98 protein-coding genes, 4 tRNA genes and 2 pseudogenes (1 of these 104 cut by a window edge) are annotated in these 114,151 nt (G+C 59.9%); 56 read left to right on the top strand and 48 right to left on the bottom strand.

Annotated features, from left to right (window positions below):
* Nucleotides 1–201 precede the first annotated feature (201 nt).
* Nucleotides 202–369, top strand: coding sequence for a metallothionein (locus CQ009_RS02830; RefSeq protein ID WP_082355407.1), 168 nt, complete (start codon nucleotides 202–204; stop codon nucleotides 367–369).
* A gap of 23 nt (nucleotides 370–392) precedes the next feature.
* On the opposite strand, the gene CQ009_RS02835 is transcribed toward CQ009_RS02830, so the two are convergent.
* Nucleotides 393–665, bottom strand: coding sequence for a hypothetical protein (locus CQ009_RS02835; RefSeq protein ID WP_064388286.1), 273 nt, complete (start codon nucleotides 663–665; stop codon nucleotides 393–395).
* Nucleotides 666–703: 38 nt separating this feature from the next.
* A complete protein-coding gene (locus tag CQ009_RS02840; RefSeq protein ID WP_034154602.1) occupies nucleotides 704–931 on the bottom strand; it encodes a DUF6555 family protein in 228 nt (75 codons plus the stop codon).
* A gap of 136 nt (nucleotides 932–1,067) precedes the next feature.
* On the opposite strand from CQ009_RS02840, the gene CQ009_RS02845 reads away from it, so the two are divergent.
* The 3 genes from CQ009_RS02845 (at nucleotide 1,068) to CQ009_RS02860 (ending at nucleotide 3,231) form a co-directional block, all read left to right on the top strand.
* A complete protein-coding gene (locus CQ009_RS02845) occupies nucleotides 1,068–1,850 on the top strand; it encodes a helix-turn-helix domain-containing protein (protein WP_064388283.1) in 783 nt (260 codons plus the stop codon).
* A 220-nt stretch (nucleotides 1,851–2,070) separates the two neighbouring features.
* Nucleotides 2,071–2,244 (top strand): DUF1427 family protein, encoded by a 174-nt coding sequence (locus CQ009_RS02855; protein WP_007969534.1) that lies wholly within the window; start codon nucleotides 2,071–2,073, stop codon nucleotides 2,242–2,244.
* Nucleotides 2,245–2,274: 30 nt separating this feature from the next.
* The gene (locus CQ009_RS02860) at nucleotides 2,275–3,231 is read left to right on the top strand and encodes a zinc-binding alcohol dehydrogenase family protein (RefSeq protein ID WP_105704810.1); all 957 of its coding nucleotides are present in this window, start codon (nucleotides 2,275–2,277) and stop codon (nucleotides 3,229–3,231) included.
* 122 nt (nucleotides 3,232–3,353) lie between these two features.
* Here CQ009_RS02860 and CQ009_RS02870 read toward each other — a convergent pair whose 3' ends face one another.
* Complete coding sequence (locus tag CQ009_RS02870) at nucleotides 3,354–4,376, bottom strand: purine nucleoside permease (RefSeq protein WP_105704811.1); 1,023 nt, start codon at nucleotides 4,374–4,376, stop codon at nucleotides 3,354–3,356.
* Nucleotides 4,377–4,391: 15 nt separating this feature from the next.
* The gene (locus CQ009_RS02875) at nucleotides 4,392–5,351 is read right to left on the bottom strand and encodes a nucleoside-specific channel-forming protein Tsx (RefSeq protein ID WP_105704812.1); all 960 of its coding nucleotides are present in this window, start codon (nucleotides 5,349–5,351) and stop codon (nucleotides 4,392–4,394) included.
* 511 nt (nucleotides 5,352–5,862) lie between these two features.
* On the opposite strand from CQ009_RS02875, the gene CQ009_RS02880 reads away from it, so the two are divergent.
* From CQ009_RS02880 to mnmH, 3 genes are all read left to right on the top strand, one after another.
* Nucleotides 5,863–16,386: an autotransporter-associated beta strand repeat-containing protein gene (locus CQ009_RS02880; protein WP_105704813.1), complete on the top strand. Its 10,524-nt coding sequence runs from the start codon at nucleotides 5,863–5,865 to the stop codon at nucleotides 16,384–16,386.
* A gap of 203 nt (nucleotides 16,387–16,589) precedes the next feature.
* Nucleotides 16,590–17,624 carry a selenide, water dikinase SelD gene (gene selD / locus CQ009_RS02885; RefSeq protein WP_105704814.1) on the top strand — a complete coding sequence of 345 codons (1,035 nt, stop codon included), beginning with the start codon at nucleotides 16,590–16,592 and terminating at the stop codon, nucleotides 17,622–17,624.
* On the top strand, nucleotides 17,624–18,730 hold the full coding sequence (gene mnmH / locus CQ009_RS02890) for a tRNA 2-selenouridine(34) synthase MnmH (protein WP_105704815.1): 1,107 nt from the start codon (nucleotides 17,624–17,626) through the stop codon (nucleotides 18,728–18,730). The genes selD and mnmH overlap by 1 nt, the downstream gene beginning before the upstream one ends.
* A gap of 132 nt (nucleotides 18,731–18,862) precedes the next feature.
* On the opposite strand, the gene CQ009_RS02895 is transcribed toward mnmH, so the two are convergent.
* The gene (locus CQ009_RS02895; RefSeq protein WP_064388270.1) at nucleotides 18,863–19,537 is read right to left on the bottom strand and encodes a hypothetical protein; all 675 of its coding nucleotides are present in this window, start codon (nucleotides 19,535–19,537) and stop codon (nucleotides 18,863–18,865) included.
* A gap of 344 nt (nucleotides 19,538–19,881) precedes the next feature.
* Between CQ009_RS02895 and CQ009_RS02900 the strand changes: the two genes are divergently transcribed.
* Together CQ009_RS02900 and hemB are read left to right on the top strand one after the other, a co-directional pair.
* Nucleotides 19,882–20,580 (top strand): glutathione S-transferase family protein, encoded by a 699-nt coding sequence (locus CQ009_RS02900; protein ID WP_105704816.1) that lies wholly within the window; start codon nucleotides 19,882–19,884, stop codon nucleotides 20,578–20,580.
* 246 nt (nucleotides 20,581–20,826) lie between these two features.
* A complete protein-coding gene (hemB, locus tag CQ009_RS02905; RefSeq protein WP_105704817.1) occupies nucleotides 20,827–21,801 on the top strand; it encodes a porphobilinogen synthase in 975 nt (324 codons plus the stop codon).
* A gap of 128 nt (nucleotides 21,802–21,929) precedes the next feature.
* On the opposite strand, the gene CQ009_RS02910 is transcribed toward hemB, so the two are convergent.
* Complete coding sequence (locus CQ009_RS02910; protein ID WP_105704818.1) at nucleotides 21,930–23,465, bottom strand: FAD-dependent monooxygenase; 1,536 nt, start codon at nucleotides 23,463–23,465, stop codon at nucleotides 21,930–21,932.
* A gap of 338 nt (nucleotides 23,466–23,803) precedes the next feature.
* Entirely contained in the window at nucleotides 23,804–26,008 is a 2,205-nt protein-coding gene (locus CQ009_RS02915; protein WP_105704819.1) for a TonB-dependent siderophore receptor, read from the bottom strand.
* Between the two features lie 273 nt (nucleotides 26,009–26,281).
* On the opposite strand from CQ009_RS02915, the gene CQ009_RS02920 reads away from it, so the two are divergent.
* Nucleotides 26,282–27,373 (top strand): DUF1615 domain-containing protein, encoded by a 1,092-nt coding sequence (locus CQ009_RS02920; RefSeq protein WP_105704820.1) that lies wholly within the window; start codon nucleotides 26,282–26,284, stop codon nucleotides 27,371–27,373.
* A gap of 7 nt (nucleotides 27,374–27,380) precedes the next feature.
* Here the strand turns inward: CQ009_RS02920 and CQ009_RS02925 are convergent, their stop codons facing one another.
* The 11 genes and pseudogenes from CQ009_RS02925 to CQ009_RS02975 all read right to left on the bottom strand — a co-directional run bounded on the left by CQ009_RS02925 (nucleotide 27,381) and on the right by CQ009_RS02975 (nucleotide 40,104).
* Complete coding sequence (locus tag CQ009_RS02925) at nucleotides 27,381–28,073, bottom strand: anti-sigma factor domain-containing protein (protein ID WP_105704821.1); 693 nt, start codon at nucleotides 28,071–28,073, stop codon at nucleotides 27,381–27,383.
* A complete protein-coding gene (locus CQ009_RS02930; RefSeq protein WP_105704822.1) occupies nucleotides 28,070–28,603 on the bottom strand; it encodes a sigma-70 family RNA polymerase sigma factor in 534 nt (177 codons plus the stop codon). Before CQ009_RS02930 ends, CQ009_RS02925 begins: the two co-directional genes overlap by 4 nt.
* Nucleotides 28,604–28,769: 166 nt before the next feature.
* Nucleotides 28,770–29,291: a DUF3455 domain-containing protein gene (locus tag CQ009_RS02935; RefSeq protein ID WP_105704823.1), complete on the bottom strand. Its 522-nt coding sequence runs from the start codon at nucleotides 29,289–29,291 to the stop codon at nucleotides 28,770–28,772.
* A 170-nt stretch (nucleotides 29,292–29,461) separates the two neighbouring features.
* The gene (locus tag CQ009_RS02940; protein WP_105704824.1) at nucleotides 29,462–31,096 is read right to left on the bottom strand and encodes an ABC transporter ATP-binding protein; all 1,635 of its coding nucleotides are present in this window, start codon (nucleotides 31,094–31,096) and stop codon (nucleotides 29,462–29,464) included.
* 14 nt (nucleotides 31,097–31,110) lie between these two features.
* A complete protein-coding gene (locus tag CQ009_RS02945) occupies nucleotides 31,111–32,133 on the bottom strand; it encodes an ABC transporter permease (protein WP_105704825.1) in 1,023 nt (340 codons plus the stop codon).
* The gene (locus CQ009_RS02950; RefSeq protein ID WP_105704826.1) at nucleotides 32,133–33,197 is read right to left on the bottom strand and encodes a microcin C ABC transporter permease YejB; all 1,065 of its coding nucleotides are present in this window, start codon (nucleotides 33,195–33,197) and stop codon (nucleotides 32,133–32,135) included. The genes CQ009_RS02945 and CQ009_RS02950 overlap by 1 nt, the downstream gene beginning before the upstream one ends.
* A gap of 1 nt (nucleotide 33,198) precedes the next feature.
* Nucleotides 33,199–35,064, bottom strand: a complete 1,866-nt coding sequence (locus CQ009_RS02955) for an extracellular solute-binding protein (RefSeq protein WP_064388243.1) — start codon at nucleotides 35,062–35,064, stop codon at nucleotides 33,199–33,201.
* A gap of 148 nt (nucleotides 35,065–35,212) precedes the next feature.
* Nucleotides 35,213–37,924, bottom strand: a complete 2,712-nt coding sequence (locus tag CQ009_RS02960) for a TonB-dependent receptor (protein ID WP_177431024.1) — start codon at nucleotides 37,922–37,924, stop codon at nucleotides 35,213–35,215.
* Between the two features lie 207 nt (nucleotides 37,925–38,131).
* Complete coding sequence (locus CQ009_RS02965; RefSeq protein WP_007918272.1) at nucleotides 38,132–38,533, bottom strand: biopolymer transporter ExbD; 402 nt, start codon at nucleotides 38,531–38,533, stop codon at nucleotides 38,132–38,134.
* Nucleotides 38,533–39,219, bottom strand: coding sequence for a MotA/TolQ/ExbB proton channel family protein (locus tag CQ009_RS02970; RefSeq protein WP_371920189.1), 687 nt, complete (start codon nucleotides 39,217–39,219; stop codon nucleotides 38,533–38,535). The genes CQ009_RS02965 and CQ009_RS02970 overlap by 1 nt, the downstream gene beginning before the upstream one ends.
* A 66-nt stretch (nucleotides 39,220–39,285) precedes the next feature.
* Nucleotides 39,286–40,104 (bottom strand): annotated as a pseudogene (locus CQ009_RS02975) (energy transducer TonB).
* Between the two features lie 1,196 nt (nucleotides 40,105–41,300).
* Here CQ009_RS02975 and CQ009_RS02980 point away from each other — a divergent pair.
* Nucleotides 41,301–41,924 carry a glutathione S-transferase gene (locus tag CQ009_RS02980; protein ID WP_105704828.1) on the top strand — a complete coding sequence of 208 codons (624 nt, stop codon included), beginning with the start codon at nucleotides 41,301–41,303 and terminating at the stop codon, nucleotides 41,922–41,924.
* A gap of 134 nt (nucleotides 41,925–42,058) precedes the next feature.
* Here CQ009_RS02980 and CQ009_RS02990 read toward each other — a convergent pair whose 3' ends face one another.
* On the bottom strand, nucleotides 42,059–42,499 hold the full coding sequence (locus tag CQ009_RS02990; RefSeq protein WP_064389193.1) for a CBS domain-containing protein: 441 nt from the start codon (nucleotides 42,497–42,499) through the stop codon (nucleotides 42,059–42,061).
* Nucleotides 42,500–42,697: 198 nt separating this feature from the next.
* Between CQ009_RS02990 and CQ009_RS02995 the strand changes: the two genes are divergently transcribed.
* On the top strand, nucleotides 42,698–45,058 hold the full coding sequence (locus CQ009_RS02995; protein WP_177430988.1) for a DNA polymerase II: 2,361 nt from the start codon (nucleotides 42,698–42,700) through the stop codon (nucleotides 45,056–45,058).
* Here CQ009_RS02995 and CQ009_RS03000 read toward each other — a convergent pair.
* The 3 genes from CQ009_RS03000 to CQ009_RS03010 all read right to left on the bottom strand — a co-directional run bounded on the left by CQ009_RS03000 (nucleotide 45,023) and on the right by CQ009_RS03010 (nucleotide 47,645).
* Nucleotides 45,023–45,493: a DUF1810 domain-containing protein gene (locus tag CQ009_RS03000; protein WP_064389195.1), complete on the bottom strand. Its 471-nt coding sequence runs from the start codon at nucleotides 45,491–45,493 to the stop codon at nucleotides 45,023–45,025. The genes CQ009_RS02995 and CQ009_RS03000 overlap by 36 nt on opposite strands.
* Before the next feature lie 26 nt (nucleotides 45,494–45,519).
* Complete coding sequence (locus CQ009_RS03005; RefSeq protein ID WP_105704831.1) at nucleotides 45,520–46,341, bottom strand: aldo/keto reductase; 822 nt, start codon at nucleotides 46,339–46,341, stop codon at nucleotides 45,520–45,522.
* Nucleotides 46,342–46,496: 155 nt separating this feature from the next.
* Nucleotides 46,497–47,645: an aldose epimerase family protein gene (locus CQ009_RS03010; protein ID WP_064389197.1), complete on the bottom strand. Its 1,149-nt coding sequence runs from the start codon at nucleotides 47,643–47,645 to the stop codon at nucleotides 46,497–46,499.
* A 344-nt stretch (nucleotides 47,646–47,989) separates the two neighbouring features.
* On the opposite strand from CQ009_RS03010, the gene CQ009_RS03020 reads away from it, so the two are divergent.
* From CQ009_RS03020 to CQ009_RS03030, 3 genes are all read left to right on the top strand, one after another.
* Entirely contained in the window at nucleotides 47,990–48,739 is a 750-nt protein-coding gene (locus CQ009_RS03020; RefSeq protein ID WP_105704832.1) for a hypothetical protein, read from the top strand.
* Nucleotides 48,740–48,899: 160 nt separating this feature from the next.
* The gene (locus CQ009_RS03025; protein ID WP_105704833.1) at nucleotides 48,900–50,114 is read left to right on the top strand and encodes an MFS transporter; all 1,215 of its coding nucleotides are present in this window, start codon (nucleotides 48,900–48,902) and stop codon (nucleotides 50,112–50,114) included.
* Between the two features lie 228 nt (nucleotides 50,115–50,342).
* On the top strand, nucleotides 50,343–51,128 hold the full coding sequence (locus CQ009_RS03030; RefSeq protein ID WP_064389200.1) for a sulfite exporter TauE/SafE family protein: 786 nt from the start codon (nucleotides 50,343–50,345) through the stop codon (nucleotides 51,126–51,128).
* Here CQ009_RS03030 and CQ009_RS03035 read toward each other — a convergent pair.
* The gene (locus CQ009_RS03035) at nucleotides 51,110–51,583 is read right to left on the bottom strand and encodes a GNAT family N-acetyltransferase (RefSeq protein ID WP_105704834.1); all 474 of its coding nucleotides are present in this window, start codon (nucleotides 51,581–51,583) and stop codon (nucleotides 51,110–51,112) included. The two genes, CQ009_RS03030 and CQ009_RS03035, sit on opposite strands and share 19 nt — an antisense overlap.
* 208 nt (nucleotides 51,584–51,791) lie before the next feature.
* Here CQ009_RS03035 and CQ009_RS03040 point away from each other — a divergent pair, with 208 nt between their 5' ends.
* A complete protein-coding gene (locus tag CQ009_RS03040) occupies nucleotides 51,792–52,358 on the top strand; it encodes a DUF4174 domain-containing protein (protein WP_064389202.1) in 567 nt (188 codons plus the stop codon).
* Between the two features lie 151 nt (nucleotides 52,359–52,509).
* Here CQ009_RS03040 and ampC read toward each other — a convergent pair whose 3' ends face one another.
* Nucleotides 52,510–53,676 (bottom strand): class C beta-lactamase, encoded by a 1,167-nt coding sequence (gene ampC / locus CQ009_RS03045; protein ID WP_105704835.1) that lies wholly within the window; start codon nucleotides 53,674–53,676, stop codon nucleotides 52,510–52,512.
* Nucleotides 53,677–53,836: 160 nt separating this feature from the next.
* On the opposite strand from ampC, the gene CQ009_RS03050 reads away from it, so the two are divergent.
* A complete protein-coding gene (locus tag CQ009_RS03050; RefSeq protein ID WP_105704836.1) occupies nucleotides 53,837–54,709 on the top strand; it encodes a LysR family transcriptional regulator in 873 nt (290 codons plus the stop codon).
* Nucleotides 54,710–54,839: 130 nt separating this feature from the next.
* Here the strand turns inward: CQ009_RS03050 and gudD are convergent, their stop codons facing one another.
* Both gudD and CQ009_RS03065 read right to left on the bottom strand, forming a co-directional pair.
* Nucleotides 54,840–56,183, bottom strand: a complete 1,344-nt coding sequence (gene gudD, locus CQ009_RS03060) for a glucarate dehydratase (RefSeq protein WP_105704837.1) — start codon at nucleotides 56,181–56,183, stop codon at nucleotides 54,840–54,842.
* A 40-nt stretch (nucleotides 56,184–56,223) separates the two neighbouring features.
* Nucleotides 56,224–57,570: an MFS transporter gene (locus CQ009_RS03065; protein ID WP_064389206.1), complete on the bottom strand. Its 1,347-nt coding sequence runs from the start codon at nucleotides 57,568–57,570 to the stop codon at nucleotides 56,224–56,226.
* Between the two features lie 348 nt (nucleotides 57,571–57,918).
* Between CQ009_RS03065 and CQ009_RS03070 the strand changes: the two genes are divergently transcribed.
* A complete protein-coding gene (locus tag CQ009_RS03070; protein WP_064389207.1) occupies nucleotides 57,919–58,632 on the top strand; it encodes a FadR/GntR family transcriptional regulator in 714 nt (237 codons plus the stop codon).
* 92 nt (nucleotides 58,633–58,724) lie between these two features.
* The gene (locus CQ009_RS03075; RefSeq protein WP_105704838.1) at nucleotides 58,725–58,958 is read left to right on the top strand and encodes a hypothetical protein; all 234 of its coding nucleotides are present in this window, start codon (nucleotides 58,725–58,727) and stop codon (nucleotides 58,956–58,958) included.
* A gap of 128 nt (nucleotides 58,959–59,086) precedes the next feature.
* On the opposite strand, the gene CQ009_RS03080 is transcribed toward CQ009_RS03075, so the two are convergent.
* Complete coding sequence (locus tag CQ009_RS03080) at nucleotides 59,087–59,983, bottom strand: DMT family transporter (protein WP_105704839.1); 897 nt, start codon at nucleotides 59,981–59,983, stop codon at nucleotides 59,087–59,089.
* Between the two features lie 102 nt (nucleotides 59,984–60,085).
* Between CQ009_RS03080 and CQ009_RS03085 the strand changes: the two genes are divergently transcribed.
* Entirely contained in the window at nucleotides 60,086–60,952 is an 867-nt protein-coding gene (locus tag CQ009_RS03085) for a LysR family transcriptional regulator (RefSeq protein WP_105704840.1), read from the top strand.
* Nucleotides 60,953–61,214: 262 nt separating this feature from the next.
* Here the strand turns inward: CQ009_RS03085 and yegQ are convergent, their stop codons facing one another.
* Entirely contained in the window at nucleotides 61,215–62,546 is a 1,332-nt protein-coding gene (gene yegQ, locus CQ009_RS03090) for a tRNA 5-hydroxyuridine modification protein YegQ (protein ID WP_105704841.1), read from the bottom strand.
* 191 nt (nucleotides 62,547–62,737) lie between these two features.
* Here yegQ and CQ009_RS03095 point away from each other — a divergent pair, with 191 nt between their 5' ends.
* Both CQ009_RS03095 and CQ009_RS03100 read left to right on the top strand, forming a co-directional pair.
* A complete protein-coding gene (locus CQ009_RS03095; protein ID WP_105704842.1) occupies nucleotides 62,738–63,424 on the top strand; it encodes a cysteine hydrolase family protein in 687 nt (228 codons plus the stop codon).
* 111 nt (nucleotides 63,425–63,535) lie between these two features.
* On the top strand, nucleotides 63,536–64,597 hold the full coding sequence (locus CQ009_RS03100) for an AI-2E family transporter (protein ID WP_064389213.1): 1,062 nt from the start codon (nucleotides 63,536–63,538) through the stop codon (nucleotides 64,595–64,597).
* Here CQ009_RS03100 and CQ009_RS03105 read toward each other — a convergent pair.
* From CQ009_RS03105 to CQ009_RS03115, 3 genes are all read right to left on the bottom strand, one after another.
* Nucleotides 64,594–64,776 (bottom strand): hypothetical protein, encoded by a 183-nt coding sequence (locus CQ009_RS03105; protein ID WP_007917359.1) that lies wholly within the window; start codon nucleotides 64,774–64,776, stop codon nucleotides 64,594–64,596. The genes CQ009_RS03100 and CQ009_RS03105 overlap by 4 nt on opposite strands.
* Nucleotides 64,777–64,878: 102 nt before the next feature.
* Nucleotides 64,879–65,073 carry a hypothetical protein gene (locus CQ009_RS03110; RefSeq protein ID WP_016984641.1) on the bottom strand — a complete coding sequence of 65 codons (195 nt, stop codon included), beginning with the start codon at nucleotides 65,071–65,073 and terminating at the stop codon, nucleotides 64,879–64,881.
* Nucleotides 65,074–65,303: 230 nt separating this feature from the next.
* A complete protein-coding gene (locus CQ009_RS03115) occupies nucleotides 65,304–65,663 on the bottom strand; it encodes a hypothetical protein (protein WP_007917357.1) in 360 nt (119 codons plus the stop codon).
* A gap of 255 nt (nucleotides 65,664–65,918) precedes the next feature.
* On the opposite strand from CQ009_RS03115, the gene CQ009_RS03120 reads away from it, so the two are divergent.
* Together CQ009_RS03120 and CQ009_RS03125 are read left to right on the top strand one after the other, a co-directional pair.
* Entirely contained in the window at nucleotides 65,919–66,737 is an 819-nt protein-coding gene (locus CQ009_RS03120; protein ID WP_105704843.1) for a shikimate 5-dehydrogenase, read from the top strand.
* 192 nt (nucleotides 66,738–66,929) lie between these two features.
* Nucleotides 66,930–67,448: a cupin domain-containing protein gene (locus CQ009_RS03125; RefSeq protein WP_105704844.1), complete on the top strand. Its 519-nt coding sequence runs from the start codon at nucleotides 66,930–66,932 to the stop codon at nucleotides 67,446–67,448.
* Nucleotides 67,449–67,563: 115 nt separating this feature from the next.
* On the opposite strand, the gene CQ009_RS03130 is transcribed toward CQ009_RS03125, so the two are convergent.
* Nucleotides 67,564–68,211, bottom strand: coding sequence for a YceH family protein (locus CQ009_RS03130; RefSeq protein WP_064389216.1), 648 nt, complete (start codon nucleotides 68,209–68,211; stop codon nucleotides 67,564–67,566).
* Between the two features lie 124 nt (nucleotides 68,212–68,335).
* On the opposite strand from CQ009_RS03130, the gene CQ009_RS03135 reads away from it, so the two are divergent.
* Nucleotides 68,336–68,845 (top strand): DUF1993 family protein, encoded by a 510-nt coding sequence (locus CQ009_RS03135; RefSeq protein ID WP_105704845.1) that lies wholly within the window; start codon nucleotides 68,336–68,338, stop codon nucleotides 68,843–68,845.
* Between the two features lie 255 nt (nucleotides 68,846–69,100).
* On the opposite strand, the gene sstT is transcribed toward CQ009_RS03135, so the two are convergent.
* Nucleotides 69,101–70,333 (bottom strand): serine/threonine transporter SstT, encoded by a 1,233-nt coding sequence (gene sstT / locus CQ009_RS03140; RefSeq protein ID WP_064389218.1) that lies wholly within the window; start codon nucleotides 70,331–70,333, stop codon nucleotides 69,101–69,103.
* Nucleotides 70,334–70,670: 337 nt separating this feature from the next.
* Between sstT and CQ009_RS03145 the strand changes: the two genes are divergently transcribed.
* A complete protein-coding gene (locus CQ009_RS03145; RefSeq protein ID WP_064389219.1) occupies nucleotides 70,671–71,834 on the top strand; it encodes an MFS transporter in 1,164 nt (387 codons plus the stop codon).
* On the opposite strand, the gene nhaR is transcribed toward CQ009_RS03145, so the two are convergent.
* Complete coding sequence (gene nhaR, locus CQ009_RS03150) at nucleotides 71,829–72,728, bottom strand: transcriptional activator NhaR (RefSeq protein ID WP_064389220.1); 900 nt, start codon at nucleotides 72,726–72,728, stop codon at nucleotides 71,829–71,831. The two genes, CQ009_RS03145 and nhaR, sit on opposite strands and share 6 nt — an antisense overlap.
* A 133-nt stretch (nucleotides 72,729–72,861) precedes the next feature.
* Here nhaR and CQ009_RS03155 point away from each other — a divergent pair, with 133 nt between their 5' ends.
* Together CQ009_RS03155 and CQ009_RS03160 are read left to right on the top strand one after the other, a co-directional pair.
* Nucleotides 72,862–73,104, top strand: coding sequence for a hypothetical protein (locus tag CQ009_RS03155; RefSeq protein WP_007917343.1), 243 nt, complete (start codon nucleotides 72,862–72,864; stop codon nucleotides 73,102–73,104).
* A gap of 29 nt (nucleotides 73,105–73,133) precedes the next feature.
* Entirely contained in the window at nucleotides 73,134–73,883 is a 750-nt protein-coding gene (locus CQ009_RS03160) for a TerC family protein (protein WP_007917342.1), read from the top strand.
* A 256-nt stretch (nucleotides 73,884–74,139) separates the two neighbouring features.
* Here CQ009_RS03160 and CQ009_RS30025 read toward each other — a convergent pair whose 3' ends face one another.
* Nucleotides 74,140–74,298 carry a hypothetical protein gene (locus CQ009_RS30025; RefSeq protein ID WP_162531851.1) on the bottom strand — a complete coding sequence of 53 codons (159 nt, stop codon included), beginning with the start codon at nucleotides 74,296–74,298 and terminating at the stop codon, nucleotides 74,140–74,142.
* 246 nt (nucleotides 74,299–74,544) lie between these two features.
* On the opposite strand from CQ009_RS30025, the gene CQ009_RS03170 reads away from it, so the two are divergent.
* The 3 genes from CQ009_RS03170 to CQ009_RS03180 all read left to right on the top strand — a co-directional run bounded on the left by CQ009_RS03170 (nucleotide 74,545) and on the right by CQ009_RS03180 (nucleotide 75,730).
* Nucleotides 74,545–75,216 (top strand): hypothetical protein, encoded by a 672-nt coding sequence (locus CQ009_RS03170; RefSeq protein ID WP_105704846.1) that lies wholly within the window; start codon nucleotides 74,545–74,547, stop codon nucleotides 75,214–75,216.
* Between the two features lie 88 nt (nucleotides 75,217–75,304).
* Nucleotides 75,305–75,511 carry a DUF6021 family protein gene (locus tag CQ009_RS03175; RefSeq protein ID WP_064389223.1) on the top strand — a complete coding sequence of 69 codons (207 nt, stop codon included), beginning with the start codon at nucleotides 75,305–75,307 and terminating at the stop codon, nucleotides 75,509–75,511.
* A 12-nt stretch (nucleotides 75,512–75,523) separates the two neighbouring features.
* On the top strand, nucleotides 75,524–75,730 hold the full coding sequence (locus CQ009_RS03180) for a hypothetical protein (protein ID WP_105704847.1): 207 nt from the start codon (nucleotides 75,524–75,526) through the stop codon (nucleotides 75,728–75,730).
* A 53-nt stretch (nucleotides 75,731–75,783) separates the two neighbouring features.
* Here the strand turns inward: CQ009_RS03180 and pbpG are convergent, their stop codons facing one another.
* Together pbpG and folD are read right to left on the bottom strand one after the other, a co-directional pair.
* Nucleotides 75,784–76,722 (bottom strand): D-alanyl-D-alanine endopeptidase, encoded by a 939-nt coding sequence (gene pbpG / locus CQ009_RS03185; protein WP_105704848.1) that lies wholly within the window; start codon nucleotides 76,720–76,722, stop codon nucleotides 75,784–75,786.
* A gap of 230 nt (nucleotides 76,723–76,952) precedes the next feature.
* Complete coding sequence (folD, locus tag CQ009_RS03190; protein ID WP_064389226.1) at nucleotides 76,953–77,807, bottom strand: bifunctional methylenetetrahydrofolate dehydrogenase/methenyltetrahydrofolate cyclohydrolase FolD; 855 nt, start codon at nucleotides 77,805–77,807, stop codon at nucleotides 76,953–76,955.
* Between the two features lie 275 nt (nucleotides 77,808–78,082).
* On the opposite strand from folD, the gene CQ009_RS03195 reads away from it, so the two are divergent.
* The 4 genes from CQ009_RS03195 (at nucleotide 78,083) to CQ009_RS03210 (ending at nucleotide 78,563) form a co-directional block, all read left to right on the top strand.
* Nucleotides 78,083–78,159, top strand: a tRNA-Arg gene (locus tag CQ009_RS03195).
* A 32-nt stretch (nucleotides 78,160–78,191) separates the two neighbouring features.
* Nucleotides 78,192–78,267, top strand: a tRNA-His gene (locus tag CQ009_RS03200).
* A 58-nt stretch (nucleotides 78,268–78,325) separates the two neighbouring features.
* Nucleotides 78,326–78,410, top strand: a tRNA-Leu gene (locus CQ009_RS03205).
* A gap of 77 nt (nucleotides 78,411–78,487) precedes the next feature.
* A tRNA-His gene (locus tag CQ009_RS03210) sits at nucleotides 78,488–78,563 on the top strand.
* A 45-nt stretch (nucleotides 78,564–78,608) separates the two neighbouring features.
* On the opposite strand, the gene CQ009_RS29745 is transcribed toward CQ009_RS03210, so the two are convergent.
* Nucleotides 78,609–78,821, bottom strand: a complete 213-nt coding sequence (locus CQ009_RS29745) for a hypothetical protein (protein ID WP_122854304.1) — start codon at nucleotides 78,819–78,821, stop codon at nucleotides 78,609–78,611.
* Between the two features lie 144 nt (nucleotides 78,822–78,965).
* On the opposite strand from CQ009_RS29745, the gene tig reads away from it, so the two are divergent.
* The 7 genes from tig (at nucleotide 78,966) to CQ009_RS03245 (ending at nucleotide 88,547) form a co-directional block, all read left to right on the top strand.
* Nucleotides 78,966–80,276, top strand: coding sequence for a trigger factor (gene tig, locus CQ009_RS03215; protein WP_064389227.1), 1,311 nt, complete (start codon nucleotides 78,966–78,968; stop codon nucleotides 80,274–80,276).
* A 92-nt stretch (nucleotides 80,277–80,368) separates the two neighbouring features.
* Entirely contained in the window at nucleotides 80,369–81,004 is a 636-nt protein-coding gene (clpP, locus tag CQ009_RS03220; RefSeq protein WP_007951559.1) for an ATP-dependent Clp endopeptidase proteolytic subunit ClpP, read from the top strand.
* A gap of 113 nt (nucleotides 81,005–81,117) precedes the next feature.
* On the top strand, nucleotides 81,118–82,401 hold the full coding sequence (gene clpX / locus CQ009_RS03225; RefSeq protein WP_007951558.1) for an ATP-dependent Clp protease ATP-binding subunit ClpX: 1,284 nt from the start codon (nucleotides 81,118–81,120) through the stop codon (nucleotides 82,399–82,401).
* A 163-nt stretch (nucleotides 82,402–82,564) separates the two neighbouring features.
* Entirely contained in the window at nucleotides 82,565–84,961 is a 2,397-nt protein-coding gene (gene lon, locus CQ009_RS03230; protein ID WP_105704849.1) for an endopeptidase La, read from the top strand.
* Between the two features lie 148 nt (nucleotides 84,962–85,109).
* Entirely contained in the window at nucleotides 85,110–85,382 is a 273-nt protein-coding gene (locus CQ009_RS03235; protein ID WP_008077714.1) for an HU family DNA-binding protein, read from the top strand.
* 230 nt (nucleotides 85,383–85,612) lie between these two features.
* Nucleotides 85,613–87,484: a SurA N-terminal domain-containing protein gene (locus tag CQ009_RS03240; RefSeq protein WP_064389229.1), complete on the top strand. Its 1,872-nt coding sequence runs from the start codon at nucleotides 85,613–85,615 to the stop codon at nucleotides 87,482–87,484.
* 226 nt (nucleotides 87,485–87,710) lie between these two features.
* Entirely contained in the window at nucleotides 87,711–88,547 is an 837-nt protein-coding gene (locus CQ009_RS03245; protein WP_064389230.1) for a DUF2242 domain-containing protein, read from the top strand.
* A 396-nt stretch (nucleotides 88,548–88,943) separates the two neighbouring features.
* Here CQ009_RS03245 and CQ009_RS03255 read toward each other — a convergent pair whose 3' ends face one another.
* Nucleotides 88,944–89,984, bottom strand: coding sequence for an AraC family transcriptional regulator (locus tag CQ009_RS03255; protein ID WP_105704850.1), 1,041 nt, complete (start codon nucleotides 89,982–89,984; stop codon nucleotides 88,944–88,946).
* Nucleotides 89,985–89,987: 3 nt separating this feature from the next.
* Nucleotides 89,988–91,118: a nitrilase-related carbon-nitrogen hydrolase gene (locus CQ009_RS03260; RefSeq protein ID WP_105704851.1), complete on the bottom strand. Its 1,131-nt coding sequence runs from the start codon at nucleotides 91,116–91,118 to the stop codon at nucleotides 89,988–89,990.
* A gap of 208 nt (nucleotides 91,119–91,326) precedes the next feature.
* Between CQ009_RS03260 and CQ009_RS03265 the strand changes: the two genes are divergently transcribed.
* Both CQ009_RS03265 and CQ009_RS03270 read left to right on the top strand, forming a co-directional pair.
* On the top strand, nucleotides 91,327–93,366 hold the full coding sequence (locus CQ009_RS03265) for an NADPH-dependent 2,4-dienoyl-CoA reductase (protein WP_105704852.1): 2,040 nt from the start codon (nucleotides 91,327–91,329) through the stop codon (nucleotides 93,364–93,366).
* A 125-nt stretch (nucleotides 93,367–93,491) separates the two neighbouring features.
* On the top strand, nucleotides 93,492–94,397 hold the full coding sequence (locus CQ009_RS03270) for a 1-aminocyclopropane-1-carboxylate deaminase/D-cysteine desulfhydrase (protein ID WP_105704853.1): 906 nt from the start codon (nucleotides 93,492–93,494) through the stop codon (nucleotides 94,395–94,397).
* Between the two features lie 59 nt (nucleotides 94,398–94,456).
* Here CQ009_RS03270 and CQ009_RS03275 read toward each other — a convergent pair whose 3' ends face one another.
* The gene (locus CQ009_RS03275; RefSeq protein WP_064389235.1) at nucleotides 94,457–95,005 is read right to left on the bottom strand and encodes a cytochrome b; all 549 of its coding nucleotides are present in this window, start codon (nucleotides 95,003–95,005) and stop codon (nucleotides 94,457–94,459) included.
* A gap of 309 nt (nucleotides 95,006–95,314) precedes the next feature.
* On the opposite strand from CQ009_RS03275, the gene CQ009_RS03280 reads away from it, so the two are divergent.
* Entirely contained in the window at nucleotides 95,315–95,968 is a 654-nt protein-coding gene (locus CQ009_RS03280; protein WP_105704854.1) for a hypothetical protein, read from the top strand.
* Nucleotides 95,969–96,089: 121 nt separating this feature from the next.
* Here CQ009_RS03280 and phnX read toward each other — a convergent pair whose 3' ends face one another.
* Both phnX and CQ009_RS03295 read right to left on the bottom strand, forming a co-directional pair.
* Nucleotides 96,090–96,917 carry a phosphonoacetaldehyde hydrolase gene (gene phnX / locus CQ009_RS03285; protein ID WP_064389237.1) on the bottom strand — a complete coding sequence of 276 codons (828 nt, stop codon included), beginning with the start codon at nucleotides 96,915–96,917 and terminating at the stop codon, nucleotides 96,090–96,092.
* Nucleotides 96,918–97,060: 143 nt separating this feature from the next.
* On the bottom strand, nucleotides 97,061–98,170 hold the full coding sequence (locus CQ009_RS03295) for a 2-aminoethylphosphonate--pyruvate transaminase (RefSeq protein WP_064389238.1): 1,110 nt from the start codon (nucleotides 98,168–98,170) through the stop codon (nucleotides 97,061–97,063).
* A 112-nt stretch (nucleotides 98,171–98,282) separates the two neighbouring features.
* Between CQ009_RS03295 and CQ009_RS03300 the strand changes: the two genes are divergently transcribed.
* Complete coding sequence (locus tag CQ009_RS03300) at nucleotides 98,283–99,143, top strand: LysR substrate-binding domain-containing protein (RefSeq protein ID WP_064389239.1); 861 nt, start codon at nucleotides 98,283–98,285, stop codon at nucleotides 99,141–99,143.
* A gap of 19 nt (nucleotides 99,144–99,162) precedes the next feature.
* On the opposite strand, the pseudogene CQ009_RS03305 reads toward CQ009_RS03300, so the two are convergent.
* A pseudogene (locus CQ009_RS03305) lies at nucleotides 99,163–99,858 on the bottom strand (CatB-related O-acetyltransferase); the annotation flags it as partial.
* Nucleotides 99,859–100,039: 181 nt separating this feature from the next.
* Entirely contained in the window at nucleotides 100,040–100,912 is an 873-nt protein-coding gene (locus CQ009_RS03310) for a LysR family transcriptional regulator (protein ID WP_064389242.1), read from the bottom strand.
* A gap of 269 nt (nucleotides 100,913–101,181) precedes the next feature.
* Between CQ009_RS03310 and CQ009_RS03315 the strand changes: the two genes are divergently transcribed.
* Together CQ009_RS03315 and CQ009_RS03320 are read left to right on the top strand one after the other, a co-directional pair.
* Nucleotides 101,182–102,507, top strand: coding sequence for an MFS transporter (locus CQ009_RS03315; RefSeq protein WP_064389243.1), 1,326 nt, complete (start codon nucleotides 101,182–101,184; stop codon nucleotides 102,505–102,507).
* A gap of 72 nt (nucleotides 102,508–102,579) precedes the next feature.
* Nucleotides 102,580–103,971, top strand: a complete 1,392-nt coding sequence (locus CQ009_RS03320) for an FAD-dependent oxidoreductase (protein ID WP_105704855.1) — start codon at nucleotides 102,580–102,582, stop codon at nucleotides 103,969–103,971.
* 109 nt (nucleotides 103,972–104,080) lie between these two features.
* Here the strand turns inward: CQ009_RS03320 and CQ009_RS03325 are convergent, their stop codons facing one another.
* A complete protein-coding gene (locus CQ009_RS03325) occupies nucleotides 104,081–105,463 on the bottom strand; it encodes a type VI secretion system Vgr family protein (RefSeq protein WP_105704856.1) in 1,383 nt (460 codons plus the stop codon).
* 221 nt (nucleotides 105,464–105,684) lie between these two features.
* On the opposite strand from CQ009_RS03325, the gene CQ009_RS03330 reads away from it, so the two are divergent.
* A complete protein-coding gene (locus tag CQ009_RS03330) occupies nucleotides 105,685–106,389 on the top strand; it encodes a YebC/PmpR family DNA-binding transcriptional regulator (protein WP_105704857.1) in 705 nt (234 codons plus the stop codon).
* 126 nt (nucleotides 106,390–106,515) lie between these two features.
* On the opposite strand, the gene CQ009_RS03335 is transcribed toward CQ009_RS03330, so the two are convergent.
* Together CQ009_RS03335 and zapE are read right to left on the bottom strand one after the other, a co-directional pair.
* On the bottom strand, nucleotides 106,516–107,829 hold the full coding sequence (locus CQ009_RS03335; protein WP_105704858.1) for a leucine-rich repeat-containing protein kinase family protein: 1,314 nt from the start codon (nucleotides 107,827–107,829) through the stop codon (nucleotides 106,516–106,518).
* Between the two features lie 220 nt (nucleotides 107,830–108,049).
* Entirely contained in the window at nucleotides 108,050–109,180 is a 1,131-nt protein-coding gene (gene zapE / locus CQ009_RS03340) for a cell division protein ZapE (protein ID WP_105704859.1), read from the bottom strand.
* A gap of 305 nt (nucleotides 109,181–109,485) precedes the next feature.
* On the opposite strand from zapE, the gene CQ009_RS03345 reads away from it, so the two are divergent.
* From CQ009_RS03345 to CQ009_RS03370, 7 genes are all read left to right on the top strand, one after another.
* Nucleotides 109,486–109,989: a spore coat U domain-containing protein gene (locus CQ009_RS03345; protein WP_371920151.1), complete on the top strand. Its 504-nt coding sequence runs from the start codon at nucleotides 109,486–109,488 to the stop codon at nucleotides 109,987–109,989.
* A 99-nt stretch (nucleotides 109,990–110,088) separates the two neighbouring features.
* Nucleotides 110,089–110,622, top strand: coding sequence for a spore coat U domain-containing protein (locus CQ009_RS03350; protein ID WP_105704861.1), 534 nt, complete (start codon nucleotides 110,089–110,091; stop codon nucleotides 110,620–110,622).
* Between the two features lie 20 nt (nucleotides 110,623–110,642).
* Nucleotides 110,643–111,179: a spore coat U domain-containing protein gene (locus CQ009_RS03355; RefSeq protein ID WP_064389251.1), complete on the top strand. Its 537-nt coding sequence runs from the start codon at nucleotides 110,643–110,645 to the stop codon at nucleotides 111,177–111,179.
* A gap of 4 nt (nucleotides 111,180–111,183) precedes the next feature.
* Nucleotides 111,184–111,684 carry a spore coat U domain-containing protein gene (locus tag CQ009_RS03360; RefSeq protein ID WP_016983916.1) on the top strand — a complete coding sequence of 167 codons (501 nt, stop codon included), beginning with the start codon at nucleotides 111,184–111,186 and terminating at the stop codon, nucleotides 111,682–111,684.
* Nucleotides 111,685–111,695: 11 nt separating this feature from the next.
* A complete protein-coding gene (locus CQ009_RS30170; protein WP_256585369.1) occupies nucleotides 111,696–111,830 on the top strand; it encodes a hypothetical protein in 135 nt (44 codons plus the stop codon).
* Nucleotides 111,775–112,506, top strand: a complete 732-nt coding sequence (locus CQ009_RS03365; RefSeq protein ID WP_236708301.1) for a molecular chaperone — start codon at nucleotides 111,775–111,777, stop codon at nucleotides 112,504–112,506. Before CQ009_RS30170 ends, CQ009_RS03365 begins: the two co-directional genes overlap by 56 nt.
* 79 nt (nucleotides 112,507–112,585) lie before the next feature.
* Nucleotides 112,586–114,151 carry the 5' portion of a fimbria/pilus outer membrane usher protein gene (locus tag CQ009_RS03370; protein ID WP_105704862.1) on the top strand. Its footprint extends 792 nt past the window's final position, so only the first 1,566 of its 2,358 coding nucleotides appear in the window; its start codon is at nucleotides 112,586–112,588; its stop codon lies off the right edge, out of view.

Raw genomic sequence — 114,151 nt, forward strand, 5'->3', positions numbered from 1 at the left:
GACTCGCTGTAAGAGCGAAACCGCCAGCGGCAGCACCCGCAGCAACGGATATGCCCCCATACCCAAACCCAAACCCAAACCCAAACCCAAACCCAAACCCAAACAAAATCAAAAGATCGCAGCCTGCGGCAGCTCCTACACTGGTTATCAAGGCTTGCCTATAAAAAGCCCCAGACAACCACCCAAAAAGGAGTCTGTCCCATGCCCGATAGAAAATGCGACTGCCCCGGCTGCAAATGCACCATCAAGGAAGGCGATCATGCCTACGCCGTCCACGGCAAACACTACTGCTGTGAAGCCTGCGCCCACCACCACAAAAGTGGCGAAGAATGCTCAAGCAAAGGCTGCCATTGCGCCCATCCGAAATAACCGCGCGCATAAAAAAGTGGAGCCTAATCAGGCTCCACTTCCAGTTTCAAGCTTGCATCATCCATGCGTTCGGTATGCCGCACCGTACCCTGTAACCGCCGGCCCTCAACCTGAACAACCACGGTTTTGGCCTGGTCGAGATCTTGCGGTAAAGGCGCGGGCACTTTCAGGGCAAAGCGATATGGATCATCTTCCACGGCTTCCAGGCCGACGCGACAGTCCACGCTCTTGGTGATTCGCCCGAACAGCGTATCGAGGCCGTAGTCCAGATGCGCCGGGCTGATGATGTTGCTCATGATGATTCCCCCGAATGATACCGATGGCCAGGCTGAGCTTAGCTGGTCGGTCGCCACACGACGTTTTCCACGCCGAATTTTTCTGCCATCGGTTTGCTGGTCTTCTGCACCTTTTCCCGGCCAAATCGCGGGATCCGACCGACACCGGCATCGCAGCTAGCCCAGTGCCAAGCCTCGGCATTGTCCATTTTGTCCGAGCGGATAATGAACGACTTGGGCGTGCCGTGAAGGGTGTAGTCAATGACATAGAGTTTTGCGTTGTTCATAAAGCCCGTATTCCTCCCTGTGGTAATAGAGGGATCGCGGCGCTGCGGGAAAATTCACTCGGATTGTCCGACGGTATCTATCGTTGGCGACGTGTGGGTGCACTGGTTACCATGGCGCCTCCGCCAACCTCAATGAATGCTCGTCATGGTTCTTGCCGCGCCCCCCGATCTCAGTGACACCGATGTGCCCGTGCAACGTGTGGCGCGTACCTATCCGCGCGGGTTGTTTATCGAGCCGCATGAGCATGTCTGGGGGCAGTTGCTGTATGCGGTGAGCGGGGTGATGTGGGTCGAGACGCCGCATGAGGCGTTGGTGGTGCCGCCGCAGCGTGCGGTGTGGTTGCCGCCCGGTGTGCCGCACGGGATTCGCGTGGTGTCGGATTTGCAGATGCGCAATATCTACCTGCGCCCGGCGCTGGCGGCGACGCTGGATCAGACGGTGCAGGTGATCGAGGTCGGTGGGTTGCTGCGCGAGTTGATTGTAGGGCTGGTGGAGCAGGGCGACAGTGGTGATCCGCAGTACTACGAGGCGCTGGTCGGGCTGGCGTTGCTGGAGCTGAAGCGCGCACGGCGTTCGCAGTTGAAGATTCCGCTGCCGGATGACTCTGATCGGCGTTTGATGAATTTGTGTCAGGCGGTGATGGCGGCACCGTCGCTGGCGATTCCCTTCGAACAGCACGCGGAAAATGCCGGCGCCAGCGTGCGCACGCTGGCGCGGTTGTTCAAGGACAGCCTCGGCATGGGCTTCGCCGAGTGGCGGCGGCAGGTGCAACTGGCGACGGCGGTGGCGGAATTGATTCAGGGCGTGGCGGTGAGTGTGATTGCCCGGGAGCTGGGGTATTCACCGAGCAGTTTCAGTGACATGTTTCGCCGTGAACTCGGCGTCGCCCCCTCACAATTCATGACTCACAGCGGTTGAGCAGACTGGCGTAATACCTGTAGGAGTGAGCCTGCTCGCGATAGCGGTGTGTCAGCTGGTGCATAGTTGAATGACACAACGCTATCGCGAGCAGGCTCACTCCTACAATGGATTGTGGTGGCTCCAAAGGTTTGTCCGAAATTCAGAAGTCCTTGGCCGATGCCATCCCCGCCGGATCCCTAAACTTTGCCCATTCCTTTCAACGGGCGGAGTTACCCCCATGAACTACCTGATTTCGCTGGCCATCGGTCTCGGCGTCGGCCTGTTGTACGGCGCGCTGGATTTCCGTTCTCCGGCGCCACCGGCCATCGCGCTGGTCGGCTTGCTCGGCATGCTCGCCGGTGAACAGTTGTGGCCGATGGGCCGGCAATTGGTCGCGGGTTGGCTGTCCTGAGTTTCCTTTTCTCCTTCGGTGGATGTCCCCATGAAAGCACTGCAATTCGATAAAACCGGCGACCTGTCTTCTTTGCGCTGCGTCGAGGTGCCGACCCCCGTTCCTGGCGCGAACGAAGTACTCGTGCAGATCAAAGCGGCAGGCCTGAATCCCAGCGACGTGAAGAACGTGCTCGGGCGTTTTCCCTACACCACGCTGCCACGGATTCCTGGCCGGGATTTCGCCGGTGTCGTCGTCGAAGGTCCGCAGGCGTTGATCGGTCAGGAAGTCTGGGGCACCGGCCGTGAGCTGGGCTTTTTTGCCGACGGCTCCCACGCGCAATTCGTCAAACTGCCGGCCAATGGTGTGGCGCACAAACCCTCGCATCTGAGTTTCACCCAGGCGGCCAGCCTCGGCGTGCCTTACACCACCGCGTGGGATGCGCTGGAACGCAGTCTGGTAAAGGCCGAAACCCGTTTGCTGGTGATCGGCGGCGGGGCGGTGGCCACCGCTGCTTTGGCGCTGGCGAAAGTGCGTGGCGCGCAGTTGCTGGCGGCGGCGCGGCGCCCGGAGCAGGTGGCGGAGTTGCAGGCGCAGGGTTATCAGACGATTCAGTTGGATAAGCCCGAAGACCTCGGTGCGCAGGTCAACGCGGTGTATCGCGGCGGCGCTGATGTGATTTTCGACACCACCGGTTTCTGGCTGCCGGCGTCGGTGGCGGCATTGGCCACCTTCGGACGGATCGCGATCATTGCCGCGCCGGTGGACGGCCACGTGCAATTGCCCGCGCTGGCGCTGTATCGCAAGGGCGGTTCAGTGGTCGGGATCAATTCGTTGCTATATGGCGTTGAAGCCTGTGCGGCGATGCTGGAGCAGTTCGGGCGGTTCTTCGATGAAGGCTTGTTGCCGTTGCCGCAAGGGCTGGTTGAGGTGCCGTTGGCCGAAGGCTTGGCGCGCTACGCCGACGTCAATCAAGGCTGTGGCGACAAGATCATCCTAATTCCCTGACCCACCGCAAAACCCCTGTAGGAGTGAGCCTGCTCGCGATAGCGGTGTGTCAGTTGATACATAGGTAACTGACACACCGCTATCGCGAGCAGGCTCACTCCTACAGTAGATCGGTGTAGGGCTCAGGAATGCGGGACGCCATTTTCCCATGCCGACCAGTTTTTCAGGATGTCCTGCACCAGTGGGTTGCCCGCGCGATAGAGGTTTTCCAGCGCCGGCACAAAACCGCCCTGATCGGCGTACTTGAGCAGGTTGTCCACTTCGCTGCCGCCCGGTTCAGGGCGGTCGAAGTCGGAGCCGGCGCGCACCACGGCCAGGCGTTGCACATCGACCAGACCTTCGCGACTGGCACGCAACAAGGCCTCATAGGTCGAGTTGTCTTCCTGCTGCGTCGTGCAGTATTCGCCCTTGTTGTCGGTCAGCAGTTCGGTCCAGACCTCGGCGCGCTCGCTCAGGCGCGTGCCGGAAAACCAGGTGTTGCCTGCCAGCGTGTCGCAGCGGGTGACGACGGGCGGCTGATTGGCCGGTGCCGACGGATATTTCAGGCGCCACGCCGCCGATTCCTTGCTCTCGCTCAATTCAACCTTGTGGCTGAGGGCGAAGGCTTTGTCCTGCAGCTTCGCATTCAGCTCGAACACTTCGGTCTTGTAATCCAACGGCGGTTTTTCGTTCGGCCCCTTGGTGTTGATGCCCAGATAACCGGTCGGCCAACCTGACGGCGCATCGCGCGAATCGATCTCCCATTGCGTGCCGAATTCCACCAGATAATGCGCCCACGCAGCAGTACCGATGGTCCCGTGCTTCGGGCTGATCCCGGCGATACCGGCGATCAGGAAGTAACTTTTGCGCAGGTCGAATTTCGGCGACAAGGCCAAGGCCAGGGTCGAGGCGGCCGCATTGGTCTGGCCCATGCCGGTGGTCAACAGACACACCTGCTGCGCGTTGCAGCGGATGGTCGGGTACTCGGCAGACAGGCCCGGCACGCGGATTTCCTGTTTCAGTTCCAGGCGATCAATCCAGTTTTGCGCCTCGGGGGCGAACATGGTGATCAACACCACTTTCGGTTGGATCGGCGCTTCGCCCGCCCAAACGGTGGAGGAGAGCAGGGCCACACCGGCCAGGGTCAAACGCATCATTGCTTGCATGGAAAACTCCTTGATTCAGAACTGATAACCGACGCCGGCGTAGTAACCCCAGCCGTTGGAGCGCGCACGGAAATTGCCGTCGCCAAAATTCAGCTCGCTGCCGTCCTCCCAGTTGCCACCGTTGTGGAAATAACGGCCGACCAGGGTGAAGCGCAAGTGGGTGAACGAGTAGAGCAGCACGTTGGTCGCCACCGTGGCGTTGGCGGTACGCGCGGGGTTGTCCTTGTGGATATCCGAGCCGAAATCGAAGTTGGTGAAACCGATGTAGGTCAGCGAAGCGCCGTTGCTGAATTTGTCGATGGGGATGATGTACTTGAGCTGTGCGCGGTAGCCGTCCCATGAGTATTCGTTGCTCGCGCCGTAGTTTTCCCACTGATAGCGACCGTAGAGGTTGGCCGATAGATTGACCCGCGAATGGGTGTCGATGTCGGTGCCGAAGCCGCTGTAGAGCGTATTGGCGCGATTTTCCTTGCGGCTGCCGTGATCGTAGATCCAGTCGAACGCGACGTACCATTCCTTGAACGGACCGATGGCCAGGCTACGACCGGCGAGGTAGTCGATGGAGATACGCGGTTCGTGTTCCATGAACACCGGTGAGCCGTGATCCCACACGCCTTTGTCGTGGCTGTTGCCGATGTTGAAGATCTTCGGAATGTCGATGTAGCCGTACAGTTCGAATGGGCCTTTGCGGCCGAAATATTCGTACTCCAGATAGATATCGTCGGCCGGTTGCGGGCCGAAACTGATGTCTTTGCTGCCGATCAACATCAGGTCCTGGTTGTACCAGTCTGACAGGTACGCGCCTTTTTTCGGCGGGCTGGCTTCCGGGCTGAGCGCTTCGCCCTGGGCGGATTCCTCGGCAGGCGACGGTTGCGCCAGAACGCTTTGGCTGAGAAGTCCGGTAACGCCGGTCAGTAGCAAGGAAACGGCAAGCGTGCGCACAAACGGTGCGCGAACAGGAGATGCGGCGTGCATTGAAAGTCCTTTTTTGCGGATCGAGGCCCGTGTTCCGTGGGCTTGTACGGTTTTGTGGTGAAAACGCGGGGATTGACGTTACGCAAACGTTTGCACAAGGCGTACCAGTTTTTTCAATGCCATGAAAAATCGATGAATTCGTAAATTTAACTGACGGACTGATCAGGTATACCTGTTCACCGCAAAAACCTGTAGGAGTGAGCCTGCTCGCGATGGCGGTGTGTCCGTTAATGGATACTTTTCTCACACACCGCCATCGCGAGCAGGCTCACTCCTACAGGGAGTTGCGGCAGGCTAAAGGCCCGTGGATATGGGCTGAAACGCTTATTCCAGACCCCTCTAGTATTAAAGTATTAACACCATTTAATCCGTGCCCCATTGCCGGGCGTCTACTAGCTTTGTCCCCAATAACGCGGTTTTGTGATGACCGTCGCAGTCTTGATTCGCGCGTGGAATAAGCACGGCTCTGCGCGCCTTCAAGGAAGAAATTGGCCACGACAAGGAGTAGCCCGTGGAAGCAAGGTTTGGTGTCGCCCTCGTTTCGCGTTTTTCCCCACTTTCCCTTGCTGTGCATCTGAGCGTCGCCGGGCTGCTGTTCGGCGGGGTCAGCGCACCTGCGCTGGCCACGTGCTCCACGGCCGGTTCAATCGTGACGTGTACGGGGGTGCCGCCACTGCCACTGGTTCCCAACGACTTTGCCAGTGCCTCTAACAACCTGACGGTCAACGTCAACAGCGGCGCGCAGATGAACGCGACCCTTGGCGGGCATGTCATGGACCTGACGGGGGTCAACATCACCCTGAACAACTCCGGCATCATCGACCCGGCAGTCCTCGGTCTGGTGTCGGTTTTGAGTGGCGGGGCATTCATCGGCAGCGGCGCTACCAGCACGGTCAGCGTGCTCAACAACGCTGGCGCGATCATGCGGGGCACCGGGATGTTACTGGGGCTCAACCTGACGAGCATCGACGGCCTGGCCCTTTCGGTTAACAACGCGGCAACCGGCACCACCAGCATCACCAACAACGGCACCATCACCTCGACAGGACTCTCGATCGGCGGCATCACATTGGCGGATACCCCGGTGATCGGTGTCTACGGTGGTTCGCAGGTCAACATGACCAACAGCAACACCGGCGTCATCAACGGCCGAATCGCCTTCGAAACGTCGGCGGCGGGCAACACCTTCACTAACGCCGGTGCGATTACCGGCGGTGTGTCGATGGGCGCGGCGAGCACCAACACCTTCACTGCGGTGACCGGCTCCAGCGTCAACGTCGGTGACGGTGTACAGATCAGCGTTGGCCTTGGTGGTCTGGTCAATATCAACCTGACCTTTGCGCCAACCGGCACGGTCGATGGCGGTGCGGGCGGCACCAACAGCCTGGTCCTGCAAAATCCGGCTGGCGTCGGCGGTGGTATCACCGGGACTGGCACGGCATCGAGCGCCACCTACATCAACTTCAACAACCTGACCCTCAACAGCGGCACCTGGACCTTGCAGGGGCCATTGGTCAGTGGCGCGACCACGCTCAACGGCGGTATCGCCAATTTCAACAACAACGCCACCTTCGGCAGCGGTGTGCTCACCTCCAACGGCGGGGTTCTGCAGGCCAGCAATGCCGGGTTGAACATCAGCAACCTGATCTCCCTCGGCGCCGGCGGCGTCACGGTACAAGGCGGCAACGCCACCACCCTGAGCGGGGTGATTTCCGGTAGCGGCGGTTTCACCAAGGCCGGTACCGGCCAGCTTAATCTCAGCGCCGCCAACACCTATCTGGGCAATACCACGCTCAATGGCGGCACGGTGCAGATCGGCAACAATCAGGCGTTCAGCACCGGCACCCTTAACGTCACTGGCGCAACGACCCTGAGTGCACCGGGCACCATCAACTTGGCCAATGCCATCAGCCTCGGCGGCACATTGACCGCCGGCGGCACTGGCGCGCTGACTCTCGGCGGCTTGATCAGCGGCAGCAGTGGCTTGACCAAAACCGGCAGCGGCAGCCTGACGGTCAGCGGCGTCAACACCGGGTTCACCGGCACCACCACCCTCAGCGCCGGCAGCCTGTTGGTGACCAATAACAACTCGCTGGGCAGCGGTGCGCTGAACACTGCCGCCGGTACCAGTCTGGACAGCACCACCAACGTCACCCTGGCCAATAACATCGGCATGACCGGCGCGCTCAATGTGCTCGGCAGCAATGCCCTGACCCTCGGCGGCGTGTTGAGCGGCACCGGCGGCATCACCAAATCCGGCACCGCCAGCCTGACGTTGACCGGCAACAACACCAACAGCGGCAACACGCTGCTCAATGCCGGCAGCCTGTTGGTGGGCAGCAACACCGCGCTGGGCACGGGTGCGCTGAATACCGCCGCCGGGACCACGCTGGATGCGACGGCGGCGGTGACCCTGGCCAACGCCGTCGCGGTGACCGGGGCGCTGACCCTTGGCGGCACGCAGGCACTGGGCCTGAGCGGTATCGTCAGCGGCACCGGCAACCTGATCAAGAACGGCACCGCCAACCTGAGTCTCAGCGGCAACAACACCTTCTCCGGCGGCACCGCGCTGAATGCCGGCACGCTGATTGTCGGCTCCAACACCGCGCTGGGAACTGGCGCGTTGACCACAGCGGCGGGCACTACGCTCGACGCCAGCACGGCAGTGGCGCTGACCAACGCGGTCTCGCTCGGCGGCAATCTGAACGTCGGCGGCAGCGCCAACCTGACCCTCGGCGGCATTGTCAGCGGCAGCGGCGGGCTGACCAAAAACGGCGCGGCCAATCTGATTCTCAATGGCGCCAACACCTTCCTTGGTGCTGTCGCGTTGAACGCGGGCACGATTACGGCGGGTGCCAACGCCGCGCTTGGTAGCGGCAATATCACCGTCGGCGGTGTGGCGACCCTCGACAGCAATGCGGCGGTGACCCTCAACAACGCGGTCATTCTCAACAACAGCCTGGGGATCGGTGGCAGCAACGCGCTGACCCTCGGCGGGGTGATCAGCGGCGCCAGCCAACTGGTAAAAAACGGCGCGGCCAATCTCACGCTCAATGGCACCAATACCTACAGCGGCGGCACCACGCTGAATGCCGGCAGTCTGACGGTCGGCAACGGCGCGGCACTGGGCACCGGCGCCTTGTCAGTGGAAGGCGCGGGCACCCTCAACGGCAGCTCCGCCGTGACCCTCAACAACAACGTGATTCTCAACGCCAACCTCACCGCTGGCGGCGCCAATGCGCTGACCCTCGGCGGGGTGATCAGTGGCGGCAACGGGCTGATCAAAACCGGCGCTTCGAGCCTGACCCTCAACGGCAACAACACCTACACCGGCACCACGGCGCTGAACGCCGGTTCGCTGGTGGTCGGCTCCAACACAGCACTCGGTACCGGCACACTAAACGCCTCGAACGGCACTTCGCTGGATGCCAATACCGCCGCGACGCTGGCCAACAACGTCAACCTCGCCGGCACCCTGACCTTGGGCGGCAGCAATGCGCTGACCTTGGGCGGCGTGGTCGCCGGTATCGGTGGGCTGACCAAGAACGGCGCTGCCGATCTGACCCTCAACGGCGCCAACGCTTATTTTGGCAACACCGTGTTGAACACCGGCAAACTGACCGTCGGCAGTAACACCGCGCTGGGCTCCGGCACGTTGAACGCGGCGGCCAACACCACGCTGGACGCCAACACGGCGGTCAGCCTGAACAATGCGTTGGCACTGGCCGGTGCGCTGAACATCGGCGGTACGGCAAACATGACCCTGACCGGGCTGGTCAGCGGCGCCGGCAGTCTGGTGAAAAACGGCGCGGCCAATCTGATTCTCAACGCGGCCAACAATTACCTTGGCGGCACCACGCTGAACGCCGGCACCCTGACTGTCGGCAACAGTTCGGCACTCGGTTCCGGTGCTCTGACTGTCGCCGGTGCGGCGACGCTGGACAGCAACTCGCCGCTGGTCAGCCTCAACAACGCCGTGGCTCTGAATGCGGCACTGAGCGTGGGCGGCACGCAGAACCTGACCCTCGGCGGCGTCACCAGTGGCACAGGCCAACTGATCAAGAACGGCGCGGCCAACCTGACCCTTAACGGCAACAACACGTTCAGCGGCGGCACAACGCTCAACGCCGGCACGCTGACTCTGGGCAATGCCAACGGTCTGGGCAGCGGCGCATTGGTCGTCGGTGGCGCGGCAACGCTGGATAACAGCGCTTCGTTCGGCATCGGCAACGCCATTACCCTGAATGCCGGACTGACCGTCGCCGGCAACAACGATTTGAGTTTGAACGGCATCATCGATGGCGCTGGCAGCCTGACCAAAAATGGTCTGTCGGATCTGACCCTCGCTGGCAGCAACACCTTCACTGGTGCGCTGAATATCATCTCCGGCAGCGTCACCACCCTCAACACCAATGCGCTGGGCAACACCGCCGGCGTCAACATCAGCGCCGGCGCCGGGCTGAATCTGGGCAGCAACGCCAGCCTCGGTGCGCTGACTGGCAGCGGCAGTGTGCAACTGACCGGCAGTAACACCCTGACCGTCGGCGCCGGCAACGTCACCAGCACGTTCGACGGTGACCTCAGCGGCAGCGGCGGCCTGGTCAAAGTCGGCACCGGCACCTTGAACCTCACCGGGATCAACGGCATTACCGGCAACACCGCGATCGATGGCGGTATCGTGAATCTCAGTGGTTCGCTGGGCAGTGCGCAAGTCAACGTCAATACCGGCGGCACCCTGACCGGTACCGGCTCGGCGCTCGGCGCGATCAACATCAACAACGGTGGGCATCTGGCGTTGTCGTCGGGCAACACCTTGTCGGCGAGTGCTCTGACTCTTGGTGCCGGCAGCAACGTTGATGTGGCCCTGGGCACACCGTCGACCGCGTCGCTGATGAACGTCGGCGGCAACCTCACCCTCGACGGCAATCTCAACGTCACCGATGCCGGCGGTTTTGGCGTTGGTGTATATCGCCTGTTCAACTACACCGGCGCCCTGACCAACCTCGGTCTGGACGTGGCCAGCGTGCCGGTCGGTTATGGTCTTGGCGATCTGCTGGTGCAGACCGGCGTGGCCAATCAGATCAACATTCAAGTCTCCGCGCCGAACAGCAACATCCGTTACTGGGACGGCAGCCAGACCATCGCCAACGGCGTGGTCGATGGCGGTAGCGGCACGTGGAATGCGGTCGGCACCAACTGGACCGATGCCAACGGTCTGGTCAACCAGCCGTGGGCCGGCGACTTCGCGGTGTTCCAGGGCACTGCCGGCACGGTGACGGTGAACGGCACGCAAGCGTTCACCGGCATGCAATTCCTCACCGATGGCTACAACGTGGTCAACGGCGCGGCAGGGCAACTCACGGCGGTGAACGGCACCGGCGGCACCACTTCGTTGCGCGTCGATCCGGGCGTGACCGCGACCATCAATGCCAATATCGATGGCAGCGGCATCCTCAACAAACTTGACGCCGGCACCTTGGTGCTCGGCGGTGCCAACACCTATACCGGCGGCACGCAACTGGACGGCGGCAAAATCATCGTCGGCAGCAACACCGCACTCGGCACCGGTACGTTGACGGCGAATGCCGGCACGCAGCTGGACAGCAACGCGGCGGTGACACTGGCCAACGCGGCGACGCTCAACGGCAACCTCACCGTGGTCGGCAGCAATGCACTGACCCTCAACGGCGTGATTGGCGGCACGGGTGGCCTGATCAAAACCGGCACGGCGAACCTGACCCTCGGCGGCAACAACGCCTTCCTCGGGCCGGTAGCACTGAATGCCGGCGGACTGATTCTGGCGTCGAACTCGGCGCTGGGTTCCGGCACGTTGAACGCGGCGGGCGGCACCACGCTGGATGCGAGCACTGCGGTTTCGCTGAACAACGCAGTCAATCTGGCCGGCAACCTCGGCATCAGCGGCACGGCGGATCTGACCCTGGCCGGTACGGTCAACGGCGCCGGCAGCCTGAGCAAAAACGGCGCGGCCAACCTGACCCTCAGCGGCAACAACAACTTCCTCGGTGGCACCACCCTCAACGCCGGCACGCTGACCGCCGGCAGCAACTCGGCGCTGGGTCTGGGCAATCTCACCGTAGCCGGCGCCTCGGCGCTGGACAGCAACAGCGCGCTGAGCCTGGGCAACAATGTGGTGCTCAACGCCAACCTGAGCAACACCGGCAGCAACAACCTGACCCTTGCAGGTGTGGTCAGCGGCGCGGGCGGGTTGATCAAGAACGGCGCGTCGAACCTGACGCTCAATGGCATCAATACCTACTCGGGCGGTACCACGCTGAATGCCGGCACGCTGACTCTCGGCACGGGTGGCTCTCTGGGCAGCGGCGCGCTGACCGTGGCCGGTGCCTCGACTCTCGACAACACCGCGCCACTGGTGCTGGCCAACAACCTCAACGTCAATGCCAATCTGGCTCTGGCCGGAAACAACAACCTGACCCTCGGCGGTGTGATTGCCGGCGCCGGTACGCTGAGCAAAAACGGTCTGGCCGACGTGACCCTGAGCGGCAGCAACACCTTCAGCGGCACCTTCGATGTAGCGTCCGGCAGCCTGACCACGCTGAGTGGCGCGGCGCTGGGCAACAACGCCACGGTCAATCTCGCGAGTGGCGCGGCGCTGAATCTCGGTGCTTCGGGCAGCCTCGCCAGCCTCACTGGTAGCGGCTCGGCGCTGATCGGTACGGGCAATACGTTGAGCCTCGGTGGCAACAACGTCAGCAGCACCTTCGCCGGCATCCTCAGCGGTGACGGTAGCCTGAGCAAACTCGGCAGCGGCACGCTGACCCTCAGCGGCATCAGCGATCTGACCGGTGACACCAGCGTCAATGCCGGCACCTTGCAGGTCAACGGCTCGCTGGCCAGCGGCAATGTGCTGGTCAACAGCGGCGGTACGCTCGGTGGCAGCGGCACCTTGACCGGTGCCCTGACGGTGGCCGATGGCGGTCATCTGGCGGGCGTCACCGGCAGTACGCTGAGCGTGAGTTCGCTAGTGTTCAACGGCAATTCCAACTTCGACGTCGGCCTCGGCACACCGGTGTCCGGCGGCGGCAATGCGCTGGTCAATGTCGGCGGCAACCTGACCCTCGACGGCACCCTCAACGTCAGTGACATCGGTGGTTTCGGCAGCGGCGTCTATCGCTTGATCGACTACACCGGCGGCCTGACCGACAACGGCATGCTCTTCGGCACGTTGCCGGGTAGCGTCAGCCCGGGCGATCTGCAACTGCAAACCGCGCTGGCCAATCAGATCAACCTGCTGGTCACCGCACCGGGCGTCACCGTGCAATTCTGGGACGGTAATCAACTGGTGGCCAATGGTTCGGTGGAGGGGGGCAGCGGCACCTGGGGCACCGGCACCACTAACTGGACCGACGTCAACGGCACCACCAACCAGGCCTGGACCAACAATTTCGCGGTGTTCCAGGGCGCGGCCGGCACGGTGACCGTCAACGGCGCGCAAACCATCACCGGCATGCAGTTCGTCACCGATGGCTACAGCCTGGTGAACGGCACGGCAGGTTCGCTGAATCTGGTCAACGGTTCGCTGGGCAATGCCACGGTGCGGGTTGACCCGAACGCCACTGCGACCATTGGTGTTGCGCTCAATGGCAGCGGCACGCTGGGCAAATACGACACCGGTACGCTGGTGCTCAACGCGGCCAACGGCTACACCGGCGGCACAGCGCTCAATGGCGGCAAGATTGTCGTCGGCAACAACGCCGCGCTCGGCACCGGCGTCCTGACCGCCGCCGATGGTACCGCGCTGGACAGCAACACCGCCGCGACCTTGGCCAATGATGTGGTGGTCAACGGTGGCTTGACCGTCGCCGGTTCCAATGTGCTGACCCTGGATGGCGATGTCAGCGGCAGCGGCAGCCTGATCAAGGCCGGCGCTTCGAGCCTGACCCTCAACGGCAATAACAGCTACAGCGGCGGCACGCAGCTCAACGCTGGCACGCTGATTCTCGGCAACAACAGCGCGATCAGCAGCGGTGCATTGAACGTGACCGGCAATGGCAGTCTCGACAGCACCTCGGCGCTGCAACTGGCCAACGCGATCAATCTGGGCGGGCAGTTGACCCTCGCCGGCAACCAGAACACTACGCTGATCGGCGCTGTCACTGGCGCGGGCAGTCTGGTGAAAAATGGCGCAGGCGATCTGACCCTCAGCGGCGCCAACACCTACAGCGGCGGCACCACGCTGAACGGCGGCAGCACATTCGGCGACACCAGCAGCCTGCAAGGTGCAATCGTCAACAACGCCACGCTGACCTTTGAGCAGAATGCCGATGGCAGCTACACCGGCAACCTCACCGGCGCCGGCACGCTGAACAAAACCGGCAGCGGCGATTTGCTCCTGACCGGCAACAATGGCTTCACCGGTAACACCTCGGTGCAAGCCGGCAGCCTGCTGGTCAATGGCACGCTCAACAGTGCCAACGTCAACGTTGCCAGCGGCGCAAGCGTCGGCGGCAGCGGCCAGTTCGGCGGTGCTGTGCAACTGGCCGACGGTGCGACGCTGGTCGGTGGCGCTACAGCAACGCCGTTGTCGGTCGGTTCGCTGGCACTGTCCTCGGGGACCAATCTGGACTTCAGCCTCGGCTCGGCAACCAGTTCGACCACCGTGGTCAATGTCGCCGGCAATCTGACCCTCGACGGTACGTTGAACATCAGCAACGCCGGCGGCTTCGGCACCGGGGTTTATCAACTGTTCAGCTACGGCGGCAGCCTGACCGACAACGGTCTGGTGTATGGCAGCCTGCCGGTGTCGGCGGCCAATCTGACCCTGCAAACTGCGATTGCCAATCAGATCAACCTGCTGGTGCAAGGCACCCCGGGTGAGGTGCAGTTCTGGAACGGTGGCACCACCAATCCGGACGGCAGCATCGGTGGCGGCAGCGGTGTGTGGGGGCCGGACACCAACTGGACCGACCCGAGTGGTACTCAGGCCCTGGCTGCAAATGGTCAGTTCGCGGTGTTCGGCGGTCAAGCGGGTACGGTTACCGTGCAGGGCAATCAGAACTTCACCGGTCTGCAATTCCTCGCCGGCGGCTACAGCCTGGTTCCGGGGGCTGGCGGTACGCTGACCCCGGTCAACGGCGCGGACGGCAGCCTCGCACCAGTGCGGGTCAATGCCGGTGGGAGTGCGGAAATCTCCGCGCCGCTGGTGGGCACGGGGGGCATCGAGAAGCTTGATTCCGGCACGCTGGTATTGAGCGGCGCCAACACCTACAGCGGTGGCACCACGGTCAGCGGCGGTGCGCTGGTCGGTAACACCACCAGCCTGCAGGGCAACATCCTCAACAATGCTTCGCTGTTCTTCGTGCAGAACTTCAACGGTCAGTTCAACGGATCGCTGCGCGGACTTGGCGCGATGCTCAAACGCGGTACCGGCACCTTGCTGTTGACCGGCGATAATCCGTTCAGCGGCACGGTCGCGGTCGATCAAGGCGTGCTGCAAGTCGGCAGCCGGTCGGCGCGGGCTTCGCTGGGCGGGCAAGTCACCGTGGCCAACGGCGCGGGGTTGAGTGGTAACGGCAGTGTCGGTTCGGTGGTCAACCATGGCGTTGTCGCCTCGGGCTCCGAAGCAGGCACCCTGAGCGTGGCCGGTAACCTGACCAACGCCAGCGATGGTGTGCTGGCCCTGACGGTCAGCTCGCCAACCGCGACGCCACTGGCAATCGGCGGCACCGCAACGCTGGGCGGCGCCTTGCAAGTGAACTCGCTGGCACCGTTCACCGGCAACACCACGTATTCGCTGATCACCGCGGGTGGTGGCGTGAATGGCACCTTCAGCGCCGCAGACCTGCCGCAATACGCGTTCCTCAACACTGCACTGGTATATGACACCAACGCAGTGAACCTGGTGGTCAGCCGCAATGGCAACTCGTTCGCCGATGTCGCCGCCACCGGCAACCAGTTCAGAACCGCCACCGCGCTGTCGAACAATGGCCCGGCGGGCGCGGCGTTGCAGAACGAAATCGTCAACCTCAGCGTCGCCGGTGCGCGTAATGCCTTCGACAGTCTGTCCGGTGAGATCCACGCCAGCACCGCCAGCGCCATCCTCGAGGATTCGCGCTATGTGCGCGACGCGGTCAACGATCGCATGCGCCAACCGTCATGCAGCGCGGCGGATGATCCACGCCGTGCCCTGGCGCCAGGTGGCAACCAACTGAGCAGCAACGGTTGCCACGGCGAAATGGTTGGCTGGGCCCGCGCTCTCGGCGCCTGGGGTGAGTCGGATGGCGACAGCAATAGCGCCAGCCTCGACCGCAACCTCAGCGGTTTCATGCTCGGCACCGACAAGCAACTCGATGACCAGTGGCGCGTGGGCATGGCCGCCGGTTATACCCGCAGCGACCTCGACGCACATGATCGTCGCTCGGATGCCACCGTCGAAAGCTACCACTTGGCGGCGTACCTCAACTCGCAGTTCGATGCACTGGCGGTGCGCCTCGGCGCGGCTTACAGCTGGCACGACATCGAAACCAAACGCGACGTCAGCGTCGGCAGCTACAACGACCGTCTGAAGGCCAATTACGACGCTCGTAGCGCGCAGGTGTTCGGTGAAGTCGGTTACACGATTGAAGCCGGCGGCATTGCCCTTGAGCCTTTCGCCGGGCTGGCCTACGTCAACTACGACAGCGACAAGGCCAAGGAGAAAGGCGGAGTAGGGCGCCTGGAAGCCGATGCCGATCAGGACATCACCTTCTCGACCCTCGGCGTGCGCGCCGGCAAAGTCATCACCCTGGCCAACGGCGGGCAATTCACCCCGCGCGCGGCCATCGGCTGGCGGCATGCCTTCGGCGACACCAAGCCTGACGCCGACCTGACCTTCATCGACGGCGGCGCCTCGTTCAGCACCCAAGGCGTGCCGATTGCCAAGGACAGCGCGATTGTCGAAGCCGGCGTGGACTTCCAGATCAGCCCGACCGGCAAACTCGGCGTCGGCTACTCGGGCCAACTGTCGAACGACAGCAACGACCATGCGATGACCATCAGCTTCAGCCTTGGCTTCTGATTTAGGGTCGAAGCACTTTTAGCCGCCCGTGAGGGCGGTTTTTTTTGCCTTGCCTCAAGCTGCTCGTTCCCACGCTCTGCGTGGGAACGCCTCCAGGGACGCTCCGCGTTCCGGGCTGCATTCCCACGCGGAGCGTGGGAACGATCGGATAGACCCGGCGTGCTCTGCTAGAATCGGCCCCATTAACTGCCTGAGACTCCCCCATGAGCGAGCCGATTCGTCTGACCCAATACAGCCACGGCGCCGGTTGCGGCTGCAAGATTTCCCCGCAGGTGCTGGAAGTGATTCTGGCCGGCAGCGGTGCGCAGAACCTCGATCCGAAACTGTGGGTCGGCAACGCCTCGCGTGATGACGCGGCGGTCTACGAGATCGATGCCGAACGCGGCGTGGTCTCGACCACGGACTTCTTCATGCCGATCGTCGACGACCCGTTCGACTTCGGCCGCATTGCTGCGACCAACGCGATCAGCGACATCTACGCGATGGGCGGTGATCCGCTGATGGCCATCGCGATCCTCGGCTGGCCGGTCAATGTGCTGGCGCCGGAAGTCGCGCGCGAAGTGATTCGCGGCGGCCGCGCCGTTTGCGACGCGGCGGGCATTCCGTTGGCGGGCGGGCATTCGATCGACGCGCCGGAGCCGATTTTCGGCCTCGCCGTCACCGGTCTGGTGGAAAAACGCCACATGAAGCGCAACGACACCGCCACCGCCGGTTGCCTGTTGTACCTGACCAAACCGCTGGGCATCGGCATCCTCACCACGGCCGAGAAGAAGGGCAAATTGCGCGCCGCCGATGTTGGCGTGGCCCGCGACTGGATGTGCACCCTGAACAAACCCGGCAGTCGCTTCGGCAAACTCGCCGGCGTCACGGCGATGACCGACGTCACCGGTTTCGGTCTGCTCGGGCATCTGGTGGAAATGGCGGACGGCAGTAAGCTGACGGCGCGCATCGCTTATGACCGCGTGCCGCGTCTGGACAGCGTCGAGTACTACCTCGATCAGGGCTGCGTCCCGGGCGGTACGCTGCGCAATTTCGACAGCTATGCGAGCAAGGTCGGCCGCGTGCAGGAACTGCACAAACGCGTGCTCTGCGACCCGCAAACCAGCGGTGGTCTGCTGATCGCCGTTACCCCTGAAGGCAATGACGAGTTCCTTGCCGTCGCCGCTGAGCTGGGTCTGAATCTGGCGTCAATCGGTGAGCTGGTTGAGCGACAGACGAACGCAGTCGAGGTGATCTGATGCTCCGCGACTGCACTGACTATCGAGACATTTTCCTCAACGACCGGCCGCTGATGGATGCCCGCGCGCCGGTCGAGTTTCACAAGGGCGCATTCCCCGGCGTGATCAATTTGCCGCTGATGAACGACATCGAGCGGCAGAAGATCGGCACCTGCTACAAGCAACACGGTCAGCAAGCGGCCATCGAGTTGGGCCATCAATTGGTGGCCGGCGCGGTGAAAGCCGAGCGCATCCAGGCCTGGGCCGATTTCGCCCGGGCCCACCCTGACGGTTATCTCTATTGTTTTCGTGGCGGCCTGCGCTCGCAGATCACCCAGCAATGGCTGCGTGACGAGGCGGGCATCGACTATCCGCGCGTCGGTGGTGGTTACAAGGCCATGCGCAACTTCCTCATCGATACCACTGAACAGGCCATCGCGCAGTGTGATTTCGTCCTGCTGGGCGGCATGACCGGCACCGGCAAGACCGAAGTGCTGGTGCAGTTGCGCAATGGCCTGGATCTGGAAGGCCACGCCAATCATCGCGGTTCCAGTTTCGGCAAGCGCGCCACCGGGCAGCCGTCGAACATCGATTTTGAAAACCGTCTGGCCATCGACATCCTCAAAAAGCGCGATGCCGGGATCGAGCAGTTTGTGCTCGAGGACGAAAGCCGGGTGGTCGGCAGCTGTGCCTTGCCGCTGCCGCTGTATCAGGGCATGCAGCAATACCCGATGGTGTGGCTGGAAGACCGTTTCGAGGATCGCGTCGAGCGGATCCTGCGTGATTACGTGGTCGATCTGTCGGCGGAGTTTGCCACGGTGCACGTGGAGGAGGGCTTTACGCTGTTCTCGGAGCGCCTGCTCGAGAGCCTGAATAACGTGCAGAAACGCCTCGGCGGCGAGCGGCATCAGCGCATGTTGCTGTTGATGGAAGAGGCATTGATTGAGCAGGCGCGCAGCGGCGCAGTGGATCTGCATCGTGGCTGGATCGAGGGCTTGCTGCGCGAGTATTACGACCCGATGTATGTGTTTCAGCGCGAGAAGAAGGGCGGGCGGATCGAGTTTGCCGGGGAGCGTGGGGCGGTGCTTGAGTATCTTCGCGAGCGGGTGAACCAGAAAGATTCATAGTGTTTTTGCCGGCCTCATCGCTGGCAAGCCAGCTCCCACAGGTATTGTGGGTGGACACAGATATTATGGATATCCACGATAACTGTGGGAGCTGGCTTGCCAGCGATGGGGCCTGTAAAGGCAACGAATGACTCAGGTCGGACAGGTTTCCTTGCCATGATCCAGCCCCTGCTTGTAGCTGTGGCTCTGCAGACTGGCCTTGCCGTTGTGCCAGGTCAGGGTCAGCACATACAGCGAGTCGAAATCATCGCCTGACCAGTCATCGGTAATGTTCTGCTTCCCGCCTACGGCTTTACCGGCAACCTTGTTGATCAATTCCGGCAGATAGCCGTGCGACCACGCGGTATAAATCGTCGAGTTGTGATACTTGTCGTCGAGCAGTTCGCGGGCCAGGTCGCTGGTGTCATTGGCGGAGAACTCGATGTTCACGGGCAGGCCGAGCTTGATCGCCGCCGGGCTGATGGTCATCAGCGGACGAATGTAGCTGTAGGAGTTGTCCAGTTCGCCTTCCTCGACGTTGCGCGTCGGGTTCGCGGCGAACACGTAATCGGCCTTGCCGAATTTTGCCGGCAGCAGCGTCGACAGGTCGATCGCGCGGTTCAAGCCCTGGCAGTTGAGCTGGCCGAGACCGCCCTCCGGCTTTTCCGCGTGGCGCAGGAACACCAGGGTCTGGGTGCCGTCGACCGGTTGCGCGCGACTTTCGCTGGATTCCAGCGACAGGAACAATGCACTGACCGCCAGCAGCGAGGGCAAGACCACATAGGCGCGATGTTTGAAGCGTTTGGCGAATCTCAAAAGGTTCGTCATGTAATAAAGGATTCTTCAGCAAATTCGGTTAAGGCTGACAAACCTTTGCACCGCGGGCTCCCAGCACCGGGTGATTTCCCTGTCGTGAACGGCTTCCTCTGCGAGAAAGGCATAGCTCAGAGTCCCCTGAGGCCCATTTGGTTCGATCCGGGCGAATGCGCAGCACTTTAACGGCTCGTTCCAACGGCTTGGTTGCAGGTTAACGACAGGATGTTACGGTTCGTGTAGGAGCCGCCGCAGGCTGCGATCTTTTACGCTTGTTCAAAGGCTCAAAATCAAAAGATCGCAGCCTGCGGCAGCGCCTACATTATGATCGGGGTTCAATTTGTGACTGGATGCTTCCCATGCCCGATCTGTCCGCGTTCCCGATCACCCAAAAATGGCCGGCGCAGTTCCCTGACTGGATTCAGCTCTACTCGTTGCCGACCCCCAACGGCGTCAAAGTCTCGATCATGCTCGAAGAGATTGGCCTGCCGTATGAGCCGCACAAGGTCGCTTTCGACGCCAACGATCAGCATTCACCCGAGTTCCTGTCGCTGAGCCCGAACAACAAGATCCCGGCGATCCTCGACCCTCACGGCCCGCAAGGCCAGCCACTGCCGTTGTTCGAGTCCGGCGCGATCCTGATTTATCTGGCCGACAAAAGCGGCCAATTGCTCGCTCAGGAAGGCGCGTTGCGCTACGAAACCATTCAGTGGCTGATGTTCCAGATGGGCGGTATCGGCCCGATGTTTGGTCAGTTGGGGTTCTTCAACAAATTCGCCGGCAAGGATTACGAAGACAAACGCCCGCGTGATCGTTATGTCGACGAAAGCAAACGCCTGCTCAAAGTCCTCGACGGTCGCCTGGAAGGACGCGACTGGATCATGGGCGAGCGCTACACCATCGCCGACATCGCCACGTTCCCGTGGGTGCGTAACTTGATCGGCTTCTACGAGGCGGGTGATCTGGTCGGCATCAGCAACTTCCCCAATGTCACCCGTGTGCTGGAGCGCTTCCTGGCCCGCCCAGCAGTTATCCGAGGGCTGACCATTCCCTCCTGACTAAACACAAACCCTTGTAGGAGTGAGCCTGCTCGCGATAGCGGTGTGTCAGTCAACATTGATATCGACTGACACACCGCTATCGCGAGCAGGCTCACTCCTACAAGAGATGTGCACAATCCGGTGAGATTATTGCGCACTCAGTAACGCTCTCTTGATTGATCCAGGTTTGTACCCCAACCCCCGCAAGGCATAAGCTTCGCCCCCTACGACTTTCGTCTCATCTGCCGATTTCAGGAAAGCCCCATGTCCAGCCAGTTCCCCGAAGCACGTCCCCGCCGTCTGCGCCGCAATGCGAGCCTGCGCAGCCTGTTCCAGGAAACCGAATTCAGCCTGAACGATCTGGTCCTGCCGATTTTCGTTGAAGAAGAAATCGACGACTTCGTGCCGATCAACAGCATGCCCGGGGTGATGCGCATTCCCGAGCGCAAACTGGCCAGCGAAATCGAGCGCTATGCCCGTGCTGGCATCAAGTCGGTGATGACCTTCGGCGTGTCGCATCATCTGGATGGCAACGGCAGCGACACCTGGCGCGAAGACGGTCTGGTTTCGCGCATGTCGCGCATCGCTAAGGACGCCGTGCCGGAAATGATCGTGATGTCTGACACCTGCTTCTGCGAATACACCGATCACGGCCACTGCGGCGTGATGCATAACCATGAAGTCGACAACGACCAGACCCTGATCAACCTCGGTAAACAAGCGGTGGCAGCGGCCAGCGCGGGCGCTGATGTGATCGCGCCGTCGGCAGCGATGGACGGCCAGGTGCGGGCGATTCGCCAGGCGCTCGACGCCGCCGGGTTCACGCAGATTCCGATCATGGCGTATTCGACCAAGTTCGCTTCGGCGCTCTATGGCCCGTTCCGCGAGGCCGGTGGCAGCGCGCTGAAAGGCGACCGCAAAAGCTATCAGATGAACCCGATGAACCGCCGCGAAGCCCTGCGCGAGTCACTGCTTGATGAACAGGAAGGTGCCGATGCGCTGATGGTCAAACCGGCCGGCGCCTACCTCGACATCATCCGCGACATTCGCGAGGCCTCGAACCTGCCGCTGTCGGCGTACCAGGTCAGCGGCGAGTACGCGATGATCAAGTTCGGCGCACAGGCTGGTGCGATTGATGAAGATCGTGTGGTGCGCGAAAGCCTCGGCGCGATCAAGCGCGCGGGTGCAGATTTGATCTTCACTTACTTTGCGATGGATCTGGCGCTGGCCGGGATCTAAAGACCAACGCACAACCCTGTGGGAGCTGGCTTGCCAGCGATAGCGTCAGCACAGTCAAAATCAATCTTGACTGATCCACCGCTATCGCTGGCAAGCCAGCTCCCACAGGTTCTTGTGGTTTCCTTGGGTCAGAGGCAGGCAAAGAACGGGCGGATCCCGTGATCGCGTAAGTAGCGTTCGATCACCTTCGGATCTGCACTGTTATCCGCAATCGCCACATAGGTATCCGGGCGCAGCAGGTAGAAACCGTTACGCCCCAACCCCGCCGTTTCAAACGCCGGGCGCCAATCGAACACGTGCAGCGGCAAATGATGTTCGTGGCACCAGGCGATCATTTCGTCGCTGGTGTCGCCGTACACATGCACCTGCCAGCACGGCTGGCGCAGCGGTTCGTAGTTATCCCCCTCACCATCATGCGCCCACGGCAAGCGGTCGCCGCCGTGCACGTGGCCGGCGGTGCCCTGGCTGAGCGGCATGCCGCGATAGTTGAGGGTGACTTGCGAGACCGTGCGAAAGAGAAATTCGCGGCTGGCTTCGAACGAGGCCATTTTCGGGATCAGAAATGGCGCCACGCGCATGCGCAGCAGATCAGCCATGCGTCCCTCGGCGGTGACGAAGCTGAAGACTTTATCGGTGGTCGAAACCAGTCGGCGGGCAAAGGCAATGCGCTCGGTTTCATAGCTGTCGAGCAGGTTTGATTCAGCGCCGCCGCTGAGTACCGCGGCGAGTTTCCACGCCAGATTGATCGCATCGCCGATCCCCGTGTTCATCCCTTGTCCGCCGGCCGGGCTGTGCACATGGGCGGCATCGCCGAGCAGAAAGGCGCGACCACTGCGAAAGTGCTCGGCCACGCGATGATGCACGCGGTAGGTCGAAAACCAGTGCACGTCTTCGATGTGCACTTTCAGGTGTTCGATGGCGCGGCTGCTGACGTCGGAAAATTCCAGAGTTTCGGCGCGATCCGCGCGCTCGTCACGCACTGTGCCGATCAACCGCGCGCGGCCGTCGCCGGCCAGCGGAAACACGGCGAGAAAGTCCGCTTCATCCAGATCCAGATGCAACTCGCCGTTCATCGCCGGGCCGCTGGCCTTGACGTCGGCGACGTAGAAAATCTGCTGATAGGTGCCACCGGGAAACCCGGCGTCGAGGGTTTTGCGCACCACTGAGCGGGCGCCATCGCACCCTGCGAGGTAGCAGGCCTGACAGATTTCCTGCTCGCCATCGGCCAGGCGCAAATGCGCGGTGAGACCGTCGCCGCTTTCTTCGAAACTTTCCAGCGTGGTGTTGCGTTCAACCGTCACGCCATAGTCTTCGAGGCGCTCGATCAGCAGCCGTTCGTGCTGATCCTGCGGGAAGATTTCGACGAACGCGTAAGGCGTGAGGCCTTCGCCGATGCGATTGAGCGGCAACTGCGCGACCGGTTTGCCATTGACCCAGAAATTCGCCGCTGCGACCCGATGGCCGTTGCGTACCACGGTGTCGGCCAGATCGAGTTGCCGATACAACTCAAGGGTGCGCGCCTGCACTGCCAGCGCCCGTGAGGTGGTGCCGGGCGCGGCGGTTTTATCGATGATGCGCGCGCGCACGCCGAGTTTGCTCAGCCACAGGGCCAACACCAGTCCGGTCGGGCCGGCGCCGATGATCAATACGTCGCTGCGGTGCATGGGCCTGTCCTCCGTTTGCTGTGCAGCAAGTATGGATCAGAAGGCGAGGGTGGCCAGTGGATCGGCCAGACGGAACAAGGCCCCGCAGCGGTGAGGCTGTGGGGCCTTTTTTCGGGTGTTCGGCAGGAGATTTTGGTGACAGTGAAATTTACCCCCTCACCCCAGCCCTCCCGAAACGTCGGACCGCCCCCAAGGGGGCGAGGGGGAAAGGGAGCCGATTTGTGTGCTTTTCAAAACCTGAGTTCGACTCGATATTTCAAGTCGGTGTAACTTGCAAGAACACCTCGGTCAGTCCCCTCTCCCTTTGGGAGAGGGTTAGGGTGAGGGGCTTTTCAGCCTTAGAAATCAATAGTCCCGGACAACTTCGCAACCCGCGGCTCACCCTGAGTCAGATATCCACCCTGAGCCGATTCCCAATACTTCTTGTTCGCCAGATTCTCCACGCCCAGACGCACGGTCACGTCCTTCTCCGAGAGCTTGAAGGCGTAACGCGCACCCGCATCGAAGCGGTTCCAGGTCGGCAGGCTCAGGTTGTTCGCCGCATCGGCGTACTGGCCACCGGTGCGCAGCATCCGCGCATTCAGCGCTACGCCTTGCAGGCCCGGTACATCCCAATCGGCGCCGGCGTTGAACTGGAAGGTCGGCACGCCGATGGCGTGGTTGCCGTCGTTGGCGCCGTTGAGGGTATTCTTCAGTTCGGTGTCCATCAACGTCAGGCCGCTGATCAGGCGCAGGCCCTGGATCGGTTCGCCGAAGACGTTCATTTCCACGCCTTTGTTGACCTGCTCGCCTTCACGCACGTAGGTGCAGGTGGTGGCGCTGTCGATTTCGCAGTAACCATCGCTCGGCTGTTCGATGCGATAGACACCCAGGCTCGCGCCGTAAGTGCCCATGTCGACCTTCACCCCGGCCTCGGTTTGCTTGGAGCGGGCCGGTGCGTAAACCTCGTTGCCGTTGGTCACGCGGAAACCGCCGGAACTGGTCGGCGAGGTTGGGCCTTTCGCCAGACCCTCGATGTGGTTGGCGTAGAACGACACGTGTTCCCACGGTTTGAACACGATGCCGTAGACCGGCGTGGTGATCGATTCGTCATAGCTCGAAGAACGCGGGCCGCTGCCGTAGCTGGCGTAGCTGTAACCTTGCACGACCAGTTGCTGGCGACGCAGACCGGCGGTGATCAGCAGGCGATCATCGAAGAAACCGAGGGTGTCGGAAATCGCCACGCTGCGGTTGAAGGTCTTGCCGACGATGCCCGGATCGCTGTTGTCGCCACCGGCGAAGTTGCCGACCGGCGATGGTGTCTCCACCGGGTGGTAGATGTTGTTGGCGTATTTGGTCAGGTCAAAATCGTAGGCACTGCGCTGCTCAGCCCAGATGCCGGTCAGGCCGAAGTTCAGCTTGTGGCTGACCGGGCCGGTATTGAACTTGCCATTGAGGCCCGCCATGACGCTGGTGTTGTCCTCATCGTGAGGAATGAATGAGCCAGTGGTGAACGACGCGCCGTTGTTGCCGACCAGTGTGGTCGAGTTGTAGCGACCGACCTCACGGGTGTGCTTGGCGCCGCCAGCGGCGTAGGCAGTCCAGTTGTCGTTCAAATCGTACTCGGCGCGGAGCATGCCGAAGGTGTCTTCGATGTCGGTGTAGCCCCACTTCGGCGCATAGTTGGTATCAGCCGATGGCGCATCCGGAATGTGCGTGGCGGTGCCGAGGTTGACCGAGTTGCGGCCACCGTTGACGCGTTCTTTCTGATAGGCGAAGTCGCCGGAAACACGCAGAGCGTCACCGCGATAATCGAGGCCGATGGAGAACAGTTTCGAGCGCTGGTTCTCGTGATCGATGGCGGTATCGCCTTCGCGCTGGGACAGGTTGACCCGCGCACCGAAACGGTTGTCTTCGCCGAAACGCTGGCCGATGTCGAAGTGCTGACCGACGCGGCCTTCGCTGTTGATGTCGGTGGTGAAGCGGCGCAGCGGCTCGTCGCCAGCGCGTTTTGGCTGCAGGTTGACGCCGCCACCGATGCCCGAGCCGGTCGGGGTCACGCCGTTGATGAAGGCGTTCGGGCCTTTGAACACTTCCACGCGCTCCAGGGCGTCGGTGGAAATGATCTGCCGTGGCAGCACGCCGTAGAGGCCGTTATAGGAAATGTCATCGCCGGTCAGCGGCAGACCACGGATCATGAAGATCTGCGCCTGGTTGGAGAAACCGGACGCCTGACGCACCGACGAATCGTTGAGCAGCACGTCGGCGACGTCTTCGGCCTGCTGGTCCTGGATCAGTTGTTCGGTGTAGGACGCGGCGCTGAACGGCACGTCCATCATGTCCTGATTACCCAGCACGCCGAGCTGGCCGCCACGGGCGACCTGGCCACCCGAGTAAACCGGGGGCAGGGCGTTAGGCGTCGGGGCCTGGGCATTGACGTTGACGTCGTCCAGCACCAGCGCCTTGGTATCGCCGTCGGCGGCGTGGGCGGTGACAGTCAGGGAGCACAGCAGGGCGATAAGCGTCGGGCGAAACGGGACGGCGAGTCGAGCTGAAGCGGGCATTTGGGGACCTGGAGGCGCGCGGCCGGTTGGAAAAAGTAAGGGCGGCGCGGAACTCCTTGCGCAAATGCGACTCCAGGTGCAAATGATAGATTTTCTCAGTAACGTTTTGCAATCAGTTTGTCATCACTCTCTCAAAACACACATCACCTGTAGGAGCTGCCGCAGGCTGCGATCTTTTGATCTTGTTTTCTAGAATCAAAAGATCGCCGCCTGCGGCAGCTCCTACACGGATTGTGTATGGTGGTTTGGGCTTAACGGACTGGATAAAGCTTCATGCACAACTTTCAATTACCGATCACCATCGCCGCACTGCTGGTGCTCGCCGGTTGCGCGGGCCAGCGCAGCAATGAACCGGTACCGCGTCCGCCTGCCGAAGTGAAGGCAGAAATCATCCGGTTGATGCCGACGAAAACCGCCGACCGCCAAGGCTGGGCCACCGATATCTACGCCGCATTTGCCGCGCAGAACATCAGCCCGACCACGCAAAACCTCTGCTCGGTACTGGCTGTCGCCGAACAGGAATCCACCTTCCAGGCCGACCCCACCGTGCCCGGCCTGGGCAAAATCGCCCGCGACGAAATCGACCGTCGCGCCGGCAAAGTGCACATCCCCAGCCTGTTGGTCAGTGGTGCCTTGCAAGTGCGCTCCACCACCGGCAAGACCTACAGCGAACGCTTGAATGCCGCGCGCAGCGAGAAAGAGTTGAGCGCGATCTTCGATGATTTTATCGGCAGGGTGCCGATGGGTCGCACCTTGTTCGGCGGCTTCAACCCGGTGCACACCGGCGGGCCGATGCAGGTCAGCATCGAGTTTGCCGAACAGCACGCCAAGGATTATCCGTACCCGGTGGACGGCACGATCCGCCGCGAAGTGTTCAGTCGGCGTGGTGGCATGTATTTCGGTATCGCGCACTTGCTTGGCTATCCGGTGAGTTATCGCGAGCCGCTGTATCGCTTCGCCGACTTCAACGCCGGTTGGTACGCCAGCCGCAATGCGGCGTTCCAGAATGCCGTCAGCCGCGCCTCGGGCATCCCGCTAGCGCTTGATGGCGACCTGATCCGCTACGACTCGATCATGCCCGGCGGCACCGAACTGGCAGTGCGTACCCTCGGCAAGTCGCTGGGCATGCGCAACCCGACGATTCGCGATCAACTGGAGAAGGGCAAAACCCTTGAATTCGAGGAGACCAAGCTCTATCAACGAGTGTTTGAATTGGCGGAGAAAGCCGAGGGCAAAACCCTGCCGCGTGCGGTGTTGCCGGGGATCGTTTTGCAGAGCCCGAAGATCACTCGCAAGCTCACCACCGCATGGTTCGCCAAGCGTGTGGACGAGCGCTACAAACGCTGCATGGCCAAGGCCGGTTGACGCTTGCTCACAGCACTTTGACCGCGCGGCCGATCGCCTGAATCGGCCCGGTCGGTTTGCCGATCGGCGAGCCGTTGGCACCCTCTAGCGTCAGTTCGAACAACTGGTTCGGTTGCAGCGGCGGCAGTTTATCCAACGGCACTGACAGCGCCTGCCCAGGCTTGACCAGACCCAGCGACACCGGGCCTTGCCAGCCGTCAGCCTTGGTCCAGAACTCCAGCGCCTTGTCTGCCGGCACCTCGACCACGCCCAGCGGAATCAACTGAATCTCCCGCGAATTGCTGGCCTGGATCACCCAGCCCGGCGCCTTGTCCTGCGGCGCGACCAGCACCACCAGATAACTCGGCTTCGGCGTGGTCTGGGTCAGCAGGATCGAGCCCAGTATCAAGGTCGCGGCCAACCCGGCAGCACTCAGCCCGCGCCAGAGTGGCAGCAGGTTCCACCATGAGGTCGACACCGTTTCAGGTGTGAGTCGTTCGAGGCTGCGTTCGATGCGTGGCCACAGCAGCGCCGATGGCTGTTGCGCGGGCGCCAGATCGCTCAGCTCGAGCAGACGCCGCTCCCAGGCATCCACCGCTGCGCGCAGTTCTGGATCATTGGGTAAGCGCCGTTGCACCTCGATTCGCTGCTCGGCAGGCAGGGTGCCGAGCACGTATTCGCCGGCCAGTTCATCGCGTTCCTGCGCCGATTCAGTGGTCATCCCATGCACTCCCGCAAGGCGTTGAGGCTGCGTTTGATCCACGCTTTGACGGTGCCCAGCGGCGTGTCGAGGCGTGCGGCAATCTGCGCGTGGCTGTAGCCGTCGACGTAGGCGTGGAGGATGCAGTGGCGGCGTTGCGGCTCCAGTTGTTCGAGGCAACGATGAATGCGCGCCGAATGCGCGTGGGCGTCGAACTCGTCAGCATCGCCGGCCGTTTCGTGTTCAACGCCGAGCGACGTCTCACGACTCTGATCACGCAGCAGATTCAGCGCCAGATGCCGCGTCACCGTGAACATCCAGCCGCGCGCCGAACCCCGCGTCGGATCGAAACCCGCCGCGCCGTTCCAGATCTTGATAAACGCCTCATGAACAATGTCCTCCGCCAGTGCCGTATCGCGCACCAGCCGCTTGGCCACGCCGAGCAGACGCGGGCCTTCCTGCACATACAAATCGCGCAGGGCCGAGCGCTCGCCACGGGCACAGGCGGCGAGGCGGGCTTCGTAATCGAAAGCGGATTCGGGTAAGGACATGTCCTGCAATCTAGCTCACATTCCCCAAACATCCACACTACCCAATTCCCGTTGTAGGAGTGAGCCTGCTCGCGATAGCGGTGTGTCAGTCAAGAAATATGCCGGCTGACACTCCGCTATCTCGAGCAGGCTCACTCCTACAGGGGGTTAGGATAAGTCTTAGGGATCAGTTCGCTGCCCAGAAAATGTAATCGGCCTGGTACTTCACCACTTCCTGCTTGCCCTTGTTCGCCGCGGTGCATTCACTGCCCGGCGCGACGCCACCCTTGAGCGCGACGCGCTGGATGTAGCTGACGCCCGTCATCGCGCCTTTGCCCTCGGCGGGATTGGCCTTGACCAGTTGATAGGGCAGGTTGCCCGGCGTCGACGGTGCCACCGCCAGTTGCGTACCGGTGACTTTCGAACCGTCCTTGGCCTGCCAGGTGGCCGGCGGGCCGAAGTAGGTGCCGACCTGTTTGCCGCTGCGGTCATTGAGCACCGCTTTCGGGCCGACGAAGGTCCACTCGGTCTGCCCCGGCGTATTGGCTTTGTCGCGGCATTCGTAAGTGATCTCGCCGACGCCGGTGGTCTCCATCGCGATCTTGTGGCCATCCGGGACTTTGATCGCGTCGGGATAGTTGCTTTGGGCGAAGGTTGTCGACGACAGGGCGAGCAAACCGGTGAGGCCAATCAGCTGGGTGATGTTCATCAGTATGTTTCTCCAAAAAGGGTAAACCGCTGACAGCCGAAGAGGGCTGTTACAAGGACTACCCGTGGTGGAGGCGTTTGGATGCAGTGCCTGAAAAATAAATTTCAATGACCCACCCCAATCCCTTGTAGGAGTGAGCCTGCTCGCGATGGCGGTGGGTCAGTCAAAACTTATGTCACTGGGATACCGCTATCGCGAGCAGGCTCACTCCTACAGGGGGGGGTGTTGGGCTTGAGGCCGGAGGCTTTCAGTAATTCCTGGGTATAGGGGTGTTTGGGCGCGGCGAAAATCTCCCGCGACGAACCCTGCTCCACCACCTTGCCATCCTTGATCACCATCAAGTCATGCGCCAACGCATGCACCACCGCCAGATCATGGCTGATGAACAGATACGTCAGCCCATGCTTGATCTGCAATTGCCGCAACAACTCCACCACCTGCTTCTGCACCGTGCGATCCAGCGCCGAGGTCGGTTCATCGAGCAAAATCAGCGCCGGTTCCAGCACCAGTGCGCGAGCGATGGAAATGCGCTGGCGCTGGCCACCGGAAAACTCGTGGGGATAACGATGGCGGCTCTGCGGGTCGAGGCCGACTTCCTCCAGCACCCGAATCACCGCCGCCTCCCGTTCGGCCTCGGTGCCGATGCCATGGGTCAGCAAGCCTTCGGCAATGATCTGCTGCACCGACATCCGTGGGCTGAGGCTGCCGAACGGGTCCTGGAACACCACCTGAATCTGCCGGCGCAACGGCCGCATCAAGCGCTGAGTGAGCAGGCTCAACTGCTTGTTGCCGAAACGGATATTGCCCTCGGATTCGACCAGCCGCAGGATCGCCTGGCCCAACGTCGACTTGCCTGAGCCGGACTCACCGACAATCCCCAAGGTCTTGCCGCGTTGCAGGGTGAAACTGACGCCGTCCACGGCTTTGATGTAATCCTGCTGGCGGCTGAACAGCGCTTTCGGTAAGGGAAACCACACCTTCAAATCATCGACTTCGAGCAGGTTGTGCTCGTACTCACTGGGCACTGGCGCACCGCTCGGTTCGGCCTCGATCAACAAACGACTGTAAGGATGCTGCGGCGCCCGAAACAGCGCTTCGCATTCCGCCTGTTCGACGATTTCGCCGTGGCGCATCACGCACACCCGTTGCGCGATACGCCGCACCAGGTTGAGGTCGTGGCTGATCAACAATAGCGACATGCCGAGGCGCTGCTGCAACTCGATCAGCAACTCGAGAATCTTCTGCTGCACCGTCACATCCAGCGCCGTGGTCGGCTCGTCGGCGATCAACAGTTCCGGCTCGTTGGCCAGCGCCATGGCGATCATCACCCGTTGCCGTTGACCGCCGGAGAGCTGATGCGGATAGGCTTTCAAGCGCTGCAAAGGTTGGCGAATGCCAACCAGCTCCAGCAGCTCCAACGTCCGCTCGCGGGCGGCGCGGCCCTTGAGCCCCTTGTGAATCTCCAGCACCTCGCTGACCTGCTTTTCCACCGTGTGCAAAGGGTTCAGCGAAGTCATCGGCTCCTGAAAAATCATCGCAATGCGGTTGCCACGCAAACCGCGCATCTGCTGCTCGCTGGCGTGCAATAGATCCACGCCGTTGTAGCGGATCGAGCCACTGCTGCTGACGCTTTTGCCCGGCAGCAAACGCAGGATCGAATGCGCCGTGACCGACTTGCCCGAGCCGGACTCACCAACCAGCGCCAGGCATTCGCCACGACCAATATCGAGGTTCAAACCGTGCACCACTTCCTGCCCGGCGAAGGCCACGCGCAGATCGCGAATTTCAATCAGGTTGTCGTTCATCTCAGCTCCTTGGCTCAAGATCGTGGATCGAATGCATCACGGCAGGCTTCACCGATGAAAACCAACAACGACAGAATCAGCGCCAAGGCAAAAAAAGCCGTCAGCCCCAGCCACGGCGCTTGCAGATTGCGCTTGGCCTGACCGATCAATTCGCCCAGCGACGCGGTGCCCGCCGGCATGCCGAAACCGAGAAAATCCAGCGCAGTCAGGGTGGCGATGGCGCCGGTCAGAATGAACGGCAGGTAGGTGAGGGTGGAAGTCATCGCATTGGGCAGGATGTGCCGGCACATCAGCTCGTTGTCGGTCAGGCCCAGTGCCCGCGCGGCTTTGACGTATTCCAGATTGCGCCCACGCAGGAACTCGGCACGCACCACATCGACCAGTGCCAACCAGGAAAACAGCGCCATGATCCCCAACAGCCACCAGAAACTCGGCGAGACAAACCCGGACAAAATGATCAGCAGGTACAACACCGGCAACCCCGACCAGATCTCCAGCACGCGCTGCCCGAGCAAGTCGACCCAACCGCCGTAATAACCCTGCAATGCCCCGGCAACGATGCCGATAAACGCACTGATGCCGGTAAGGATCAGCGCAAACAGAATCGAAATCCGCGTGCCGAAGATCACCCGCGCCAACACGTCGCGCGCCTGATCATCGGTGCCCAGCCAATTGCTTGAGGACGGTGGGCTCGGCGCCGGCTCACTGAGGTCGTAATTGACCGTGTCGTAGCTGAACGGAATCGGCGGAAACAGCATCCAGCCGCCCTGATCCTCGATCAGCTTGTGCACGTAGCCGCTGGCGTAATCCGGTTGAAACGGCAGCTCACCACCGAAGTCGGTTTCCAGGTAATCACTGAGGATCGGGAAGTAGAAAGCGTCGTGATAACGGACCACCAGCGGCTTGTCGTTGGCGATCAACTCGCCGCCAAGGCAAATCAGGCAGAGGCCGATAAACAGCCACAGCGACCAGCGTCCACGGCGGTTGGCCTTGAACTGCGCCACACGGCGCTGGCCAAGAGGAGACAGTGTGAACATCAGGCAGTCCTCGCCGAGAAGTCGATGCGCGGGTCGAGCAGGGTGTAGCAGAGGTCGCCGATCAGCTTGATCAACAGCCCGAACAGGGTGAACAGGAACAGCGCGCCGAACACCACCGGATAGTCGCGCGACACTGCCGCCTCGTAACTCATGCGCCCGAGGCCGTCGAGGTTGAAGATGGTTTCGATCAGTAAGGAACCGGCGAAAAACACCTCGATCAGTGCCGACGGCACACCGGCCACCACCAACAACATGGCGTTGCGAAACACATGGCCGTAGAGCACGCGGCGCTCGGTCAGGCCCTTGGCCCGCGCGGTGATCACGTACTGGCGGCTGATCTCGTTGAGGAAGCTGTTTTTCGTCAGGATCGTCAGCGTGGCGAAGCCGCCGATCACCAGCGCCGTCACTGGCAACACCAAATGCCAGAGATAGTCGCCGACCTTGCCCAAGGTGCTGAGGCTGTCGAAGTTGTCCGAGACCAGCCCCTGCACCGGAAACCAGTTGACGTAGCTGCCGCCGGCAAACACCACAATCAACAGAATCGCGAAGAGGAACGCTGGCATCGCGTAACCGATGATGATCGCCGTGCTGCTCCAGACATCAAACGCGCTGCCGTTCCTGATCGCTTTGCGAATGCCCAGCGGAATGGAAATCAGGTAAGTGATCAGCGTCGCCCACAAGCCCAGCGACAGCGACACCGGCAACTTCTGCACGATCAGGTCGGTGACCTTGGCGCCGCGAAAGAAACTGCTGCCCAGATCCAGCTGCGCATAGTTTTTCAGCATCAGCCACAGGCGTTCATGCAGCGGTTTGTCGAAGCCGTAGTGGTGTTTGATTTCCTCGATCAGCGCCGGGTCGAGACCCCGGCTGCTGCGCCCGGCACCGCCAATTGCGGCGACCTCGCCACCGCCGCCCATGCTGTGTCCGCTGAAGCCTTGCAGACGGGCGATAGCTTGCTCGACCGGACCACCCGGCGCGGCCTGCACGATGAGAAAATTCACCACCAGAATGCACAGCAGCGTGGGGATGATCAGCAGCAAGCGTCGACTCAGATAACGCAACATGTCACTGGCCCCCCGCAAGCTGGCTGTGCATCTGCTGGCTGGTCAGCGCCTTGGCCGATACCTCCCACCAAGTGCTGAGGCCTTCGTCGTACGCCGGTTGCACGGGGGGTATGCCGAAGCGGTTCTGGTACACCGTCGGCGTGCCTTTGGAGTAATAGTTGGGAATCATGTAGTAACCCCATTGCAGCACCCGGTCGAGGGCGCGGGCGTAATGCACCATGGCTTCGCGGGTGTTGGCCTGAACCAGCCCGTCGATCAATTGATCGACCGCCGGATTGGCCAGCGCCATCGAATTGGAACTGCCGACTTGCGTGGCACTTTGCGAGGCATACAGGCTGTACAGCTCGCGGCCGGGGGAGACGATCGGGTCGCCGCTGCGCGGGAAAGTGGCGACGATCATGTCGTAGTCACGGGCGTTGAGGCGGTTGATGTATTGCGCCGAGTCGATCCGCCGCAGGTTGAGGATGATGCCGATCTGCGCGAGGGTGCGTTTGAACGGCAACAGCATGCGGTCGAAACCGCCTTGGCCGTCGAGAAAAGTGAACTCCAGCGGCTCACCGGCAGCGTTGACCAGACGATTGTGGTGCGGCGTCCAGCCAGCCTCGGCGAGCAGCTTCAGCGCTTGCAGTTGCTTGTCGCGGATGTAGCCGCTGCCATCGGTTTTCGGCGCCTCATACACCTTGGTGAAAACTTCGTCGGGGATCTGCCCACGCAGCGGTTCGAGGATCTTCAATTCCTCGGCATCAGGCAGCGCGGTGGCGGCCATTTCGCTCTTTGGCCAGAAGCTGTTCTGACGCACGTAGAAGCCGCGCATCATCTGCTTGTTGGTCCACTCGAAATCCCACAAGAGGCTGATCGCCTGGCGCACGCGGCGATCCTGAAAGATCGGGTTCTGCAGGTTGAAGACGAAACCTTGGGCGGTGGTGGGTTTTTCCGGCGCCAGAATCGATTGCTGCAAACGTCCATCACGCAGTGCCGGGCTGTCGTAGCCGACCACGTAACCGGACGAAGAAAACTCGCGGTTGTAGTCGAACGCACCGGCCTGCAGCAGTTGGCGGGCGACGTCGGTGTCACCGTAGAAATTCACCGTGAGCGTGTCGAAGTTGTACATCCCGCGACTGACCGGCAGGTCCTTGCCCCACCATTCCGGATCGCGTTGAAAACTGATGCTGCGCCCGGCGTCGACCTTGCTCACCCGGTACGGGCCGCTGCCCAGCGGTGGCTCGAAACCGCCGCCATTGGCGAAGTCGCGGGTTTGCCACCAGTGCTCGGGGACGATGCGCATCGTCGCCAGATCCAGCGCCAGGGTGCGGTTGAGGTTGTTCTTGAAGGTGAAACGCACCTGCCGTGGGCCTTCGATTTGCACGTCCTGGACGTCGGCGTATTGCTGGCGATAACTCAGACTGCCCTTGGTCATCAGCAGGTTGAAGGTGTAGCGCACGTCTTCGGCGGTGATCGGCGTGCCGTCGGCGAAGCGTGCTTTCGGATTGAGGGTGAAACGCACCCACAAGCCTTGCGGGTCGCGCTCGATCTGCTGCGCGACCAGTGCGTAAACGGTGTACGGCTCGTCGAGTGAACGGAACGCCAGCGGCGAATACACCCAGTCATTGACCTGCACCACGGAAATGCCTTGATCGGCATACGGGCTGATGTAGTTGTACTGGCCGATCTCCATCGACGCGCGACTGAGTGAACCACCCTTGGGCGCCTTGGGATCAACGAAATCAAAGTGCTGAAAGTTCGCCGGATACTTCGGCGCCTCGCCGTACACCGTCAGCGCATAACTGCCGCCGGCCAACGCCGAGGTGCCGGTGCACAGCAGCGCACTGCCCAGAAGCAGGCCCGCCATGTTGCGCAAAAAACTCATGAAGTCACTCCTTAATTCCTGAATGCACACAGATCAAAACTGTAGGAGTGAGCCTGCTCGCGATGAGGCCAAGTCAGACCCTGCAAGGTTGACTGAATAAACGCTATCGCGAGCAGGCTCACTCCTACAGGAGTTGCGGTGCTCTCGGTTAGAAGTGGTACGTCATGCGCGCAAACAACGTGCGGCCCAGCGGGTCGGTGTAACGTGGGTCATAGCCGCTCTGGAAGTTGTAGGCCTGGTTGGAGAACGGTGGGTTGCGGTCGAACATGTTCTTCATCCCGGCATCGACATCCAGCACTTTGTTGAAGGTGTAACCGGCCGACAGATCCCACACCGAATACGACGCCACGCGCGCGTGGGTATCGCGGTCGTAGTCGTTGTAGCCGGTGGTGAAGCGGTTGGTCAGCGCCGCCCGCGCCGCGCCGAAGGTCCAGCTGCCGGTGAGGTTGTGTTTCCAGCGCGCGATCACGCCATCACCCTGGAAGTCGCCGACCTTGTCGGTGAACGGGCCTTTGATGGTGCTCTGGAAGTCGTATTCGTCGACGTAAGTGCCTTGCAGCCCCAGACCGAACTGACCGTACGGTGTGTTCGGGAAGCGATAGTCGAGCGATACGTCGACACCGTTGGTTTCGACGATGCCGAGGTTGGCGTTGCCGGTGACGATGTAGTTGAGCGTGCCGTCGGCGTTGCGCACGAAGCGGTCCGGGTAGGAACCGGACTGATCAAACACGGTGGATTCCGGGAACGGCTGGATCTGGTTGGAGATGTGAATCCACCAGAAATCCAGACCCACCGAAAGGTTGTTGATCGGCTGATAGACGAAGCCGAGGGTTACGTTACGCGCCTTCTCCGGGGCCAGATCTTCGTTGCCGCCAATCTGATTGAGGAACTGCTGACCGCAATCGCGGCCACCGTTGCCGCCCGGTTGCACCACGCCGCCGGTACACAGCACCGGGTCGTTGTAGTAGCCCTGGGTGAAGGTGATGCTGCGCGGCGAATACAACTCATACAGCGACGGCGCACGGAAACCTTCGCTGTACGCACCACGCACCACCAGCTCTTTCAATGGCTGATAACGGAACGAGTATTTCGGGTTGGTGGTGCTGCCGAAGTCGCTGTATTTGTCGTGGCGCACGGCGGCGGACAGTTCGAGGCTGTCGAGTACCGGTACGTTGATTTCCGCGTAGGCGGCTTTCACGCTGCGGTCGCCCTCGACGCTGCCGGCCGGGTCGATACCGAGGCTCTGGATGTCACCGGCGAACGACTCGAAATCCTGGTGGAATTTCTCTTTGCGGTATTCTCCGCCCAAGGCCAGGCCGGACGGGCCTGCACCGAACCAGTCGCCGATTTCACGGCTGATGCGCCCGTCAAAACCGGCGACCCGGCCGACGGCGGTGGTGTAGGCACCGTGGTACGCCGCGTCATCGATATACTGCTGACCGGCAGCGGACTGCGGACCGAACGGGTTGAGCAAACCGCTGGCCAGACCATTGATCATCGCCTGATCGCTGACATAACCGCTGGTAACGCTGGAGACGATTTTGTTCTGGTTGTACGAAGCGCCGACGTTGTAGTCCCAGCCGCCAACCAGACCATCGAAACTCAGCAGAAAGCGCTGGCTGGTGTTTTGGTCTTTCGATTCGCGCGGGCCGGCAGCGGTTTCGCGCCAGTTCACATCGACCGGCTGGGTCGGGTCGAGGGTGAAATCGGTCGGCGCTGGAGTGATGCCGTTGCCAGGGTAGTACGGCGACGAGCCGTCGAGAGTCAGACCGGTCAACGGCGCCGGGCCGACAGCGGTGGCGTTGTTGTTGCGCGACCAGAAGTATTCGAGATTGACGTTGTGGTCGTCGGCGAGTTTGCCGGTGGTCTTGCCGAAGAACGAAGTCTTCTCGGTTTGCGGAATCAGGTCGATGTATTCGCGGGTGCTGAAGCGGCACAAGCCGTCGCGCGCGACCAGGTTCGGCCCGTTGCAATTGCTGTTGGCCAGCGGGTTGGTGGCGTTGCCGTTCTGGCTGTAGTTGCCGGGGAATGCAGTGCCGGAGGTCTGATCGAGACCGCGACCGGGATCGTAGTCGCGGGCGAAGGAGCGGTCGTTGGCGTCGAGGTTTTGCTGCTTGTTGTAGTTGAACACGCCGAGGACGTTGAAGCGGTCTTCCTCCAGGTCGCCGTAGCCCCAACTGGCGCTCATGTCCTTGGTTGCACCGCCACCGCTGTGGGTCGGGGTTTCGCCGCCGAGGGTCAGTTGGCCGTCGGTCATGGATTTCTTGGTGATGAAGTTGATCACGCCGCCGATGGCGTCGGTGCCGTACAAGGCCGAGGCGCCGTCGCGCAGGACTTCCACCCGTTCGATGGCGGCAAACGGGATCATGTTCAGATCCACCGCACCGCCGGCCGAGTTGGTGCCCGACAAGGCGTTGTTGGCCAAGCGTCGACCGTTGAGCAAGACCAGCGTCTTGTTCGCGCCGATGCCGCGCATGTCGGCGAACGAGGCGCCGCCCGTCGCCGCGCCGACCGAGCCGGCACTGTTGTTGATCGACTGGCTGCCGGTGATGCGCTGGACCAGTTCGGCGGTGGTGGTCACGCCCTGTTTGCGCAGCTCGTCAGCCTTGAGAATGGTGATCGGCACCGCTGTTTCCGCGTCGACCCGGCGAATCGCCGAACCCGTCACTTCGACCCGTTGCAGTTGTGTGGTCGGCGCAACCACTGCCGCCGCAGCGGGCACGGCCGCGCTGTCTTCTTCGGCGGCTTGCACGGTCCCGGCGCCCATCCCCATGGCCACCAGATACAACGGAACAAAACGGTGACGAGAAATCGTTGCCACCAAGGGTTTGAGCGTGAAGCGTGGAGTGTTCATCAGCATGGTTATTTCCGACTTTTCAGACGTTATCGAATTGGCCTTGTGAGCCCCTCATTGCTCCGCTATCGGTGATACCGCGTGCGGAAAACCACTTTCTTCAAGCAAGCCGATCCCCTCCGAAGACGCGTGGCGTTTTTTCGGTCGGCTGGTTGCGACAGGATTCAGCGGGCGGTGGCGGGCGCGTCTTTCACTGCGCGCCCGGCACCGCACTCAGTGGGTGGTCATCACCGAAATCTTGGTGATGCCCGAGCGTTCGATCGACGCCATGGCTTTCGCCACCTGGCCGTAATTGACGGCGGAATCGGCCTGCAACTGCACGCGCACTTCGGCGTCCTTGGCCTTGACCTCCTTGAGGCTGGCTTCGAGGGATTCCGGGGCCAGTTCGGTTTTCGCCAGATAGAACTTGCCGTCCTGATCGACGCTGACCACCACCGGGTCTTTTTTCTCGGCGGGGGCGACGGCGTCGGTTTTCGGCAGGTTGACTTTGATCGCGTTGGTCATCAGCGGTGCGGTGACGATGAACACCACCAGCAGCACGAGCATCACGTCGACCAATGGCGTGACGTTCATTTCGCTGAGCACTTCATCGCTGTCCTGAGTAGAAAAAGACATCAGCTGGCCTCCCGCACGGCGGTGGTGGTTTTGCTGGCGATGGCCTGACGGCTGATGGAAAACGCACTGCGCGAGGCGAGGGCGTCGAAGTCGTGGGCGAAGTCATCCATGTCGGCCGAAGCAAGTTTCAAACGACGCAGGAAAAAGTTGTAAATCAGCACCGCCGGCACCGCGACAGCGATACCGACGCCAGTGGCGATCAGTGCGTGACCGATCGGCCCGGCGACCGCTTCAAGGCTGGCCGAACCGGTTTCGCCGATGCTTTTCAGCGCTTCCATGATTCCCCACACGGTGCCGAACAGACCAATGAACGGTGCGGTGCTGCCGATACTGGCGAGGATCGCCTGACCGTTTTCCAGCGAACGGCGTTCCTTCTGGATCTGCTGGCGCAGGTTGCGCTCCAGGCGATCCGAACGGTTGATGGTGTGCGCCAGTTGTTGCGTGGTGCGCGGCGAATCTTCCACCAGCAGCGCCTCGAAACCACTGCTGGCGATGCGCGCCAGCGAACCCGGATACTGGCTGGCGTGTTCAGCGGCGGTGAGCAGATCCGGCGCGCCCCAGAAGGCTTTGCTGAATTGTTTGTTCTGCGCTTTCTGGCGCAGGTACTGCGCCGACTTGACCAGCAGGATCGCCCAGCTGACCACAGAAAACAGCACCAGACCCCAGAGCACGCCGGGGACAATCATCGAAGACAAATCGTTCATGGTGATACCTCGCTTGCGTTATTCGGTTGTGCGTTGATTGAGCGTTCGTTATTGCGGCAATTTGAAATCGATGGTCTGGGTGGCGAAGCCGTCGATCGGCGTGTCACCGCGTTTGGCCGGAATGAATTTCCAGTTCTTCACGGCGGCGACGGCGGCGTCATCCAGTTGCGGTTTGCCGCTGGATTTGGTCACCGTCACCGAACCTGCGCGACCGTTGGCCAGCACCTGAATGCGCAGCACCACGCTGCCTTCCCAATTGCGTCGCAGGGCCAGCGACGGGTATTCCGGCGGCGGGTTGCCGAGGCTGGCGAGGCCGGAAACGGCGGCCGATTCCTTGACCGGGCCGGGCGCGGCTGCGGGTGCTGGTGGCGCGCTCGGTGTGGCCGGTGCAGCAGGCGCGGCGGGCTGTGCCGGAGCGGGCGCGGCTTTCGGCGGCTCGACCTTTTTCAGCGGTTTCGGCTTTTCGACCGGTTTCGGTTTTTCGATCGGCTTGGGTTTCTCCACCGGTTTCGGCGGTGGCTTGACCGCGTCTTCGTCTTCCACCGGTTGTTCAGGCTCCGGTGAGGGCGGCGGCGGGGGTGGCGGCTCTGGCGTGGGCGGTGCCGGTGGCGTCGGGCTGGTCAGCTCGACGGTCATTTCCGGAATCTGCGGCGGCGTTGGCAATGGCTCGGTTCTGGACTGCTGGAGAAACCATCAGGCACCGCCATGTATCAGCGCCGACACAGCGACCAACAAGACCATTTGCTGTTTGTTCAAACCACCGGGTTGCGAGGTATTGGCCTTAAAGGCCGGCCTGTCCGAGGGCGACGGGATCGGTGCTTCCCGCAACGGCCCTGGCAGGGTTCTGTGCTTTACCGCATCGTTCATTAAAGCTCCCTCGGGTTGATGAAGGGCAATAAGGTGCCGTCCGAACATCCGGGGGATGTTCGAGTGGGTTGGTGCAACTTTCTTCAAGGTGAGCAGAAGCCGATAGTTAGTTGAACTATCCGGTTAACAAGGCTTGTGCAAACTTACTGGCTTAGCGCCATCGACTTCGTCTGTTCATTACCCAATCCTTGGTGTTGTTCTTATGTAGGAGCTGCCGAAGGCTGCGATCTTTAGATTCTGCCTTTAAAGATCAAGATCAAAAGATCGTCCGATCGCGGCCCGAGCCTTCGGCAGCTCCTGCAATTGATTACTCGAATTCTGTTTTGCAACGGCTGTGCCAGATATTGCCGAAATGTAGAACACTTATTTCATCAGTGTTACCCATGTCGCATTTATATAAGTTTTGCCAGTGCCGTGGTTTTTCTCTGGCACACGGATTCCCGTTACTCCGGTTAACGGAGCTTTTTCAGAGGCGAGTCAGGCTGTACGCGGTATCCGGCTGATTGGCGGGATAGAGCGGCTGCGTGGCTTGCGGCCTGGGCACTTGCTGGTGCGCGGCGGACTGAATTGGTGCGGGCCAATGTTTTAGCGGGTCACGGGGGAAGTTCCTTGTTCTTGTTTAAATGGAATCAATGTCTGCAATGCTTGATAGTTGAAGTCGCTGGAGCGGTTTTGGTGCATTTGCAAAGTCATTGGAAGTTATTGTTCGACAATCCTCTTTTCGCTCGTTTAATACAGAGGCTGCGCAATAATCTTTCGAGTCATATTTAAAAAATAAATAGCACGCTGCCGTCGGCGAATACGTCATCGCCGAATACAGTGCTCGGTGGCTGCGTCAGGTAATAAAGTAAGTGCGTTGGCCGCCGGGACTGTTCAGCTGAACTCGGCGTTGTGCACGAAGAAGCAAAGAGAGGGGCGTACGGCAAAGCGTTTGAAGATTCACGCGGTGAACTCCTTGTTGCCAGCTCGGACACACGAACTTTTGGTTCGGTATCGCACCTTACAAGAACGCGGATAGCGTTCGATGATTGCTCTTGGTGCGGGATGGGCACCGCCAGCGCTGTTTTGCGAGGTTTGAATTCGCAAGTCGCGAGTGCATGGGAAAACCGTGCCAAAACCGATACACACGCAGATTTTTTCTACATCCGGCCTGCGGCCATCTACCCTTGGCAGAGGCTTATTTCGGGGGATCGGCTATGTACCAGCTCTACGGGCACAGAAACTCAGGCGCAGCCGCCATCGAAGCGGCGCTGGAGCTGTGCCAGATCGCTTACCGCTTCATTGATATCGAAGCCAGCACCGAAGCCGCCGAAGCGTTGGCCAAACTCAATCCGCTGAAACAGATACCGACGTTGCAACTGCCCGACGGCAGTGCGTTGACCGAGAGCGCGGCGATTCTGATTCACCTGGGCCTGATGTTTCCGCAGTCGGGGCTGTTACCGGTGGAGGCGGCTGATCGCGATCAGGCCATTCGCGGCATGGTCTATATCGTCAGCAATTGCTATACGGCGGTCGGCGTCATCGATTATCCCGAGCGCTGGCTGCTGATGCCCGACGAAGCGTCGCGGCAGAACCTGATGGCTGGCGCCCGTGAGCGATTGCACTGGAGTTGGGAGGTGTTCGCCGACCAGTTTTCCGCCGAGTTGTATCTGGATGATGAAACGCCGGGGGCACTGGATGTGCTGGCGGCAGTGGTGACGCGCTGGGCGGGCAGCCGCGAGCATTTGCGCCAGACGCGACCGGGGTTTTATGCGTGGTTGCAGCGCATTGACCGGCATACGGTGTTGGCGCCGGTCTTTGCCCGGCATTGGCCTTCTTGAACACACCGCAGATGATCGTTCCCACGCTCCGCGTGGTAATGCAGCTCGGGACGCTCTGCGTCCCAACGCGTGACGCAGAGCGTCACAGGAGGCATTCCCACGCGGAGCGTGGGAACGATCATAGGGAGGGGGAGTTATTCCCCGCGAATGTACTGCTCCAGCTGTTTGATCAGCTCGGCCTGTTCGGCAATCGCTTCCTTGACCAGGTCACCAATCGACAGCAAACCGATCAACTTGCCGTTCTCCACCACCGGCAAGTGACGCAGGCGTTTGTCGGACATGATGCCCAGGCAGGTGTCGACGGTTTGATGGGTGTCCACGGTGATCACGTTCGACACCATGATGTCGCGCACCGGCGTGCCTACGGATGAGCGGCCATGCAGCACCAGTTTGCGCGCGTAATCGCGTTCGCTGATGATGCCGACCACTTGCTCGTCTTCGACCACCAGCAAGGCGCCGACGTTTTTCTCGGCCATCTTCATCAGCGCTTCGAGCACCATGTGATCAGGCTTGATCTGATGCACTTCCTGATTTTTCTGATCTTTGAGCTTGAGCAGTTGGGCGACGGTCTTCATGGCGGTTACTCAGGTGTTGTCGTTGTTATCCAAGCATCGTAGACGCAAGCGCGCAGGGCAAGGTGGCAAAGCGGCAGATAACACGCAAAAAACGTCATTTGGCGGATTTTTCCACGACTGCCGACAATTTATCGCCAGGGTCATCCCACGCAATGCTGCGTAGAATGCCCCTCTGTTTCAAATTTCGAGGTTGCAGTGGTGGATTTACCGCAGGGCTTCGTCCTGACCCGGCATTGGCGCGACACCGCCGCCGGCACCGAAGTCGAGTTCTGGCTGGCGACCGACGCCGGGCCACGCCGTGTGCGCTTGCCGCATCAACCGTCGGTGGCGTTTATCCCCGCCGAACAGCGTGCCACCGCCGAGCGCCTCCTGCACGACGAAAAGAACGTCGAACTGCGCCCATTGGCCCTGCAGGATTTCCAGCATCGCCCGGTGCTGGGTCTGTATTGCCAGCAACACGGCCAGTTGATGCGCCTGGAAACCGCGCTCAACCGCAACGGTATCGACGTCTACGAGGCCGACGTGCGCCCGCCGGAACGCTATCTGATGGAGCGCTTCATCACCGCCCCGGTGTTTTTCAGCGGCACTGCCGATGCCGACGGCGTGTTGCTCAACGCTCACCTCAAACCGGCACCGAACTATCGACCGAAGCTGCGACTGGTCTCGCTGGACATCGAAACCACCGAAACCGGCGAGCTGTATTCGATTGCCCTGGAAGGCTGTGGGCAGCGTCAGGTGTACATGCTCGGTGCGCCGAACGGCAACGCCAGCCTCGTCGACTTCGACCTCGAATACTGCGACTCGCGTACCGTCATTCTGAAAAAACTCAACGACTGGTTCGCACAGCACGACCCCGACGCGATCATTGGCTGGAACGTCGTGCAGTTCGATTTGCGCATCCTTCATGAACACGCCCGGCGCCTCGGCGTACCGCTGAAAATCGGCCGTGGTGGCGAAGAGATGCAGTGGCGTGAGCACGGTAGCCGTAATCACTATTTCGCCTCGGCAGCGGGGCGGCTGATCATCGACGGCATCGAATCCCTGCGTTCGGCGACCTGGAGTTTCCCCTCGTTCAGTCTGGAAAACGTCGCGCAAACCCTGCTCGGCGAGGGCAAGTCGATCGACAACCCGTACCAGCGCATGGACGAAATCAACCGCATGTTCGCCGAGGACAAACCGGCGCTGGCCAAGTACAACCTCAAGGACTGCGAACTGGTCACGCGGATCTTCGCCAAGACCGAACTGCTGACGTTTTTGCTCGAACGCGCCAGCGTCACCGGATTGCCGGCGGACCGCAGCGGCGGCTCGGTGGCGGCATTCACCCACCTGTACATGCCGTTGATGCACCGGCAGGGCTTTGTTGCGCCGAACCTGGGCACCAATCCTCCGCAGGCCAGTCCCGGCGGGTTTGTCATGGACTCGCAACCGGGCCTCTACGAATCGGTGTTGGTGCTCGACTACAAAAGCCTGTATCCGTCGATCATCCGTACGTTTCTGATTGACCCGGTCGGCCTGATCGAAGGCTTGCAACACCCGGACGACGCCGACTCGGTGCCGGGCTTCCGTGGCGCCAGGTTCTCGCGCATCCGCCATTGCCTGCCGTCGATTGTTTCGCGGGTCGCCGAGGGTCGCGAGACCGCCAAACGCGAGCTCAATGCGCCGCTGTCGCAAGCGCTGAAAATCATCATGAACGCCTTCTACGGTGTGCTCGGTTCCAGCGGTTGCCGCTTCTTCGATACGCGGCTGGCGTCATCGATCACCCTGCGCGGTCACGAGATCATGCTGCGCACGCGCCAGTTGATCGAGGAGCAGGGCCACGCGGTGATCTATGGCGACACCGATTCAACGTTTGTCTGGCTGCGTCGCCCGCACGGGCAGGAAGAGGCCGCGAGTATTGGCCATGCGCTGGTCAAGCACGTCAACGACTGGTGGCGTGAACATGTGCGTGATGAATTTGGGCTGGAAAGCGCCCTCGAACTGCAATTTGAAATTCACTACAAACGTTTCCTGATGCCGACCATTCGCGGCGCGGAAGAGGGCAGCAAAAAGCGCTACGCCGGTCTTGTCACCCGTGCCGATGGCAGCGATGAAATGGTCTACAAAGGCCTGGAAACCGTGCGCACCGATTGGTCGCTGCTGGCCCGGCAATTTCAGCAGGAGCTGTACGAACGGATCTTCCAGCGCAAGCCGTATCAGGAGTATGTGCGCGACTACGTACGCAAAACCCTCGCCGGTGAATTCGACGATCGACTGGTCTACCGCAAACGCCTGCGTCGTACCCTCGACGACTACGAGCGCAACGTTCCGCCGCACGTACGCGCGGCGCGACTGGCCGATGATTACAACGCGCAACACGGCCGCCCACGGCAATATCAGAACGGCGGCTGGATCAGTTACGTCATTACTTTGGCTGGCCCCGAGCCGCTGGAAGTGCGCCGTGCGGCCATCGATTATGACCACTACATCACCCGGCAACTGCAACCGGTGGCCGACGCGATTCTGCCGTTTGTCGACGACGATTTCTCAACCCTGATCGGTGGGCAACTGGGCCTGTTTTGAGTCGAGCAACTGCAGCGTCCATTCATCGAGGATGCCGTGGAAGTAGCGCTCCAGTGCCTGATTGAACAGGCTGTCGTCAGCGGCAAACTCTGCGAACAGGGTCATCGAGGAATGGAATTTCAGGTCATCGGGATGGCCGAAAATCTGCGCAATCGAGCGCTGCTGCACGTTCAGCACCAACTGCGTACAGATCCGCAGCCGCGCGCCGAGCAGTTCATGCTCCAGATAAGCCCGGGCTTCCTCGGCTGAACCGATGGCGAAGCGCCGGGACATTTCACTGCCGCCCAGACCGGCAAACTGCGGAAAGACAAACCACATCCAGTGGCTGCGTTTGCGGCCTTCGTCGAGTTCGCGTTGCACGCGCTCGAACACCGGATCCTGCGCCTGGATAAAGCGTTGCAGGTTGAACGGGTCGTACTGATCAGTGCTTCTCATCGCCAAGCCCGCCAGTCGGCAGCGGCTCAGACCATGGCCAGCCGCTGCTTGCGTTGTGGCGCTTGGAATACGTGGTCCAGCGCCGCCAGATCCCCGGCCTCCAGTTGCAGCTGCGCCGCTTGTGCATTGAGTTGCACGTGCTCGGGTCGCACAGCCTTGGGAATCGCAATCACGCCATCCTGACGCAGAATCCACGCCAGCGAAACCTGTGCCGGGGTCACGCCGTGACGAGCGGCAATGTCTTTCAACACCGGCTCGGCGAGCATCGCACCGCCCTGACCGATCGGACAGTAGGCCATCAGCGGCATGTGCTGGTGCTGGGACCACGGCAACAGGTCGAATTCGATGCCGCGCTCTTCGAGGTTGTAGAGCACCTGATTGGTCGCGCAGGCCGAACTGGAGAGTTCTTCGAGATCGTCGACATCGAAGTTCGACACGCCCCAGCGGCCGATCTTGCCGTCCTCGCGCAGGCGTTCGAAGGCCTCGACGGTTTCTTCCAGCGGATACTGACCACGCCAGTGCAGCAGATAGAGATCGATGTAGTCGGTGTCGAGCCGGCGCAGGCTGCGCTCGCAGGCCTGCGGGATGCCTTTGCGGCTGGCGTTGTGCGGGTAGACCTTGCTGACCAGAAACACTTGATCGCGCAGACCGGTGATGGCTTCACCGACCACGCTTTCGGCGCCGCCCTCGGCGTACATTTCGGCGCTGTCGATCAGGGTCATGCCCAGCTCGATCCCGGTGCGCAGGGCTGCGACTTCACGCTTGTACGCCGAGCGGTCTTCGCCCATGCGCCAGGTGCCTTGGCCAATCACTGGCACCTGCACGCCGGCCAATTCAAGGGTACGCATGCAAACCTCCCATCTGAAAGTGACGATACCTTTTAGTGGGCAGCAGGATAGCTCAGGGGTTCAAAAAGCAAAAAGATCGCAGCGTGCCGCAGCTCCTACAGGAAAACGCTCAACTGTAGGAGCTGCGGCACGCTGCGATCTTTTGATCTTCGTTTCTATTTCGCGCTGAACTTCAACACCACGCTGTGGCTGTAAGTCTGCCCCGGATCAAGCCGAGTGCTTGGGAAATTCGCTTGATTCGGCGAATCCGGATAGTGCTGGGTCTCCAGGGTGAACGCGCCCCAGTGCGGATACACCTTGCCACCCTTGCCCTTGACCGTGCCGTCGAGGAAGTTGCTGGTGTAGAACTGCACGCCCGGTTCCGTGGTGAACAGCTGCAGAACGCGACCGGACTGCGGATCGCTGACTTCAGTGGCGACTTGTTTGATATCGCCCTTGGTGTCCAGCGCCCAGTTGAAATCGAAGCCGCCCTGTTTCGCTTCGGCGAATTTCAGTTGCGGGTGATCCGCCTTGATGTGCGTGCCAATCGCCGTTGGTTTGGTGAAATCCATCGGCGTGCCGGCCACGGGCGCCAGCTCACCGGTTGGAATCAGCTTGGCCGTCACCGGCGTGTAATGGCTGGCGTGCAGGGTCGCGACCTGTTTGAGAATGTCGCCATTGCCGGCGCCGGCGAGGTTGAAGTAGCTGTGGTTGGTCAGGTTGAGCACCGTTGGCTTGTCGGTGCTGGCCTTGTAGTCGATGCGCAGTTCGTTGTTGTCGGTGAGGCGATAAGTCACTTCAGTGGTGAGATTGCCGGGGAAGCCCATTTCGCCATCTGCCGACAGATACGTCAGGGTCACGCCGACCGAATCCTTGTCCTTGGTTTCCTCGGCCTTCCAGACTTTCTTGTCAAAGCCCTGAGTGCCGCCGTGCAGTGCATTGGACTTGTCGTTCTGCGGCACTTGATAGCGCTTGCCGTCGAGTTCGAACGCGCCGTCGGCCAGGCGATTGCCGAAGCGGCCGATGGTTGCGCCAAAGTAGGCGGTGCCTTTCTGATAGCCCTGCACGTCGTCGAAACCGAGCACCACGTCGTCGAACTTGCCGTGCTTGTCGGCGACTTTCAGCGATTGCAGGGTTGCGCCGTAGGTGATGACGGTGGCTTGCATGCCGTGGCTGTTGCGCAGGATGTATTGCTCGACGGGCGTACCGTCATTGGTTTTGCCGAAAGCTTTGTGTTCAGCGGTCAGGCCCGCAGCCTGGGCAGAAAGGGTAGCGATCATCAGGGACAGTCCGAGGCCGGAGAGCAGGTGACGGGATTGAAGCATGGTAGACCTTCCTTCTTGTTGTTGTTTTCAAAATGGCGCCGATGCCATGTAGGAGCTGCCGCAGGCTGCGATCCGTTGATCTTGCTTCTAAAAACCAACGTCAAAAGATCGCAGCCTTCGGCAGCTCCTACAAGATAACTAGTCATGCTATTTGTATGTGCAGTGAAGATTTATAGTTGATTAATCGTTTATTTCAACAATAAAGACAGACTAATTGGTTGTGGCGAAGGTGCCGGAGGTCGGCTGGTCATGCGCACCACTGCACTTTTTCGCAATCGGCGGCTCTATCCATGGCCAGGATGCGGTGACTCCCGCCGCACAGGAACGTGCCTGATCGAGAATTCATGCCGAGCGCTTTTCATCTGATTGCCCCTTTTTTTCGTCGTCCGTGCGTGCTGCTCGTCTGTTTGTTGTCGCTGCTGTTCAGTGGTTGCAGCCATCAGGACGGCAACGGCTTCTTCAACCAGATGCGTGACGGCAAGCCGCAGGAATTCTTGCAGACCAGCGTCGACCGCATGGCCACCCTGGCGATGCGCGACAACCTCAACAGTCTTTACCGCTTGCAAGCCAAGCTGTACCTGCGCAACCCGGACGAGCTGCGCAAGTCAGGCTTTCTCAACATCCATGCGGCGGTGAAACAGGTGCGCCAGGCCATCGAACAGCAACAGCCGCTGCCGGTGCTGGGCGGTCGCAAGGATCTGGCGGCGCTCAGTTATGCGATGAGCCCGGAGTTTCTCGGTGACCGCGTCGGCGCCTTTATTTATGCGATCGGCAGCATGCTCGTCACCGCCCACGGCAATCGCACCGAGTTCTACATGACCGACGCGATTAACCCGACCTTCGTCCACAACGCCGCGCGCAATATCGAAAAAGCCACGTGGATTCTGTCGCAACGGCAGAACACCGCTGGCCAGCCACTGCTGTTTTCCAATGAGATCTCGGAGGAGGGCACCAACCTGAGCTTCGCCACCGAGTTCAGCAAGATCGTTGCGCGACTGGACCTGATCACGCAGATGCTCGATGAGCGTTATCGGCGGATTGGCCTTAACTACGCGCAGAGTCTGCTGTTCCTGAATTTCCTACCCGTCCAATAAAACCCCTGTAGGAGCTGCCGCAGGCTGCGATCTTTTGATCTTTTTTACGATCAACGTCAAAAGATCGCAGCCTGCGGCAGCTCCTACAGGTTAGAGTTGCGGTCGATAAGTTTGTATACAAGTTTTAGTAAAACTAGATCCAAAAGGAGCTGCACCTGTCATGACCGACCCCGCAAGCGCCGATTTCACTCGCGTCGACCGCACCGCCCGTGCGGACAAATTGCCCTACGCCGCGTTACTGGCCTTCGCCATGACCGGTTTCATCGCCATCCTCACCGAAACCCTGCCTGCCGGACTGCTGCCGCAAATCGGCGCCGGGCTCAACGTCAGCGAAGTGCTCGCCGGGCAACTGGTGACGCTGTATGCGCTGGGTTCGATTGTCGCGGCAATTCCGTTGACCGTGGCCACGCGCGGCTGGCCGCGGCGGCGAGTGCTTTTGATGACAGTGGGCGGGTTTCTGGTGTTCAACACCGTCACCACGTTCTCCAGTCATTACGGCCTGACCCTGGCCTCGCGTTTTCTCGCCGGGATGGCGGCAGGGCTGTCATGGGGAATCATGGCCGGTTATGCGCGCGGCATCGTGCCCGTGCATCAGCAGGGGCGGGCGCTGGCGATTGCCATGCTCGGCACGCCGGTGGCGTTGTCGCTGGGCACGCCGGCGGGCACGTGGCTGGGCAATCTGATCGGCTGGCGCGCGTCGTTCGGGATCATGTCGGCGCTGGCCCTGGTGCTGGCGGCGTGGATCGTCATCGCGGTACCGGATCGTCCGGGGCAATCCAGCGAGGAGCGTTTGCCGCTGCTCGAATCGCTGCGCCTGCCCGGTGTGCGGCCGGTGCTGTTCGTGGTGCTGGCGTGGATGCTCGGGCACAACATTCTCTACACCTACATTGCGCCGTTTCTGATGCAGGCCGGGCTGGCCGATCGCGTCGATCTGGTGCTGCTGGTATTTGGCCTGTGTTCGCTGGGCGGGATCTGGATCATCGGTCTGCTGGTGGATCGCTGGTTGCGCTGGCTGACGCTGATCAGTCTCGCGGTGTTCGCCTTGACCGCATTGGTGCTGGCGCTGGCGGCGCCGTCGCCTCTGATCATTTATGCGTGCATGGCGGTGTGGGGCTTGTCGTTTGGCGGTTCGGCCACTTTATTGCTGACCTCGGCGGCGGACTCGGCAGGCGAGCATGTCGACGTGGTGCAGGCGATGCTGACCACTTCGTGGAACGTAGCGATTGCCGGTGGCGGCTTGTTCGGCGGCTTGCTGCTGGACCGGGCAGGGGCGATGTCGTTTCCGTGGGCGTTGTTGATTCTGTCGCTGATCGCCCTGGCCACGGTGTGGGCCAACAAGACCCACAGCTTCAAACCGGGCCGAAGGGTGCACTGAATCTGCATCCACCACCTAACCCTGTAGGAGTGAGCCTGCTCGCGATAGCGGAGGGTCAGTCACTGAATCCATCACTGATAGACCGCTATCGCGAGCAGGCTCACTCCTACAGTAAAGCGATGGTGAGGTCGATATGGCATAACGATAGACCGCATCGATATATGTGGTTATAAGAAAAATCGCTATGCTGCGGGCCAGATTTTTCCTGTCGTTTTTCTGGACGGTTTAATGGAATTGGCAAATTTCGGCCTGGTGATTGCCGGGCTGGTGGTGGGTTTTATTGTCGGCATGACCGGTGTCGGCGGCGGTTCGTTGATGACGCCGATCCTGCTGTGGTTCGGCATCAACCCGGCAACAGCGGTGGGTACTGACTTGCTGTACGCCGCCATTACCAAATCCAGCGGCGTCCTCGTTCACAGGAAGAACAAGAATATCGACTGGGCCATTACCGGTTGGCTGACCCTCGGCAGCGTGCCGGCGGTGGCCATGACCTTGTGGTTCCTCAGCACCCTGCATACCGCGCCGGACGCGATGAACGCCATCATCAAACAAGCGCTGGGCTTCGTGCTGTTCGCCACGGCGCTGGCGATTTTCTTCAAGAAGCGCTTGCTCGACTTCGCCCACAAACGCGCCGGCGGCAACTACAACCCGAGCGGCACGCGCTTGAATGTGTTGACCGTGATCACCGGTCTGATCCTCGGCACCATGGTCGCGCTGACGTCGATCGGTGCCGGCGCTTTGGGCACGGTCGCGCTGTTCATCCTCTACCCACTGCTGCCAACCCGTCGTCTGGTCGGCACCGAAATCGCCCACGCCGTGCCGCTGACCCTGGTCGCCGGTCTTGGTCACGCGAGCATGGGCAACATGGATTGGGGTGTGCTGGGGTTCCTGTTGGTCGGCTCGTTGCCAGGCATCTGGCTCGGCAGCCACCTGACCGGACGCATCTCCGATGAAGTGCTGCGCCCGTGCCTGGCGACGATGCTGGTGCTGATCGGTTACAAACTGGCGTTCTGAGTGGTGAATTTCATCACCGTCACCGGCAAGTCCTCGTACACCAGTTCTTCAACCACCTGCCAACCCAGTCGCGCATACAGCGACTGTGACGTGTCGGTGTACAGATACAACTCCCGCACACCCAGCGCCGCCGCTTCTTCAACCACTCGATTGACCAGTTGCGAAGCAATCCCGCGGCCGCGCTCCTCTGCCTTCACATAAACCCCGGCCAGCCATGGCGTCAGGTTCGGGCGCAGCTTCAGATCGCTTTCAATCAGCAATGCGCCGCCCAGCAGTCGCGAACCCTCAAGCGCTACCACCACGCTGGGCACTGCACCTTTGCCACAGGATTCACGCATATGCTCGATGCGATGTTCGACGGTTTGTCCGGGCCGAAACTCGCCCCATTCATTGAAGTTGAGCGTGGCCAGTTCTTCGATCAATTCGGGGTGATCGCACAGGTAATCGATGTGCATGGGGGTGAACTCCATTTCATGAGCAGAACCACCACCCTAATGCGGTCATAAAAGGTAATCAAATCCGCGTTGCGATCACCTCGGATATGTTGCGCAATGTCGCGCCTGTCCTAAGCTTCTGACTAGGCGGAAGATATTTGCCGGGTTGTCCCGGAACAATCGCCACGATGCGCAATCATTAGAGCGTGGATATCAAAAGGAGATGCGCATGCTCATCAGGTCACTGACCCTGACACTCTTGCTGGCGATTGCCGGCCCCTTGTTCGCCGCTGACAACGATTCGCCCATCGCCGGGGATATGGGCCGCGCCCGACCGCTGATCGTGATCGCACAAAGCACTGTTGACCCGGTGTGGGTGGCTTTGAAAAAGTCGCTGGAGGATCCCGCCAACAAAAAGGGCGTCGCCGACCGCAACATCAAGGTCTACACCATCCTCAACATGGCCGGCCAGCTCGACGGCAAGGACCTGGGCCAGCAAGACACCATGGCGCTGCTGCGCTCGCTGAAACTGGGTGCCGGGGCGTACCCGAAAGTGTTCCTGGTGGGCAAGGACGGCGAGACCAAGCTTTCGGCCTCGGGGGACGAAGCGAAAGCGGTGGATTTGAAGAAGATCTTTGACACCATCGATGCCATGCCCATGGCCGAGAAGGAAGCGGCCGCTGCGGCTGCCCAAGCGCCGGCGGCTGCCGAACCGGAGCCTGCGAAAGGTGCCAAAAACGCCAAACCTGCCAAGCCTGCGAAACCGAGCAAGCCGCCGGAAATGCCGGATGATTGATTGCATAAGCGAGCACTGAAAAATGGGCGATCTCAGCAAGATCGCCCATTTTTTTCGCCTGCAAAAAGATCGCAGCCTGCGGCAGCTCCTACATTGACCGAGTGAACACCCGATCCTGTAGGAGCTGCCGCAGGCTGCGATCTTTTGATTTTCAGTCAGCGACAGCGCTGAGAATCGTATGGGCGATTTTCACCCGCTCAGGAATCGGGAAGTTCTTGTTGGCCATGATCACGATGCCAACATCCTTGCTCGGCACAAACGCCACGTAAGTTCCGAAACCACCGGTTGAGCCGGTCTTGTTGATCAGCACGTCATGCGGCTGCGGTTGCGGCGGATTCAGCCACTGCACCTTGTGCGCTTCCATGGCCATTTCCGTCGAGTTGCCCGCCAGCAAGCGGTCGAGGCTGATCGGGTAGCGATACATTTCCCAACCCAAGCCTTGAGTCATGTCGCCCACCGTGTAGTAACCGGTGTGGGTGTTGGCGATGGTTTTTTGCAGGGACGCTTCCAGCGTTTCAGGTTTCAGGTTGGCTTGCACGTAGCGCAACATGTCCACGGCGCTTGTTTTCACGCCGTAGGCTTGCGAGTCCAGCGCGCCGGGGGTGACGCGGACCGGTTTGCCATCCTTGTTGTAGCCCTGCGCGTACAGGCTCATCTGCGCGGCAGGCACACTCAGGTAGGTGTGCTGCAAACCGAGTTTCGGCAGCAGGGTTTGTGTCATCGCCTGATCAAACGGCTGGCCGAGGCTTTTCGCGGCCAGATAACCGAACAGGCCCAGACTCGGGTTGGAGTACTGGCGATGGCTGCCGGCGGGATATACCGGTTTCCACTGTTGGAAATAGCCGAGCATCTTGTCAGACGAATCCGCGTCGTCCGGGAATTGCAGAGGCAAACCGCCGGCACTGTAGGTGCCCAGTTGCAACACACTGATGTTGTCGAAGGCACTGCTTTTCAATTCTGGCCAGAGCCGGCTGGCTTTGGTCGACAGGTCCAGTTTGCCAGTGGCCTGGGCGTAACCGGCGAGGGTGGCGGTGAAGGTTTTGCTCACCGAGCCGATTTCGAACAAGGTGTTTTCGCTGACTTTCTGCCCGGTGTCTTTCGCCGCCACACCGTAGTTAAAGTAATGCGCCTGACCGTTGATGGTCAGCGCTACGGTCAGGCCGGGAATGTCCTGTTGTTGCATCACCGGTGTTACCGCATCGTTGACCAGTGTTTGCAATTGCGCGTCGCTGGGTGCGGCGGCCAGGCACGAGGTGGCCCCGAACAACAAGCCGACAGTGGCACAGGAAATGACTTTGCTCGATTGGATGGATGACATGAATGAACCACTCTCCATGAGTGTTGATAGTGTTGTCCCGCTACACTGCGGACGATTTATTCGTTGGGCGGCTGATCAGCGCCGCCAATCTAGTCAGCGCGGCGCCAATCGGCAAACGACGAAAACTCGCACGAGCCATTAGAAAAATTTGGGACTGGACATGATTCGACCTCAATTGCCGCTCAACGCACTGCGCGCCTTCGAAGCCTCGGCGCGACACTTGAGTTTCACTCGCGCGGCGGTGGAACTGTGCGTCACGCAAGCGGCGGTCAGCCATCAGGTGAAAAGCCTGGAGGCGCAACTGAACGTGACCTTGTTCAAGCGCCTGCCCCGTGGGCTGATGTTGACCGGTGAAGGCGAAACCTTGCTGCCGGTGCTGAGCACCTCGTTCGATCACATCGCGCAGATGCTCGAGCGTCTCGCCGGTGGCCAGTATCGCGAAATGTTGACCGTCGGCGCAGTCGGCACCTTCGCCGTGGGTTGGCTGTTACCGAGGCTGGCGGATTTCCGGGCGAAACATCCGCTCATAGATTTGCGCCTGTCGACCAACAACAATCGCGTGGATGTGGCGGCGGAAGGGCTGGATTACGCGATTCGCTTCGGTGCTGGCGCATGGCATGGCATCGAGGCAACGCGGTTGCTTGAGGCGCCGCTGTCGGTGTTGTGCGTGCCGGAGATCGCTCGGCAATTGCAGTCGCCGGGGGATCTGTCGCAGCAAACCCTGCTGCGTTCTTATCGCACCGATGAGTGGACGCAATGGTTTCAGGCTGCCGGGTTGGCGACGCAGGCTGCACCGCCGCAGAGCATCGTGTTCGATTCATCGCTGGCGATGATGGAAGCCGCATTGCAGGGTGGTGGGGTGGCGCTGGCGCCGCCGCTGATGTTCGCCCGGCAACTGGCGGCGGAGGCGATTTGTCAGCCGTTTGCGATTGAAATCACCACCGGCAGTTACTGGCTGACCCGGTTGCAGTCACGCCCGGAAACAGTGGCGATGACCGCATTCAAAGACTGGCTGCTGCAAATCTCTGGTTGAAATAAATGCCCCCTGTAGGAGTGAGCCTGCTCGCGATAGCGGTGTGTCAGTCAACATTTACATCAACTGACACACCGCTATCGCGAGCAGGCTCACTCCTACAGGGGCAGTGGTGGATTGGAGATCAGGTTCAGCGCACCAGACACGGCCGCTTGTTATCGAACTTCCACCCCGGAATCAGAAACTGCATCGCCACGCTGTCGTCCCGCGCGCCGAGGCCCATGCCTTTGTACAGTTCATGAGCCTTGGCCACCTGATCCATATCCAGCTCGACACCCAGCCCCGGTTTTTTCGGCACTTGCACCAGACCGTCGACAATTTGCAGCGGCGCCTTGGTCAACCGTTGGCCGTCCTGCCAGATCCAGTGAGTGTCGATCGCGGTGATCTCGCCCGGCGCCGCAGCGGCAACGTGGGTAAACATCGCCAGGGAAATATCGAAGTGATTGTTGGAGTGCGAGCCCCAGGTCAGGCCCCACTCATGGCACATCTGCGCCACGCGCACCGAACCCTGCATGGTCCAGAAATGCGGGTCGGCCAGCGGAATGTCCACCGACTGCAGCTGAATCGCGTGGCCCATCTCACGCCAGTCAGTGGCGATCATGTTGGTGGCGGTTTTCAGCCCGGTGGCGCGGCGGAATTCGGCCATCACTTCACGTCCGGAATAGCCGTTTTCCGCACCGCAGGGGTCCTCGGCGTAGGCCAGAACGTGATGTTGATCGCGGCACAAGCGGATGGCTTCTTTCAGTGACCACGCACCGTTCGGATCGAGGGTGATGCGCGCATCAGGAAAGCGTTCAGCCAGCGCCGTCACCGCTTCGATTTCGGCATCGCCGCTGAGCACGCCGCCCTTGAGTTTGAAGTCCTTGAAACCGTATTTAGCGTGGGCCGCTTCGGCGAGGCGCACCAGTGCTTCGGCCGTCATGGCCTTCTCGTGACGCACGCGGAACCAGTCATTGTCGGCGTCCGGTTCGCTGCGATAGGCGAGGTCGGTTTCGCGCTGATCACCGACGTAGAACAGATAGCCGAGCATCTTCACTTCGTCGCGTTGCTGACCTTCACCGAGCAGCGCTGCGACCGGCACATCAAGATGCTGGCCGAGCAAGTCGAGCAGGGCCGCTTCAAGGCCGGTGACCGCGTGAATGGTGATGCGCAGGTCAAACGTCTGCAGGCCACGACCACCGGCATCGCGGTCGGCGAAGGTCTGGCGCACCTGATTGAGGATCTTCTGCCAGGTGCCGATCGGACTGCCGATCACCAGGCTGCGCGCGTCTTCCAGCGTCTGGCGAATGCGCTCGCCACCGGGCACCTCGCCGACGCCGGTGTGGCCGGCGTTGTCCTTGAGGATGACGATGTTGCGGGTGAAAAACGGCCCGTGGGCGCCGCTCAGATTGAGCAGCATGCCGTCGTGACCGGCCACCGGGATGACTTGCATGTCGGTGATGATCGGGGCTTTGGCGGTGTCGTGTGCGGTCATGGTTTTTATCCTTCTTATTCGCAATCTTTAAAAATGGACGTCAGGCGTGCTTTGGCGCGGCGTCGACCACGGCATTTTCAGCAGCGGGTTTCGGTGTGGTGCGCGCGAAGAAAACAATGATCGCGGCGATGATCGAGGTCGCGGCCAGACCATAGAGGCCGCCCTGAATCGAACCGGTGTGTTCTTCGAGCAAACCGAACGTGGTTGGCGCGACGAAGCCGCCGAGGTTGCCCACCGAGTTGATCAACGCGATCACTGCCGCAGCAATGCGCGCATCCAGATACGCCTGCGGAATCGGCCAGAACAGCGACGAAGCGGATTTGAAACCCAGCGCGGCAAAGCAGATCGCAACGAAGGCGAAGATCGGCCCGCCGGTGGTGGACATGAACATCCCCGCAGCGGCGATCAACAATGCAGTGGCGACCCACGCCTGCTGGTGTTTCCACTTGGCCGAGAACGAAGCGAAGGCGTACATGCCGATGATCGACAGCAACCACGGAATCGAGTTGAACAGGCCGACCTGGAAGTCGCTCATCTCGCCCATTTTCTTGATGATGCTCGGCAGCCAGAAGGTCGCCGCGTAGATGGTCAATTGAATGAAGAAGTAGATCAGGCAGAACAGGATGATCTGGCGATCCTTGAGCAGTTTGCCCATCGATGGCCGGATCGGCGTCGCGGCTTCGCGGGCCTTCTGTTCCGCGTCGATGGCGTTGACCAGTGCGTCCTGTTCGGCGCGGGTCAGCCATTTCGCGTCGTGGGGTTTGGCGTCGAGCCAGAACCAGACGAAGACGCATAGGCACACCGAAAACATCCCCTCAATGAAATACATCCATTGCCAGCCGTGCATGCCCAGCCCGTTGATCTGCAGGAGCAGACCGGACAACGGACCGGAGATCAGCGAGGCCACGGCGGAGCCGCTGAGGAAGATCGCAATCGCCTTGCCGCGTTCAGCGCCGGGCAGCCAGCGGGTGAAGTAGTAGATCACCCCGGGGAAGAACCCGGCCTCGGCCACGCCAAGCAAAAAGCGCAATACATAGAAGTGGGTTTCGTTCTGGATGAACGCCATGCCGGCGGCGACCAGGCCCCAGGTGAACATGATGCGAGTCAGCCAGATGCGTGCGCCGACTTTCTGCAGGAGCATGTTGGAGGGGACTTCGAACAGCGCGTAACCGATGAAGAACAGACCGGCGCCGAAGCCATAAGCGGCGGCACCAATGCCCAGGTCATGTTCCATGTGAGTGCGGACGAAACCGATGTTCACCCGGTCAATGTAATTGACGATGAACATGATCACGAAGAGCGGCAGGACGTGGCGTTTGACTTTCGAGATGGCCGACGCGAGTGTCGAATCGACGCCCTCGTTCATCCCGGAGACGGAGGTTTTCACTTGGTTTTCTCCCACTGATTATTTTTATGCGGGGTAGGGGCTGGGTGCTGCGTTGTTGATAGACATCATACAACTGCATTTTTTTGTCCTACAAGTGGGGAGGGCCGATTAATTTTTTCTGGATGGGCGGTTTTTTATTCCTTTTCGCGTTCATACCTAATGTTTATTGGGTTTTATCGCCAAAGAACTGCTCAGGGCTTCTTTGGCTGTACACGTTTAATAGTCAAGAAGCCTGGAAATTGTGTTGGTTGATTTGAGTGTTGTCATACAAGTTGCAGCGCTAAAATCAATCCCAACCGCCGTGCGCACGATGCTACGATCCGCAAGACCCGATCGCCGGAACCGACCATGCAAGAAGACCTCGACGCCCCCGCCCGCAAACGTGCGCACAACCTTGCCCATGACCTGGTGGAGAAACTCACCCAGAGCATCCTGCTCGGCCAGTTATCGCCCGGCGACAAGTTGCCCTCGGAGAATTCCATCGTTCAGGAGCACGGCGTCAGCCGCACCGTGGTGCGCGAGGCGATTTCCAAATTGCAGGCGTCGGGGCTGGTCGAGACGCGGCATGGCATCGGCACGTTTGTGATCGAGCGCGCAGCGGAGCAGGGCTTGCGCCTGAATGTCGACACGGCGCTCGGTGTACGCAGCATTCTTGAATTGCGCCTGGGCCTGGAAACCCAAGCCGCCGCATTGGCCGCGCAACGGCGTAGCGAGCAGCAATTGCTGCAGATGCGTCAGGCCCTGGACGACTATCAACGTTTGCTGGACAACAACGACAGCTGCGTCGAAGCGGATCGACGCTTTCATTTGCTGGTTGCCGAAGCCACCGGCAACGTTTGCTTCAGCGAGATCATGCAGCACTTGGGCAGTGCCATGATCCCGCGCAACCGGCTGAATGCCGCCGAACGCGGCGCGGCGGATCTGAGCAAGCTCGGGCAACTGGCCCATCTGGAGCATGAGGCGATTCTGAATGCGATCAAGCGTCAGGACGCGGATGCAGCCCGGGCAGCGATGTGGCTGCACTTGACCAACAGCCGTGATCGTTTCTCGGCGCAGGGTTGATCGCCGTTGGTCTGTTCGATAGCACGGCGATCACAGGGGCACTTCCAAGTGATATGGCCCGGGTTTTCCGGACCTCCTTGGTGAGGTGTGTCATGGCTAACGACTTGCTGTTTCAGGGTGGTGTTCTTCCCACCGATCCGACCCGGCCGATGCCCGGAACCGATGAGCCGACATTGGCTGATCATGATTCACCGATGGGTATGCCCCCGGGTCAGGATCCGCTGAGCGATGCCGACCGGCCCGAGGACTGGAAGGATCCGGCGGCGGATGATGAAGACGTGCTGCCGGCGGATGAGCCGACGCCATTGTCCGATGATCGGCGCTGAATCCTGGTTGTTGTGCTGGATTTACCGGCCCCTTCGCGAGCAGGCTCGCTCCCACATTTTGGAATGCGTTCTCCCTGTGGGAGCGAGCCTGCTCGCGAAGACTGTATCAGCCGCAAAACCATTTCAGATCAGACCCCGGCAGCCCGAACATCGCCAACCCGTCGCTCCAGATTCAACGCCAACACACTGATCAACACCACCACCGACCCCACCAGCACCAGTAATGTCGGCCGCTCAGCCAAACCAACCGACGCAATCCCCATCGCCGTCGGCGGTATCAGATACAACGTCATTGTCGCCCGGCTCAGATCCACATGCTTGAGCACAAATCCCCACGCCAGATAGGCCAGCGCACTGGGAAATACCCCTAGCGCCAACACCGCCCATTGCGCCCGCAGCGGCGCTTTCATCACGGTGTCCCCCAGCCCTGGCAGATAGATCAGCAGCATCAACGTCCCCGACCACACCGCATAACAGGCCAGACTGAAGCCGTCGTATCGCCGCGCATGATGTTTTTGCAGCGCGAAATAAATGCTCCACGACATCGCTGCCAGCAAGATCAGCAAGCCATGGACATCGATAGCCCCCAAACCCTTATCGCCGCTGACCACGATCACCACGCCAACAAACCCGAGCAACACACAACCCCAACGCCAAGCGCTGACTTGTTCCCTGAACACGAATCGGGCCAGCAGTGTGCTGAACAGCGGGCTCGATTGTGCCAATACGCTGGAGGCGCCGGCACTGACGCTTTGCTGGCCGATGTTCAGTGCGACGTGATGCAGGCTCACGGCGAAGAATCCCAAAGCGAACAACAGCGGCACATCGCGCAGATGTGGCAGGCGAATGCCCTTGAACGCAGCGATCAACGCCATGAACAGCGAGGCCAAAAGAAACCGCAGCAACGCCAAATGTCCGGGTTCATAGGCTTGCAGGCCGATGTGGATGCCGGTCGGCGAATAGGCCCAGCAACCGACGACAAATGCCATCGCCAGGAGGATTTTCAACGGGGAAGGGTGCGGCATGATCGGGCGCTCGGTGGTGTTGATTCGGCCGAGTATCCGGGCGCCCGATCATTCGCCACAACTGACTTATACTGCGCTGAATGTTCACTCAGAGTGATGGGTATGGAGCTGGCACAAATCCGTATGTTCAAGACTGTGGCCGAGGTCGGCAGCATCGCCCGGGCGGCGCAAAAGCTGTTCTGCGTGCCGTCGAACATCACCGCACGGATCAAGGCACTTGAGGCCGAGTTGGGCGTTGCACTGTTTCTGCGTGAGGGTCGCGGGTTGCGCATCAGTCCGGCGGGGCAGACGTTTCTGGTCTATGCGGAAAAGATTCTGGCGCTGACCGTCGAGGCCAAGCGCGCGGTGGATCCTTCGGCCGAGCCGTCCGGGCCGTTGCGCATCGGCGCGATCGAATCCTCGGCGACCGGGCGCCTGCCGCGCTTGCTGGCGAAGTTTCACAAGCGTTATCCGCAGGTGGCGCTGGAACTCACCACCGGCACTTGGGGGCAATTGCTCGACGATACCGTCAGCCATCGCCTCGACGGGGCGATTGTCGCGGTGGATGTCGAACGTTCGCAGCTCAAGCGCACGCCGATGTATCGCGAAGAATTGCTGCTGATCGCGTCGACCTCGTTTGGACCGGTGCGCGACATTGATGATCTGCAGGACAAGACCGTGTTCATGTGGCCGCAGGGTTGTCCGTATCGGGCGGCGCTGGAGCATTGGCTGTTGCGTCAGGGGCAAGCGCTGCCGATTGTCAGCCTGGCCAGTTACGGGGCGATTGTCGGGTGTGTGAGTGCCGGGGCAGGAGTGGCACTGGTGCCCAAGGGCGTGTTTGAGCAGTACGCGAAAGGGGCTGGGTGTGTGGGGTACGAATTCCCGGAGTTGACCGCCGTCGACAATTTGTTTTATTGGCATGAAAACGCCGGGGTGCATCCGGCGCGGGAGGCGTTTGTGGCGATGTTGCGGGAGGAGTTTAGTGTGTAGGAAAAGCCGACCCTCATCGGAACGCCGCCCGCCCAGCCCTCTCCCGGAGGGAGAGGGCGCTGACCGAGTTGTCATGCGCTATACGCCGACCTGAACAACCGAGTCGATTATGGATTCGGCCAAGTCTGATTTTCTTGATCAGAAAAGTCGATTGTGGATTCACCGACGAATTTTCAGGTCGGTGGATCTCTCCAATATCCCCCAATCAGTCCCCTCTCCCTCTGGGTGAGGGCTAGGCGGGCGGCGTTCCGATGAGGGCTTCTCAGGCGCCCCGCAGATCCCGCATCAACAACCCAAACCGCAAATCCACCCCCTCCGGAATCGGCAGATAAACCGTATGCCCATCCCCCGGCGCCACCTCGATCGCCTCACCCTTGATGCTCTGCAACTCATGCAGATCAAAATTAAAATTGCCTTTGGGGGTCATCAGTTCCAGATGATCGCCAAGGGCAAAGCGGTTCTTCACCTTGACCTCGGCCAAGCGATCACGCCGTTCGCCGGTCAGTTCGCCGACGAATTGCTGACGCTCCGACACCGAGCTGCCATGCTGATAATTCTGATACTCGTCATGCACATGCCGACGCAGGAAACCCTCGGTGTAGCCACGCTGCGCCAGTGACTCCAGATCGGTCATCAGGCTGCGATCAAACTCACGCCCGGCCACGGCATCATCAATTGCCCGGCGATACACTTGGGTGGTACGCGCGCAGTAGAAATGCGATTTGGTTCGGCCCTCGATCTTCAATGAATGCACGCCCATGCGTGTCAGGCGCTCGACGTGTTGCACGGCGCGCAGGTCCTTGGCGTTCATGATGTAGGTGCCGTGCTCGTCTTCGAACGCCGGCATCAACTCGTCAGGGCGATTGGCTTCCTGCAGCAGGAACACCTGATCGGTCGGCGTGCCGAGGCCCAGGGTCGGCTCGGGCTGAAAGGTCTGGACGATCTCGCCGAGCTGGTTTTGCGTGGCTTCCTGCGCCGAGTATTTCCAGCGACAGGCATTGGTGCAGGTGCCTTGATTGGCGTCGCGTTTGTTCATGTAGCCCGACAGCAGGCAGCGCCCGGAATAGGCCATGCACAACGCACCATGCACGAACACTTCCAGCTCCATACCTGGCACCTGTTCGCGGATTTCGCCGATCTCTTCCAGTGACAGTTCTCGCGACAGGATGATCCGGCTCAGCCCCTGCTGCTGCCAGAACTCGACACTCGCCCAATTCACCGTGTTGGCCTGCACCGACAGGTGTATCGGCATCTGCGGGAAATGCCGGCGCACCAGCATGATCAGCCCCGGGTCGGACATGATCAGCGCATCCGGTGCCATCTCGATCACCGGTGCCAGATCCTTGAGAAAGGTCTTCAACTTGGCGTTGTGCGGAGCGATGTTGACCACCACGTAGAAGCGTTTGCCCTGCGCCTGCGCTTCGCGAATACCCAGCGCCAGATTGGCATGATCGAATTCGTTGTTGCGCACCCGCAGGCTGTAGCGCGGTTGCCCGGCGTAAACTGCATCGGCGCCGTAGGCGAAGGCGTAGCGCATGTTTTTCAGGGTGCCGGCGGGGGCAAGCAGTTCCGGGGTGGCGAGGGTTGGGTTCATGGCGGTGTCGGTCGCAAAAGCGCGGCAGGGTAATGCGGATTCCGGCGAGCTTTATTGACCTGGATCTATGCTTTGGCGGGGCGTCATATCTGTGCATAAACAGCACAGATCATGTGCCGGTTTCACGGTGTTCCCAATGCGGGCGGCTGCTTAAGCTTTGTCCATCACTCAATGAACAAAGGAATTCCCCCATGCAACGCTTGCCCCGTCGATTTCTCAGCGCTTGTGCATTTTCCGCTGTATTGGCCAGCACCACTGCCTTGGCAGACAGCCATCCAACGATCCGTGCAATGTCTGGCGCCACACCGGTCAGCCAGTTGCCCGCCGGCAAATCCGCGTTGCTGGTGATCGATTTTCAGAACGAATACTTCACCGGCAAGATGCCGATCCCCGATGGTGCCGCCGCGCTGGCCAACACCCGTAAGCTGATCGCCTTCGCCGACCGCCACAAGATCCCCGTTTATCACGTTCAACATGTGGCCCCGGCCGGTTCGTCAGTGTTTGCCATCGATGGTGACACGGTGAAATTTCACCCGCAGATGCAGCCACGCGCCAAGGACCTGGTGCTGCAAAAAACCACCGTCAGTGTGTTCGGCAGCACCGATCTGAACGAACGCCTGAAGCAGTCCGGTATCCGCACGGTCATCGTCGCGGGCCTGATGACCCACGCCTGTGTCGCCGGCGCCGCGCGCGATGCAGCGCCGTTGGGTTACAACGTGATAGTCGCGTCCGACGCCTCGGCGACCCGGGCGATCACCCGCGCCAATGGCGTGACCATCGACAAGGATTCCTTGCACAAAGCCGCGCTGGCGGAGGTCGAGGACACCTTTGGCGATGTGCTGAACACCGAGCAGATCGTGCAACTGCCGGTTAGATAACCGCCTCATGCCGATCCGCAACTATGCTCCATGAATAAAGATGGCACTCGTGCAGGCCCCGGTTGACTAAGGATCGGGGCGTGCATGACGCCTGACTGAAATGGATCGGACATGAACGAAAAAAGCCTTCAATTCAAATCCCTGACCGTGCTGCTGGTGCTGGTCACGGTGGCCTTTATCTGGATCCTGTTGCCGTTCTACGGTGCGGTGTTCTGGGCGGTGATCCTCGGCATTCTGTTTGCGCCGATGCAACGCAAATTGCAGGCGAAATTCGGCTGGCAACGTAACCTGACCTCGCTGTGCACATTGAGCATCTGTCTGGTCATCGCGATTTTGCCGGTGATCATCGTCAGCGTGTTGCTGGTGCAGGAGGGGGCGACGGTTTACAAGAATATCGAAAGCGGTGAGCTGGACATTGCCGCGTATCTGGCGCAGTTCAAGCACAGCTTGCCGCCATACTTTCAGCACTTGCTCGACCGTTTCGGCATGGGCGAACTCAATGGCCTGCGCGAGAAAATCGTCAAATCGGCGATGCAGGGCAGTCAGGTCCTGGCCACTCAAGCGTTCAGTTTTGGTCAGGGTACGTTCGAGTTCGTGGTGAGTTTTTTCATCATGCTGTATCTGCTGTTTTTCTTTCTGCGTGACGGCGCCGAACTGGCGCGCAAGGTGCGGACCGCCGTGCCACTGGAGGAAGGCCACAAGCGGCGCTTGCAGTTGAAGTTCAACCGCGTGGTTCGGGCGACGGTGAAGGGCAATCTCGTAGTCGCGGTGACTCAAGGCGCGCTGGGCGGAGCGATTTTCTGGTTTCTCGACATCCCCAGCGCATTGCTGTGGGCGGTCTTGATGGGGTTTTTGTCGTTGCTGCCAGCGGTGGGCGCGGGGATTGTCTGGGCGCCGGTGGCGGTGTATTTCCTGCTCAGCGGGATGATCTGGCAGGGCGTGGTGCTGGGCTTGTTCGGGGTTTTCGTGATCGGTCTGGTGGACAACGTGCTACGACCGATTCTGGTGGGCAAGGACACCAAAATGCCCGATTACCTGATTCTGATCTCGACCCTTGGCGGTCTGGCAGTGTTCGGCCTCAACGGTTTTGTGATTGGGCCGCTGATCGCGGCGTTGTTCATGTCGAGCTGGGCGTTGTTCGCCGAGACCAAGCCCAAGGTGCAACTGCCTTAAGCGTGGAACGGCTCGCTGACGATCTTCTGCGACAGTGCCTGCGCAGCGGGCAGGGAAGTGAGCGGGCCGCTGATCGCTTCACCGTCGCGCATCAGATACCAGCAGGCGAGCAAGCCCGAAGCCCTGAGCGAAGCGGGAACGGCGCTGCCGATAACGGACATGATTTGAACCTGAGCCATGACGAGTACCTCCATCTATCAATGGAGCTACCTTAGAGATTCGCCGGTTCTACGGACAATCAACGCTTTCGATAGTGGTCATTGACGCCGTTGAGGGCGGGCTCAGTCGACCACCTGATCAAGCATGTGCATGACCTCGCGCTCGTTGAGCAAACCCTTGTGCACAAGATTTTCCGCCAGCAGCGAGAGAAATTTCGCGCAGCGATGGCCTTCCAGGTGCTTGAGTTCGGTCAGCGCGCTGTACACCTTGCTGGAGGTGCACAGGCCGACGATGCGGTGCGGGTTTTGTGTTGGCATACAGTCGTCCTTGTTGTTATCAACCTGTTGTTTACGGACGGATTCAGATTGCAGCTCCGTCATGACAAAAAAGTGACCGTTTTGTGGAAATGTACATAACGGTCACTCAATCATGCCGACTTTAGCCGGTGAAACTGTCCTCACAGCGACCTTGGCGAGATTTTTTCAGACGCTGGCCGACCAACGGTCATAAAAAAGCCCCGCTATAAAAGCGGGGCTTTGTGTTTCGGTTACCAGCGTGGGCCGCCATAGTAGCCATGTGGCCGACCGTAATAGCCGCGAGGCGGGCCGTAGTAGACGGGGGCCTGTTGGATGTACACCGGTTGCTGCACATACACCGGTGCCGGTTGGTAGTAGACCGGTGGTGGTGGCTGCTGCACGTAGACCGGTTGTGGTTGAACATAAACCGGCTGTTGTTGCACATACACCGGCCGATCCTGGTTGATCAGTGCCGAGCCGATGATGGCCGAGCCGACGATCGCGCCAAACACCGCAGGGCCTTGCCAGCCGTGGCCACCACCGGCTTCTGCCTGACCTGTGACAGCGAGTGCGCCAATCAACAAGGCCAGAATGGGGAGTTTACGAATCATGATGAGTCCTCGGTTCTTCGACCCGGTGACAGGGCCTGCACCAGGCCCACAGTTGTCGCGGGGATACTTCTAAGACAGCGAAATTGTGAAAATCAGCACAGCCGTTGGGTAAATTTTGTGTAAGGTCTGTACCGGCTTCTTTACCGGGCCGGCGAGGGCCACAAAACACGTTTAAAACAGGCCTCTATGATCGTTCAGAACCCGATGGGCTGGCTAATCCCGTCTATCCGAAAGTGCGTTTGAAGGAGAAGTTTCATGCAGATGAACCCGAACAAAGACACCCAGCTGTGCATGTCCCTGTCAGGGCGCCCAGGCAATTTCGGTCTGCGTTTTCATAACCATTTGTATGAGCAGTTGGGGCTGAACTTTTACTACAAGGCGTTCAGTAGCCAGGACCTGACCGGTGCCGTCGGCGGCATCCGCGCACTGGGAATTCGTGGCTGTGGCGTGTCGATGCCGTTCAAGGAAGCCTGCATTGCGCTGGTCGACGAACTGGACGCGTCGGCAGCGGCGATCCAGTCGATCAATACCATCGTCAACACCAGCGGCCACCTCAAGGCTTACAACACCGATTACATTGCCATTGAGCAGTTGCTGAAAACCCACGCAGTGCCCAAAGAATCGACTTTCGCCCTGCGCGGCAGCGGCGGCATGGCCAAAGCGGTGGCCAGCGCTTTGCGCGATGGTGGTTATAAAAACGGTTTGATCGTCGCCCGTAACGAGCGGGCAGGGCGTGCCTTGGCGCAATCGCTGGGTTATCGCTGGCAGGCTGAGCTGGGCGATGAGCGCCCGCAGATGCTGATCAACGTGACGCCGGTGGGTATGGACGGTGGGCCGGAGGCTGGGCAGTTGGCGTTCGAGCCTCAAGTTATTGCTGCGGCTGAGACGGTATTTGATGTGGTCGCGATTCCGTCGGAGACGCCGTTGATCGTGCGCGCTCGGGCCGAAGGTAAAAAGGTGATTACCGGGCTGGAGGTCATTGCGATTCAGGCGCTGGAGCAGTTTGTCTTGTACACCGGCGTGCGCCCGACTGAAGAGCAATTTGCGGCGGCGGTGGCGTTCGCCCGGAGCTGATCAGCGAATTGTGTAAGAGCCTTACCGGCTTCATCGCGAGCAGGCTCACTCCTACAGTTGGAATGCGTTCACCCTGTAGGAGTGAGCCTGCTCGCGATGGCCTCACAACGGATTTAGATCAGAACCTTGCCTATACTGCCTCCCCAGCAAGCCCAGACTTGCCCACCACAAAAAACCGTGACCGAGGCCCCCATGCACCCGCCCATCCTCAACCTGCATCAGGTCGAACTCGAACCCCTGCCCGAAGCCTTGGCACCCGAAGGCGAAACCGCCGGGCGTTATCAGCAGCGCATGGCCCGCGTCGGTCAGCAATTGGGTTCGCAGAAGCTTGGTTATCGGCTGTACGCGTTGCCACCGGGCATGCGCGGCAGTCCGTTTCACAGCCATCGGGTCAACGAAGAAATGTTCTACGTGGTGGCCGGGGAGGGCGAGGTGCGTCTTGGCGCCGAGCGTTTTCCGATTCGCGAAGGCGATGTGATCGCCTGTCCGCCGGGTGGCCCGGAGAAGGCGCATCAGATCATCAACACCAGCTCGGGCGAATTGCGTTATCTGGCGGTGAGCACCCAGCAGCAGCCGGAAATCTGCGAATACCCGGATTCGAACAAATATGCGGTGATGGATAACTTCAACGTCGATGCCGAGGGCAATGCCTCAGGTTTTGTGGCGGTGGCGCGGCAGACGGATGGTGTGGATTACTGGGATGGGGAGTAAACATAGATCCCTTGTAGGAGTGAGCCTGCTCGCGATAGCGGTGTGTCAGTCACATCATATTTGACTGATACACCGCTATCGCGAGCAGGCTCACTCCTGCATTGGTTCTGTGTGGTTATTCTAGGCGGGCCAGGCGTTCTTCCAGTGCGGCGATCCGCGCCTCGAGCTCTTCGATGCGCTCGACTGACACGCCACTGCTTGCGCCGCGATCCGACGGATTCTGCCGCGCCGCCATGATCGCTTCGATGTCCGCCGGGTCCCCCAGCGCATGGGTGTAGCGATCTTCACGCTGCCCGGCCTGACGCGGAATCAGCACCGCCAGCCCGCGCGCAATCAGGCGTTCAAGCTGATGCACCACCTGTTCGGCATCTTCGAAATCATGCATGCGGCCGCTGCGGGTCAGCAGTTCGTTGACGGTTTGCGGACCACGCAGAAACATCAATCCACTCAAAATCACTTGGGCCGGCACCAGCTCCAGCGCCTTGTCGACCTTGTGCTCCCAGCGGTCGGCGCGACTGCCCATGACAAGCTTGGCGAAACCGCGGCCTTCGAGGGCGCGCAGGCTCTGGCCAACCTGGCCCTGAGTCAGGTTCATCACCGGTTCGCGGCTGGTTTTCTGATTGCACGCGGTGACCAAAGCGTTGAGTGTCAGCGGATAAGTTTCCGGGCTGGTCGCCTGTTTCTCGATCAACGAGCCGAGGATGCGGATTTCCGTGGCATTGAGCCGAGGCTCGTCGAAGGTGGATTCTGGTTCTGTGGTCATCGCGCGTTCCCTCTGCAGTCGAAGGCGCCTAGCCTAATCCTTGCCAAACAAAAGGCAAGCCGTGTGGTCATCAAGCATGGCTATAATCGCCTCCTTGTTCCACCCAGCCACCCACGAGACTGCCATGACCATTTCCCTATACGCCGCATCCGTCCCGGTTTTTCAACAAATGCTCAACGCTTTGAGCGATGTGTTGAAAAAGGCTGAAGCCCACGCCACCGAGAAAAACATCGACCCGAACGCCTTCCTGCAAGCGCGTCTGTTCCCGGACATGTTCCCGCTGACCCGTCAGGTACAGATCGCCGTGGACTTCGCCAAAGGCGTTTCCTCGCGTCTGGCTGAAGTCGAAGTGCCGAAGTACGAGGATACCGAAACCACCTTCGCCGAGCTGCAAGCCTTGATCGCCAAGGTGCTGGCCTACATCGGCGAGATCAAGCCAGAGCAGATCGATGGCAAGGAAGGCATCGAAATCGTAACCCGTCCGGGTACACCGAAAGAGAAGCGCTTCAGTGGCCAGTCGTACTTGCTGACTTATGGCTTGCCGCAGTTCTTCTTCCACGTCACCACCACTTATGCGCTGCTGCGTCATAACGGGGTTGAAGTGGGCAAGCGTGATTACATGGGCGCGTTCTAAACCGCCAGAAGCCCCTCATCGGAACGCCGCCCGCCTAGCCCTCTCCCGGAGGGAGAGGGGACTGACCGAGTTGTTTGTTCGAGATACGCCGACCTGATCTATCGAGTCGAACTCAGGTTTTGAACAGCACACAAATCAGCTCCCTTTCCCCCTCGCCCCCCTGGGGGGAGAGGGTTGGGGTGAGGGGGAAAAGATCTCAGCCACAAAAAAGCCCGCAAGGTTCACACCATGGCGGGCTTTTTATTGCAGCGATTTTTACGCAGTGCGTTGGGCTTTCGCCTCTTCACCCAGGCACGCCGCAGCGGTAAACAACACGTCAGTCGACGAGTTCAGCGCGGTCTCTGCCGAATCCTGCAACACACCAATAATGAAGCCGACTGCCACGACCTGCATGGCGATTTCACTTGGGATGCCGAACAGGCTGCACGCCAGCGGAATCAGCAGCAGCGAACCACCGGCGACACCTGAAGCGCCGCAGGCGCAAATCGCCGCGACAACGCTGAGCAGGATGGCGGTTGGGATGTCCACGGCAATGCCTAAGGTGTGCACGGCAGCCAGGGTCAGCACGGTAATGGTGATCGCCGCGCCGGCCATGTTGATGGTCGCGCCCAGCGGGATCGACACCGAATAGGTGTCTTCGTGCAGGCCCAGACGCTTGCTCAATTCCAGGTTGACCGGAATGTTCGCCGCCGAGCTGCGGGTGAAGAATGCAGTGATACCGCTTTCACGCAGGCACTTGAGGGTCAACGGATACGGATTGCGACGCAGCTTCCAGAACACGATCAGCGGGTTCATCACCAGCGCCACGAACAGCATGCAACCGAGCAGGACGGCCAGCAGATGCGCGTAACCGATCAGTGCGCCAAAACCTGAGGTGGCCAGTGTCGAAGCGACCAGACCGAAAATGCCCAGCGGTGCAAAGCGAATCACCACACGCACGATCAAGGTCACACCGTTGGACAGATCACCCAGCACTTCGCGGGTAGTGTCACCGGCATGGCGAATCGCGACGCCCATGCCGATCGCCCAGGCCAGAATGCCGATGAAGTTGGCTTCGATCAGCGCCTTCACCGGATTATCGACCACACTAAGCAGCAAACTTTGCAAGACCTCACCAATGCCGCCCGGCGCAGTGACCGCAACGTTCTCGGTGGCGAGCACCAAGTGCGACGGGAACGCCATGCTGGCGATGACGGCTACCACCGCTGCGGCGAAGGTGCCCAGCAGATAGAGGAACAGAATCGGGCGGATGTGGGTTTCCTGGCCGTGCTTGTGGTTGGCAATCGAGGCCATTACCAGCACGAACACCAGAATCGGCGCGACGGCTTTCAACGCCGACACGAACACTTTGCCAATGAACGCGGTGTCTTTTGCCACTTGCGGGGCAAACATCGCCAAGGCAATACCGGCGATCAGACCGATGAGGATCTGTGCGACCAGGCTCAGGTTCTTCAGACGTTGCAATAGAGAAGGGGATGAAGCAGTCATAGCGGCATCTCTGATTTTTTATAGGGTGCAGGGTTGCGTGATAGCGATGGCAAAACGGGGGCAGACCACCGTCACGCACCGAAAGGGCTGACGCGAGATCAACGCCAGTAAACTGGTCGTTGAATAGGCTGTACGTTTTTCAGGGCGCGGACTTTATCACAGCGTAGGCCTTATCCTTCAGGCCTGTGACGATCTGCCACCGGATCAGGCAACAAAGTCGGCAGGTTTGGGCAAGTCAGCCCGGACACACTCTGTTAAGATTGCCCATCCTTATTTTCAAGTCATGCCAGCGGGCCTCCGGGTCAACGCTGGTGTCGTCGTTTTGCTGGAGTTGCGCATGCTGTTGCCCATTCTTCTGTTGTCTGCCGCCGGATTCACGGTGCTGACCACGGAATTCGTCATCGTCGGCCTGTTGCCGGCGATTGCCCGCGACCTTGAAGTCACCATCCCGCAGGCCGGGTTGCTGGTGACTCTATTCGCTTTTACCGTGGCCATGTTCGGGCCTTTCTTGACCGCCTATTTCGCTCGCTTCGAGCGGCGCAAGCTGTTTATCAGCATCCTGATCATGTTTGGCCTCGCCAATACCGTGGCCGCGCTGGCGCCGAACATCTGGGTGATGGCGATTGCCCGACTGATCCCGGCGCTCGGTCTGCCGGTGTTCTGGGCCTTGGCCAGTGAAACAGCGGTGGACATCGTCGGCCCGGATTTCGCCGGCCGCGCGATCGCCAAGATCGGCTTCGGCATTGTCTGCGCCACGGTGTTCGGTATTCCGGTAGGTACGTTGATCTCCGATGCGTTCGGCTGGCGCAGTGCCTTTGGCATTCTGGCAGTCATCGCGTTTGCCAAAGCCTTGCTGCTGTTTGTTTACCTGCCGAAAACCAGCCTGCATCAGCATCAGGTCAGCTTCCGTTCGCAGTTCAAGATCTTGCGCAGCCCGTTGATGATCGGCCATATCGTCCTGTCGATTCTGGTGTTCAGCGGCATGTTTACCGCTTACACCTATCTGGCCGACATTCTTGAGCGCCTCGCCGGTTTCAACGGCACCGTGGTCGGTTGGTGCCTGATGGCCTTCGGCGCGGTCGGGCTGATTGGCAACTCGCTGGGCGGTCGTGCGGTGGACCGGCATCCGCTGGGGGCGTCGGTGTTGTTCTGTGCGTTCATGATTTCCGGCATGGTCTCGCTGGTGCCGAACATTCATTCGCCAGTGGGTCTGGCGGTGGCCATGGGTATCTGGGGTATCACCCAGGCTGCATTGTTCCTGGTCAGCCATGTGCGTCTGATGAAAGCCGCGCCAGAAGCGCCGGCCTTTGCTGCTTCGCTGAACATCGCCGGGGCCAATCTGGGCATCGGTCTGGGCGCTATCGTCGGTGGCCGGGTCATCGACAGTGCAGGTCTGGGCTTCCTCGGCTTTGCCGCCGCCGGTTTCATCTTGCTCTCGGTGTTCCTCGCCATGGTGCTGATGACGCTCAAGCCGCGCGAAATGTGCGCTGAGGCGTCATAACGCAGTAAACAGCTCGCGTCGGGCACCTTCGGTAATCGCAACGATACCGGGGTGCTTGACCTTGCGTTCCACCGAAATGGCATAGAACGACTCGGTCACTGCGTCGGTCTGGCCTATCAGTTCGACGCCGTACTGGCGCTTCACTTCGTCGGCAATCACGCTCGGGCCGATAAAAATCCCGCTGCCGGATTGGCCAAACGCCTGCATCAAGGCGCTGTCATCAAACTCGCCGACGATTTGCGGCTGGATCTGCTGCTCGGCAAACCAGCGCTGCAAGCGGCTGCGCACTACGGTTTCCGCGCCAGGAATCAGCAGTGGCGCGCCGTGCAGGCTGCGCGGGAAATCCTGACCGTATCTGCCCGCCAGTTCGGCGGTGGCAAAGAAACTGATCCCGCATTCACCGAGTTTCTGGCTGTAGCCCTTGATGTCCAGATGCGAAGGCATCGGGCTGTCGGAGATCACCAGGTCCAGGCGCTGGATGGCCAGATCGGCGAGCAAGCGTTCGAGTTTGTCTTCGCGGCAGGTGATGCGCAGCGGTTCATTCAGCTCCATGGTCGGTGCTATCAGGCGATAGACGATGGATTTTGGCACCACGTCTGCCACCCCTACACGGAACAGAATCTGCTGTTCGTTGGGCTGGGCGCGCAGCATCAATTCCAGTTCGCCGCCGAGTTGAAACATTTGCTCGGCGTAGGGCAGGGCTTGTCGCCCGGCTTCTGTGAGTTCCAGCTGTCGGCCAACCCGTCTGAATAACTCGATGCCATAAGTCTGTTCGAGCAGTGAAATCTGCCCGCTGATGGTCTGTGGCGTCAGGTTCAATTGCTCGCAGGCGCGCACGATGCTGCCGGTCTTGGCTACGACCCAAAAGTAATGCAGTTGTCGGTAATTGAGCATAACGTTCTACAGTTCGTGAAAACCGAAGTATAGCCGCTAAAAATACGAATTTTCCTGAAGTGTTCATCTCCCTAGAATGCCCAGCCATCGACGGCCGGTCTGTGAGCCTGTCTGTTCATTCGAAGGAAACTTTATGAAATACACCATCCCAGCATTGATGTTTACGTCTTTACTGCTTTTGGCCGGTTGCGATCAGGCTGAGAAAAGCGCCCAGCAATTGATGGGCAAGGCTGCCGAAAGCGCCAAGCAAGCGATCGACGACACCCATAAAGCCGCTGAACAAGCGCTGAGCGATGCCACCGGCGGCTTGATCGAGAAAAAAGAAACACCGGAAAAAGACGCGGAAAAATCCGAATCTTCCTCCAAGACCATCTAATTCGTCTTACACAGAGTCAGGACTGACCCATGGAATATCTGTTACAGCTCGCCGCCAGCCCCACCGCTTGGGTTGCTTTGGCCACATTGGTGGTGATGGAAATCGTGCTTGGCATCGATAACCTGATCTTTATCTCGATCCTGACCAACAAATTGCCCAAGCAGTACCAGCAGAAGGCGCGCCGCATCGGTATCGGCATGGCGTTGATCCTGCGTCTGGCGCTGTTGAGCACCATCGCCTTCATCGTGCAGTTGACCGCGCCGGTCATCGAGATTCTGGGTCAGGCATTCTCGTGGAAGGACATGATCCTGATTGCCGGTGGTCTGTTCCTGGTGTGGAAAGCCACGACCGAGATCCACCACAGCATGGACCCGGCGCCGGAAGATCCGAAGTCGGCGACTTCGACGGTTACTCTGGGTTTCGCTGCCGCTATTGGCCAGATCCTGATGCTCGACATGGTGTTCTCGATCGACAGCATCATTACTGCCGTCGGCATGACTGAACACTTGCCGATCATGATCATCGCGGTGGTGGTGTCGGTGCTGGTGATGCTGTTTGCTGCTGAGCCGCTGGCCAAGTTCATCAACGACAACCCGACGGTGGTGATGCTGGCCCTGGGCTTCCTGATCATGATCGGTATGACCTTGATCGCTGAAGGCTTCGGCGCCCATGTACCGAAAGGTTATGTGTATGCGGCGATGGCGTTCTCGGCAGCGATTGAAGTGCTGAACATGATGTCGCGTCGGGCCAGGCAGAAGAAGTTGGCTGAGCAGGCGTAATCGCCAATAAGCCAAAAAGGCCGCTTGAACTGAGTTCAGGCGGCCTTTTTTCATTTCAGGTTTTCTATACCCGGTAAGACCAGCCCCTCACCCCAGCCCTCTCCCGAGGGAGAGGGAGCCGATCTGAAGAGTGTTTTAGTCTTGAGTTCGGCTCGGTATTGCAGGTCTACGTAATTCGAGTATGCCACTCGGTCAGTCCCCTCTCCCTCTGGGAGAGGGTTAGGGTGAGGGGGGCTTTTGCTTTTGCTGTTCAATTTCAGTGCGCGGTCGCGTGGCGAACCCGGTGCTTCTCGGCTTTCTCAACTGCAGCAGGCTGAACCGGATGGTGATGGTGGCGCCGCGAAATCCGCAGCACCCCCCACAACATGGCAGCCGCCACGGCCAGCCAGCCGGCAATCAACATTACGATAGTCATGGTCAGGCTCATCAGTGCCTCCTCTTCGCCCTGCATCGGGCGCACACTTTTTCAATTCGCTCTGTTTCAGTGACAGTCTAGACAATGGGGTGTTTCAGGCTATTGACCAAAGGTCGGTGGTGACCAATCAGTTTGCTCTATGCAATCGATGTGTCTGCCGCTTAAGGCTATACCGCAGCCTGGCGCGGCCCTATGATCGCAGGCGTTGCCGGAACACGATGACCGGCGTCTGAACAGAGAGTGACGATGGTGCAGGTATTTTCTCGAATTCGTGCGGCGCTGCTGGTGGCCGGATGCGCGGCCATGTTGGCCGGCTGTGCAGGCAGTGTCGCGCCTGAGGTCAAGCGTCTGCCGGAACGGGTCGAACTCAGTGGCACGTTCTATCGCGGCGAAGCCAATCAGAGCGGGCCGCAAGTGCTGGCCAGCCTGTTGTCGCAGCAGGGCATCGTGATTACCCCGGGTTTGCTGGAAAAGCCACTGCGCTTGCCGGGTGCCGAAGACAAACTGCAGGAGAATATCCAGAACCTTGCCCGTGAATACGGCATGGTGGTTTATCCGCTGGACAGCGACCTGCCCGCGCTGTTGATGCAAGTGGCGGCGGGTTACCCGGTGATGGTGCGCTTTAGCGAGGGCTCGGCGTTCTGGGCGGAGCCGCGTTACGCGATCCTGTCCGGCTACGACCGCAATAAACAGAAGGTTTTGCTGCGTGCCGGCATGAATCGTCGCGAACTGATGAGTTTCAGTGCTTTTGAATCGGCGCTGGAAAAGTCCGGTGGCTGGGCGATTCTGATTCAAAAACCCTCGCAGATCCCGGCAGCCGTCGACCGTCAGCGCTGGCTCAAAGCGGCGGATGAACTGGCTCAGGCCGGTCAGGAAAACGAAGCAGCGCAGGCGCGCAAGGCATTGGCGGCACACTGAGTCTCCGTTCGTCATCTGCCGGGCACGACTGCGCCCGGCAAGCCTCTTACGCCTATAACCCGTTTTTCGGGTGAATCAGGAGGTGAGCATGGCAGATTCCCCATCGCCGAAAGGCCCGCATTCGACCGAGCATTCTTCGGGACATGATCTGGGCTTCGATCCGGATTCGCCGGATCTCGATGATCCGCAAGTCGATCCCGTCGGCCCGGCGAAAGCGCCGAAAGACGTGAAACCCGGCGAGGACGATAAGCAGCCGGCCAAGCCTTATGACCCATTAGCCAATCTGAAACCTTGATGTGAGGTGCGTATGAGTACCGATTCAAGCTTCGACGACCAGAAACCGGACAGCGTGCCTACCACCCCAGAGCCGGAGATTGATCCGGTGCTGGACCCGGATAGCCCGCTGCGCGATCCGATGGCCCGGCCCAATGTCACGACGCCCGAACCTGCACGGGATCGGAGTGCAGGCGATGGCATCCCCGATGACGACCAGATGCCGCTGCCCAATGACTGATATACAGATGAAAAAAAGCCCCGAAGATTCGGGGCTTTTCCTTGTGTGGCGGATTACTTGGACGCTTCAACTACGCCACTCTGGCGCGACTTGAGGTTTTTCTCGGCCTTGTATTGTTGCGCCACCGCAGGAACGCTGGCGCTGCGGCCGGTTTCAACCCAGCTGCGGATACGGCTGGCATCGGCAAAATGGGTGTATTTGCCAAAGGCGTCGAGAATCACCAAGGCGACCGGACGGTTACCCATCCTCGTCACCAGTACCAGGCAATGCCCGGCGGGGTTGGTGAAGCCAGTCTTGGTGATCTTGATGTCCCAGTCGGCTTTATTGACCAAGTGATCGGTATTGCGGAAACCCAAGGTGTAATTGGGTTTGCGGAACGACACGGTTTTTTCCTTGGTGGTGGTGAGCTCGCTGAGGAGCGGGTACTTGTGCGCGGCCACCAGCAACTTGCTCAGGTCGCGGGCGGTGGAAACGTTACGCTCCGACAAGCCTGTTGGCTCGACGAAGTGCGTACTGGTCATGCCCAGTGCCTTGGCCTTGGCGTTCATCGCCGCGATAAAGGCTGCATAGCCACCCGGATAGTGGTGCGCGAGGCTGGCGGCGGCGCGGTTTTCCGAGGACATCAGCGCAATCAGCAGCATCTCGCGGCGCGGCAGCTCACTCTTGAGTTTGACTCGGGAGAACACACCTCTCATTTCCGGTGTGTTGCTGATATCGACATTGATCCATTCGTCCATGTTTTGCCGGGCTTCAACCACTACCAGTCCAGTCATCAGCTTGCTCACCGAGGCGATCGGCACGATCACGTCAGGGTTGCTGGAATAAATGACTTTGTTGGTCTGCATATCCATGAGCAGGGCGCTGCCGGAGGCGATCTTCAGTGTCGAAGCGTCACGAGGGGCAGCGGTGGTTTCCGCAGCGTTGATCGTTGGCGTGATGAAAGTGCCTGTAAATGCAAAAAACAGGCTCAGAATCGAGAGACGAATTTTCACGCGGGCGAACTCATAAAGGTTGGATATTCCGTTAGTTTGTAACGGGTTATTTCTTCAAAGCGTCGCATTCTAGGAGTATGGCTGAAGATCTGTCGATGGTTGTTTGAAGGGCCTGAAAATCTCGTGAAAAGGCCTGTAAAAAGAGGGGTTTCCGGCGAACGGTTACAGTTTTTTCTCAGGCATGAAAAAACCCGCACAAGGCGGGTTTTTCTTATTGCTGAAAGTACCGGTCAGGCGTGCAGCGTTTCTGCCGCATACAGGGTGTTTTCCAGCAGGCAGGCGCGGGTCATCGGACCGACGCCGCCCGGCACCGGAGTGATCCAGCCAGCGCGGGGCAGGGCGGTTTCGTAGACAACGTCACCGACCAGTTTGCCGTCGTCCTGACGGTTGATGCCGACGTCGATCACGATCGCGCCTTCCTTGATCCACTCGCCCTTGACCAGGCCCGGCTTGCCGGCGGCCACGACCACCAGATCGGCACGACCGACGTGGCCGGCCAGATCTTTGGTGAAGCGGTGGGTCACAGTGACGGTGCAGCCGGCCAGTAGCAGTTCCATCGCCATCGGACGACCGACGATGTTGGACGCGCCGACAACCACCGCGTCCATTCCATAGAGGTCAGCGCCAGTGCTTTCCAGCAGCGTCATGATGCCTTTAGGTGTGCACGGACGTAGCAGCGGAATGCGCTGGGCCAGGCGACCGACGTTATAAGGGTGGAAACCGTCGACGTCTTTGTCCGGGCGAATGCGCTCGAGCAGTTTCGAGGCGTCCAGGTGCTCGGGCAGCGGCAGTTGCAGCAGGATGCCGTCGATCGCAGGGTCGTCGTTGAGACGATCGATCAGATCGGTCAGCGCTTGTTGCGTGGTTTCAGAGGGCAGGTCGTACGCTTGAGAGAGGAAGCCGACCTCTTCACAGTCTTTACGCTTGTGCGAGACATAAACCTGAGAGGCAGGATCGCTGCCGACCAGGATCACCGCGAGGCCGGGAGTGCGCAGGCCTTGCTGGCGACGCTCGGCAACTCGTTGGGCGATCTGCTGGCGCAGGCTGGCGGCGATCGATTTGCCGTCGATTAGTTGTGCAGTCATTGCGCGTGATTAACCATCGAGAGGGGAAAAAATGAGAACGCATTCTCGCATGTCGCGCGGTGAGGGCAAAGGCGCTTGGTCAGCAAATTCCCCTAACCCCTTTAATTAAATGAATTTTTTTCAAAAAGGATTTGACGACCTTTGGAGCGCTCTATACTATTCGTCGCACTTGTCGGGCACAGCCTAGCACTGGTTAAGAAGGTGGAGCGGAATGTATGTTCTGCGACACTGGAAAGCACTTAGTTTGTAGTCCTTTAAGAGTACAGATTAACAAGGCGCCCGTAGCTCAGCTGGATAGAGCATCCGCCTTCTAAGCGGATGGTCGCAGGTTCGAGTCCTGCCGGGTGCGCCATTAGGCAGCTTTGGCACAAGTAACGCGATATGGTGGGCGTAGCTCAGTTGGTAGAGCACGGGATTGTGACTCCCGTTGTCGTGGGTTCGATCCCCATCGTCCACCCCATATTTCGAAAAAACGCCAGATTTAACGGTCTGGCGTTTTTGCTTCAAAGGCTTCATCTGCGGATGTGGTGGAATTGGTAGACACACTGGATTTAGGTTCCAGCGCCGCGAGGCGTAAGAGTTCGAGTCTCTTCATCCGCACCAATTAAAGCTTCATTCGGGTCTTCGGGCTGGTGAGGTTTCAACAAAGAAGTTAATTGGCTTTTTTGTTACGCAATATGGTGGGCGTAGCTCAGTTGGTAGAGCACGGGATTGTGACTCCCGTTGTCGTGGGTTCGATCCCCATCGTCCACCCCATATTTCGAAAGGCGCCAGATTTAACAGTCTGGCGCCTTTTTTGTTTTAGCGGTTTTGAAAACCGGCAATTGCCGGTTTCGGGACGCAAGAGCAGGGCGCTTCGTCGTATTTATGTTGCTCGATGATGCCGCGCTGCTCGCCGGGCTTGCTTGCAAGGCCGGCCGTCAGGGAGTGATTGGCAGTCTCTTCTATATATAGAAGCGGTTGGCGCAGAGCCCTGGCGTGATTGGTTGTATTCGCCTGTGGGATGCGCTGCATTGGTGTAGCGGTCCCGATAAAATGCCTGCTGTTTTTTTACCCGTTTTCAGTAGGGTGACTTCTTGAGTTTGACCCACTAGAATGCATGCCCTTGATTCTGGGGTCGGAAACGGCCGGCTAACGTCTGTGCAACGAGGAATATCCATGCAAGTTTCTGTTGAAAATACTACTGCTCTTGAGCGCCGCATGAGCGTCACTGTGCCGGCTGAGCGCATCGAGAGCCAGGTCAACAAGCGTCTGCAGCAGACTGCCCAAAAGGCCAAGATTGCTGGCTTCCGTCCAGGCAAAGTGCCAATGAGCGAAATCAAGCGCCGTTTCGGTGCCGATGCGCGTCAGGAAGCTGTAGGCGACGTGATCCAGTCCTCCTTCTACGAAGCTGTGGTTGAGCAGAAGCTCAACCCTGCCGGTTCGCCTTCGATCGAGCCTAAGTCGCTCGAAGCTGGCAAGGATCTGGAATACGTTGCAGTGTTCGAAGTGTTCCCTGAGTTCACCGTTGCCGGTTTCGAAGGCATCACCGTTGAGCGCCTGAGCGCTGACGTGGCTGACGCTGACCTGGACAAAATGCTCGACATCCTGCGCAAGCAGAACACCCGTTTTGAAGTGGCCGATCGCGCTGCCCAGAACGAAGACCAACTGAACATCGATTTCGTTGGCAAGGTTGACGGCGAAGTGTTCGCTGGCGGTTCCGCCAAGGGTACTCAGCTGGTGCTGGGCTCCGGCCGCATGATTCCTGGCTTCGAAGAAGGCCTGGTTGGCGCTAAAGCCGGCGAAGAGCGCGTTCTGAACCTGACCTTCCCAGAGGACTATCAGAACCTGGACCTGGCTGGCAAAACCGCCGAGTTCACCGTGACTGTCAACACTGTCTCCGAGCCTAAGCTGCCAGAGCTGAACGAAGAGTTCTTCGCTCAGTTCGGTATCAAGGAAAGCGGCATCGACGGTTTCCGCACCGAAGTTCGCAAGAACATGGAGCGTGAACTGCGTCAGGCGATCAAATCCAAGGTCAAGAATCAGGTAATGGACGGTCTGCTGGCCACCAACCCGATCGAAGTGCCGAAGGCTCTGCTGTCCAACGAAGTTGACCGTCTGCGCGTGCAGGCCGTTCAGCAGTTCGGTGGCAACATCAAGCCTGATCAACTGCCGGCCGAGCTGTTCGAAGAGCAAGCCAAGCGCCGTGTAGTGCTGGGCCTGATCGTTGCTGAAGTGGTCAAGCAATTCGACCTGAAGCCTGACGAAGCTCGCGTTCGCGAAATGATTCAGGAAATGGCTTCGGCTTATCAAGAGCCTGAGCAGGTTGTGTCCTGGTACTACAAGAACGACCAGCAACTGAACGAAGTCCGTTCGGTTGTGCTGGAAGAACAAGTTGTGGATACTGTTCTGCAGAAAGCTAGCGTGACCGACAAATCGGTCTCTTACGAAGAAGCGGTCAAGCCGGTAGAAGCTCCAAAAGCCGACTGATTGATTTTGCGTTAAGAAGCACACACATAAGCCAGCCTTCGAGCTGGCTTATGTGTATTCAAGACATAACTATTTGGGAGTGACTGCAGAGCATGTTCCGTAATTCGTATATTCAGCAGAACTCAGATATCCAGGCCGCAGGCGGCCTGGTTCCGATGGTTGTCGAGCAGTCCGCTCGTGGCGAACGCGCCTACGACATCTATTCGCGCCTTCTCAAGGAGCGAGTGATCTTTCTGGTTGGTCCGGTAGAGGACTACATGGCCAACCTGATCTGTGCGCAACTGCTGTTCCTTGAAGCGGAAAACCCGGACAAGGACATCCATCTCTATATCAACTCCCCGGGCGGTTCGGTGACGGCTGGCATGTCGATCTACGACACCATGCAGTTCATCAAACCCAACGTGTCGACCACCTGTATCGGTCAGGCGTGCAGCATGGGCGCGTTCCTGCTGACCGCAGGCGCGCCAGGCAAGCGTTTCTGCCTGCCAAACTCGCGAGTGATGATTCACCAGCCACTGGGCGGTTTCCAGGGTCAGGCATCGGATATCGAAATCCATGCCAAGGAAATCCTCTTCATTCGTGAGCGCCTGAACACACTGATGGCCAAGCACAGCGGTCGCACTCTGGAAGAAATCGAGCGCGATACCAACCGCGACAACTTCATGAGTGCAGAAGCTGCGAAGGAATATGGTCTGATCGATGAAGTGATCAACCAGCGTCCAGCTTAAAAATAAGCAGCTCAAAATAGGCTTGGTCGGCTGGTCTGATCAGCGGCGGGCTTGAAAAAGCCCGCAATAGCCTTCATCTTGTGTTGCAAGCCTATTGGATTTGGATCGAACGAATGACTGACACCCGCAACGGCGAGGACAACGGCAAGCTGCTCTATTGCTCCTTCTGTGGCAAAAGCCAGCATGAAGTGCGCAAATTGATTGCCGGCCCCTCGGTCTTTATCTGCGACGAGTGCGTCGACCTGTGCAATGACATCATCCGCGAGGAGGTGCAGGAAGCCCAGGCCGAAAGCAGCGCGCATAAATTGCCTTCGCCTAAAGAAATCAGCGGCATCCTTGATCAATACGTCATTGGTCAGGAGCGTGCAAAAAAGGTTCTGGCCGTAGCGGTGTATAACCACTACAAGCGTCTGAACCAGCGTGACAAAAAGGCTGACGACGTCGAACTCGGCAAGAGCAACATCCTGCTGATCGGCCCGACCGGCTCGGGTAAAACCCTGCTGGCCGAAACGCTGGCCCGCTTGCTGAACGTTCCGTTCACCATTGCCGACGCAACCACCCTCACCGAGGCGGGTTACGTGGGTGAAGATGTCGAGAACATCATTCAGAAGCTGTTGCAGAAATGCGACTACGACGTAGAGAAGGCCCAGATGGGCATTGTCTACATCGATGAAATCGACAAGATTTCCCGCAAGTCCGACAACCCGTCGATCACTCGGGACGTTTCCGGTGAAGGCGTGCAGCAGGCCTTGCTGAAACTGATCGAAGGCACGGTCGCTTCCGTACCGCCGCAAGGTGGTCGCAAGCACCCGCAGCAGGAATTCCTGCAGGTCGACACCCGTAACATCCTGTTCATCTGTGGTGGTGCGTTCTCTGGTCTGGAAAAGGTTATTCAAAACCGTTCCACCAAAGGCGGCATCGGTTTCAACGCAGAAGTGCGCAGCAAGGAAGAAGGCAAGAAAGTCGGTGAATCCCTGCGTGAAGTCGAGCCTGACGATCTGGTCAAGTTCGGTCTGATCCCGGAATTCGTTGGTCGTCTGCCGGTCCTCGCGACGCTGGACGAGCTCGATGAAGCTGCGCTGATGCAGATTCTCACCGAGCCGAAAAATGCTCTGACCAAACAGTATGCCAAGCTGTTCGAGATGGAAGGCGTGGATCTGGAATTCCGTTCCGACGCGCTGAAATCGGTCGCCAAGCGTGCCCTGGAACGTAAAACCGGTGCTCGTGGCCTGCGCTCGATTCTTGAAGGTGTACTGCTCGACACGATGTATGAAATCCCCTCGCAGTCCGAGGTGAGCAAAGTCGTGATCGATGAAAGCGTGATCGAAGGCAAGTCCAAGCCACTGTATATCTACGAGAACAGTGAGCCGGCCGCCAAGGCAGCGCCGGACGCGTAAGCGTCCTCTCTGCCGCAACAAAGAAGGGGCCTTCGGGCCTCTTTTTTTTTATGTCATTTTTTACATCCGCTTTGCGCTTGTTTTTTTTCAAGGCAGCCCCCATCTTGGTTTCAAGCTCAATTCCATCTGATTACGGCCATATGGCCGCCGTAGAGGCGAAATCATGAAGACAACCATCGAATTGCCTCTCCTGCCATTGCGTGATGTCGTGGTTTATCCGCACATGGTTATCCCGCTGTTCGTGGGGCGCGAGAAATCCATCGAAGCCCTCGAGGCAGCGATGACGGGTGACAAGCAGATTCTGCTGCTGGCCCAGAGAAACCCGGCTGACGATGATCCCGGGGAAGACGCTCTCTATCGCGTAGGTACCATCGCCACCGTCCTGCAGCTTCTGAAGCTGCCTGACGGCACTGTCAAGGTTCTGGTCGAGGGTGAGCAGCGTGGCACCGTCGAGCGCTTCAGCGAAGTCGACGGCCATTGCCGTGCGGAAGTTTCGCTGATCGAAGAAGTTGACGCCGCCGAGCGCGAGTCCGAAGTCTTCGTGCGCACTCTGCTGTCGCAGTTCGAACAATATGTGCAGTTGGGCAAGAAAGTTCCGGCTGAAGTCCTGTCGTCGCTCAACAGCATCGATGAGCCGGGTCGTCTGGTCGATACCATGGCTGCGCACATGGCGCTGAAAATCGAGCAGAAGCAGGAAATCCTCGAAATCATCGATTTGTCGGCCCGGGTCGAGCACGTTCTGGCGTTGCTGGATGCCGAGATCGATCTGCTGCAAGTCGAAAAACGCATTCGCGGCCGTGTCAAAAAGCAAATGGAACGCAGCCAGCGCGAGTACTACCTGAATGAGCAGATGAAGGCCATTCAGAAAGAGCTGGGCGACGGCGATGAAGGTCACAACGAAATCGAAGAGCTGAAAAAGCGCATCGATGCAGCAGGCCTGCCGAAAGACGCGCTGACCAAGGCTACCGCCGAGCTGAACAAGCTCAAGCAAATGTCGCCGATGTCCGCCGAAGCCACCGTGGTGCGCTCCTATATCGACTGGCTGGTGCAAGTGCCGTGGAAGGCGCAAAGCAAGGTGCGCCTTGACCTGGCGCGAGCAGAAGACATTCTCGACGCCGATCACTACGGTCTCGAAGAGGTCAAGGAACGCATCCTTGAATACCTCGCCGTGCAAAAGCGCGTGAAGAAAATTCGTGGCCCGGTGTTGTGCCTGGTGGGTCCTCCTGGCGTGGGTAAAACCTCGCTGGCGGAGTCGATTGCCCACGCCACCAACCGCAAGTTCGTACGTATGGCCCTCGGTGGTGTGCGTGATGAAGCGGAAATTCGCGGTCACCGCCGGACTTACATCGGTTCGATGCCGGGAAGATTGATTCAAAAGATGACAAAGGTGGGTGTTCGCAACCCGCTGTTCCTGCTCGATGAAATCGACAAGATGGGCAGCGACATGCGTGGCGATCCGGCGTCGGCGTTGCTGGAAGTGCTCGATCCCGAGCAGAACCACAACTTCAACGATCATTATCTGGAAGTCGATTACGACCTCTCGGATGTGATGTTCCTGTGCACCTCGAACTCGATGAACATCCCGCCAGCACTGCTGGACCGGATGGAAGTCATTCGTCTGCCGGGCTACACCGAAGACGAAAAGATCAACATTGCCGTCAAATACCTCTCGCCAAAACAGATCACCGCCAACGGTCTGAAAAAGGGCGAGCTGGAATTCGACGCGGAAGCGATTCGCGACATCATCCGTTACTACACCCGTGAAGCCGGTGTGCGTGGCCTCGAGCGTCAGATCGCCAAGGTCTGCCGCAAGGCCGTGAAAGAGCATGCGCTGGAAAAACGCTTCTCGGTGAAAGTGACAGCTGATCTGTTGGAGCATTTCCTCGGTGTGCGCAAGTTCCGCTACGGCCTGGCCGAGCAGCAGGATCAGATCGGTCAGGTCACAGGCCTTGCCTGGACGCAGGTTGGCGGCGAATTGCTGACCATCGAAGCGGCTGTGGTGCCGGGTAAAGGTCAGTTGATCAAGACCGGTTCGCTGGGTGATGTAATGGTCGAATCGATCACTGCTGCCCTGACCGTGGTGCGCAGCCGCGCGAAGAGCCTGGGCATTCCCCTGGACTTCCACGAGAAGCGCGACACGCACATCCACATGCCGGAAGGGGCAACGCCGAAGGATGGTCCTAGCGCTGGTGTCGGCATGTGTACGTCACTGGTGTCGGCGCTGACCGGCATTCCGGTACGCGCCGATGTCGCCATGACCGGTGAAATCACCTTGCGTGGTCAAGTGCTGGCGATTGGTGGCCTGAAGGAAAAACTGCTCGCGGCTCACCGCGGCGGAATCAAGATTGTGATTATTCCTGAAGAGAACGTGCGTGATCTCAAGGAGATTCCGGACAACATCAAGCAGGATCTGCAGATTAAACCGGTTAAATGGATTGACGAGGTCCTGCAAATTGCGCTGCAATACGCGCCGGAGCCCTTGCCGGATGTGGCTCCGGAGATAGTTGCCAAGGATGAAAAACGTGAGTCTGATGCTAAGGAAAGAATTAGCACGCATTAGTATGCTTTTGCCTGGGTGGCTTCCTTGACAGCTTTTTAGAGCCCTTGTTATAAAGCGGCTCTTAAGTGTCTGTAGGCCATTCAGCACTCGTTTTTGCTTTCACCAAAAAACTTAGAATCATCTCAAAATAGATATAAGGGGACTTAGAGTGAACAAGTCGGAACTGATTGATGCTATCGCTGCATCCGCTGATATCCCGAAAGCTGCTGCTGGCCGTGCGCTGGACGCTGTAATCGAATCCGTCACTGGCGCTCTCAAGGCTGGCGACTCCGTTGTTCTGGTTGGTTTCGGTACTTTCTCCGTGACTGATCGTCCAGCTCGCGTTGGTCGTAACCCACAGACCGGCAAGACGCTGCAGATCGCTGCTGCTAAAAAACCAGGCTTCAAAGCCGGTAAAGCACTGAAAGAAGCGGTCAACTAAGTCGTTACAAGTTTTTACCCATCCGGGTCGGGGTCATCCCTGACTTGGCAGCGGAGCGGTAGAACAGGTCGCTGAAAGAGCTGCCTGTAACGCCGGGATCGAGGGTTCGAGCCCTGTCCGCTCCGCCAGTTACGAGAAGGCGCATCCTCGGATGCGCCTTTCTTCTATCCGGATTCTACCCACGCTCCACGGTTGCCTAATTTTGAAGTTCAACCGTTTCTGGGGGACGCATGCTGCAGAATATCAGGGACAATTCACAAGGCTGGATTGCCAAGACCATTATCGGGGTCATCGTTGCACTGATGGCGCTGACCGGTTTCGACGCCATTTTCCAGGCCACGACTCACAAGAATGAGGCGGCCAAGGTCAACGGTGAAGAAATCAGCCAGAACGAACTGAGCCAGGCCGTTGATATGCAACGCCGTCAGTTGATGCAACAACTGGGCAAGGACTTCGATGCTTCCTTGCTCGACGAAAAAATGCTCCGCGAATCGGCCCTCAAGGGTCTGATTGATCGCAAGCTGCTGCTGCAAGGCGCAGAACAGGCGAAATTCGCATTCTCCGAAGGCGCACTGGACCAAGTGATCCTGCAGACACCTGAATTCCAGGTCGACGGCAAGTTCAGTTCCGAGCGTTTCGACCAGGTGATCCGTCAACTGGGTTACAGCCGCATGCAGTTCCGCCAGATGCTGGCTCAGGAAATGCTGATCGGCCAACTGCGTGCCGGTGTAGCGGGCAGCGGTTTTGTGACTGACGCTGAAGTGCTGGCATTCGCCCGTCTGGAAAAACAGACACGCGATTTCGCCACCCTGAACATCAAGGCCGATCCGGCTGCGGTGAAGCTGACGGACGACGAGGTCAAGGCTTACTACGACGAGCACGCGAAGGAATTCATGACCCCTGATCAAGTGGTCATCGATTACCTTGAGCTGAAGAAGTCGTCGTTCTTCGACCAGGTTGCCGTCAAGGACGAAGACCTGCAGGCGGCGTATCAGAAAGAAATCGCCAACCTGTCGGAACAGCGTCGTGCTGCGCATATCCTGATCGAAGTGAACGACAAGACCACCGAAGCTCAGGCCAAGGCGAAGATCGAAGAAGTCCAGGCACGTCTGGCCAAGGGCGAGAAATTCGAAGCGCTGGCCAAAGAGTTCTCGCAAGATCCGGGTTCGGCCAACAATGGCGGTGACCTCGGTTATGCAGGCCCTGGCGTTTACGATCCAGCCTTCGAAAAAGCCTTGTACTCGCTGAACAAGGATCAGGTTTCCGCGCCGGTTCGCACCGATTTCGGTTACCACCTGATCAAGCTGCTGGGGATAGAAGCACCTGAAGTGCCGACTCTGGCCAGCCTGAAAGACAAACTGACGCGTGAGCTGAAAGCGGCTCAGGTCGAGCAGCGTTTCGTCGAAGCGACCAAGCAATTGGAAGACTCCGCGTTCGAAGCGTCTGATCTGGCACAGCCAGCGGCAGACCTGAAACTGACCGTGCACACCTCCAAGCCATTTGGCCGTGAAGGTGGCGAAGGTGTTGCAGCCAACCGCGCCGTGATCACTGCAGCATTCAGCCCCGAAGTGATTGATGAGGGTGCCAACAGCACCGCCATCGAACTGGATCCGGAAACCGTGATCGTGTTGCGCTCCAAGGAGCACCTGAAGCCTGCGCAACTGCCTCTGGAAAGCGTGAGCGCGGCCATCCGCACCCAGTTGACCAAAGAGCACGCCAGCGCTGCTGCCAAGACCAAGGCCGAGAAGCTGATCGCTGATCTGCGCGATGGCAAGGCGCCGCTGGACAAGGCCGTCGACGGTCAGAGCTGGAAAGCCACCGAAGCGGCCACCCGTGCGCAGGAAGGTGTTGATCCGGCCGTGTTGCAGGCGCTGTTCCGCATGCCGAAACCAGCGGCCAAGGACAAGCCGACGTTCAGCAGCGTGACGCTGCCGGATGGCAGTCTGATGATCGTACGCCTGAACGGCGTCAACGAAGCAGCGGCACCGAGCGATGAAGAGAAGGCTCAATACCGTCGCTTCCTCGCGTCCCGTGAAGGTCAGCAGGACTTCGCAGCGTACCGCAAGCAGTTGGAAGCTCAGGCTGAGATCAAGCGTTTCTGATGCCTGACTGAGCAGCTAGACAAAAAGCCCCGGCCGCAATGCCGGGGCTTTTTTGTGGTCGACTGGCAGCTAATGACGAGATCTTCATTGGTCAGCGATGCTGGCGACTTTTACCTGCCATTCATTGTCGATAGAGTTGTAACTGTTTTAAGACACTAATCCATACGCCGCAGGGCCGCGATCTGTTGCACAATACGCCCCGGACTGTTTTCCCTCAGGATGTTCAATGTTGATTTCCACTCCCATGCGTGTTTTCGGGCTGGCGCTGTTGTTGACCGCTGTTGCCGGCTGTTCGAAGGACAAGCCGATGTACGAGCATGAGAACTTCGATGACTCCGGTACATTTTCGCGCAATTATCCGGTGACTGATGCGGTCAGCTGCGAAGCAGCCCGTCGCGCGTTGCTCAGCCAGGGTTACATCATCACCAGCAGCGACCCGAAAATCGTCAGCGGCCACAAGAGTTTCCAGCAAACCGGCGATACCCATATGGAGATCAGCTTCAATGTGGTCTGCGCCGATGACGGCACCGCCGGGCACCATGCCACGATGTTCGCCAACGCCTTGCAGGATCGTTATGCGCTGAAGAAAACCAACAACTCCGCCAGCCTTGGTGTCGGCGTGTTGGGCTCGGTGTCGATGCCGATCGGTTCTTCGGACGATTCGATGGTCAAGGTCGCCAGCGAAACAGTGACGGCACAAAAGTTCTACGAGCGTTTCTTTACGCTGGTCGAACAGTTCATGCCGGCTGAAGCGAAGAAGGCGGCGCATATCGAAGAGAAGCCGAAGGCCGATCTGGGGATGCCAGAGCCTAAGCCTGCGCCGGCCGCGTTGACGCCGACGCCTGCCGCAACCCCTGCGCCTGCTGCCGAACCGGCGCCAGCACCCGCAGAAGCGGCGCCAGTTAGCTCGGAGCCTGTTGTGCCGCCAACGGAGTCTGCGCCGATCACCCCGGCGCCAACGGCCGAGCCTGCCCCGGCGACCGAAACCATTACGCCGCCGGCCAATCCGGATATTCCACCGCCAACCGAGCCGATTCCGGCGATGCCAGCGTCCGGCCAATAATCGAGTAATACCCTGTAGGAGTGAGCCTGCTCGCGATAGCGGTAGACCAGTCATTAACGATGTGACTGATCTTGCGCTATCGCGAGCAGGCTCACTCCTGCTTCGTTTGGGGCTGACTTAAAATTTAGTTACATTCCCCGGACAAAAGTCCCGCGATAAATTCCTGACCACCTGCTACGTTTTATTGATGAAGGCCGGGTTTCACTTTTCCTTCATACGGGCAGTTTATGCTCGAGGCACTGGGCATTTGCCCAGGCCCATTCAACAGAGCAGCAGGGGGATAACGCAATGGATGACTATCAAGAAGAGCTGCTCGAGTATCAGGCCTTTGAACTGGATCAACCCGAGCCGGCCGAAGACGCTACCGAGCTGTAAGCTACTGCTCGTAGTTGCTGTTTACGCCGATTGGCGATGACTTCGACGAAATTCGCCGGGCGTCTGCCCCGTCCAGCGCTTGAATGCCCGCTGGAAGGCTTCGGCTGAAGCAAAGCCAAGCAAGTAAGCGATTTCACCGAATGCCAGTTCGGTATCGCGGATGTATGTCATCGCCAGATCACGGCGAGTGTCGTTGAGGATCGCGCGAAACTGCGTGCCTTCTTCGGTCAGCTTGCGCCGTAATGTCCAGGTCGGCAGCTTCAGGCGTGCCGCCACTTCTTCCAGATCCGGTTCGCGACCGCCGTTGAGCAACGGCCCGAGCAATTGCGTGATGCGTTCGCGCAGGCTGCGGGTACGCGTCAGTTGCTCCAGTTCCCGTTCACACAATTGCAGCAGATGCCGCCAGGTGCTTGGACAGTGTTCGGGGTTGCGTTGCGCAAGGCTGTGAAGGCTAAGACGCAGTTGATTGCGTTCGGCGCCGAACAGGATCGGACAATCACCCAGCGCAGCGTAGGCCTCGCGGTAAGCCGGCTCGGCGAATTCGATTTCGATGCGTTCGGCGCGCAGTACTTGGCGACTGACGCTGGACAACTGTTGCAGCCAACCGGCAATGATCGAGTCCACCACGAAGCGGTTGTAGGCGTTGTACGGGCTGATCGAATAGAAGCGCAGCCATGCGCCATTGGCATCTTCGTGAAAGCTCGATTGCCCGCGATAGTTGGAGCCGTAAAGTGGTTCGAAACGGATCAGGCAACGGGCGGCTTCGCGCACGGTCGGCGCTTGCGCGGCGGTGACACCGGCCAGTCCGGCCTGGCTCAAACGGCTCATTTGCCCCATCCGCAGCCCCAAAGCAGGGTCGTCGGTCAGCTGGATCGCCGCGTGGCCCAGGCGCATGTAACGCGGAATCGACAGGCGTGCTCCTGCTTCGGCCAGACGTGCGGCATCGAGGCCGTATTGCTCAAGCAGTGGCAGCGGATCGGCAGCATGACTGCGCACCGCGTCGGCGAGGCTGTGAACGAAACCCACCGATAAATCGCCAAGACGCATCGGCAGGGGTTTCATGAGTTACAACCAGACATTCAACAAACGGGCACCACGGGCTTCGCTGTCGGCGAACTGCTGACCGTTGCTGCTGAGGAAGCTTTGTCCGGAACTCGACTTGTCCCAGAACTGCCCGCGCAGGAACACACTCACCCCAGCAATCGCGCGACTGCTCGGCGGTTGCGCGGTGAGTGTGAGGCGATGCCAGGCCTGACCTTCGCTGACTTCGCCGGGTTTGAGGCTGACCGAGCCCGGTGTGCTCGAACCTTTGTAGCCGCCCCACGGTTGATTCCACACACCATGGCCCACCACGAATGCTGGCACCGCCACCAGTTGCGCAGCTTGCTCGTCGAGTTTGCGGTAATTGTCCGGATACCAACTGTCACTGCCGATGAGGATGCCCAAACGCCCGGCAGGGGTGTCGACGACGTTGATCGCGTGTTGATCTTCGCCCTCGATCACCTCGCGTTGATCGAAGATCGGGTGCATCTGCCGCTGCGGTTGCCCCAGTGGCACGCCATCGCGGCCAAACACCACGCTGCTGTTGAACAGTGCGCCGCTGCCGGGTTTGAGCTGACCATCGCGGATGATCGGCTCCGGCAAGACGATCGAGCCGGCCACCAGCGTCACATGGAACTCCCTGGCCAGGCCACCGAACAGCGCCTGATAGTCCTTGGCCATGGCTTTTGATTTCATACGCAGGTGGGCGTCATCGAGACGGCTTTTGCCCTTGGCGCTGAGCCAGGCACGCGCGAACAACAGCGGGTTGCTCGCGGCCAGCCAGTTCATGGCTTCGGCGAGGGTCGGCGCCTGATACAGCTCGTCTTTCTCGCCGCTGATCATCAGCCAGGTTCCGATGTGTTCCGGTAACACCACCACGGTTTTCTCGTTCAACAAGCCTTGATCCTGAGCTTGCTGCAGATACGCCGCGAGTTTGCGGTGCAGGCGTTCGGGGCTTTGATAGTCGGTGGGGAACAGTTCGGGCTGGATGCCCAGCAGGTTGCCGCGGCCGGCGGGCGTGCCCTCATCGACCGCCAGTTTGATGCGCAGGTCCGACAGATAATGGCCCGCCGGCCGGTCTGCCGCCCACATGGCGTAGGAAGCAAGGACAGCCACAAGGGCCATGGAAAACGTCAGGTACAAAAGTTTGCGCATGAAATCCAACAACAACCGGGTACAGGGTGTGGCGACTAGGTTAGGGCCCATGGCGCCGGTTGCCAAGGGGCGCTGCGCATTTGGATCAATAAGTTGTCAGTTACGGTCATTGAGTGGCAGCAGTATGACTCTTAGTCTGTGCCACATGACTGACGGGGGACGCAGAGCTCCCGCACTTTTTCCGTGATCGCTCGTTGTGGAGTTACCGATGACCGCCGCTCATTACCCGCACCTGTTGGCCCCGCTGGACCTGGGATTCACCACACTGCGCAACCGTACGCTGATGGGCTCGATGCACACCGGCCTGGAAGAGAAGCCGGGCGGCTTCGAGCGCATGGCGGCGTACTTCGCCGAGCGTGCCCGTGGTGGTGTCGGCCTGATGGTCACCGGCGGGATCGGCCCGAACGACGAGGGCGGGGTGTATTCCGGCGCGGCCAAACTGACCACTGAAGAAGAGGCGCTCAAGCACCGTATCGTCACCCGCGCGGTGCACGACGCGGGCGGCAAGATCTGCATGCAGATTCTTCACGCCGGCCGTTATGCCTACAGCCCGAAACAGGTCGCACCGAGCGCAATTCAGGCACCGATCAACCCGTTCAAGCCCAAAGAGCTGGACGAGGAAGGCATCGAGAAGCAGATCAGCGATTTCGTTACGTGCTCGGTCTTGGCGCAAACCGCTGAGTACGACGGCGTCGAGATCATGGGGTCGGAAGGTTATTTCATTAACCAGTTCCTCGCCGCGCACACCAACCATCGCACCGACCGTTGGGGTGGCAGCTACGAAAACCGCATGCGCCTGCCGGTGGAAATCGTCCGCCGCGTACGCGAAGCGGTGGGGCCGAACTTCATCATCATTTTCCGTCTGTCGATGCTCGATCTGGTCGAGGGCGGCAGCACCTGGGATGAAATCGTCATTCTCGCCAAAGCCATCGAGCAGGCCGGTGCGACCATCATCAACACCGGTATCGGTTGGCACGAGGCGCGCATTCCGACCATCGCCACCAAAGTGCCGCGTGCGGCGTTCAGCAAGGTCACGGCCAAGCTGCGCGGTTCGGTGAGCATTCCGCTGATCACCACCAACCGCATCAATACCCCGGAAATCGCCGAGCAGATTCTTGCCGAAGGCGATGCCGACATGGTTTCGATGGCGCGGCCGTTTCTGGCCGACCCGGACTTCGTCAACAAAGCCGCTGAAGGTCGCGCGGACGAAATCAACACCTGCATCGGTTGCAACCAGGCGTGTCTTGACCACACCTTCGGCGGCAAGCTCACCAGTTGTCTGGTCAATCCGCGTGCGTGCCACGAGACCGAACTCAACTATCTGCCGGTGCAGCAGATCAAGAAAATCGCCGTGGTCGGTGCCGGCCCTGCGGGTTTGTCTGCTGCGACCGTGGCGGCCGAGCGTGGCCATCAGGTGACTCTGTTCGACTCGGCCAGCGAGATCGGCGGTCAGTTCAACATCGCCAAACGTGTGCCGGGCAAGGAAGAGTTTTTCGAAACCTTGCGTTACTTCAAGCGCAAGTTGCAGACGACGAATGTCGAGGTGTGTCTGAACACCCGCGTCGACGTGACGAAACTGGTTGAAGGCGGCTACGACGAAATCATCCTCGCCACCGGTATTGCGCCGCGTCTGCCGGCGATTCCCGGCGTCGAGCATGCCAAGGTGTTGAGCTACATCGACGTGATCCTTGAGCGTAAGCCGGTCGGCAAGCGCGTGGCGGTGATCGGCGCTGGCGGTATCGGTTTCGACGTGTCGGAATTCCTCGTCCATGAAGGCGTGGCCACCAGTCAGGACCGTGCCGCGTTCTGGAAAGAATGGGGCATCGATACGCAACTGGAAGCCCGTGGTGGTGTGGCCGGAATCAAAGCCGCTCCGCATGCGCCGGCGCGCGAAGTGTTCCTGTTGCAGCGCAAGAAAACCAAGGTCGGCGATGGCCTGGGCAAAACCACTGGCTGGATTCACCGCACCGGTTTGAAGAACAAGCAGGTGCAAATGCTCAACAGCGTTGAATACCTGAGCATTGACGACGAAGGTCTGCACATCCGCATCGGCGAAACCGGCGAGCCGCAAGTGCTGGCGGTGGACAACATCGTGATTTGTGCGGGGCAGGATCCGCTGCGTGAACTGCATGATGGTCTGGTCGAAGCCGGACAGAACGTGCACCTCATCGGCGGCGCCGATGTCGCCGCAGAGCTGGATGCCAAACGCGCGATCAATCAAGGCTCGCGCCTGGCCGCTGAACTGTAAATACCCTCTGTAGGAGCTGCTGCAGGCTGCGATCTTTTGATTCTGTTTTTTCAAGACAAGATCAAAAGATCGCAGCCTGCGGCAGCTCCTACTAGTATGTGTTTTTTTCAGATCGTGCTCTGCTCATGTTTCCCCATGCCCCCCTCGAACACCTTCATCTGGACTGGTTGAGCTCCGCCGGTATTGACGTGGCCATCCTGCGCCTCGACCAGATAGACCCGCTGATCAGTGGCAATAAATGGTTCAAGCTCGCTGAACACCTCAACGCTGCCGAGCGTGCGGGTGCTGAAGGCATCATCAGTCCAGGTGGCGCTCATTCCAATCACTTGCATGCCTTGGCGGCGGCGGGTAAGCGTCTGGGCTTTAAAACGGTCGGGCTGTTGCGCGGGCATGCGCAGGACACTCCGACGGTGCAGGACCTGCAAGCGTTCGGCATGCAATTGCATTGGTTGGGTTACGGCGGCTATCGGGCGCGACACGAGCCGGGGTTCTGGGAACCTTGGCACGCACAGTATCCGCAGTTGTATGCGGTGCCCGAGGGCGCTGGGGGATTGGCCGGCGCGCTGGGTTGCGCTGCGATCAAACAGCAACTCGACGCGCAGTTGCACGCGCTCGGCTGGAGCGATTATCACGGCTGGTGGCTGGCCTGCGGCACCGGCACGACGCTGGCGGGGTTAGTGCTGGCCGAGGCGGGGGCGCATCCGGTGTTTGGCGCACTGGCGGTGCCGCAGGATCATGGCGTGGCGACGAATATCGAGTCGATCCTGCAAGCAGCAGGGAGGGCGAATGCGGGCTACGAGTTGATCGAAGCCAGCCGTGGCGGTTTTGCCAAGGTAGATCCGTCGTTGCTGAAGTTTATCGAGCAGAACGAGCAGGCCAGCGGCGTACCACTGGAACCGCTGTACACCGGCAAAGCATTGTTGGCGCTTAAGGAACAGGTCGAAGCGGGCAGGGTTGCCATGGGGACGCGGCTGATCTTCGTCCATACCGGCGGCCTGCAGGGCCGACGCGGGTTCTCTCTTTCTTCCTGACTGCACCTGACCTGGGGTGGGGGTGCACACCCACTCGGCACAATGGCAACTTCCAACAGTCAACCGCGCTTGGGCATCATCCGCAACAGCGTGTTATCGCCCACCACATAATGGTGATAGATCCCCGCCAGCGCATGCAGCCCGATCAGCCAGTAACCGATCGTGGCGATCAGCACGTGCCAATGCTCTATCTGCTTGGCGAAGTCTTTGTTTTCTGCGACCAGCAGCGGCAGATCAAAGCCATAAAACATCACCTGGTGCCCTTCAGCGCTGGTGATCAGCCAGCCGAGAATCGGCATGCTGATCATGAACAGGTACAGCGCCCAGTGCATCAGTCGCGCCAGTACGGTTTGCCATTGCGGTGAAGCCGGGAAGATCTTCGGCGCCGGACCGAGGCTACGTGCGAGCAGGCGAAACCACACAAGTACAAACACGGTCAGGCCAAGCATGTAATGCACTTCGCGGATCAGCGTGCGGCCGCCACTGCCCTTGGGAAAGAGGCCGCGCAATTCCATGCTGGCATAGACCAGCACCAACAACACCAGCATCAGCCAGTGCAGCAGCACCGACACAGTGCTGTAGCGCGATTCTGAACTTGTCCACGGCATACGGTGTTCCTCTCGGTTCAGGCTCCAGTGCGCCGTTTCTCCGACGGCATGCATTAACTGTAAACGTCCTTGAGCATTTTTGCCTGAATGCATCAGAAGTTTTTTTATCTGCTCTTTTATGACCTGTTTAGTGTCTGTGGAAAGTTTGATCTGTTTCGATGTAACCGGTTGTTGTTTATGTTTTGAATCTGTAGAGCATTTGATTGAAATGGTCGGGGTGGTTAGTGTTGCGGGCAGTTGTTACTTTTGAGCCGGTTGGTTTAGAAGTGATTTCATTAATGACAGGATTTTGTATAAAAGGATTTATAGATGACTTTCAGTATTCTTCTGGATCGTAAACAGAGTAAGAACATTGTAAAAAAAGCGATGGCAAAACCACCGGTATCGCGACCCAAACCTGTGCCCGGCAAACCGCCAGTGACTTCGCCCTCCAAACCCGTGGTCAAGCCGCCGGTAGTTCCGGTCAAGCCGCCAGTCAAGCCTGCCCCGGTCAAACCACCGGTCAAGCCTCCCGTGAAACCGCCGGTCAAACCTCCAGTCAAGCCAGTAGCGCCGGGCACCAAACCACCGGTCAAGCCAGTGACGCCAGGCACCAACCCACCGGTAAGCGTCCGTCCGCCAATGCCGTGGCCTACCTTCAACATCAACATTGATCCAGTGGCCCTGATCAATCTGGTGAACGCCCTCGGCAGTATTGGCAAGCCCGACGGGTCGACCACACTGATCGATGGTAGCGTCGTCAATGCTGAGCGCAACCAGATCACCCGGCCGGACGGTATCATTCAGCATGCTGACGGCAGGGTAGAGCATCCGGACGGTCGTATTGTCTGGCCGGATGAGACAGTTGAGTTTCCAGATGGTCGTATCGTCTGGGCTGACGGCAGCGAGCAATTGGCGGACGGTTCGATTCGTTATGCGGACGGATTGAAATATGACGCAGAAGGCAATCTTGTTGTTGAGTGAATGTTGTTGTTTGATTTTTTAGGATTACTCGGGTTTAACAGCCTGGAATCCGATTGAGTATTTAAGTTGTTCAATAAAAAACCGCCAACTGTTTATCAGTTGGCGGTTTTTTTAGTCGGTCTTAATCGTTCTGCGGCATCTCACCCGCCGCCAGGCGTTTGTTGATGTCGGCAATCACTTGCGGCAAATCGCTGATGGTGTCGATCATGTAGTGTGGGCGCGAGCTTTCGAACAGCGCGTGGATACGCTTGCGTTCAGAGGCCAGTTCATCGCTGCCCAGCGCCCGGAAGCCTTGGTAATCGAGGCCCAGCGCGTTGCCCGAGCAGATCAGCGCGACCGTCCACATCCCGGCGCGGCGACCTTCGAGGATGCCCGGCACGGTGTCGTCGATTTTCACGCACGCAGCGACATCGTCAATGCCCAGCGCTATCACGTTGGCCAACGCCTGAGCCGGCCATGGGCGGCCGTTCGGCACTTCGTCGGTGGCGACCACGTGGTCGGCGACGTAACCGTTGGTGGCGGCCAGTTCGACGACTTTATCCATGACCTGTTTCGGATAGCCGGAGCACGAACCGATCTTGATCCCTTGCTGGCGCAGCTTGGCGATGGTTTCCAGGGCGCCGGGAATCAGCGCCGAGTGCTCGGCGATTTTCTCGATCTGCAGTGGCATGAAACGCTTGTAGATTGCAGTGACATCATCATCGGTCGGCGAGCGGCCGAACACTTTGCGATAGCGCTCGGCGACTTGCGGCTGATCGCACAGGGTACGGATGTGATCCCACTTGCCCATGCCCATCGGCCCGCGAGCTTCTTCGATGGAGACTTGCACGTCGAATTCGGCGAAGGCTTCGACAAAAATCTGCGTGGGGGCGAACGAACCGAAATCGACCACGGTGCCAGCCCAGTCGAGGATCGCGGCTTGCAGTTTGCTTGGATTGACGTAGTTCATGGCAATTAAATTCCTGATTTGAAATGCAGTTCAAACTGTAGGAGTGAGCCTGCTTGCGATAGCGGTTGATCATTCAACATCTTCGTCGACTGACACGGCCTCATCGCGAGCAGGCTCACTCCTACAGGGGATTTGTGTGGGTTTTAGATATCGAGGACTTCCATTTCGCGCAGCACTTCACCAACAGCCGCGACGGCCTGGCGCATTTCGTCCGGGCTGACGTGACCGATACAGCCGACACGGAACGTTTCAACCTGAGTGAGCTTGCCCGGATAAAGGATGTAGCCCTTGGCCTTGACCCGTTCGTAGAAGTCCTTGAACTGATAACGCGGATCTTGCGGAGCATGGAACGTGGCGATGATGGGCGCCTGAATCGCCGCTGGCAGGAAGCTGCGCAAGCCAAGCTTGGCCATCTCTTCCATCAATGCCTGGCAGTTGGCGGCATAGCGTGCATGCCGCGCCGGCAGGCCACCTTCTTCGTTGTACTGCAACAACGCTTCGTGCAGCGCCGCGACCACATGGGTCGGCGGGGTGAAGCGCCATTGACCGGTTTTCGTCATGTAAGCGTGCTGGTCGAACAGGTCCATCGCCAGCGAATGCGAATTGCCGGCAGCCGCAGCCAGCGATTCTTTGCGGGCGAAGACAAAACCCATCCCCGGCACGCCTTCCAGACATTTGCCGGACGCGGCGATCAATGCATCGAACGGGACTTTCTGCGCATCCACCGGCAACGCGCCGAAGGAGCTCATGGCATCGATGATCAGGCGTTTGCCGTGTTGCTCAACGACTTCGGCGATTCCCGCCAAAGGGTTAAGAATCCCGGTGCTGGTTTCGCAGTGGATCAACGCGACGTGAGTGATGTCGCCGTCGGCACGCAGCAGGCGGTCGACGTCGGCGGCGGTGGTCGGTTCGTCTTCAGCGGTTTCGAAGGTGCTGAACGAACGGCCGAGTACTTCGCAGATCTTCGCCAGACGCTTGCCGTAGGCACCGTTGATCAGCACCAGAACTTTACCGTCGCGCGGCACCAAGGTGCCGATGGCGGCTTCGACGGCAAAGGTGCCGCTGCCCTGCAACGGCACGCAGTGGTGAGTCGCGGCGCCGTTGAGGATTGCCAGCAGTTGCTCGCAGAGGCTGGCAGTCAGTTGATTGAAGCGGTCATCCCATGACCCCCAGTCGACCATCATCGCCTGGCGGGTGCGGGCCGAAGTGGTCAACGGGCCGGGAGTGAGCAGGATGGGTTCGGCGATACTCATTCGTGTGTCCTCGGATAGCGCTGGGGGATGAAGCTACGGGGCATACGTTGCAATTCGCCGTTGTATCAATCAAATTGTTTGTTGTTATGCCAGCCATCAGTGAGAGTTATTCATGAACTTGTTTCAGCTGCGCGCCTTCGACGCCGTCGCCCGTGAAGGCAGCTTCACCCGCGCTGCGGCGCGGTTGTTCATCAGTCAGCCGGCGGTCACCGGGCACATCAAGGCGCTGGAGGAGCACTACCAGATCACTCTGTTGCGACGGACTGCACGACGGGTGGAACTGACCGAGGAGGGCACCAAACTCGCGGCGATCACTCGGGCAATGTTCGGCCTCGCGGAGGAAGCGCAGGTGCTGCTCGAGGCCAATCGACAATTGCTCACCGGACGCCTGGAAGTGGCGGCGGACGGCCCGCACATGGTCATGCCGATGCTCGCCAGTCTGCGCGCGCGGTATCCGGGGATCACGGTGAATCTGCGCTTGGGCAATGCCCAGGAAACCTTGGCGGCGTTGTTGTCCGAGCACGCGGACGTGGCGGTGCTGACCGAAGTCGAGCCGCGCAAGGGTCTGCATTTACAGGGGTTGAGCGAGTCGCAGATTTGCGCACTGGTGCCGGCGGGGCATCCGTGGGCGGTGCGTGCCGGTGAAGTGAAACTCAAGGAACTGGATCAGGTGATCATGGTGCTGCGCGAGCCGAGTTCGATCACCCGGCGCACGTTTGATGAGGCGTGTGCGCAGGCGTCGATCCATCCGCGTGTGTTGCTGGAGCTCGATAGCCGCGAAGCCGTAACCGAAGCGGTGGCCGCCGAGCTGGGCGTTGGCGTGGTGTCATCGGTGGAGGTCAGCCACGACCCGCGAGTGGTGGCAATTCCGATTGCGGGGGAAGGGCTGGTGAACCGGCACATGATTGGCTGCATGGAGCGACGCCGGGATTTACGATTGATTCAGGCATTTTTTGCATTGGCGCCGCAATGACCAATAGCGGAGTCGCTGGCAGAACTGCCGTATTTTTTCGCGAAACTTCAATTTTCCGGTAGGTCGCCTGTTTGAGCGGCATTCCTTGCAACTGAATCAAAGCGGCTTCGGGATCATCCAGCGGCAGTGTCTGGAGAGCATTTACATCCACATTCCACCACTCGCTGGCGAGTAGCTTTTCGATGGTGTCCGGGTCATGCCGATACTTGATGATTTTCGCCGGAGTGCCGGCAACGATCGCGTAGGGCGGCACATCCTGAGTGACCAGCGCGCGGGTCGCGATAATGGCGCCGGTACCAATCTGTACACCTTCAAGGATCATCGCGCTGTGGCCAATCCAGACGTCGTGGCCAATCGTGACATCAGCCACTACCGGGTCGAACGTCAATGCCGTTCCGGTGTACTGAAAGGGATGTGAGCTGAGCCAGTCGGTTGGATGAGAACTCTTCTGCTGGCCAATAAAACACCGCGTGCTGATTGAACAAAACCTGCCAATCGAGGAAACAGCAGACAGTACGCAATCACTTCTGATGTAAGTGTGCGCACCGATGGCGAGTTGTTTCGACTCGATCACCACATGGCCAATGCTGACGTGTTCTTCAAGAATCAGCCTCGAACGCTTGTGCAACGAAAAAATGCCGCCGGCGACTTTGCAGTCATGCTGGCGAATCCATTTTTTCCAGAAGTGATCTCGAACCGAATCTATTATTTTCATCGCGATGGGTACTGGATTCCGGCATCGAACAGTGTGAGGTTCGATGCGTCACGGTCAATGATGTTGTGAAATTTCTTGTCACATGTGAAGAAGCGCAATTGTAGCTGACGTTGTCGAACTGGATACATTCGTTTCACGACGAAAAAGACCACGTCCTACGGATGGCGTCGCAGGCTCGGTGCTATTGCAGGCTCTCGCGAACCATCTCCAGAAACGTCGCCACCACACGCCGCGAGCTTTGTTCACGCAAGCACACCAGGGTTTCGGTCAAACGCCGGGTGCAGTCGATAATGGGCAGGGCGCACACCCGCGAATCCGCACCAAATTCCGCCGCCGACACCACCCCTACGCCAATCCCCACCACCACCGCCTCGCGCGCGGCTTCGCGGCCTTCAACCTGAATCGCCGGACGAATGCGAAACCCTGCGCGAGCCATTTCTTCTTCCAGGGTCTGCCGTGTCACCGAGCCGTGCTCACGCAACACCAACGGCGTGTCATCGAGGTCCGCAAGGCAGATCGATTCGCGCTCGGCCCATGGGTGATTGCGCGACACGAACGCCACCATCGGATCGTTACGCAGTGGCACACACATCAAGCGCTCATCACTGACATCACGCCCCAGCAGTGCCAGATCCGCCTGATAGTTGAATAGCCGGAACAGCGATTCATCGGTGTTGCCCGTCTCGATCTTTACGCTGATACCCGGATAGCGCTCGCAGAACCGCGCGATCTGCGGCAACACATGCACCGGTGCATCCACCGCCAGAATCAGGCTGCCGGTCTGCAAGGCCTGGGATTCCTGCAACAATTCTTGCGCTTCCGCTTCAATCACGAACAGGCGTTGAGTAATCGCCAACAGCCGTTCGCCCAGATCGGTGAGGCGCACGGAACGTTTATTGCGGTGAAACAGCAGAACGCCGAAACGTTCCTCCAGTTTCCGCACTTGGTCGGATATCGCCGGTTGCGTGAGAAAAAGGCGCTCGGCGGCGCGGGTGAAGCTTCCATGCACGGCCACCGCATGGAAGGCTTTGAGCTGGGCGTGGGAGACCGACATGATTGCTCCAGTAACAAGCTGAGCTTATGTGTGAAATACGATAAATCGATTTTATTTATTAAACAGTAATTGCTTTGATCCGCTCACGCCATCGCTGACTGTCCGGACGGGCAGCAGGGATGGCGATGAGCCTGTGCGTGCAACAGCAGGACTCATCTGACCGGTATCGCCATAGGGACGGGGTGATATCGCAGTGCTCAACAATAAAAACACAGGCGTTTTTCTTAACGATTCTGCCGGCACACTCACACCCTGAGGTCAGAACCACCATGAACAAGCACATCGGCACCATTGCGCGTTGGCGCGTGCAGATTTTCGCTGTCACCTGGCTCGCGTACGCCGCTTTCTACTTCACCCGCAAAGCTTTCTCGGTGGCCAAACTCGGCATTGCCGAAGACCCCACCTTCATGCTCGACAAAATGGCCATGGCCAACCTTGATGCTATCTATCTGGCGGCTTACGCCGTCGGCCAGTTCACCTGGGGCATGCTCGCCGACCGCTTTGGCCCAAGGGTGGTGGTACTCGGCGGTTTGCTGATTTCCGCCGCTGCCGCGCTGGTGATGGGAAGTTTCGCCACGCTGCCGATCTTCGCCACCTGCATGTTGATTCAAGGTTTGGCGCAATCAACGGGATGGTCGGGGTTGTGTAAAAACCTTGGCAGTTTCTTCCCTGCGCAACAGCGCGGGCGGGTGCTCGGGTTATGGAGTTCCTGCTATGCCTTTGGTGGTCTGGTGGCGTCACCGTTTGCCGGTTGGTGGGCATACACGCTCGTTGGCAGTTGGCACGCGGCGTTTATTTCCAGTGCCGCCGTGGTCGCCGTGGTCGCGGTGTTGTTCTTTATCTTCCAACGCAATAAACCGGAAGACGTCGGCTTGCCGGCAGTCGAGCCGGAGCCCGAACTCACGGCTGAAGAAACCGCAGCCAACAGCAAACTCAGTGTCTGGGAACCGTTGAAGGAAATCCTGCGCAACCGCACGGTACTGGTGTTGGGCCTGGCGTATTTCATGTTGAAACCGGCGCGTTACGCGATTCTGTTGTGGGGGCCGGTGATCGTTTTCGAACAGATGCCCAGCGTCGGCAAGGTCGGCGCGGCAATCATTCCGACCTCGTTCGAACTGGCCGGTTTGCTCGGGCCGATCATGATCGGTCTGGCCTCGGACAAACTGTTCGGCGCCCGCCGCATGCCCGCGTGCGTGATCAGTCTGCTCTTGCTCACCGTGACGCTGGCGCTGTTCATGGCGGCGTTGCAGTCCGGTAGCGTGATAATCGTGGTGGCGCTGTTGTTTGTCATGGGCCTGACCCTGTACGGCCCGGATTCGATGATCAGCGGTGCGGCTGCCATCGACTTCGGCAAGGCCAAGGCTGGCGCCACGGCGGCAGGCTTCGTTAACGGCTGCGGCTCGGTCGGCGCGGTGCTTGGCGGTTTGCTTCCCGGATACTTCGATACGGTCACGGTGTTCATTGTCTTCGCCGGTTGCGCCTTGTTCTCGGCACTGGTGCTGATTCCACACTGGAACAGTCGCCCGGTCGGCGTGATGGAACCGCGCGCATCCATTCCCAATTGCCCGTTGACGATCAAACCCCTGCGTTCCTGAAACCCCTTGCCTCGCGGCCTGCTGCGGCGCTCGCGGCAGGCTGTGTCGTGGCCAATTGACTGGAGAAAACCCATGAGACCGTTTTGGCTGGAGCAGGCCTTGCAGACCGATACTTCTGAAATCTGTGCGCCGCTGCAAGGCGAAGTGCGCACTGACGTGTGCATCGTCGGCGGCGGTTACACCGGTTTGTGGACGGCGATCATGCTCAAACAGCAGAACCCCGAAATCGATGTGCTGCTGATCGAAGCGGACATCTGCGGCGCTGGCGCCAGTGGGCGCAACGGTGGCTGCGCGCTGTCGTGGTCGGCCAAGTATTTCACCCTTGAGCGCCTGTTCGGCGTCGAGGAGGCAGTACGTCTGGTCAAGGAATCGGAGCGCAGCATTCATGCCATCGGCGAGTTTTGCGAGCGCTACGGCGTGGATGCCGATTACCGGCTCGACGGCACGTTGTACACCGCGACCAATCGCGCGCAGGTCGGCTCGACCGACGCGGTGATCGCCGCGCTGGAGCGTAACGGCATCAACTCGTTCAGCCAGCGTCCAGTGGCCGATGTCCAGCGCATGGCTGGCTCCGGCAAACATCTGGAGGGCTGGTTTTCGCCGGCAGCGGCGAGTGTGCAACCCGGCAAACTGGTACGCGGTTTGCGCCGGGTGGCGTTGCAACTGGGCGTGAAAATCCACGAAAACACGGCGATGACCGGGCTGGAGGAGGGCCGTCCGGCGCGTATCCAGACAGCGAACGGCAATGTGATCGCCGACCGTGTAGTGCTGGCGATGAACGCCTGGATGGCCCGCGCTTTCCCGCAGTTCGAACGCAGTGTGGCGATCGTTTCCAGCGACATGCTGATCACCGAACCGCGCCCGGAACTGTTGCAGGAAATCGGCTTGACCAGTGGCGTCACCGTGCTCGATTCACGGATTTTCGTCCACTACTACCACAACACCCCGGACGGCCGGATCATGCTCGGCAAGGGCGGCAACACGTTCGCTTATGGCGGGCGGATGCTGCCGGTATTCGATCAGCCGTCGCCCTATGCGGGGCTGCTCCAGCGCAGTCTTGCCGATTTTTTCCCGGCGTTTGCCGAGGTCAAAGTCGACGCGACCTGGAACGGTCCCTCGGATCGCTCGGTGACCGGCCTGCCGTTTTTCGGGCAGATGAGCAGCAGCGGCAATGTGTTTTACGGTTTCGGCTATTCCGGTAGCGGCGTCGGTCCGTGTCACATGGGCGGGCAGATTCTCGCGTCGCTGGTGCAGGGCCTGGATAACCCGTGGACGCGCTCGCCGCTGGTCAACGGCCCGCTGGGCTACTTCCCGCCGGAACCGATTCGTTACTTCGGTTCGCTGATGGTGCGCAACGCCATCCGGCGCAAGGAGCGCGCTGAAGACCACGGTCGCCGACCACGGCATCTGGACGTGCGCCTGGCAAAATTCGCCGCGGCGGCGGGTAAGGCGGACAAAGCCTGAAAACCCACCACCCTGTGTAGGAGCTGCCGCAGGCTGCGATCTTTTGATCTGGTTTTTTAACAAACAAGATCAAAAGATCGCAGCCTGCGGCAGCTCCTGCACTGGTGGGTCAGTTGCGGTAGAGGAGCCAGTCGAGTAGCTGGGGACAGGCTTGAGTGGGCGGTATTTGTTGCTGCGGCAGTTCGCCTTGCGTGCCCAGGCAGAGGATCGGTCGATCCGGATCGCTGTCGAGAAAACTCACCCATACCTCACTGCCGGCACAGGGCAGTTCATGGGCTGCGATCCGCCCATTGGCGTTGGTCAGGGCAATCGGCAGCCATATTCCATCGTCTGCCTGCACAGTTGAGCCTGGCCACAGGTTGACGTTGATTCGGCCTTGGTCATCGAGGGTGGCTGGCTGCCCGGGCGTGCCGAGTACGCGCGCCTGGTGATAGCCGGGGATCATCGGTCGCGGCTGCTTGAGTGCCGGGCGAAATTCCGTCGACCAGGGCAGGGCAACGAAATCGTTGTGGTAACGGTAAACGCTGGGTGTCGGATCGAGAATCGACGGTTGCTGCCCATGATGGTGCATTTCGGTGATCAACCATTGTTCGTTGAAACTGTTGATCGGATGCTCCGCGACCTGAATCAATTGACCACTGAGCAAATCCGCGCAATTGCTACGGCCATGGATCGAGCGATATTGACAGCGCTGACGCTGCAGATGGCGACGACTGCGTTGTTCGGCATAGCGATGCTGCTTTGACAGCGCCGTTGTCGGGCCGATGACAGTCTGGTTGGCGGCATCCTCGCTGACGTGTCGGTGTCCGCGATCGCGCACATGGCGTAGCGGCGCAACCGGCACCGCGTCATGGCGCTGGAACAACGTGGCGATACACGGCGAGGGCGCATCGTCATCGAGACTGAACGGCAGGAGCGTGGTGTCTTGGGGCAAGCTCAGGCTGTCATCGGCGAACACCACGACATGCCCGTTCAGGTCATGCTCGAAGTGGTAATGAATGCCTTCTTCCTCGCACAGTCGTTGCAGCAATGCCAGGTCGCTTTCCTCATATTGGATACAGAACTCGCGATGGGGGTATTGGTCAACGATCATCTCCATTCGGTAACTGTCGATCGGCAGCGCGTTTTCCTCAAGTAACCGTTGGAGAATCTGCGGCACGCTCAAGTTTACGAATACGCGGCGCTTGTGCGCTGGAGCGAGCTGTTGCAGAGAGGGTACCAGCAGCAGTCGATAGCCGACTCTATGGGCGCCGCGATGTTCGCAACTGGCGCTTTCGATGCGGCCGTGAATCCCGTGATGGTCACTCAGATGCAGAAATGCCGGCTGCTGCAACAGCGTGGCTGGGGCCATGGCCTGGCCGAGGCCGATCAGTTCAATGTCGAAGCGGTAGGGGTGATTGAGCGCTTCCTCACCGCGAAAACGCAACACCGGCATTTGCAACCCACTGTCGGTCAGGGTCAGCGTGAAGGGACTTTCCATGTCATTGAGCATTCGCACAGGCTCTGTCTGGCAATATGGCCCCAGAGGGTACGAAACCGCAGCGCTGAATGGTTATGTCAAAGCGGCTTTTCAGAATCGCCCTACACGTTCTGGTGAAAATGTCGATTCAGCATTACGATTTTTTTGGTCGATTGCCGACTTTAGGCCGTATAAACTTGGCGCCACGCGTCGGCCAATAGATGTCTCGGCGCCACAGATCAAGAGAGTGAGTAATGGGCGCACAGTGGAAGGTTAAACACAAAGAAGCGGCAGCCAACGCCAGGGGCAAAATCTTCGGCAAGCTGGTGAAAGAAATCACCATTGCTGCGCGCAACGGTGCCGATACTGCCACCAACGCACACCTGCGTCTGGTGGTCGAACAGGCCAAGAAAGCCTCGATGCCGAAAGAAACCCTCGATCGCGCGATCAAGAAAGGCGCAGGTCTGCTGGGTGAAGCGGTGCAATACCATCGCGTGACCTACGAAGGTTTCGCCCCGCATCAGGTGCCGCTGATCGTCGAGTGCGTGACTGACAACGTCAACCGTACCGTAGCGGAAATCCGCGTCGCGTTCCGCAAGGGCCAATTGGGCGCTTCCGGCTCCGTGGCCTGGGACTTCAACCACGTCGGCATGATCGAAGCCTCGCCGGACTCCCCGGACGCCGATCCGGAAATGGCTGCCATCGAAGCCGGAGCCCAGGATTTTGAAGCGGGTGAAGACGGCGCGACGCTGTTCCTGACCGACCCGACTGACCTTGACGCGGTGCAGAAATCCCTGCCGGAGCAAGGTTTCACGGTACTGTCGGCCAAGCTTGGCTATCAGCCGAAGAACCCGGTCAGCGGCCTGAGCGACGAGCAGATGGCTGAGGTTGAAGCGTTCCTCGAAGGCCTCGACAACCATGATGACGTGCAGGACATGTTTGTTGGCCTGGCGGGCTGATCGACTGCATCAGTGATGGCCACATCGCGAGCAGGCGAAGGCCTACAGGCCAGAGGTGAACACATCATTCGTGATCACCACCGTCCACTGTAGGCGTGAGCCTGCTCGCGATGGACCGCGCAGCGGTCACAGATTCTCAAGCTGCCGCATGACCTCAGCAAACCCCGGCCGCGCCAGCACATCCGCCTGACAGCAACGTCGCTCCAGCTCTTCAAGCACCGTACGCAGTTGATCACTCAACCCCGAGTCGATGCGCGCCAGCAACTCACCCAACAGAATCCCGAACGCACGTACTTCGATACGTTGCAGCGCGCGCGTTTGCGCCGTGTCGGCAATGGCATGGAACGACGCCCCGCCAAAATCCCCGAGCAGGCAATCGCCGCGCTCGTTCAACAAAATGTTGTGCCCGTAGAGATCGCCGTGGGTGATCCCTTGCTGATGCAGATGCTCCGCTGCCGAGGCGATGCCTCTGGCAATGTTCAGCGCCACCTCGACACTGAACCGGCAATCCTCGGCGTAAACATCCCGCGAGCAGGATGCCAGGCTTGGCAGGTCGGCGAGGTTACGGAAGGACGGATCGATCAGTTGCATCACCAATCCCTGCTGGCCGTCGGGATGGCCACTGATGCGCCCCTCGATGCGGATCAGATTGGGATGCAGGCCGGCGGTGATACAGGCGTTCATTTCGTGCAGCGGCGAACCGTCGCTGGTCATTTCACCTTTGTACAATTTCACCGCCACCGACGTCACTGAGCCGTCGTCGCGTTGCCAGCTCGCCCGGGAAATCACTCCCGAGGCACCTTCACCCAACCGTTGCTCCAGACGCAGCGCCGACCAGGCAATCTGCGGCGTCGCTTCCAGCGCGGCGGCGTCTGCCTCGGTTTCCAGCGGGTTACCGGCGTACGCTAGCCAGGTCAGGCTCGGCAGCGCGAGCAGCCACTGCGGCAGTTCGGTCAGGCGGTTGGCGGAAATGCGCAGCAACTCAAGCCGATGGCAGTTGCTCAACGAAGGCGGCAGCGCATGCAGGCGGTTGCCGGACAGCATGAGCTTTTGCAGGGCCGGGCGCTCACCGAGTTCCCTCGGCAGGCTTTCGATGCAGTTGTCGGTCAGGATCAGCCAGCGCAAGTGCGGCGGCAGAGCTTCGCCGGGTACGTTGACGATGCGATTGGCTCTGAAGCCGACCATCGTCAGCGCCGCGCATTGGCCGAGACAGGCCGGCAGTTCGGTGAACGGGTTGTCGGAACAGAACAGCACCCGCAGGCGCGTCAGACGATGCAGGTCATCCGGCAGACTGCTCAGTGCGTTGCCGCTGAGGTTGAGGATTTCCAGAGTGTCGGCCAGTTCGAAAATCTCGGCCGGGAACTCGGTCAGTCCGCAGGACAGGTCCAGCCGCGTGATGCCCGACAACTCGCCGGCGCGCAATTGAGCAAGGGTGTGCATGTTGGGTGTTCGCTTTTGATCAGGGGTGCGCCGCTGGGGCGCCGGGAATGGGCGACATGATAACGGCAAATCGGGGTATGGAATTGGGCCGGATGCTGAAAACGCCACAAAACCCTTGTGGGAGCCAGCCTGCTGGCGATGGCATGGGGTCAGGCAAAATCGTTGTCGGCTGACAGTCCGCTATCGCCAGCAGGCTGGCTCCTACAGGGGATTTGCCTGCTCAGGTCGGTTCGTGCATCTCTTGCAACTGCCCCAACCGGCTGCGCGTGCGCGCCAGGTCAATGGCGTGGCCGTCGAGGCTTTCGTGCAAGGGCAGGCGACCCAGCAACGTCAGATGCTTGTCCTGGTCGTACAACACGTCGATCAGGTTGATGAAGCGTTGTTGCGCGGCGATCGGGCATTCTCCCAGCTCCGGTAGATCATCAATGATCCAGCGGTCGAAACGTCGACACAGCTCCAGATAATCCATGACCGCCGTCGGCTGTTCACACAGTTCGTTGAAGGTAAAACCGACACTTCGCTCTTTACACCAGCGAGCCCGAATCTGCCGGGTGCCGACGGTTAGCGCAACGCCCGGCGCATCCGCAGGCGGCAGCTCCAGAGCGGCGCGTTGCGCTGGCGTGGCTGGCCACACGTAATGCCCCTGAGTGAATATCTGCTGCGCAGAGTGGCGCGTGTGACTGCGGTAATCGTGCGGCCCGCCGACTTCCATCACCTGCATGTGCGTGTTGATCAGCTCGATCACCGGTTTGAAGCGGGCGTGATAGAGCGGATTGGGCAGCAGGCCGTCAGGCGCATAGTTGGAGGTCACCAGCAGCAGAATCCGCCGCTTGAACAATGCCTTGAACAGCCGGGTGATGAGCATGGCATCGCCGATGTCATGCACATGAAACTCGTCGAAACACAGCACCCGACAATCCTCCAGCAATTCGTCGAGGGTCACTTCGAGGGCATTGTCCTGCTCGCGATGGCTGAACATGCCCTGATGCAATTGCGCGAAAAACTGATGGAAATGCAGACGCCGTTTCTGGGTGATCGGCAAGGCCTGAAAGAAACCATCGAGCAACCAGCTCTTGCCGCGTCCGACGGCGCCGAACAGATAAAGACTTGGTGCGGTTCGGCCGCTTGCGCCAAACAACAGGCTGGCTTGCTGCGCCATGCACTCGATGACGCGCTGCTGGCTATGACTGAGGGTGTAACCCTGACCGCTGGCCTTGTGCCGGAAGTAGTCGCGGATCGACTGGGCACTGGCGTCATGCCCGGCACTGGCCGGCAAACCCTTGCCCAACCAACGGCGCAATGCCGGCCAGCGCTGGATCAGTCGCGATCGTTTCGGCAGGTGGGCAGGCACTGGGGGCGTCTCCGTGTTCGTCAAGACCGGCTTCCGGTAGCGTGGCGACGTAGTGTAACCAGACGCCGATTTGGCCAGCCACCGCGACGATTCGAGAGTGGGCGGTTATTGGACAGAATCCTACGGCACGTACAGCTATTTTTAGCGACTTGGCCTGACCGATTGCCAACCTTTCGAAACATATCCCGGACGATCACTGGATCCAATCGACTGGCGGAATCGTCGACCGTTGCTAACCTCAATCACAGAAACGACGTCGCAAGCGATCACTGACAAGGAACGGCGCAGTGAATGTACATGTGGTCATGGGGCTGCTGGGGGCACTCGTTGCACCTGTTCATGCGGCAGATCTTCAGGTCGAAGTGCGCGTCGATGTGCAGCGCGGCTGCCAGTTGATCGGCCAACAGCGTGGCGCCGGCATTGAGCAACTGGGTGTGCTCGACTTCGGCAGCACCGCACGCCTCGATGACCCCGCCGGGCCGTTGGCTGCCGCGTTGACCAATCAGCGCCTGCCACGGCTGGAGTGCAACCCCGATACGCCGTACCAGATGCGCGTCGATGGCGGCTTGCATGGCGGTGTCGGTGAGGTCCGCTACATGGCCGGTTCGGTCGGCAGCAAACCTATTCCGTATCGCTTGTATCAGGACGCGGCGCGCCGGGTACCGCTGGTGGTGGATGTGCCAGTCAGCGGGCGGGTGCCGGACAGTGGCACGGTAGAACTGCCGCTGTATGCGCGCATCGAGCGCTTGGCTGAGGTGCCGCGAGTCAGCCGTTATTCGGATCTGGTCAAGGTGACGGTCACCTGGTGATCACGGTTTCAAGGCACCCGGTGGACGCGGGTGTGCAAGGAAGGCGTTCCATGATGAACGCGGTGAATAAGTCAGCGTAAAGGAGCAGGGACGGGCGCAATGACAGGCAAACACTGGATAGTGGTAGCGGCAGGTACGCTGGCTATGCTCGCAGACAACGCGCAAGCCGCGGTCAGCGGGCAGATCAATGCGCGGCTGATCCTGATTGCCGGCTGTGAAGTCACCAACACCAGCACACCCGCCAGCCCGGTCAGCGATTTCGGCACGCTCGATTTCGGCCTTCAGGGCCCGACCTGGAACGCGCCGATCAAGGCCAGTCTCGGCAGTGACAGCAGCGGCAAACTCAACGTCGCCTGCAATCCTTCGGTCACCGGTTTCACCGTCACCATTGACGGCGGCGCCCACGGTGACGGCAACACCCGGCGCCTGAGCAACGGCCGCCAGACCCTTCCCTATCAGCTGTTCGTCGATCCCTCCGGCGCCCGGAGCTACAGCATCGGCCAGCAACACAATTTCGCTGTCACCAGCGCTGCGCAGATACCCATTCCGGTATTCGGCTCGGTGGTGGCGAATACCCGCGCGGTATCGGCAGGTGTCTATACCGACACGCTGACGGTGACGCTCGACTGGTAACCCCGTAGAGGACGGACACCATGCGTATGTTTGCATCAAGGATAGGTTTGTCGTTGCTTGGCCTGGCGCTGGTTTCCAGTGCCAACGCCGCCACCACGGTCACCGGCCAGATCACCTCCAGCCTGATTCTGATCAGCAGTTGTCAGGTCAACGGCGCTGGCGGTTCCACCGGGCTGAACTTCGGTGCGTTGAACTTCGGCACCGCCAACAGCCTGTTCACCACGGCCACCGGGCAAGTGTTGGGCGGTGGCGGCGGGGCGCTGTCGATTCTCTGTTCCAGCGGCACCACGCCGACGGTCAAGGTGCGCGCCGGTTCCCATGACGGCATGTCACCGGGCGGCACACGAGCGTTGTACGACGGGGTGGCCAATTACGTGCCGTACGACTTGTACACCGATGCCGGGCACTCGCAACTGCTGGCGATCGACGGGACGATCAATCTCGCCGCCAGCACCGGTGTCGCGCAGACGGTGAACATCTACGGTCAGGCGGTGGGCAAGGCCGGTTTGCCGGCGGGGACTTACACCGACACCGTCGCTGTTGAACTGACGTTCTGATGCCATGCGCCGCCATGGCTGTGCCGCGCTGCTCCTGCTCTGTGCCGGCAGTGCGCCGCTGCCGCTGACCGCAGCGACGAGCCAGAGCTTTCAGGTCAGTGCCACGGTCACTGCCGGGTGTCTGGTGGTGGGCGGGGTGTCGAACTATGGCGGGCTGAATTTCGGTTCGCGTTCGGCACTGGCTACCGGCACCGTGCAGGTCGCGCTGACCGGCGGGGTGCAATTGCAATGCACGCCGGGCGTAACGCTGAACATGAGCGTTGATGGCGGCCAGTACAACAGCAGCGGACGGCACATGCAGGTCAACAGCGGCAGCGCGCGGGTGGCGTATGCACTGTTTCGCGATGCGGCGTACAGCCAGAGCCTGGGCATTGGCCAGAGTGTGGCGGTGGCTTACAGCGATGCGAACAACATCAGCCTGCCGATTTACGGTCAGGTGCAATTGCCGGGCAATCAGCCTGGGGGGACGTACAGCGACGTGTTGCAGGTGCAACTGTCGTGGTAAGGCGAAGTTGAATGGCCGACAAGGAGCAGGTTTATGGGGTCAGTTACGTCACGGCATTCGCTCGTGTGTTGCGCGATGTGCGCGGTGGTCATGTTCGGGGCAAGCACCGCACACGCTGCCAGTTCGGTGCTGATCTGGCCGATTGATCCGGTGCTGGAGGCTGATCAACAGGCCAGTGCGCTGTGGCTGGAAAACCGCGGCAGCGAAACCGCCAATCTGCAGATCCGCGTATTCGGCTGGAGCCAGAGTGGTTTCGCCGAGCAATACCAGAACCAGCGCGACGTGATCGGCAGCCCACCGGTGGCGAAAATCGAACCGGGGCAGAAACAACTGGTGCGCCTGACCCGCACCAAGGAAGTGCCGCCGGGGCAGGAACTGGCCTACCGGATCATCATCGACGAAATTCCTTCCGCACAACCCGCGACCGCTGACGGAGGCAAAACCGCCGCAGCGATCCGCTTTCAGATGCGTTATTCGGTGCCGCTGTTTGCCTATGGCGCCGGGTTGTGGAGCAAAGAGGACAGCACCCGTGCGCGTGATCCCAAAGGGGTCGGCCTGCCGCAGTTGAGCTGGCGCACGGTAGCCGTGGACGGCAAGCCTTATGTGGAAGTGCGCAATCAGGGCGCGGTGCATGCGCGGTTGACCGACGTGGCTATAAAACAGGCCGGGCAGAGCAAACCGTTGGCCGAAGGGCTGCTCGGTTACGTGCTGCCGGGTGCGGTGATGCGCTGGCCGGCACCGACACCGCTGACCAATGATTCGGCGTTGCAGGTACGAGTAAATGGCGCGGCACAGGTGCAGAGCATCACGCCCGCCAAGTGAGTGAGTCGTAGCGCGGGCATCTGGCGTCGACGAAAGCGGTATCAGGAGGATTCAGTCCATTGACGGACGTAAAACGCGTATGAACCCAGGACGGGTTCGCCGTATTCAGCGTCCGTTGTGGCTCATCACCGGCGCGTGTTGCCTGATGTTCATTCAACCATCCGGGGCCGGCGATCTGCCGCCGCCACCGAGCGGCATGGAGGCCGTGAGTGATGCTCAGTTGTTTCTGGAACTGGTGGTCAACCAGATGAATACCGGACGCGTGGTAGCGGTGCAGCAGCGCGACGGTCGCTTGTTTTTGCCGGCGACGGCGTTACGCGAAACCGGCATGAAGTTGCCCGACAGCCTCGGCGCCGAGGTCGATCTCGACAGTCTGGCGGGGCTGCACAGTGACTACGACAGCGTCGGTCAGCGCCTGCTGCTGGATGTGCCGCCGGACTGGCTGCCAGAACAGTTCATCGGCAATCGGCAGAGCTATCCGCGGACGCCGGCGCTGAGCAGTTTCGGCGCGCTGTTCAACTATGACCTGTACCTCAATGACACCGACGATGCCGGCACTTATCTGGCAGCGTGGAACGAAGTACGGCTGTTCGACAGCTGGGGCACGCTGTCCAACACCGGGCAATACCGGCGAACCTTGTCCGGTGATTCGCTCAACACGCTGGACAACGGCTATCTGCGCTACGACACCACTTGGCGATACTCCGATGACGAGCGAATGCTCACCTACGAGGCGGGTGACGTGATCAGCGGTGCATTGCCGTGGAGCAGTTCGGTGCGGTTGGGTGGCGTGCAGTTTTCTCGGGACTTTGCGGTACGCCCGGATCTGGTGACCTATCCGTTGCCGCAATTTGCCGGTGAAGCGGCGGTGCCATCCTCGGTGGATCTGTTCATCAATGGCTACAAATCCAGCAGCGCAGATTTGCAGCCAGGACCTTACACGCTGACCAATATTCCGTTCATCAACGGTGCTGGCGAAGCCGTCGTAGTGACCACTGATGCGCTCGGTCGACAGGTCTCGACCACGGTGCCGTTCTATGTCACCAGCACCTTGCTGCAAAAAGGCTTGAGCGATTTTTCCGTGGCTGCCGGTACTTTGCGTCGCGACTATGGTTTGAAGGATTTCAATTACGGCCCGGGTGTCACCTCCGGCAGCCTGCGCTATGGCGTCAGCGACAGTTTCACCCTGGAAAGCCATGCCGAAGCGGCCGATTCGCTGACACTGGGCGGCCTCGGCGGCAATTGGCAGCTCGGTAACTTTGGTGTGCTCAACATTGCACTGAGCCAAAGCCGTTTCGACGGCGAGGGCGGCCACCAGGTCAGCCTGGGCTATCAGTACAGCAACCAGCGTTTCAGCTTTTCCTATCAGCGGCTGCAACGTCATGATCAATACGCCGATCTGAGCGTGGTCGACAGCCCGTACATCAGTCTCAGCCGGCGCAGCGAACAGGCGACCCTGAGCCTCAATCTCGAGCGCTGGGGCAGCCTCGGCGCGGGTTATTTCGATGTGCGCGCGGCGGACGATTCGCGCACGCGGCTGCTCAACCTCAGCTGGAGCAAACCGTTGTGGCGCAACAGCAGTTTCTACCTGTCGGCCAACCGTGAAATCGGCGACAGCAACTGGGCGGTGCAGGCGCAACTGGTG

Origin of the sequence: Pseudomonas sp. MYb2 (assembly GCF_002979955.1) — a bacterium.
GTDB lineage: Bacteria > Pseudomonadota > Gammaproteobacteria > Pseudomonadales > Pseudomonadaceae > Aquipseudomonas.

Bases quoted from the DNA above. Each gene is read 5' to 3' on its own strand.
- CQ009_RS02830 (WP_082355407.1), top strand. From the start codon at position 202: ATGCCCGATAGAAAATGCGACTGCCCCGGCTGCAAATGCACCATCAAG.
- CQ009_RS02835 (WP_064388286.1), bottom strand. From the start codon at position 665: ATGAGCAACATCATCAGCCCGGCGCATCTGGACTACGGCCTCGATACG.
- CQ009_RS02840 (WP_034154602.1), bottom strand. From the start codon at position 931: ATGAACAACGCAAAACTCTATGTCATTGACTACACCCTTCACGGCACG.
- CQ009_RS02845 (WP_064388283.1), top strand. From the start codon at position 1,068: ATGCTCGTCATGGTTCTTGCCGCGCCCCCCGATCTCAGTGACACCGAT.
- CQ009_RS02855 (WP_007969534.1), top strand. From the start codon at position 2,071: ATGAACTACCTGATTTCGCTGGCCATCGGTCTCGGCGTCGGCCTGTTG.
- CQ009_RS02860 (WP_105704810.1), top strand. From the start codon at position 2,275: ATGAAAGCACTGCAATTCGATAAAACCGGCGACCTGTCTTCTTTGCGC.
- CQ009_RS02870 (WP_105704811.1), bottom strand. From the start codon at position 4,376: ATGCAAGCAATGATGCGTTTGACCCTGGCCGGTGTGGCCCTGCTCTCC.
- CQ009_RS02875 (WP_105704812.1), bottom strand. From the start codon at position 5,351: ATGCACGCCGCATCTCCTGTTCGCGCACCGTTTGTGCGCACGCTTGCC.
- selD (WP_105704814.1), top strand. From the start codon at position 16,590: ATGAGCGAGCCGATTCGTCTGACCCAATACAGCCACGGCGCCGGTTGC.
- mnmH (WP_105704815.1), top strand. From the start codon at position 17,624: ATGCTCCGCGACTGCACTGACTATCGAGACATTTTCCTCAACGACCGG.
- CQ009_RS02895 (WP_064388270.1), bottom strand. From the start codon at position 19,537: ATGACGAACCTTTTGAGATTCGCCAAACGCTTCAAACATCGCGCCTAT.
- CQ009_RS02900 (WP_105704816.1), top strand. From the start codon at position 19,882: ATGCCCGATCTGTCCGCGTTCCCGATCACCCAAAAATGGCCGGCGCAG.
- hemB (WP_105704817.1), top strand. From the start codon at position 20,827: ATGTCCAGCCAGTTCCCCGAAGCACGTCCCCGCCGTCTGCGCCGCAAT.
- CQ009_RS02910 (WP_105704818.1), bottom strand. From the start codon at position 23,465: ATGCACCGCAGCGACGTATTGATCATCGGCGCCGGCCCGACCGGACTG.
- CQ009_RS02915 (WP_105704819.1), bottom strand. From the start codon at position 26,008: ATGCCCGCTTCAGCTCGACTCGCCGTCCCGTTTCGCCCGACGCTTATC.
- CQ009_RS02920 (WP_105704820.1), top strand. From the start codon at position 26,282: ATGCACAACTTTCAATTACCGATCACCATCGCCGCACTGCTGGTGCTC.
- CQ009_RS02925 (WP_105704821.1), bottom strand. From the start codon at position 28,073: ATGACCACTGAATCGGCGCAGGAACGCGATGAACTGGCCGGCGAATAC.
- CQ009_RS02930 (WP_105704822.1), bottom strand. From the start codon at position 28,603: ATGTCCTTACCCGAATCCGCTTTCGATTACGAAGCCCGCCTCGCCGCC.
- CQ009_RS02935 (WP_105704823.1), bottom strand. From the start codon at position 29,291: ATGAACATCACCCAGCTGATTGGCCTCACCGGTTTGCTCGCCCTGTCG.
- CQ009_RS02940 (WP_105704824.1), bottom strand. From the start codon at position 31,096: ATGAACGACAACCTGATTGAAATTCGCGATCTGCGCGTGGCCTTCGCC.
- CQ009_RS02945 (WP_105704825.1), bottom strand. From the start codon at position 32,133: ATGTTCACACTGTCTCCTCTTGGCCAGCGCCGTGTGGCGCAGTTCAAG.
- CQ009_RS02950 (WP_105704826.1), bottom strand. From the start codon at position 33,197: ATGTTGCGTTATCTGAGTCGACGCTTGCTGCTGATCATCCCCACGCTG.
- CQ009_RS02955 (WP_064388243.1), bottom strand. From the start codon at position 35,064: ATGAGTTTTTTGCGCAACATGGCGGGCCTGCTTCTGGGCAGTGCGCTG.
- CQ009_RS02960 (WP_177431024.1), bottom strand. From the start codon at position 37,924: ATGCTGATGAACACTCCACGCTTCACGCTCAAACCCTTGGTGGCAACG.
- CQ009_RS02965 (WP_007918272.1), bottom strand. From the start codon at position 38,533: ATGTCTTTTTCTACTCAGGACAGCGATGAAGTGCTCAGCGAAATGAAC.
- CQ009_RS02970 (WP_371920189.1), bottom strand. From the start codon at position 39,219: ATGATTGTCCCCGGCGTGCTCTGGGGTCTGGTGCTGTTTTCTGTGGTC.
- CQ009_RS02980 (WP_105704828.1), top strand. From the start codon at position 41,301: ATGTACCAGCTCTACGGGCACAGAAACTCAGGCGCAGCCGCCATCGAA.
- CQ009_RS02990 (WP_064389193.1), bottom strand. From the start codon at position 42,499: ATGAAGACCGTCGCCCAACTGCTCAAGCTCAAAGATCAGAAAAATCAG.
- CQ009_RS03000 (WP_064389195.1), bottom strand. From the start codon at position 45,493: ATGAGAAGCACTGATCAGTACGACCCGTTCAACCTGCAACGCTTTATC.
- CQ009_RS03005 (WP_105704831.1), bottom strand. From the start codon at position 46,341: ATGCGTACCCTTGAATTGGCCGGCGTGCAGGTGCCAGTGATTGGCCAA.
- CQ009_RS03010 (WP_064389197.1), bottom strand. From the start codon at position 47,645: ATGCTTCAATCCCGTCACCTGCTCTCCGGCCTCGGACTGTCCCTGATG.
- CQ009_RS03020 (WP_105704832.1), top strand. From the start codon at position 47,990: ATGCCGAGCGCTTTTCATCTGATTGCCCCTTTTTTTCGTCGTCCGTGC.
- CQ009_RS03025 (WP_105704833.1), top strand. From the start codon at position 48,900: ATGACCGACCCCGCAAGCGCCGATTTCACTCGCGTCGACCGCACCGCC.
- CQ009_RS03030 (WP_064389200.1), top strand. From the start codon at position 50,343: ATGGAATTGGCAAATTTCGGCCTGGTGATTGCCGGGCTGGTGGTGGGT.
- CQ009_RS03035 (WP_105704834.1), bottom strand. From the start codon at position 51,583: ATGCACATCGATTACCTGTGCGATCACCCCGAATTGATCGAAGAACTG.
- CQ009_RS03040 (WP_064389202.1), top strand. From the start codon at position 51,792: ATGCTCATCAGGTCACTGACCCTGACACTCTTGCTGGCGATTGCCGGC.
- ampC (WP_105704835.1), bottom strand. From the start codon at position 53,676: ATGTCATCCATCCAATCGAGCAAAGTCATTTCCTGTGCCACTGTCGGC.
- CQ009_RS03050 (WP_105704836.1), top strand. From the start codon at position 53,837: ATGATTCGACCTCAATTGCCGCTCAACGCACTGCGCGCCTTCGAAGCC.
- gudD (WP_105704837.1), bottom strand. From the start codon at position 56,183: ATGACCGCACACGACACCGCCAAAGCCCCGATCATCACCGACATGCAA.
- CQ009_RS03070 (WP_064389207.1), top strand. From the start codon at position 57,919: ATGCAAGAAGACCTCGACGCCCCCGCCCGCAAACGTGCGCACAACCTT.
- CQ009_RS03075 (WP_105704838.1), top strand. From the start codon at position 58,725: ATGGCTAACGACTTGCTGTTTCAGGGTGGTGTTCTTCCCACCGATCCG.
- CQ009_RS03080 (WP_105704839.1), bottom strand. From the start codon at position 59,983: ATGCCGCACCCTTCCCCGTTGAAAATCCTCCTGGCGATGGCATTTGTC.
- CQ009_RS03085 (WP_105704840.1), top strand. From the start codon at position 60,086: ATGGAGCTGGCACAAATCCGTATGTTCAAGACTGTGGCCGAGGTCGGC.
- yegQ (WP_105704841.1), bottom strand. From the start codon at position 62,546: ATGAACCCAACCCTCGCCACCCCGGAACTGCTTGCCCCCGCCGGCACC.
- CQ009_RS03095 (WP_105704842.1), top strand. From the start codon at position 62,738: ATGCAACGCTTGCCCCGTCGATTTCTCAGCGCTTGTGCATTTTCCGCT.
- CQ009_RS03100 (WP_064389213.1), top strand. From the start codon at position 63,536: ATGAACGAAAAAAGCCTTCAATTCAAATCCCTGACCGTGCTGCTGGTG.
- CQ009_RS03105 (WP_007917359.1), bottom strand. From the start codon at position 64,776: ATGGCTCAGGTTCAAATCATGTCCGTTATCGGCAGCGCCGTTCCCGCT.
- CQ009_RS03110 (WP_016984641.1), bottom strand. From the start codon at position 65,073: ATGCCAACACAAAACCCGCACCGCATCGTCGGCCTGTGCACCTCCAGC.
- CQ009_RS03115 (WP_007917357.1), bottom strand. From the start codon at position 65,663: ATGATTCGTAAACTCCCCATTCTGGCCTTGTTGATTGGCGCACTCGCT.
- CQ009_RS03120 (WP_105704843.1), top strand. From the start codon at position 65,919: ATGCAGATGAACCCGAACAAAGACACCCAGCTGTGCATGTCCCTGTCA.
- CQ009_RS03125 (WP_105704844.1), top strand. From the start codon at position 66,930: ATGCACCCGCCCATCCTCAACCTGCATCAGGTCGAACTCGAACCCCTG.
- CQ009_RS03130 (WP_064389216.1), bottom strand. From the start codon at position 68,211: ATGACCACAGAACCAGAATCCACCTTCGACGAGCCTCGGCTCAATGCC.
- CQ009_RS03135 (WP_105704845.1), top strand. From the start codon at position 68,336: ATGACCATTTCCCTATACGCCGCATCCGTCCCGGTTTTTCAACAAATG.
- sstT (WP_064389218.1), bottom strand. From the start codon at position 70,333: ATGACTGCTTCATCCCCTTCTCTATTGCAACGTCTGAAGAACCTGAGC.
- CQ009_RS03145 (WP_064389219.1), top strand. From the start codon at position 70,671: ATGCTGTTGCCCATTCTTCTGTTGTCTGCCGCCGGATTCACGGTGCTG.
- nhaR (WP_064389220.1), bottom strand. From the start codon at position 72,728: ATGCTCAATTACCGACAACTGCATTACTTTTGGGTCGTAGCCAAGACC.
- CQ009_RS03155 (WP_007917343.1), top strand. From the start codon at position 72,862: ATGAAATACACCATCCCAGCATTGATGTTTACGTCTTTACTGCTTTTG.
- CQ009_RS03160 (WP_007917342.1), top strand. From the start codon at position 73,134: ATGGAATATCTGTTACAGCTCGCCGCCAGCCCCACCGCTTGGGTTGCT.
- CQ009_RS30025 (WP_162531851.1), bottom strand. From the start codon at position 74,298: ATGACTATCGTAATGTTGATTGCCGGCTGGCTGGCCGTGGCGGCTGCC.
- CQ009_RS03170 (WP_105704846.1), top strand. From the start codon at position 74,545: ATGGTGCAGGTATTTTCTCGAATTCGTGCGGCGCTGCTGGTGGCCGGA.
- CQ009_RS03175 (WP_064389223.1), top strand. From the start codon at position 75,305: ATGGCAGATTCCCCATCGCCGAAAGGCCCGCATTCGACCGAGCATTCT.
- CQ009_RS03180 (WP_105704847.1), top strand. From the start codon at position 75,524: ATGAGTACCGATTCAAGCTTCGACGACCAGAAACCGGACAGCGTGCCT.
- folD (WP_064389226.1), bottom strand. From the start codon at position 77,807: ATGACTGCACAACTAATCGACGGCAAATCGATCGCCGCCAGCCTGCGC.
- CQ009_RS29745 (WP_122854304.1), bottom strand. From the start codon at position 78,821: ATGCAGCGCATCCCACAGGCGAATACAACCAATCACGCCAGGGCTCTG.
- tig (WP_064389227.1), top strand. From the start codon at position 78,966: ATGCAAGTTTCTGTTGAAAATACTACTGCTCTTGAGCGCCGCATGAGC.
- clpP (WP_007951559.1), top strand. From the start codon at position 80,369: ATGTTCCGTAATTCGTATATTCAGCAGAACTCAGATATCCAGGCCGCA.
- clpX (WP_007951558.1), top strand. From the start codon at position 81,118: ATGACTGACACCCGCAACGGCGAGGACAACGGCAAGCTGCTCTATTGC.
- lon (WP_105704849.1), top strand. From the start codon at position 82,565: ATGAAGACAACCATCGAATTGCCTCTCCTGCCATTGCGTGATGTCGTG.
- CQ009_RS03240 (WP_064389229.1), top strand. From the start codon at position 85,613: ATGCTGCAGAATATCAGGGACAATTCACAAGGCTGGATTGCCAAGACC.
- CQ009_RS03245 (WP_064389230.1), top strand. From the start codon at position 87,711: ATGTTGATTTCCACTCCCATGCGTGTTTTCGGGCTGGCGCTGTTGTTG.
- CQ009_RS03255 (WP_105704850.1), bottom strand. From the start codon at position 89,984: ATGAAACCCCTGCCGATGCGTCTTGGCGATTTATCGGTGGGTTTCGTT.
- CQ009_RS03260 (WP_105704851.1), bottom strand. From the start codon at position 91,118: ATGCGCAAACTTTTGTACCTGACGTTTTCCATGGCCCTTGTGGCTGTC.
- CQ009_RS03265 (WP_105704852.1), top strand. From the start codon at position 91,327: ATGACCGCCGCTCATTACCCGCACCTGTTGGCCCCGCTGGACCTGGGA.
- CQ009_RS03270 (WP_105704853.1), top strand. From the start codon at position 93,492: ATGTTTCCCCATGCCCCCCTCGAACACCTTCATCTGGACTGGTTGAGC.
- CQ009_RS03275 (WP_064389235.1), bottom strand. From the start codon at position 95,005: ATGCCGTGGACAAGTTCAGAATCGCGCTACAGCACTGTGTCGGTGCTG.
- CQ009_RS03280 (WP_105704854.1), top strand. From the start codon at position 95,315: ATGACTTTCAGTATTCTTCTGGATCGTAAACAGAGTAAGAACATTGTA.
- phnX (WP_064389237.1), bottom strand. From the start codon at position 96,917: ATGAACTACGTCAATCCAAGCAAACTGCAAGCCGCGATCCTCGACTGG.
- CQ009_RS03295 (WP_064389238.1), bottom strand. From the start codon at position 98,170: ATGAGTATCGCCGAACCCATCCTGCTCACTCCCGGCCCGTTGACCACT.
- CQ009_RS03300 (WP_064389239.1), top strand. From the start codon at position 98,283: ATGAACTTGTTTCAGCTGCGCGCCTTCGACGCCGTCGCCCGTGAAGGC.
- CQ009_RS03310 (WP_064389242.1), bottom strand. From the start codon at position 100,912: ATGTCGGTCTCCCACGCCCAGCTCAAAGCCTTCCATGCGGTGGCCGTG.
- CQ009_RS03315 (WP_064389243.1), top strand. From the start codon at position 101,182: ATGAACAAGCACATCGGCACCATTGCGCGTTGGCGCGTGCAGATTTTC.
- CQ009_RS03320 (WP_105704855.1), top strand. From the start codon at position 102,580: ATGAGACCGTTTTGGCTGGAGCAGGCCTTGCAGACCGATACTTCTGAA.
- CQ009_RS03325 (WP_105704856.1), bottom strand. From the start codon at position 105,463: ATGCTCAATGACATGGAAAGTCCCTTCACGCTGACCCTGACCGACAGT.
- CQ009_RS03330 (WP_105704857.1), top strand. From the start codon at position 105,685: ATGGGCGCACAGTGGAAGGTTAAACACAAAGAAGCGGCAGCCAACGCC.
- CQ009_RS03335 (WP_105704858.1), bottom strand. From the start codon at position 107,829: ATGCACACCCTTGCTCAATTGCGCGCCGGCGAGTTGTCGGGCATCACG.
- CQ009_RS03345 (WP_371920151.1), top strand. From the start codon at position 109,486: ATGGGGCTGCTGGGGGCACTCGTTGCACCTGTTCATGCGGCAGATCTT.
- CQ009_RS03350 (WP_105704861.1), top strand. From the start codon at position 110,089: ATGACAGGCAAACACTGGATAGTGGTAGCGGCAGGTACGCTGGCTATG.
- CQ009_RS03355 (WP_064389251.1), top strand. From the start codon at position 110,643: ATGCGTATGTTTGCATCAAGGATAGGTTTGTCGTTGCTTGGCCTGGCG.
- CQ009_RS03360 (WP_016983916.1), top strand. From the start codon at position 111,184: ATGCGCCGCCATGGCTGTGCCGCGCTGCTCCTGCTCTGTGCCGGCAGT.
- CQ009_RS30170 (WP_256585369.1), top strand. From the start codon at position 111,696: ATGGCCGACAAGGAGCAGGTTTATGGGGTCAGTTACGTCACGGCATTC.
- CQ009_RS03365 (WP_236708301.1), top strand. From the start codon at position 111,775: ATGTTCGGGGCAAGCACCGCACACGCTGCCAGTTCGGTGCTGATCTGG.